General features: G+C 70.0%; 100 protein-coding genes and 2 tRNA genes (1 of these 102 only partly in view). 33 read left to right on the forward strand and 69 right to left on the reverse strand.

What is annotated here, in order from left to right:
• A protein-coding gene (locus ACWGQ1_RS08610) for an alpha/beta fold hydrolase (protein WP_452312786.1) crosses the window boundary here: on the forward strand, positions 1–627 show its 3' portion. It extends 273 nt beyond the left edge of the window; the window shows 627 of its 900 coding nt (coding positions 274–900); the start codon falls outside the window, past its left edge; the stop codon is at positions 625–627.
• Here the strand turns inward: ACWGQ1_RS08610 and ACWGQ1_RS08615 are convergent.
• Positions 587–1072: an Lrp/AsnC family transcriptional regulator gene (locus ACWGQ1_RS08615; protein WP_136032312.1), complete on the reverse strand. Its 486-nt coding sequence runs from the start codon at positions 1070–1072 to the stop codon at positions 587–589. The two genes, ACWGQ1_RS08610 and ACWGQ1_RS08615, sit on opposite strands and share 41 nt — an antisense overlap.
• A gap of 169 nt (positions 1073–1241) precedes the next feature.
• Between ACWGQ1_RS08615 and pdhA the strand changes: the two genes are divergently transcribed.
• The 3 genes from pdhA to ACWGQ1_RS08630 are packed head-to-tail and all read left to right on the forward strand — an operon-like array spanning position 1242 to position 4736.
• Positions 1242–2357, forward strand: a complete 1116-nt coding sequence (pdhA, locus tag ACWGQ1_RS08620; protein WP_452312787.1) for a pyruvate dehydrogenase (acetyl-transferring) E1 component subunit alpha — start codon at positions 1242–1244, stop codon at positions 2355–2357.
• Between the two features lies 1 nt (position 2358).
• Entirely contained in the window at positions 2359–3369 is a 1011-nt protein-coding gene (locus tag ACWGQ1_RS08625) for a transketolase C-terminal domain-containing protein (protein ID WP_452312788.1), read from the forward strand.
• On the forward strand, positions 3366–4736 hold the full coding sequence (locus ACWGQ1_RS08630; protein ID WP_452312789.1) for a 2-oxo acid dehydrogenase subunit E2: 1371 nt from the start codon (positions 3366–3368) through the stop codon (positions 4734–4736). The genes ACWGQ1_RS08625 and ACWGQ1_RS08630 overlap by 4 nt, the downstream gene beginning before the upstream one ends.
• On the opposite strand, the gene ACWGQ1_RS08635 is transcribed toward ACWGQ1_RS08630, so the two are convergent.
• Complete coding sequence (locus ACWGQ1_RS08635; RefSeq protein ID WP_247981659.1) at positions 4729–5331, reverse strand: TetR/AcrR family transcriptional regulator; 603 nt, start codon at positions 5329–5331, stop codon at positions 4729–4731. The two genes, ACWGQ1_RS08630 and ACWGQ1_RS08635, sit on opposite strands and share 8 nt — an antisense overlap.
• A 112-nt stretch (positions 5332–5443) precedes the next feature.
• Here ACWGQ1_RS08635 and ACWGQ1_RS08640 point away from each other — a divergent pair, with 112 nt between their 5' ends.
• From ACWGQ1_RS08640 to ACWGQ1_RS08660, 5 genes are read left to right on the forward strand one after another with little or no spacing between them, the layout of a single operon-like run.
• Positions 5444–6997: a carboxyl transferase domain-containing protein gene (locus tag ACWGQ1_RS08640; RefSeq protein ID WP_452312790.1), complete on the forward strand. Its 1554-nt coding sequence runs from the start codon at positions 5444–5446 to the stop codon at positions 6995–6997.
• A gap of 5 nt (positions 6998–7002) precedes the next feature.
• Positions 7003–8928, forward strand: a complete 1926-nt coding sequence (locus ACWGQ1_RS08645) for an ATP-binding protein (protein WP_452312791.1) — start codon at positions 7003–7005, stop codon at positions 8926–8928.
• On the forward strand, positions 8925–10076 hold the full coding sequence (locus ACWGQ1_RS08650) for an acyl-CoA dehydrogenase family protein (RefSeq protein WP_206251272.1): 1152 nt from the start codon (positions 8925–8927) through the stop codon (positions 10074–10076). Before ACWGQ1_RS08645 ends, ACWGQ1_RS08650 begins: the two co-directional genes overlap by 4 nt.
• Positions 10077–10085: 9 nt before the next feature.
• A complete protein-coding gene (locus ACWGQ1_RS08655; protein WP_452312792.1) occupies positions 10086–10571 on the forward strand; it encodes a MaoC/PaaZ C-terminal domain-containing protein in 486 nt (161 codons plus the stop codon).
• On the forward strand, positions 10568–11374 hold the full coding sequence (locus tag ACWGQ1_RS08660; protein ID WP_452312793.1) for an aldolase/citrate lyase family protein: 807 nt from the start codon (positions 10568–10570) through the stop codon (positions 11372–11374). The genes ACWGQ1_RS08655 and ACWGQ1_RS08660 overlap by 4 nt, the downstream gene beginning before the upstream one ends.
• A 37-nt stretch (positions 11375–11411) precedes the next feature.
• Here ACWGQ1_RS08660 and ACWGQ1_RS08665 read toward each other — a convergent pair whose 3' ends face one another.
• The gene (locus ACWGQ1_RS08665; RefSeq protein ID WP_136032331.1) at positions 11412–11999 is read right to left on the reverse strand and encodes a histidine phosphatase family protein; all 588 of its coding nucleotides are present in this window, start codon (positions 11997–11999) and stop codon (positions 11412–11414) included.
• Entirely contained in the window at positions 11996–12835 is an 840-nt protein-coding gene (locus ACWGQ1_RS08670) for a Sir2 family NAD-dependent protein deacetylase (protein WP_136032333.1), read from the reverse strand. The genes ACWGQ1_RS08665 and ACWGQ1_RS08670 overlap by 4 nt, the downstream gene beginning before the upstream one ends.
• 65 nt (positions 12836–12900) lie before the next feature.
• Here ACWGQ1_RS08670 and ACWGQ1_RS08675 point away from each other — a divergent pair, with 65 nt between their 5' ends.
• Positions 12901–13701 carry a TrmH family RNA methyltransferase gene (locus tag ACWGQ1_RS08675; protein ID WP_452312794.1) on the forward strand — a complete coding sequence of 267 codons (801 nt, stop codon included), beginning with the start codon at positions 12901–12903 and terminating at the stop codon, positions 13699–13701.
• A 4-nt stretch (positions 13702–13705) separates the two neighbouring features.
• On the opposite strand, the gene ACWGQ1_RS08680 is transcribed toward ACWGQ1_RS08675, so the two are convergent.
• Complete coding sequence (locus ACWGQ1_RS08680; protein ID WP_136032337.1) at positions 13706–14533, reverse strand: SGNH/GDSL hydrolase family protein; 828 nt, start codon at positions 14531–14533, stop codon at positions 13706–13708.
• A gap of 145 nt (positions 14534–14678) precedes the next feature.
• On the opposite strand from ACWGQ1_RS08680, the gene ACWGQ1_RS08685 reads away from it, so the two are divergent.
• Both ACWGQ1_RS08685 and ACWGQ1_RS08690 read left to right on the forward strand, forming a co-directional pair.
• Positions 14679–16421 (forward strand): DEAD/DEAH box helicase, encoded by a 1743-nt coding sequence (locus ACWGQ1_RS08685; RefSeq protein ID WP_136032340.1) that lies wholly within the window; start codon positions 14679–14681, stop codon positions 16419–16421.
• Positions 16422–16555: 134 nt separating this feature from the next.
• Positions 16556–17653 carry a VIT1/CCC1 transporter family protein gene (locus tag ACWGQ1_RS08690; RefSeq protein ID WP_136032342.1) on the forward strand — a complete coding sequence of 366 codons (1098 nt, stop codon included), beginning with the start codon at positions 16556–16558 and terminating at the stop codon, positions 17651–17653.
• A 58-nt stretch (positions 17654–17711) separates the two neighbouring features.
• On the opposite strand, the gene ACWGQ1_RS08695 is transcribed toward ACWGQ1_RS08690, so the two are convergent.
• Positions 17712–17794, reverse strand: a tRNA-Leu gene (locus ACWGQ1_RS08695).
• Between the two features lie 113 nt (positions 17795–17907).
• Between ACWGQ1_RS08695 and ACWGQ1_RS08700 the strand changes: the two genes are divergently transcribed.
• Together ACWGQ1_RS08700 and ACWGQ1_RS08705 are read left to right on the forward strand one after the other, a co-directional pair.
• Positions 17908–19203, forward strand: a complete 1296-nt coding sequence (locus ACWGQ1_RS08700) for a M20/M25/M40 family metallo-hydrolase (protein ID WP_247638773.1) — start codon at positions 17908–17910, stop codon at positions 19201–19203.
• A gap of 47 nt (positions 19204–19250) precedes the next feature.
• A complete protein-coding gene (locus ACWGQ1_RS08705; RefSeq protein ID WP_247638774.1) occupies positions 19251–20075 on the forward strand; it encodes an undecaprenyl-diphosphate phosphatase in 825 nt (274 codons plus the stop codon).
• A 16-nt stretch (positions 20076–20091) separates the two neighbouring features.
• Here the strand turns inward: ACWGQ1_RS08705 and ACWGQ1_RS08710 are convergent, their stop codons facing one another.
• Complete coding sequence (locus ACWGQ1_RS08710) at positions 20092–20940, reverse strand: PAC2 family protein (RefSeq protein WP_136032441.1); 849 nt, start codon at positions 20938–20940, stop codon at positions 20092–20094.
• An 89-nt stretch (positions 20941–21029) separates the two neighbouring features.
• Between ACWGQ1_RS08710 and ACWGQ1_RS08715 the strand changes: the two genes are divergently transcribed.
• The 9 genes from ACWGQ1_RS08715 (at position 21030) to lnt (ending at position 30745) form a co-directional block, all read left to right on the forward strand.
• Positions 21030–21710, forward strand: coding sequence for an HAD family hydrolase (locus ACWGQ1_RS08715; RefSeq protein WP_206251255.1), 681 nt, complete (start codon positions 21030–21032; stop codon positions 21708–21710).
• Entirely contained in the window at positions 21707–22720 is a 1014-nt protein-coding gene (locus tag ACWGQ1_RS08720) for a tRNA (adenine-N1)-methyltransferase (RefSeq protein ID WP_136032350.1), read from the forward strand. The genes ACWGQ1_RS08715 and ACWGQ1_RS08720 overlap by 4 nt, the downstream gene beginning before the upstream one ends.
• Positions 22721–22730: 10 nt before the next feature.
• Positions 22731–23663, forward strand: coding sequence for an FKBP-type peptidyl-prolyl cis-trans isomerase (locus tag ACWGQ1_RS08725; RefSeq protein WP_136037355.1), 933 nt, complete (start codon positions 22731–22733; stop codon positions 23661–23663).
• Positions 23663–24655: a WYL domain-containing protein gene (locus tag ACWGQ1_RS08730; protein WP_452312795.1), complete on the forward strand. Its 993-nt coding sequence runs from the start codon at positions 23663–23665 to the stop codon at positions 24653–24655. Before ACWGQ1_RS08725 ends, ACWGQ1_RS08730 begins: the two co-directional genes overlap by 1 nt.
• Positions 24652–25635, forward strand: a complete 984-nt coding sequence (locus tag ACWGQ1_RS08735) for a helix-turn-helix transcriptional regulator (protein WP_136032356.1) — start codon at positions 24652–24654, stop codon at positions 25633–25635. The genes ACWGQ1_RS08730 and ACWGQ1_RS08735 overlap by 4 nt, the downstream gene beginning before the upstream one ends.
• 45 nt (positions 25636–25680) lie before the next feature.
• Positions 25681–25917 carry a Sec-independent protein translocase subunit TatA gene (gene tatA, locus ACWGQ1_RS08740; protein WP_136032358.1) on the forward strand — a complete coding sequence of 79 codons (237 nt, stop codon included), beginning with the start codon at positions 25681–25683 and terminating at the stop codon, positions 25915–25917.
• 57 nt (positions 25918–25974) lie between these two features.
• On the forward strand, positions 25975–26733 hold the full coding sequence (gene tatC / locus ACWGQ1_RS08745) for a twin-arginine translocase subunit TatC (RefSeq protein WP_136032443.1): 759 nt from the start codon (positions 25975–25977) through the stop codon (positions 26731–26733).
• Entirely contained in the window at positions 26730–29204 is a 2475-nt protein-coding gene (locus ACWGQ1_RS08750; protein WP_452312796.1) for a DEAD/DEAH box helicase, read from the forward strand. Before tatC ends, ACWGQ1_RS08750 begins: the two co-directional genes overlap by 4 nt.
• A gap of 98 nt (positions 29205–29302) precedes the next feature.
• Complete coding sequence (lnt, locus tag ACWGQ1_RS08755; protein WP_452312826.1) at positions 29303–30745, forward strand: apolipoprotein N-acyltransferase; 1443 nt, start codon at positions 29303–29305, stop codon at positions 30743–30745.
• Here lnt and ACWGQ1_RS08760 read toward each other — a convergent pair.
• The 4 genes from ACWGQ1_RS08760 to ACWGQ1_RS08775 all read right to left on the reverse strand — a co-directional run bounded on the left by ACWGQ1_RS08760 (position 30742) and on the right by ACWGQ1_RS08775 (position 33429).
• On the reverse strand, positions 30742–31125 hold the full coding sequence (locus tag ACWGQ1_RS08760; RefSeq protein ID WP_136032364.1) for an RNA polymerase-binding protein RbpA: 384 nt from the start codon (positions 31123–31125) through the stop codon (positions 30742–30744). The two genes, lnt and ACWGQ1_RS08760, sit on opposite strands and share 4 nt — an antisense overlap.
• A 119-nt stretch (positions 31126–31244) precedes the next feature.
• Positions 31245–32021 (reverse strand): glycerophosphodiester phosphodiesterase family protein, encoded by a 777-nt coding sequence (locus ACWGQ1_RS08765; protein ID WP_452312797.1) that lies wholly within the window; start codon positions 32019–32021, stop codon positions 31245–31247.
• The gene (locus tag ACWGQ1_RS08770; protein ID WP_136032368.1) at positions 32018–32947 is read right to left on the reverse strand and encodes an SPFH domain-containing protein; all 930 of its coding nucleotides are present in this window, start codon (positions 32945–32947) and stop codon (positions 32018–32020) included. Before ACWGQ1_RS08770 ends, ACWGQ1_RS08765 begins: the two co-directional genes overlap by 4 nt.
• Positions 32948–32955: 8 nt before the next feature.
• Positions 32956–33429, reverse strand: coding sequence for an NfeD family protein (locus ACWGQ1_RS08775; RefSeq protein ID WP_136032370.1), 474 nt, complete (start codon positions 33427–33429; stop codon positions 32956–32958).
• Positions 33430–33550: 121 nt separating this feature from the next.
• On the opposite strand from ACWGQ1_RS08775, the gene ACWGQ1_RS08780 reads away from it, so the two are divergent.
• Entirely contained in the window at positions 33551–34315 is a 765-nt protein-coding gene (locus tag ACWGQ1_RS08780) for an SDR family oxidoreductase (RefSeq protein WP_452312798.1), read from the forward strand.
• Between the two features lie 64 nt (positions 34316–34379).
• Here ACWGQ1_RS08780 and ACWGQ1_RS08785 read toward each other — a convergent pair whose 3' ends face one another.
• Complete coding sequence (locus ACWGQ1_RS08785; RefSeq protein ID WP_136032374.1) at positions 34380–34976, reverse strand: HdeD family acid-resistance protein; 597 nt, start codon at positions 34974–34976, stop codon at positions 34380–34382.
• Between the two features lie 140 nt (positions 34977–35116).
• Here ACWGQ1_RS08785 and ACWGQ1_RS08790 point away from each other — a divergent pair, with 140 nt between their 5' ends.
• From ACWGQ1_RS08790 to ACWGQ1_RS08800, 3 genes are read left to right on the forward strand one after another with little or no spacing between them, the layout of a single operon-like run.
• Positions 35117–35554, forward strand: coding sequence for a helix-turn-helix transcriptional regulator (locus ACWGQ1_RS08790; RefSeq protein WP_136032445.1), 438 nt, complete (start codon positions 35117–35119; stop codon positions 35552–35554).
• A 5-nt stretch (positions 35555–35559) separates the two neighbouring features.
• Entirely contained in the window at positions 35560–35970 is a 411-nt protein-coding gene (locus ACWGQ1_RS08795) for a VOC family protein (protein WP_136032376.1), read from the forward strand.
• A 37-nt stretch (positions 35971–36007) separates the two neighbouring features.
• On the forward strand, positions 36008–38368 hold the full coding sequence (locus ACWGQ1_RS08800; RefSeq protein WP_452312799.1) for an ATP-binding cassette domain-containing protein: 2361 nt from the start codon (positions 36008–36010) through the stop codon (positions 38366–38368).
• A 541-nt stretch (positions 38369–38909) separates the two neighbouring features.
• On the opposite strand, the gene ACWGQ1_RS08805 is transcribed toward ACWGQ1_RS08800, so the two are convergent.
• On the reverse strand, positions 38910–41693 hold the full coding sequence (locus ACWGQ1_RS08805) for an RNA 2'-phosphotransferase (RefSeq protein ID WP_452312800.1): 2784 nt from the start codon (positions 41691–41693) through the stop codon (positions 38910–38912).
• Positions 41694–42069: 376 nt separating this feature from the next.
• On the opposite strand from ACWGQ1_RS08805, the gene ACWGQ1_RS08810 reads away from it, so the two are divergent.
• Positions 42070–43374 (forward strand): hypothetical protein, encoded by a 1305-nt coding sequence (locus ACWGQ1_RS08810; RefSeq protein ID WP_452312801.1) that lies wholly within the window; start codon positions 42070–42072, stop codon positions 43372–43374.
• A 238-nt stretch (positions 43375–43612) separates the two neighbouring features.
• Here ACWGQ1_RS08810 and ACWGQ1_RS08815 read toward each other — a convergent pair whose 3' ends face one another.
• On the reverse strand, positions 43613–44041 hold the full coding sequence (locus tag ACWGQ1_RS08815) for a pyridoxamine 5'-phosphate oxidase family protein (RefSeq protein WP_452312802.1): 429 nt from the start codon (positions 44039–44041) through the stop codon (positions 43613–43615).
• Between the two features lie 30 nt (positions 44042–44071).
• Complete coding sequence (locus ACWGQ1_RS08820) at positions 44072–44440, reverse strand: VOC family protein (RefSeq protein WP_136037347.1); 369 nt, start codon at positions 44438–44440, stop codon at positions 44072–44074.
• A gap of 73 nt (positions 44441–44513) precedes the next feature.
• Between ACWGQ1_RS08820 and ACWGQ1_RS08825 the strand changes: the two genes are divergently transcribed.
• Both ACWGQ1_RS08825 and ACWGQ1_RS08830 read left to right on the forward strand, forming a co-directional pair.
• Complete coding sequence (locus ACWGQ1_RS08825; protein WP_452312803.1) at positions 44514–45851, forward strand: MFS transporter; 1338 nt, start codon at positions 44514–44516, stop codon at positions 45849–45851.
• 4 nt (positions 45852–45855) lie between these two features.
• Positions 45856–47034 carry a DUF4232 domain-containing protein gene (locus ACWGQ1_RS08830; protein WP_452312804.1) on the forward strand — a complete coding sequence of 393 codons (1179 nt, stop codon included), beginning with the start codon at positions 45856–45858 and terminating at the stop codon, positions 47032–47034.
• Between the two features lie 18 nt (positions 47035–47052).
• On the opposite strand, the gene ACWGQ1_RS08835 is transcribed toward ACWGQ1_RS08830, so the two are convergent.
• From ACWGQ1_RS08835 to polA, 7 genes are read right to left on the reverse strand one after another with little or no spacing between them, the layout of a single operon-like run.
• Positions 47053–47865 (reverse strand): arginase family protein, encoded by an 813-nt coding sequence (locus ACWGQ1_RS08835; protein WP_452312805.1) that lies wholly within the window; start codon positions 47863–47865, stop codon positions 47053–47055.
• Positions 47866–47906: 41 nt separating this feature from the next.
• Complete coding sequence (locus tag ACWGQ1_RS08840) at positions 47907–48650, reverse strand: SUMF1/EgtB/PvdO family nonheme iron enzyme (RefSeq protein WP_452312806.1); 744 nt, start codon at positions 48648–48650, stop codon at positions 47907–47909.
• Positions 48647–49393: a GDSL-type esterase/lipase family protein gene (locus ACWGQ1_RS08845; RefSeq protein WP_452312827.1), complete on the reverse strand. Its 747-nt coding sequence runs from the start codon at positions 49391–49393 to the stop codon at positions 48647–48649. The genes ACWGQ1_RS08840 and ACWGQ1_RS08845 overlap by 4 nt, the downstream gene beginning before the upstream one ends.
• 43 nt (positions 49394–49436) lie before the next feature.
• On the reverse strand, positions 49437–50789 hold the full coding sequence (locus tag ACWGQ1_RS08850) for an MFS transporter (protein ID WP_452312807.1): 1353 nt from the start codon (positions 50787–50789) through the stop codon (positions 49437–49439).
• A gap of 50 nt (positions 50790–50839) precedes the next feature.
• Complete coding sequence (locus ACWGQ1_RS08855) at positions 50840–51874, reverse strand: Atu2307/SP_0267 family LLM class monooxygenase (RefSeq protein ID WP_452312808.1); 1035 nt, start codon at positions 51872–51874, stop codon at positions 50840–50842.
• 59 nt (positions 51875–51933) lie between these two features.
• On the reverse strand, positions 51934–53610 hold the full coding sequence (locus ACWGQ1_RS08860) for a DUF885 domain-containing protein (RefSeq protein WP_136032400.1): 1677 nt from the start codon (positions 53608–53610) through the stop codon (positions 51934–51936).
• A 37-nt stretch (positions 53611–53647) separates the two neighbouring features.
• Positions 53648–56281, reverse strand: a complete 2634-nt coding sequence (gene polA / locus ACWGQ1_RS08865) for a DNA polymerase I (protein ID WP_452312809.1) — start codon at positions 56279–56281, stop codon at positions 53648–53650.
• Positions 56282–56326: 45 nt separating this feature from the next.
• Here polA and ACWGQ1_RS08870 point away from each other — a divergent pair, with 45 nt between their 5' ends.
• A complete protein-coding gene (locus tag ACWGQ1_RS08870) occupies positions 56327–56755 on the forward strand; it encodes a hotdog fold thioesterase (protein ID WP_378803686.1) in 429 nt (142 codons plus the stop codon).
• Here ACWGQ1_RS08870 and ACWGQ1_RS08875 read toward each other — a convergent pair.
• The gene (locus ACWGQ1_RS08875; protein WP_452312810.1) at positions 56730–57293 is read right to left on the reverse strand and encodes a GNAT family N-acetyltransferase; all 564 of its coding nucleotides are present in this window, start codon (positions 57291–57293) and stop codon (positions 56730–56732) included. The two genes, ACWGQ1_RS08870 and ACWGQ1_RS08875, sit on opposite strands and share 26 nt — an antisense overlap.
• Before the next feature lie 8 nt (positions 57294–57301).
• Positions 57302–57928 (reverse strand): ANTAR domain-containing response regulator, encoded by a 627-nt coding sequence (locus ACWGQ1_RS08880; protein WP_206253382.1) that lies wholly within the window; start codon positions 57926–57928, stop codon positions 57302–57304.
• 92 nt (positions 57929–58020) lie between these two features.
• On the opposite strand from ACWGQ1_RS08880, the gene ACWGQ1_RS08885 reads away from it, so the two are divergent.
• Together ACWGQ1_RS08885 and ACWGQ1_RS08890 are read left to right on the forward strand one after the other, a co-directional pair.
• A tRNA-Leu gene (locus ACWGQ1_RS08885) sits at positions 58021–58103 on the forward strand.
• Positions 58104–58125: 22 nt separating this feature from the next.
• Complete coding sequence (locus tag ACWGQ1_RS08890) at positions 58126–59382, forward strand: alpha/beta fold hydrolase (protein ID WP_452312811.1); 1257 nt, start codon at positions 58126–58128, stop codon at positions 59380–59382.
• Between the two features lie 4 nt (positions 59383–59386).
• Here the strand turns inward: ACWGQ1_RS08890 and ACWGQ1_RS08895 are convergent, their stop codons facing one another.
• The 45 genes from ACWGQ1_RS08895 to ACWGQ1_RS09115 all read right to left on the reverse strand — a co-directional run.
• Complete coding sequence (locus ACWGQ1_RS08895; protein ID WP_240744594.1) at positions 59387–60043, reverse strand: esterase/lipase family protein; 657 nt, start codon at positions 60041–60043, stop codon at positions 59387–59389.
• Positions 60040–60852, reverse strand: coding sequence for an alpha/beta fold hydrolase (locus ACWGQ1_RS08900; RefSeq protein ID WP_452312812.1), 813 nt, complete (start codon positions 60850–60852; stop codon positions 60040–60042). The genes ACWGQ1_RS08895 and ACWGQ1_RS08900 overlap by 4 nt, the downstream gene beginning before the upstream one ends.
• Before the next feature lie 108 nt (positions 60853–60960).
• Positions 60961–62409 (reverse strand): pyruvate kinase, encoded by a 1449-nt coding sequence (gene pyk, locus ACWGQ1_RS08905; RefSeq protein WP_136032411.1) that lies wholly within the window; start codon positions 62407–62409, stop codon positions 60961–60963.
• 58 nt (positions 62410–62467) lie between these two features.
• Positions 62468–63934, reverse strand: a complete 1467-nt coding sequence (locus ACWGQ1_RS08910) for a glutamate synthase subunit beta (RefSeq protein ID WP_136032414.1) — start codon at positions 63932–63934, stop codon at positions 62468–62470.
• Positions 63927–68450: a glutamate synthase large subunit gene (gene gltB, locus ACWGQ1_RS08915; protein ID WP_452312828.1), complete on the reverse strand. Its 4524-nt coding sequence runs from the start codon at positions 68448–68450 to the stop codon at positions 63927–63929. Before gltB ends, ACWGQ1_RS08910 begins: the two co-directional genes overlap by 8 nt.
• A 144-nt stretch (positions 68451–68594) precedes the next feature.
• On the reverse strand, positions 68595–69620 hold the full coding sequence (lgt, locus tag ACWGQ1_RS08920; protein WP_452312813.1) for a prolipoprotein diacylglyceryl transferase: 1026 nt from the start codon (positions 69618–69620) through the stop codon (positions 68595–68597).
• A 10-nt stretch (positions 69621–69630) separates the two neighbouring features.
• Positions 69631–70434 carry a tryptophan synthase subunit alpha gene (gene trpA / locus ACWGQ1_RS08925; RefSeq protein ID WP_136032418.1) on the reverse strand — a complete coding sequence of 268 codons (804 nt, stop codon included), beginning with the start codon at positions 70432–70434 and terminating at the stop codon, positions 69631–69633.
• Positions 70431–71699 (reverse strand): tryptophan synthase subunit beta, encoded by a 1269-nt coding sequence (gene trpB / locus ACWGQ1_RS08930; RefSeq protein ID WP_136032420.1) that lies wholly within the window; start codon positions 71697–71699, stop codon positions 70431–70433. The genes trpA and trpB overlap by 4 nt, the downstream gene beginning before the upstream one ends.
• Positions 71696–72472: an indole-3-glycerol phosphate synthase TrpC gene (trpC, locus tag ACWGQ1_RS08935; RefSeq protein ID WP_136032422.1), complete on the reverse strand. Its 777-nt coding sequence runs from the start codon at positions 72470–72472 to the stop codon at positions 71696–71698. The genes trpB and trpC overlap by 4 nt, the downstream gene beginning before the upstream one ends.
• Positions 72472–72702: an HGxxPAAW family protein gene (locus ACWGQ1_RS08940; RefSeq protein WP_136032424.1), complete on the reverse strand. Its 231-nt coding sequence runs from the start codon at positions 72700–72702 to the stop codon at positions 72472–72474. Before ACWGQ1_RS08940 ends, trpC begins: the two co-directional genes overlap by 1 nt.
• Before the next feature lie 44 nt (positions 72703–72746).
• The gene (locus ACWGQ1_RS08945) at positions 72747–73337 is read right to left on the reverse strand and encodes a Trp biosynthesis-associated membrane protein (protein WP_136032427.1); all 591 of its coding nucleotides are present in this window, start codon (positions 73335–73337) and stop codon (positions 72747–72749) included.
• The gene (hisI, locus tag ACWGQ1_RS08950) at positions 73334–73720 is read right to left on the reverse strand and encodes a phosphoribosyl-AMP cyclohydrolase (protein ID WP_247638789.1); all 387 of its coding nucleotides are present in this window, start codon (positions 73718–73720) and stop codon (positions 73334–73336) included. Before hisI ends, ACWGQ1_RS08945 begins: the two co-directional genes overlap by 4 nt.
• Complete coding sequence (gene hisF, locus ACWGQ1_RS08955; protein WP_136032431.1) at positions 73717–74478, reverse strand: imidazole glycerol phosphate synthase subunit HisF; 762 nt, start codon at positions 74476–74478, stop codon at positions 73717–73719. Before hisF ends, hisI begins: the two co-directional genes overlap by 4 nt.
• Positions 74478–75317 (reverse strand): ATP phosphoribosyltransferase, encoded by an 840-nt coding sequence (gene hisG, locus ACWGQ1_RS08960; RefSeq protein ID WP_452312814.1) that lies wholly within the window; start codon positions 75315–75317, stop codon positions 74478–74480. The genes hisF and hisG overlap by 1 nt, the downstream gene beginning before the upstream one ends.
• Positions 75318–75355: 38 nt before the next feature.
• The gene (locus ACWGQ1_RS08965) at positions 75356–75619 is read right to left on the reverse strand and encodes a phosphoribosyl-ATP diphosphatase (protein ID WP_136032435.1); all 264 of its coding nucleotides are present in this window, start codon (positions 75617–75619) and stop codon (positions 75356–75358) included.
• A complete protein-coding gene (gene rpe / locus ACWGQ1_RS08970; RefSeq protein WP_452312815.1) occupies positions 75616–76296 on the reverse strand; it encodes a ribulose-phosphate 3-epimerase in 681 nt (226 codons plus the stop codon). Before rpe ends, ACWGQ1_RS08965 begins: the two co-directional genes overlap by 4 nt.
• Before the next feature lie 10 nt (positions 76297–76306).
• Complete coding sequence (locus ACWGQ1_RS08975; protein ID WP_452312829.1) at positions 76307–77677, reverse strand: transcription antitermination factor NusB; 1371 nt, start codon at positions 77675–77677, stop codon at positions 76307–76309.
• Positions 77678–77760: 83 nt separating this feature from the next.
• The gene (fmt, locus tag ACWGQ1_RS08980; protein WP_452312816.1) at positions 77761–78678 is read right to left on the reverse strand and encodes a methionyl-tRNA formyltransferase; all 918 of its coding nucleotides are present in this window, start codon (positions 78676–78678) and stop codon (positions 77761–77763) included.
• 19 nt (positions 78679–78697) lie between these two features.
• Entirely contained in the window at positions 78698–80656 is a 1959-nt protein-coding gene (locus tag ACWGQ1_RS08985) for a primosomal protein N' family DNA-binding protein (RefSeq protein WP_452312817.1), read from the reverse strand.
• Positions 80657–80672: 16 nt separating this feature from the next.
• The gene (gene metK, locus ACWGQ1_RS08990) at positions 80673–81866 is read right to left on the reverse strand and encodes a methionine adenosyltransferase (protein WP_452312818.1); all 1194 of its coding nucleotides are present in this window, start codon (positions 81864–81866) and stop codon (positions 80673–80675) included.
• 88 nt (positions 81867–81954) lie between these two features.
• Complete coding sequence (rpoZ, locus tag ACWGQ1_RS08995) at positions 81955–82209, reverse strand: DNA-directed RNA polymerase subunit omega (protein WP_025103490.1); 255 nt, start codon at positions 82207–82209, stop codon at positions 81955–81957.
• 68 nt (positions 82210–82277) lie between these two features.
• Positions 82278–83189 carry a guanylate kinase gene (gene gmk, locus ACWGQ1_RS09000; protein WP_136033697.1) on the reverse strand — a complete coding sequence of 304 codons (912 nt, stop codon included), beginning with the start codon at positions 83187–83189 and terminating at the stop codon, positions 82278–82280.
• The gene (gene pyrF / locus ACWGQ1_RS09005; protein ID WP_206251229.1) at positions 83182–84027 is read right to left on the reverse strand and encodes an orotidine-5'-phosphate decarboxylase; all 846 of its coding nucleotides are present in this window, start codon (positions 84025–84027) and stop codon (positions 83182–83184) included. The genes gmk and pyrF overlap by 8 nt, the downstream gene beginning before the upstream one ends.
• The gene (gene carB / locus ACWGQ1_RS09010; protein ID WP_452312819.1) at positions 84024–87311 is read right to left on the reverse strand and encodes a carbamoyl-phosphate synthase large subunit; all 3288 of its coding nucleotides are present in this window, start codon (positions 87309–87311) and stop codon (positions 84024–84026) included. The genes pyrF and carB overlap by 4 nt, the downstream gene beginning before the upstream one ends.
• Positions 87311–88489, reverse strand: a complete 1179-nt coding sequence (gene carA / locus ACWGQ1_RS09015; RefSeq protein ID WP_136033692.1) for a glutamine-hydrolyzing carbamoyl-phosphate synthase small subunit — start codon at positions 88487–88489, stop codon at positions 87311–87313. The genes carB and carA overlap by 1 nt, the downstream gene beginning before the upstream one ends.
• Positions 88486–88998 carry a PH-like domain-containing protein gene (locus ACWGQ1_RS09020; protein WP_136033690.1) on the reverse strand — a complete coding sequence of 171 codons (513 nt, stop codon included), beginning with the start codon at positions 88996–88998 and terminating at the stop codon, positions 88486–88488. Before ACWGQ1_RS09020 ends, carA begins: the two co-directional genes overlap by 4 nt.
• On the reverse strand, positions 88995–90299 hold the full coding sequence (locus ACWGQ1_RS09025) for a dihydroorotase (protein ID WP_136044805.1): 1305 nt from the start codon (positions 90297–90299) through the stop codon (positions 88995–88997). Before ACWGQ1_RS09025 ends, ACWGQ1_RS09020 begins: the two co-directional genes overlap by 4 nt.
• Positions 90296–91261, reverse strand: a complete 966-nt coding sequence (locus tag ACWGQ1_RS09030; RefSeq protein ID WP_136033687.1) for an aspartate carbamoyltransferase catalytic subunit — start codon at positions 91259–91261, stop codon at positions 90296–90298. Before ACWGQ1_RS09030 ends, ACWGQ1_RS09025 begins: the two co-directional genes overlap by 4 nt.
• Positions 91258–91788, reverse strand: a complete 531-nt coding sequence (gene pyrR / locus ACWGQ1_RS09035) for a bifunctional pyr operon transcriptional regulator/uracil phosphoribosyltransferase PyrR (protein WP_136036228.1) — start codon at positions 91786–91788, stop codon at positions 91258–91260. The genes ACWGQ1_RS09030 and pyrR overlap by 4 nt, the downstream gene beginning before the upstream one ends.
• Before the next feature lie 83 nt (positions 91789–91871).
• Positions 91872–93449 (reverse strand): Rieske 2Fe-2S domain-containing protein, encoded by a 1578-nt coding sequence (locus ACWGQ1_RS09040; protein WP_136033683.1) that lies wholly within the window; start codon positions 93447–93449, stop codon positions 91872–91874.
• A gap of 79 nt (positions 93450–93528) precedes the next feature.
• Complete coding sequence (locus ACWGQ1_RS09045; protein WP_452312820.1) at positions 93529–96489, reverse strand: SNF2-related protein; 2961 nt, start codon at positions 96487–96489, stop codon at positions 93529–93531.
• Positions 96490–96532: 43 nt separating this feature from the next.
• On the reverse strand, positions 96533–96943 hold the full coding sequence (nusB, locus tag ACWGQ1_RS09050; RefSeq protein WP_136033679.1) for a transcription antitermination factor NusB: 411 nt from the start codon (positions 96941–96943) through the stop codon (positions 96533–96535).
• Positions 96944–96946: 3 nt separating this feature from the next.
• Positions 96947–97507, reverse strand: coding sequence for an elongation factor P (efp, locus tag ACWGQ1_RS09055; RefSeq protein WP_136033676.1), 561 nt, complete (start codon positions 97505–97507; stop codon positions 96947–96949).
• Positions 97508–97611: 104 nt separating this feature from the next.
• Positions 97612–98052: a type II 3-dehydroquinate dehydratase gene (locus tag ACWGQ1_RS09060; protein WP_136036421.1), complete on the reverse strand. Its 441-nt coding sequence runs from the start codon at positions 98050–98052 to the stop codon at positions 97612–97614.
• Positions 98049–98573: a GNAT family N-acetyltransferase gene (locus ACWGQ1_RS09065; protein WP_136044807.1), complete on the reverse strand. Its 525-nt coding sequence runs from the start codon at positions 98571–98573 to the stop codon at positions 98049–98051. The genes ACWGQ1_RS09060 and ACWGQ1_RS09065 overlap by 4 nt, the downstream gene beginning before the upstream one ends.
• Positions 98570–99658, reverse strand: coding sequence for a 3-dehydroquinate synthase (gene aroB, locus ACWGQ1_RS09070; RefSeq protein ID WP_136044808.1), 1089 nt, complete (start codon positions 99656–99658; stop codon positions 98570–98572). Before aroB ends, ACWGQ1_RS09065 begins: the two co-directional genes overlap by 4 nt.
• Entirely contained in the window at positions 99655–100173 is a 519-nt protein-coding gene (locus tag ACWGQ1_RS09075; RefSeq protein WP_136033669.1) for a shikimate kinase, read from the reverse strand. Before ACWGQ1_RS09075 ends, aroB begins: the two co-directional genes overlap by 4 nt.
• Positions 100157–101386 carry a chorismate synthase gene (gene aroC, locus ACWGQ1_RS09080; protein ID WP_136044809.1) on the reverse strand — a complete coding sequence of 410 codons (1230 nt, stop codon included), beginning with the start codon at positions 101384–101386 and terminating at the stop codon, positions 100157–100159. The genes ACWGQ1_RS09075 and aroC overlap by 17 nt, the downstream gene beginning before the upstream one ends.
• 52 nt (positions 101387–101438) lie before the next feature.
• Positions 101439–102266 carry a shikimate dehydrogenase family protein gene (locus ACWGQ1_RS09085; protein ID WP_452312821.1) on the reverse strand — a complete coding sequence of 276 codons (828 nt, stop codon included), beginning with the start codon at positions 102264–102266 and terminating at the stop codon, positions 101439–101441.
• Between the two features lie 4 nt (positions 102267–102270).
• On the reverse strand, positions 102271–103890 hold the full coding sequence (gene mltG, locus ACWGQ1_RS09090) for an endolytic transglycosylase MltG (RefSeq protein ID WP_452312822.1): 1620 nt from the start codon (positions 103888–103890) through the stop codon (positions 102271–102273).
• A gap of 2 nt (positions 103891–103892) precedes the next feature.
• Positions 103893–104366, reverse strand: coding sequence for a Holliday junction resolvase RuvX (gene ruvX, locus ACWGQ1_RS09095; RefSeq protein ID WP_136033661.1), 474 nt, complete (start codon positions 104364–104366; stop codon positions 103893–103895).
• Positions 104363–107023 (reverse strand): alanine--tRNA ligase, encoded by a 2661-nt coding sequence (gene alaS, locus ACWGQ1_RS09100; RefSeq protein WP_452312823.1) that lies wholly within the window; start codon positions 107021–107023, stop codon positions 104363–104365. Before alaS ends, ruvX begins: the two co-directional genes overlap by 4 nt.
• Positions 107024–107076: 53 nt before the next feature.
• On the reverse strand, positions 107077–107265 hold the full coding sequence (locus ACWGQ1_RS09105; RefSeq protein ID WP_452312824.1) for a hypothetical protein: 189 nt from the start codon (positions 107263–107265) through the stop codon (positions 107077–107079).
• A 111-nt stretch (positions 107266–107376) separates the two neighbouring features.
• Positions 107377–108006 carry a 30S ribosomal protein S4 gene (gene rpsD, locus ACWGQ1_RS09110; protein ID WP_136033656.1) on the reverse strand — a complete coding sequence of 210 codons (630 nt, stop codon included), beginning with the start codon at positions 108004–108006 and terminating at the stop codon, positions 107377–107379.
• A gap of 181 nt (positions 108007–108187) precedes the next feature.
• The coding region (locus ACWGQ1_RS09115; RefSeq protein ID WP_452312825.1) for an AAA family ATPase at positions 108188–109177 on the reverse strand (990 nt) is incomplete at its 5' end.

The following is a 109177-nucleotide window of genomic DNA, read 5'->3' on the forward strand; positions in this document are numbered from 1 at the left end:
GCCGCGTGGTTGTCGGACTTCGTCGCAGCCACCGCCCCGGGAGCGGTGATCCTCGGCCACTCCTTCGGCTCCATCGTCGCGGCGGCCGCCGTCGCGGGTGGTCTCGCGACGCCGCGCCTGATCCTCCTCAACCCCATCGGCGCGCCGGCACTGGAGGGGCCGAAGGGGCTGATGACCCGGCTGGCGGTGCTCTACTACGCCCTCGGCGCGAAGCTGCCCGACCGGCTCGGTACCGCGGTGCTGCGAAACCGGGTCATCGTGCGCGTGATGAGCATCACGATGGCGAAGACCCGCGACCCGGGGCTGCGCCGCTTCATCCACGATCAGCACGACACCTACTTCTCCCGGTTCTCCGACCGCGACGTGCTGCACGATGCGTTCGTCGCGAGCGTGTCGCACGACGTGCGCGAGTTCGCGCCGCGCATCGACGTGCCGACGCTGCTGGTCGCGGCGCAGCGCGACGACATCACGCCCATCGAGGCGGAGCGGCGGCTGGCGACCCTGTTCGCCGACGCGGAACTCGTCGAGATCGCCCACGTCGGACATTTGATCCACTACGAGACCCCGGTCGAAGCAGCCGGGGCGATCAGGCGCTTCCTGAGGATTCCCGTCGTGCGAGGCCGATGAGCCCCGCCACCCGGAACGGGATCACCTCGCCCATGGCCAGGGAGGTCTCGGTGCGCTCGACCCCGTCGATCGACAGGATGCGTGCGTCGGTGTCGAACAGGTGCCTGGCGTCACGGCACGCGACGCGGGCGAGGAGGTCGATCGATCCGCTGAGTCCGTGCGCCTGCACGACCTCGGGGATGCGCGCGAGTTCGGTGATGATGCGGGGAAGCTCGGTCTGGCGTACGCCGATGCTGACGAAGGCCTGCAGCGGGAAGCCCAGGACGTCGGGGGAGAAGGCGCGCTCGTAGGAGAGGAAGACGCCGGTCTGATCCAGGCGGGCCATCCGCGCCTGGATCGTGTTGCGAGACAGCCCCATCTTCTCCGCGAGCGCGACGATCGTGATCCGCGGATCGTCGGCGAGCGACGCGAGCAGCTCGAGATCGATTCGGTCCAGTCCAGGCATAGTGCCAAACCCTAGCAGGCTCGAACCGGCGAAAAATGAGCAACATGCTCAAGTGGTGGACGATTGCTTGAGCGAGGTGTTGAGCAGACGTACCCTCAGACCATGCCGGTGATGACGCCGGCACCGTTGCGCGGAGCCCCACGAGGGCCGCCGGACGAGGAGGACGACGATGTCACCGCAGGCCACACCGATCGCAGACACCGCCCAGGATCTGGAACTCTCGGAGCGCCTTCTCGCCCCGGACGGGTCCCGCGTTCAGAACCCGCGCCTCGACCCGTTCGTCGTGGACGTGGACGCCGCGCAGCTCCGCGCGCTCCACCGCGACATGGTCGTACTCCGTCGCATCGACGCGGAGGGCGTGGCGCTGCAGCGTCAGGGTCAGCTCGGACTGTGGGCGCCGTGTCAGGGCCAGGAGGCGACGCAGATCGGCACCGCTCGAGCTCTCGACCCCCGCGACTTCGTGTTCCCCAGCTACCGCGAGACCGGCGTGATCTACGCGCGCGGCGCCCAGCCGGGCGATTACGTGCGCATGTGGCGCGGGGAGGAGGGGGCGGCGTACGACCCCGCCGCTCTCGGTGTCGCGCCGCTGCAGATCATCATCGGCGCGCAGACGCTCCACGCCGTCGGCTACGCACTGGGGATCCAGCACGAGAAGGCGCCGGAAGTGGCGGTCACCTATTTCGGGGACGGTGCGACGAGTCAGGGTGACGTCAACGAGGCGATGATCTTCGCCGCCTCGTACCAGGCCCCCGTCGTGTTCGTCTGTCAGAACAACCACTGGGCGATCTCGGAGCCGGTTGCGGTGCAGTCGCAGTACCCGATCGCGGGACGGGCGCCCGGATTCGGAATCCCCAGCCTGCGGGTCGACGGCAACGACGTGCTCGCGTGCCTGGCGGCGATGCGGTGGGCCCTCGACCATGCGCGTTCCGGCCGTGGACCCGCGTACATCGAGGCCGTGACCTACCGCATGGGCCCGCACACCACCGCGGACGACCCCACCCGGTACCGCGACGACGCGGAGCTGGAGGCCTGGCGTCGGCGGGATCCGATCGCTCGGCTCGAGGCGTACCTGCGCCGTGTGGGGGAGTTCGACGACGACCACGTGGCGGACACGCAGGCGGCGGCTGACGCGGTGGCGAAGGAGATGCGGGCGGCCTGTCTCGGAATGGTCACGCGTCCGCCGCTGGCCGTGTTCGACGGCGTGTACGCCGAGGCGCACACGGGACTGGAGCGCCAGCGCGACGAATACGCCGCGTACCTCGCGTCGTTCGAGAGCGAGGTGTGACATGACCCAGCTCACGCTCGGCAAGGCCCTCGGCGCCGGACTGCGTCAGGCCATGCGCGACGACGACCGGGTCGTGCTCCTCGGCGAGGACATCGGCAAGCTCGGAGGGGTGTTCCGCATCACCGACGGACTGCTCGACGAGTTCGGCGCCGCGCGGGTGATCGACACCCCGCTCGCCGAGTCGGGCATCGTCGGCACGGCGGTCGGGCTCGCGTTCCGCGGCTACCGCCCGGTGGTCGAGATCCAGTTCGACGGCTTCGTGTACCCGGCATTCGATCAGATCGTGTCGCAGGTGGCGAAGCTGCACTATCGGACTCAGGGCCGGGTGAAGATGCCCCTCACGATCCGCATCCCGTGGGCCGGGGGCATCGGAGCCGCGGAGCACCACTCCGAGTCGCCGGAGGCCTACTTCGCGCACACCGCGGGGCTGCGCGTCGTCGCGGTGTCGAACCCGGAGGACGCGTACCGCAGCCTGCGCCAGGCGATCGCCTCGGACGACCCTGTCGTCTTCTTCGAGCCCAAGCGCCTCTACCACCACAAGGGCGAGGTCGACCTGGAGGCACCGCTCGCCGACGCGCCGCCGATGGGACTCGCCCGTGTGGTCCGTGCGGGCACGGACGCGACGGTGATCGCCTACGGTGCGATGGTGACGACGGCGCTGCAGGCCGCCGACGCCGCTGAAGACGAGGGGCTGTCGTTGGAGGTCGTCGATCTCCGCTCGCTCTCGCCCGTGGACTACGACTCGGTCGCCTCCTCGGTGCGCAAGACGGGCCGGGTCGTGGTCGCGCATGAAGCCTCCAGGGAAGCCGGGCTCGGTGCCGAGGTCATCGCCAGCATCACCGAGCGCTGCTTCGAGTACCTCGAGCACGCGCCGCTGCGCGTGACCGGACACGACGTGCCGTATCCGCCCGCGAAGCTCGAGAAGTACCATCTGCCCGACCTCGACCGCATCCTCGACGCCGTCGATCGCGTGATGGACCGTCCGAACAGCCTGACGGGAGCGGACGCATGATCGCCGAGTTCCGTCTGCCCGACCTGGGGGAAGGGCTCACCGAGGCGGAGGTCGTGCAGTGGCTCGTCTCGCCCGGCGAGAAGGTGGCGCTGAACCAGACCCTCGCCGAGGTCGAGACCGCGAAGGCCGTGGTGGAACTGCCCTCGCCCTACGAGGGCACCGTTTCCAGCCTGCATGCCGAGGCGGGCGAGACCGTGTCGGTGGGGGCACCGCTCATCGCCTTCGACGTCGCCGGTGAGGAACCGCAGACTCCGACCCCCGCGGTCGAGGGTGCCGAGGCCGAAGGCAGCGAGAAGACGCAGCCGAACCTCGTCGGCTACGGTGCTGCTCCCACGACGGCGGGCCGGCCCGCGCGGCGTGCCCGTCGGATCGGTGGCGCGAGTCCGGCGGCGGACACCGCGGTCCTGGAGGCGGCTCCCCACGACGCCTCGCCCTCGGCGTCCGTAGAGACCGTGATCGAACGGCCGCGCTCGACGCCGCCCGTGCGGGCGCACGCGAAGCGCCTCGGCGTCGATCTGGTGCTGGTCGCGGCGGAGGTCGGCGACCGGCTGATCACGCGTCAGGATGTCGACGCGTACGCCGAGCGGCTGGCTGCCCGCTCGGACGCGACGCGCACGCCCGCGCCCGCGCCGGGGAGTGCCGCTCGTCCGACCGGCCACCAGCCCGACCGCGAGACCCGCATCCCGATCCGCGGAGTACGCAAGCACACCGCGGCGGCGATGGTGCAGAGCGCGTTCACGGCGCCGCACGTCACCGTGTTCCACACGGTCGACGTCACCGCGACGATGGACCTGCTGGCACGACTGCGCGAGGACCGCGCACTCAGTGGCCACCGGATCGGTCCGCTCGCCGTCGTCGCGAAGGCGGTGTGCCTTGCCCTCGGCGGAGCGCCGGGCCTGAACGCGCGGTGGGATGAAGAGGCGGGCGAGATCGTCCAGCACGGCTACGTCGACCTCGGGATCGCCGCGGCGACCGACCGGGGCCTGATCGTGCCGATGATCCGCGATGCGGAGCGGATGACCCTGGTCGAACTCGCGGATGCCATCGCGTCGCTCGCGGAGACGGCCCGCGCGGGCAAGACGTCGCCCGCGGAGCTGTCCGGTGGCACGTTCTCGATCTCGAACATCGGAGTGTTCGGCGTGGATGCCGGGACGCCGATCCTGCCGCCGGGTCAGTCGGGCATCCTCGCGGTCGGCGCGGTCAGGCGGCAGCCGTGGGAACACGCCGGGGAGATCGCGCTGCGTCAGGTGATGACGCTGAGCCTCTCGTTCGACCACCGGATCGTGGACGGCGCGGAGGGCGCCGCGTTCCTGAAGGCCGTGGCCGACGTACTCGAGGAGCCCGGCAGGGCGATGCTGCTCAGATGAGGGCGCGCAGCGCCGCCTCCGCCATCGTGACCAGTACGGTCGCGGTGGCGGAGTGCCGCCTCATCGCGGCGCGCGTGCTGTGGGGCGTCGAGTTGATCAGCCCGAAGCATGCCTGGACGCGCAGCCGGAGTTCGTCGCGGGCGACGTCGTCGCGGGGATCGATCGCCGCGAGCGCGTCCATCCAGAGCTCGATGTAGGCACGCTGGAGCCGGCGGACCTCGGCGCGATCGCCGTCGGCCAGATGCGCGACGTCGCGGTCCTGCACCTGGATGACCTCGGCGTTGCCGAGAGCGAAGTCCACGTGGAACCGGATGAGCGCGCGCATGCGCTCCTGGGGGTCCGCGGCGGCGGTCGCCACGCGGTCACCCCCGTCGACCAGGTCGTGGCTGACCTTGACGAGCACGGCGCCGAGCAGCGCCTGTTTCCCCGCGAAGTGTCGATAGACGGCGGGGCCGGAGACGCCGACCGCGGCACCGATCTCCTCGAGGCTCACGCCGGTGTAGCCGCGATCGGCGAACAGCCGGGCGGCAGCGTGCAGCAGCGCGTCGGACCGTTCGGCTTTCGCACGGTCCCTGGCGGTGAGCGGGCTTGTCATCTCAGTTAATCCTCGCTAACCTGAATCATCGGGTTAGTGAACACTAACCGAGAATGCGTGCACCGCGCCAGGGCAGTCCGTGGCGCGGTCGTGGGTCGAGGAGGACATCACGATGCCGGCAACCCAGGAAGATCTGGCGCACGAGCTGCGTGCTCGGATCGCGACCGCCGCCCTCGGCGGTCCGGAGGCGTCGCGCGAACGTCATGTCGCGCGCGGCAAGCTGCTTCCGCGCGACCGCGTCGCGCGGGTGCTCGACGAGGGCAGCCCCTTCATGGAGATCGCTCCGCTGGCGGCGGACGGCCTGTACGGGGGAGAGGCGCCGGGGGCCGGCGTCATCGCGGGTATCGGACTCGTGCACGGCCGCCACGTCATGGTCGTCTGCAACGACGCGACCGTGAAGGGCGGCACCTACTACCCGCTCACGGTCAAGAAGCACCTGCGGGCACAGGAGATCGCGCTCGAGAACCGCCTCCCGTGCCTGTATCTCGTCGACTCGGGCGGGGCGTTCCTGCCGCGACAGGACGAGGTCTTCCCCGATCGCGACCACTTCGGGCGCATCTTCTTCCACCAGGCGCGCCTCTCGGCCGCGGGTGTTCCGCAGCTCGCCGCCGTGCTCGGGTCGTGCACCGCCGGGGGAGCGTACGTCCCGGCGATGAGCGACGAGACGGTGATCGTGCGCGATCAGGGCACCATCTTCCTGGGCGGACCTCCGCTCGTGAAAGCCGCGATCGGCGAGGTCGTCTCCGCGGAGGAGCTCGGGGGTGGAGCGCTCCACGCGAAGCGCAGCGGCGTCGTCGACCACCTCGCGGAAGATGACGAGCACGCACTGGAGATCCTGCGGGACATCGTCGCGACGCTTCCCGCGCCCGCCCCGCCCGCCTGGGAGGTCGTCGAGAGCAGACCGCCGTCCGAGACGGGCTCACTGTACGACGTGGTCCCGGTAGACGTGAACGCGTCCTACGACGTGCACGTCGTGATCGACCGGCTCGTCGACGGCGATAGCTTTCGGGAGTTCAAGGCCGAATACGGCACCACCCTCGTCACCGGCTTCGCGCGCCTCCACGGACACCCGGTCGGCATCGTCGCGAACAACGGCGTGCTGTTCAGCGAGTCGGCGCTCAAGGGCGCCCACTTCATCGAGCTGTGCGACCAGCGCGGCATCCCGCTGCTGTTCCTGCAGAACATCACCGGCTTCATGGTCGGGTCGGACGCGGAGGCCGGAGGGATCGCGAAGGACGGGGCCAAGATGGTCACCGCGGTCGCGACCAGCCGTGTCCCGAAGCTCACCGTGATCATCGGCGGGTCGTTCGGGGCGGGCAACTACTCGATGTGCGGACGCGCCTACTCCCCGCGGTTCCTGTGGACGTGGCCGGCGAGCCGCATCTCGGTCATGGGCGGTGCTCAGGCCGCATCCGTCCTGGCCACGGTGAAGGAAGACCAGTTGGCCGCGCGCGGTGAGACCTGGGCGCCCGACGACCGTGCGGCGTTCGAGGAGCCGATCCGCGAGCAGTACGAGCGGCAGGGCGAGCCGTACTACGCCACGGCGCGCCTGTGGGACGACGGCATCGTCGACCCCGCGCAGACCCGCGACCTGCTCGGGCTGGCGCTCGATGTCGTCTCCCGCACCCCGCTGCCCGAACCGCGCTTCGGCGTCTTCCGGATGTGAGCCCCATGTCTTCGTCACCCTCTCTCTCGTTCACCACCGTCCTCGTCGCGAACCGCGGCGAGATCGCCCGACGCATCATCCGCACGCTCCGCACTCTGGGTATCCGCAGTGTCGCGGTCTACAGCGATGCCGACGCGGGGGCACCCCACATGCGCGAGGCCGACGTGGCGGTCCGCATCGGGCCGGCTCCGGCGGCCGAGTCCTATCTCGACATCGATGCCGTCGTCGCGGCCGCGCGGGCCACCGGCGCGCAGGCGATCCACCCCGGCTACGGCTTCCTGTCCGAGAGCGTCGGGCTGGCGGAGGCGTGCGCCGAGAGCGGAATCGTGTTCGTCGGCCCCTCCGTGACGGCTCTGCAGGTCATGGGCGACAAGGCCAGGGCGCGGGACCACGTCGCGCGGAGCGGGGTGCCGGTCGTTCCGGGGTTTGACGCACGTGGGCTGTCCGACGCGGAGATCGAGGAGGAGGCGGACGCGGTCGGGTTCCCCCTCCTGGTGAAGCCGAGCGCGGGCGGAGGCGGCAAGGGCATGGAGGTCGTCGCGGACGCGGCCGCACTGCGCCCCGCCCTGTCCTCCGCGCGACGGGTCGCTGCCGCGGCCTTCGGCGACGACGCGCTCATCCTCGAACGGCTCATCGCCCGGCCGCGGCACATCGAGGTGCAGGTCTTCGGCGATGCACACGGCCGGGTGGTGGCGCTGGGCGAGCGCGAGTGCACGCTGCAGCGACGGCATCAGAAGGTCATCGAGGAGGCGCCGTCGGCCGGCATCCCCGAGGACACGCGCGACCGGCTCCTGACGGCGGCGGTGCGCGCGGCGGAGAGCGTCGCCTACGTCGGGGCCGGCACCGTAGAGTTCCTGGTCGATGCGGACGCCCCGGAGAACGTGTTCTTCATCGAGATGAACACGCGCCTCCAGGTCGAGCACCCGGTGACGGAGGAGGTGACCGGGCTCGACCTCGTGGCGCTGCAGCTGCAGGTCGCCGACGGTCGTCCCCTCGAGGTCGAGCCGCGCGGGCGGGGTCATGCCGTCGAGGCGCGCGTGTACGCCGAGGCTCCGGAGCGCGGCTTCCTGCCGTCCACCGGGACCGTGCTGCTGTTCGAGGCCCCGGACGGGGTCCGGGTCGACGCGGCTGTCGAGACGGGCAGCGTGGTGACGGGCTACTACGATCCGATGATCGCGAAGGTGATCGCTCACGCCGACGACCGGGCGACCGCCCTCCGCCGCCTGGACGACGCCCTGGCGCGCACCGTGGTGCTGGGGGTCGACACGAACATCGGGTTCCTGAGGCGGCTGCTGCACGACGAGCGTGTCGTCGCGGGCGACCTCGACACGGGGCTGATCGAGACTCTGCTCCCGCTGGAGCCGAGCCGACCCTCCGCATCGCAGCTCGCCGCTGCAGCCGCCGCTCTCCAGCCCGTCGGGGTATCGCCGCGAGCCGCCGACGCGCTGTGGGGACGACTCGCCGGGTGGCGGCTCGGCGCCGATCCCGCTCCGGTCGCGCCCCTCACCGTGCTCACCGATGACGACGCGGTGGTCGAGCTGCACGACGCCGATCCCGGACGTTCGACGGTGCGCGCGGCCGTGGATGCCGACGGGGCGGTGTGGGTCGTCGAAGACGGGGCCACCATGAGGCTTCTGCCCGTGGATCGGCGCGCGCGCCTCCAGCGTCGGCTGGCCGCGACCGGCGACGGTGGTCGCGCGAGCGAGCCGGAGGGACGAGCCCCGATGCCGGGGAGCGTAGTGGCCGTGCACGTCGCGGACGGCGCGGTCGTCGCGGCCGGCGAGCCGCTCGTCGCGATCGAGGCCATGAAGATGGAGCACCAGGTGCTCGCCCCGCACGACGGGGTGGTGCACCTGTTGGTCGCGACCGGCGACCAGGTACGGCGCGACCAACCGGTCGCCCGGGTGACGACGATGGAGGACGACCGATGATCGAGAGCCTGACCGACGAGGAGCGCGAGCTCGCGGGGATGGTGCGGGAGTTCGCCGACACCGTGGTCGCCCCGCAGTCCTACGAGGCCGACCGCACGCACACGCTCTCGATGGACGTGGTTGCGCAGATGGGCGAGCTCGGGCTGTTCGGCCTTCCCTTCCCCGAGGAGTACGGGGGACAGGGCGGCGACTATATGGCGCTCGGCATCGCGATCGAGGCGCTGGGCCGGGTCGACCAGTCCATCGCGATCACGTTGGAGGCGGGGGTCAGCCTGGGCGCGATGCCGATCTACCGGTTCGGCTCGGAGGAGCAGAAGCGCGAACTGCTGCCTGACCTGCTCGCCGGACGCGCTCTCGCCGGGTTCGGGCTGACGGAGCCGGAGGCGGGAAGCGACGCCGGCGCCACGCGCACCACGGCACGGCTCGACGGCGATGACTGGGTGATCGACGGCTCCAAGCAGTTCATCACCAACTCCGGCACGCCGATCACGCGCTTCGTGACGGTGACCGCCGTGACCGGTGCGAACGAGGGACGCAAGGAGATCTCGACGATCATCGTGCCCAACGGCACCCCGGGGTTCACGGTCGAGCCGCCCTACGACAAGGTCGGCTGGAACGCCTCGGACACCCACCCGCTCACGTTCGACGGGGCGAGGGTACCCGCCGGCAACCTGCTGGGGGCGCGTGGCAGCGGGTTCCGCAACTTCCTGAGCATCCTCGACGAGGGTCGCATCGCGATCGCCGCCCTCTCCACCGGTGCGGCCGAGGGGTGCCTGGAGGCGGCGGTCGCCTACGCGAAGAGTCGCACGATCTTCGGCAGCGCGCTCAGCACCCGGCAGAACGCCCAGTTCACGCTCGCCCGCATGCGTGCGCGCGTGCACACCGCGCGACTCGCGTGGCACCATGCCGCCCGGTTGCGCGACGCGGGCTCCCCGTTCGCGGAGGCCGCGGCGATCGCGAAGCTCGTGGCGGGAGAGGCCGCGATGGACAACGCGCGGGATGCGACGCAGATCTTCGGCGGCAACGGCTTCATGAACGAGTTCCCCGTGGCACGCCACTACCGCGACTCCAAGATCCTCGAGATCGGCGAGGGCACGACGGAGGTCCAGCTGCTGGTGATCGCCAGGGCCCTGGGGCTCGCCGGGTAGCGTGGAGGGATGAGCATGCGCGACATCGAGCAGCGCGGACTGTACTTCGAGGAGTTCGACACGGGCGTGCGGTACCTGCATCGACCGGGGCGCACGGCGACCGAGGCCGACAACGTGCTCTTCACGACGCTCACCATGAACACGCAGGCGCTGCACCTCGACGCCGCCTTCGCCGACGCCAGCGAGCCGTTCCACGCGCGACTGATCAACTCGATGTGGACCCTGTCCACGATGGTCGGGACCTCGGTGGCGCAGCTCACGCAGGGCACGCTCGTGGCGCAGCTCGGCATCGGCGACGTCGCGTTCCCGCACCCGCTTTTCGCGGGCGACACCCTCACCACGGAGACCGTCGTGGAGGAGAAGCGCCTGTCATCCTCCCGCCCGGGGACGGGGGTCGTGCGGCTCGCGCACACGGGGCGGAACCAGGACGGCACCGTGGTCGCCACGGCCACGCGCACGGTGCTGATCCGCTGCCGCCCGGAGGCGTCCGCATGAGCTTCGACCTCGGCCCCGCGCTGCTGTTCTGCCCGGCGGATCGCCCGGAGCGCTTCGCGAAGGCGCTCGACCGCGCCGACGCGGTCATCCTCGACCTGGAGGACGCGGTGCTTCCGGCGGCGAAGGCCGAGGCCAGAGCGAACGTGCGATCGGCCGCGCTCGACCCGGCGCGCGTGATCGTGCGGGTGAACGCGCCGAGCTCCGGCGAGTTCGACGCCGACCTCGCCGCCCTGGCGGAGACGGGCTTCCGGACGGTCATGGTCGCGAAGAGCGAGAGTGCGTCCGATCTCGACCGTCTCGGCGACGCGTACGACCTGATCGCGCTGTGCGAGACGGCGCGCGGTGTCCACGCGGCGCCCGACATCGCGGCGCATCCGCGGGTGGTCGCCCTGATGTGGGGAGCGGAGGATCTGGTCGCCTCACTGGGCGGCACCTCGTCGCGGACCCCGGCCGGCCGTTACCGCGACGTCGCCCGCTACGCCCGCGCCCGCGTGCTGCTCGAGGCGGGGTCGTACGGCAAGGCTGCCATCGATGCCGTGCACGTCGACATCGGCGACCTGGAAGGGCTGCAACAGGAGGCCGCCGACGCTGCGGCATCCGGCTTCCGCGCCACGGCGTGCATCCACCCGAGCCAGGTGTCCGTCGTGCGAGAGGCCTACCGTCCCGACGCCGAGACCGTCGCCTGGGCGAGGGCCGTGCTGGAGGCAGCCGCCACGGAGCGCGGGGTCTTCCGGTTCGACGGTCGCATGGTGGACGAGCCCGTGCTCCGGCACGCGCGCTTCGTGGTCTCCCGCGCCCGCTGAGGCCGCGTCATCCACCGCGCGACAGAGCGCCGGGGCGTCAGAGCACGGGCGACTCGTCGAGCAGGCGCAGGTACCCCGGCGCCGCGACGAAGCGGTGCGCAGAGCCGTTGCCCAGCACGGTGCCCTCGCGGGGGAGCGTGCCGCCGGAGACGTGATCGATCACGGCGCGGATCACCCCGCCGTGCGTGACCACGAGCACCGACTCCGCCTGCGGGGCCGAACGCCGTCGCGCCTCCCTGGCGATGCGGTGCAGGGCCGCGATCGCCCTCACCCCGACGTCGGGCAGCGACTCGGCGCCGGGAACTTCCGCGTGCCAGTCGCCGTACGTCGAGATGTAGTCGGGGACCAGGAGTCCCTCGCCCTCGCCGAACTCCCGCTCGCGCAGGTCGGGGACGACACCGGCGATGTCGAGCCCGAGACGCTGCGCGATGATCTCCGCGGTCTCCCTGGCGCGGGAGAGCGGGCTCGTGTACACGGCGTGGTGCGCGGTCCCGGCGAGCTTCTCGGCGGCCCAGCGTGCGTCCTCGCGCCCGGTGTCGTTGAGGGGGATGTCGGTGGAGCCCTGGATGCGCCTCGCGAGGTTCCAGTCGGTCTGTCCGTGGCGGATGAGGGTGAGGTGGGTCACTGCAGCAGCTCCTGGAGGGCGGGAAGGACGTCGCTGGTGCCTGCGGCGAGCGTGGCGTCCGCCCAGGCGTCGGCGCGTGTCGGTTCGCGGTTGACGATGATGAGCGGGATCCCCCGGCGTCGGGCGCGGTCGACGAGCCGCACGCCGGAGTTGACGACCAGGGAGGAGCCAGCGACGATCAGGGCCGTGCTGGAGCGCAGCAGGGATTCGGCCGCGCGGAATCGGTCCTGGGGCACGTACTCGCCGAAGAACACCACGTCGGGCTTGAGCATCCCGCCGCACACCGTGCACGCGGGGATCACGAAGCCGTCCGTGCTCTCGGGCAGCACATCGCCGTCCGGTGCGAGGGCCACGTTCTCGGGCACGGTGATCCAGGGGTTGAGCTCCTCGATCTGCACGGCGATGTCGCGTCGGTCGAACACCTGTCCGCAGTGCAGGCACAGGACGCGGCGCATGGTGCCGTGGACCTCGATCACGTGCGAGCTGCCGGCCCGCAGGTGCAGGCCATCGACGTTCTGGGTGATGACACCGGACACGGTCCCGGCGGTTTCCATCGCGGCGACGGCCAGGTGTCCCGGGTTGGGGGCGGCCTGTGCGAACGCGCGCCAGCCGAGGTGCCCGCCCACCCAGTACCGTCGTCGGGCGGCCTCGTCACCGAGGTACGTCTGGATCGTCATGGGGTCGCTGCGCGTGCGCGCGCCTTCGCCGCGATAGGCGGGGATGCCCGAGTCGGTCGAGATCCCGGCTCCGGTGAGGAAGGCGATGCGCCGGCCGCGGAGCAGGTCGGCGACCCTGCCGAGGGTGGCCGATGACTCGGCGGTGTTCGACGCGCTCACAGGACCTCCCCGTGCGAGTCTACGGCGCGGCGACGGGGCCGGTCTCGCGCTGGCAGAGTGGAGGGATGCACCTGACGTCCGTGACCGACCTCGACGACCCGCGGCTCGACGACTACCGCGGGTTGACGGACACGGCGCTGCGGGCCGTCACCGAGCCGGCCGAGGGGCTCTACATCGCGGAGACGACGACGGTGATCGAGCGCGCGGTGGCGGCCGGTCACCGCCCGCGCTCCGTGCTCGTCGCCGAACGTCGGGTCGAGGAGATGGCGCGTGTGCTCGGAGAGCTGCCGGTCCCGGTGCTGGTCGTTTCCGACGAACTGGCCGAACGCGTCACGGGCTACGCCGTGCACCGCGGAGCCCTCGCGTCGATGCAGCGCCCCGCCCTCGCCCCGGTCGCCGACGTGATCCGCGGGGCCCGGCTCGTTCTGGTGCTGGAGGGGCTCGGTGACCACGCGAACGTGGGCGCCGCGTTCCGTGCGGCCGCCGGGCTGGGGGCCGACGCGGTGCTGGTCTCGGCGCGCTGTGCCGATCCGCTGTACCGCCGGAGCGTGCGGGTGAGCATGGGAACGGTGTTCCAGGTGCCGTGGACCCGCATGGCCGACCTGGGTGAGGGGATGCGCGACCTCACCGCGCAGGGGTTCGACGTCGCCGCTCTCGCCCTCGACGACGGCGCGGTACCGCTGGATGTCTACGCTGCGGAGCGCCCGGAGCGGGTCGCCCTGCTGATGGGCTCGGAGGGGGACGGTCTGTCGCGGGAGGCCCTGGCTGCGGCGGACACCGTGGTGACGATCCCCATGTCGGGCGGCGTCGACTCGCTCAACGTCGCTTCCGCCGCTGCCGTCGCGCTGTGGGCGCTGCAGAACTGACCGATCAGTCGCGGCCGGGGAGGATCACCGGTCCGGGCTCCGGTCGCTTGGCGGCGATGTTGTCGCCCGAGGACTGATGCCGCAGCCGCCGCAGCACCCACGGCACGAGGTGCTCCCGCGCCCAGCCCAGGTCTTCGGCCCTGGCCGCCCGCCACGTACGGAGGGGGAGCGGCTCGGGCTGCATGGCCTCCAGATCGTTCGGGACGTTGAGGGCGCGCAGCACCATGCGGGCCACCTCGTGATGCCCGAGCGCGTTGTAGTGCAGCCGGTCGTCGTCGAAGAATCGCGCGTCCTGCACGACCTTGAGCGCCCACTGGTCGGCGACGATGCAGTCGTGCCGCTCCGCGATCGCGCGCACGTTCTCGTTGTAGATCGCGACCTTGCCGCGGAAGGGTCGGAACACCGGGGTGAACCCGGTGTCGATCCCGGTGAACAGGATGACGGCGGCGCCCGTGGACGACAGGCGCGACACGGCGTCCTCGAGCTGGGCGGCGATCGCGTCCGGGTCGGTGCCGGGGCGGATGACGTCGTTGCCGCCCGCGCAGATCGAGATGAGGTCGGGCCGCAGCGCCACGGCGGGCTCGACCTGGTCGGCGACGATCTGCGCGATGAGCTTGCCGCGCACGGCGAGGTTGGCGTACGCGAAGTCGTCGACCTGCTGTGCGAGGACCTCGGCGACGCGATCGGCCCAGCCGCGGTGGGCGCCGGGGTTCACGGGGTCGGGGTCGCCGATGCCCTCGGTGAAGGAGTCGCCGATGGCGACGAACCGTCGCCACGGATGCGGAGTCTCGTTCGGGACGTAGGGGCTCCTGGTCGATTCCTGGTCGCTCATCCGGCTCTCCTTCGCGGGGGCTTGCGGGCGGCGGTCGGCCGCTGCGCAGTGACCGAGCCTACCCGTCGGGGTTCCGCGGGGGCGGACGCGCGCGGCGATCGCGGCGGATGCCGTGGTGTCCCCGGCAGCGATTATCGTGGAGTCGATGCTCTCTCCCTCCTTCCCTCAGCGCGCCCCGTGGGGAACGGCGAGCAAGCTGCGCGCGTGGCAGCAGGAGGCCCTCGACGCCTACTTCCAGGCCGACCAGCGCGACTTCCTCGTCGCTGCGACCCCGGGCGCCGGCAAGACCACGTTCGCGCTGACACTCGCGGTGGAGCTCATGCGGATGGGCGAGGTCGACCGGGTGATCGTGGTGGCCCCGACGGAGCACCTGAAGACGCAGTGGGCCGATGCGGCGGCTCGGGTGCACATCCGGCTCGACCCGCGGTTCCGCAACAGCCACTGGGCCCCCGCCCGGCACTATCACGGCGTCGTCGTCACGTACGCGCAGGTCGCTGCGAAGTCGTCGATCCATCGCCACCTCACGGAAGACGCGAAGACCCTGGTCATCCTCGACGAGGTGCACCACGGCGGCGACGCGCTGAGCTGGGGCGATGCGATCCGCGACGCGTACGGCCCTGCCAAGCGGCGGCTGCTCCTCTCGGGCACCCCGTTCCGCAGCGACACCGCGCCGATCCCGTTCGTGGAGTACCTGCCCGACGAGACGGGCGCCCGCGTGTCCAGCACCGACTACGCGTACGGCTACGGGCGTGCTCTCGCCGACGGTGTCGTCCGTCCTGTCCTGTTCCACATGTACGCGGGCAAGATGCGCTGGCGCACGAGCGCGGGCGACGAGCTGGAGACCCATCTCGGTCAGGACAACACGAAAGACGTCACGTCGCAGGCATGGCGCACGGCCCTCGACCCCGAGGGCGACTGGATGCCGGCCGTGCTCTCCGCCGCCGACCGTCGCCTCACCGAGATCCGCCATCATGTGCCGGACGCGGGCGGGCTGGTGCTGGCGACCGATCAGACCGTGGCCAGGGCGTACGCGAAGATCCTCCACAGCATCACCCGCGAGCAGCCCACGATCGTGCTGTCCGACGATGCCACGGCGTCGGAGCGCATCGAGAAGTTCTCCGCCGGCACTCAGCGCTGGATGGTCGCCGTGCGCATGGTGTCCGAGGGGGTGGACGTGCCGCGGCTCGCGGTGGGCGTGTACGCCACCTCGTCGTCGACCCCGCTGTTCTTCGCGCAGGCGATCGGCCGGTTCGTGCGGGCCCGACGCCGGGGCGAGGCGGCCAGCGTGTTCCTGCCCCACGTGCCCGTGCTGATGAAGCTCGCGAACGAGATGGAGAAGCAGCGCGATCACGCGCTCGACCGCGGCTCGAAAGACGAGGACGGTCTCGACGACTCGCTCCTGGAGAGTGCGAACCGCGAGGAGGAGACCTCCGACGCACTCACCCAGGAGTTCAGCTACCAGGCCATCTCGTCCGTCGCGCACTTCGATCGCGTCGTGTTCGAGGGCAAGGAGTTCGGTCAGCTCGCGGAGCCGAACACGCCGGAGGAGGAGGAGTTCATCGGCTTCCCCGGTCTGCTCGAGCCCGAGCACGTGCACGAGCTCCTGATGCAGCGCCAGGCGCGACAGTCCCGGCACCGGGAGGTGCGCGAGGCCGCGGAGCCGGCGACGGCCACCACGACGCTTCCCGCGCCGCTCCACCGCACCCTCCGCGAGCAGAGGCAGCTGCTGAACAGCCTGGTCGGGTTGTACGCGCGCCAGTCGGGACAACCGCACGGCGCCGTGCACGCCGAGCTCCGGCGCATCTGCGGGGGGCCGGCGGTCGCGCAGGCCACGGTCACTCAGCTGCAGTCGCGCATCGAGGTCCTCCGCAAGCGCGTCCGCTCCTGACCGGGATCACCACCGCGTCTGCTTCGGATCCCCGAAATGCTGGCAATCGGTGCCAGGACGCGGTTGCGCGCTCCGCTCGCGGATAGCGTGGAACGGTTGCCCGCGCATCGGGCACGCTGATTCCTGGAGGACCCATGACTGCCCCTGCCGCCGCGGATTCGACGGCCTCTGACCGCCGCCGATGGGCCCGCTACCTCGTGGAGGAGCGCGCCGAGGGAGCCGTGTACAGCCGCCTCGCCGCCCGTCGGACGGGGGAGGAGCGCGCGATCCTGCTGGGACTGGCCGAGGCCGAACGCCGGCACGAGAAGCACTGGCTCGATCTGCTCGGCGGTGAACCGCGGCGGCTTCCGAGGGCGGGCCTGCGCTCGCGTCTTCTCGGCTGGATGGCGGGACGGTTCGGGTCGATCTTCGTCCTCGCGCTGGCGCAGAGTGCCGAGGCTCGGTCGCCGTACGATGCCGAGCGCTGGGCGACCCCTGCGATGCGCGCTGACGAGAAGGTCCACCACGAGGTCGTGCGCGGCCTGGCGGCGCGCGGACGGCGACGGCTCTCCGGCTCCTTCCGTGCGGCGGTGTTCGGCGCCAACGACGGTCTCGTGAGCAATCTCGCCCTCGTGCTCGGCATCGGGGCGACCGGGGTGAGCTCGGGCTTCGTCCTGTTCAGCGGGATCGCCGGCCTGCTGGCCGGGGCGCTGTCGATGGGTGCGGGCGAGTTCGTGTCGGTGCGGTCGCAGCGCGAGCTGCTCGCGGCGACGGAGGCCAATGAGGACGCCGCGGCCGCCGCCGCCGACCTCGACATCGACGAGAACGAACTGGCCCTCGTGTACCGCGCCCGCGGGATGGATCAGACGGAGTCGCTCGCCCGGGCTCGTCGGATCGTGTCGGCCGCCCAGGAGGGCGTGCGTCGGGCGGCCACGGGTCCGGTCGCGGTCCAGGGGGCCGACGACCACGAGATCGTCGGCAGCGACTGGACGGCGGCCATCTCGAGCTTCCTGCTGTTCGCGTCCGGAGCGATCGTGCCCGTCCTCCCGTGGATCTTCGGGCTCGAGGGGCCCACGGCGATCATCGTCGCCCTCGTCCTGGTCGGCATCGCGCTGCTGAGCACGGGAGCCATGGTCGGGGTGCTGTCGGGCGGGCCGCCCCTGCGCCGCGCCCTGCGTCAGCTCGCGATCGGCTTCGGAGCCGCGGCGATCACCTATGCGCTGGGCCTGCTGTTCGGCGTAGGTGCCGTCTGACGGCGAGGCGGTACGACGAAGGCCCCGGATCCGTGGGGATCCGGGGCCTTCGTGTCTGTGCGCGGAGGGGGACTTGAACCCCCACGCCCTATCGGGCACTAGCACCTCAAGCTAGCGCGTCTACCATTCCGCCACCCGCGCAGGTGTGGGATGTGTCGTTGCCGACCGAAGAATGACATTAGCACGTTCTGAAGGGGCGATCGAACTGGGCGCGACGCCCGGGCGTGGCACGCTGTTTCGATAGCCTGGGACGCATGACCGATCCCTCGCTGCCCGAGGTCGCGCGCGTCGCGAGCGACCTCATCCGCTTCGACACATCCAACTACGGAGGCGGAAACGCGAAGGGGGAGCGGGAGGCCGCGGAGTACGTCGGCGCCTATCTGGAGGCGCTCGGGCTGCCGGTCGAGTACTACGAGCCGGTGCCGCGACGCACGAACGTCATGGCGAGGGTGCGGGGACGCGATGCGAGCAAGCCGGCCCTCGTGGTCCACGGTCACCTCGACGTCGTACCGGCGGTCGCCGAGGACTGGAGCGTCGATCCGTTCGCCGGGATCGTGCGCGACGGCATGCTGTGGGGCCGAGGCGCGGTCGACATGAAGAACATGGACGCGATGATCCTCACGTCGGTCGCCGACATCCTCCGCGCGGGGGAGCAGCCGGAGCGCGATCTCGTACTCGCGTTCTTCGCCGACGAGGAGAACGGTGGTGTCGAGGGGTCGGCGCTCGTGGTCAAGGATCGCCCGGAGTGGTTCGCCGGGGCGACCGACGCGATCAGCGAGGTGGGCGGATACTCCATCTCGGTCGACGATCGCCGGGCCTATCTCCTGCAGGTGGGCGAGAAGGCGCTGATCTGGATCCGGCTGGTCGCCACCGGTCGCGCGGGCCACGGCAGTCGTCTGCATGAGGAGAATGCGGTGACCAGGCTCGCCGAGGCCGTCGCCGCGATCGGCCGCACGCGCTGGCCCATCCGACTGACGCCCACCACGACGGCGCTCCTGGAGGGCCTCAGCGCGCTCAGCGGGCGCAGCGTCGACGACCCGGACGCGCTGGCGGCGGCCGCGGGCCCGGCGGAGGCGTTCCTGCGCTCCACGTTCCGCACCACCACCAATCCGACCGTGCTCACCGCGGGATACAAGCACAACGTGATCCCCGAGCGTGCGGAGGCGCTGATCGACGTGCGCGTGATCCCCGGCACGGAGGACGACGTGCTCGCCGAGCTCCAGCAGATCGTGGGCGACGACATCCGCATCGAGACGGTGGTGCGCGACATTGGCATGGAGACGGCGTTCTCCGGCGACCTGGTCGACGCGATGGTCGCGGCTCTCGGACGCCACGATCCGGGCGTTCCGGTCATCCCGTACCTGCTCGGCGCCGGGACCGACAACAAAGCGCTGGCGGCTCTCGGCATCACCGGGTACGGCTTCGCACCGCTGCGACTGCCCGCCGACCTGGATTTCACGGGCATGTTCCATGGAGTCGACGAGCGGGTGCCCGTAGACTCTCTTGTCTTCGGTCAGCGGGTGCTGACCGATCTGCTGCGCACGTACTGAGTGACGCTCGCGCCCTCCGTGCCCTCCCGAGATCTGAAGGCCCTGCCATGCATCTGTTCGAAGCGCTCATCCTGGGGATCGTCCAGGGACTGACCGAGTTCCTCCCGATCTCATCGAGTGCGCATCTGCGCATCCTCGGGACCTTCCTGCCGTCGGGGGAGGACCCGGGTGCGGCGTTCACCGCCATCACGCAGATCGGCACCGAGGCCGCCGTCGTCGTGTTCTTCTGGCGCGACATCGTCCGCATCGTGTCCCAGTGGTTCCGCTCGCTCAGCGGCGCGGTGCCGCGCAACGACCCGGATGCGCGCATGGGGTGGCTGATCATCATCGGCAGCGTTCCGATCGTCGTGCTCGGTCTGCTGTTCCAGGACCAGATCGAGACGGTGTTCCGTTCGCTGTGGCTCGTGGCGATCATGCTCATCCTGTTCGGCATCCTGCTCGGAATCGCCGACTACGTGGGCGCCAAGCGGCGCAAGCTCGGAGATCTGACGTATCCGCACGGCATCGCGTTCGGTTTCGCGCAGGCTCTCGCGCTGATCCCCGGCGTCTCGCGGTCGGGCGGCACGATCACGATGGGGCTGTTCCTGGGCTACGAGCGGGCGGCTGCTGCGCGCTATGCCTTCCTGCTCGCGATCCCCGCCGTCTTCGGCAGCGGCTTCTACCAGGTGTTCAAGAGCTGGGGCGAGCCGTCGTTCTTCTCCTTCGGCGACACGCTCGCGGCAACCGGTGTCGCCTTCGTGGTGGCGCTCGGAGTGATCGCGTTCTTCATGAGCTGGATCTCGAAGCGCAGCTTCCTGCCGTTCGTGATCTACCGCATCCTGCTCGGCACCGTTCTGCTCGTGCTGCTGGGCATGGGCGTCATCCCCGCCTGAGCGCGGCGCGTCCCCGTCAGCGCTTGCGGTCGCCCGGACCGTCGTCGCGGCGGCGCAGGTAGCGTTCGAACGCCTGGGCGATCGCGTCGCCGGAGGCATCGGGCGAGTCCCAGGTGTCGCGCGTGCGTTCCAGCTGACGGATGTACTCGGCCATCTCCTCGTCCTCGGATGCCGCAGCGTCGATCGACGCCTCCCATGCGGCTGCCTCGGTGCGCAGGTGCCGGCGGTCGACGTCGACACCGGTGAGCTCCTCGAGTCGGTCGAGGAGGGCGAGCGTCACCTTCGGCGAGGGGGCGGCGGAGGCGACGTAGTGGGGCACGCTGGCCCAGAGGCTGACCGAGGGGATCCCGGCGTTCTCCGCGAAGTGCTCGAACACCGTGAGGATGCCGACGGGACCTTCGTACACCGATCGCTCGAGGCCGTGCGCCTCACGCACCTGGTCGTTCTGGCTCGAGGCGAAGATCGAGATGGGTCGGGTGTGCGGCACGTCCGACAGCATCGCGCCGAGGGTCACGAAACCGGTGACGTCGTCGCGCAGCGCGACGTCGATGAACTCCGAGGCGAACGCCTGCCAGGTGCGGGCGGGCTCGGCGCCGGTGAGCAGCCAGAACTCCGGGCCGGGCCCGGGGTTCCGCGGACGCCAGAGCCCGGCCTCCGGCCAGGTGAGCTGACGTCGCCCCTCCGCATCCATGCGAGTGGCGGGACGCGTGTACTGGTAGTCGAAGTACAGCTCGGGGTCGACGGAATGCACGAGGTCGTAGTCGCCGGACGACTGCAGCGCCGCGATCGCGCCGCTGGCCGCTTCGCCCGCATCGTTCCAGCCGTCGAACGCGGCGATGACGATGCGGGGACCGAGGACATCCACCATGTGCTCCCATCGGGTTCGCGGTTCCGGTCACCCCAGGCTAGCCCGCGACGGCGGGATGTGGGCCGCGCCCGGCTAGCATGGGTTCAGTGAGCAGCAAGCCCCGCGCGGTCCTCTGGGACATGGATGGAACACTCGTCGACACCGAGCCCTACTGGATGGCGGCCGAGACCGCGCTGGTCGAGTCGTTCGGAGGGACCTGGACGCACGAAGACGCCCTGCGGCTCGTCGGTAGCGGGCTCCTCGACAGTGCGATCATCCTGCAGGACGCGGGCGTCGACATGGAGCCGGAGGCGATCGTCTCGCACCTCACCGACGCCGTGCAGCAGGCGTTGCGCACGCAGGGGGTGCCGTTCCGCCCCGGGGCTCGCGAGCTGCTGCGCGACCTGCGCGCCGCCGACATCCGCACGGGCCTGGTCACGATGTCGCTGCGCCGGATGGCCCTGGACGTGGTGGACCTGATCGACTTCGAGGCCTTCGACGTCGTCGTCGCCGGCGACGACGTGGATAATCCCAAGCCCCACCCTGAGCCGTATCTGCAGGCCGCTGCGCTGCTGGATGTCGACATCGCGGAGGTCGTGGTGATCGAGGACTCCCCGACGGGGCTGCGAGCGGGTCTCGCGTCGGGGGCGCTCACGCTGGGGGTGCCGCACATCGTGCCGCTCGACGGCCTCGGCGCCCACCAACTCTGGCCCACACTGCACCTCCGCGGTGCCGCGGACATCGCCGAGCTGTTCGGCGCGCACACGACCACGGAGGCGACCCGATGACGGCGACCCAGCGACCGAGCGGTCCGTTCCGCGAGGGCGACCGCGTTCAGCTCACCGGCCCGAAGGGGCGCCTGCACACGGTCACGCTGCGCGAGGACGGCGAGCTGCATACGCACCACGGCGTGCTGCGGCACCGCGACCTGATCGGGCTTCCTGACGGCTCCGTCGTGGCGAACAGCTCCGGGCACGAGTATCTGGCCCTGCGCCCCCTGCTGCGCGACTTCGCGATGTCGATGCCGCGCGGTGCGGCGATCGTCTACCCGAAGGATGCAGCGCAGATCGTGATGCAGGCGGACGTCTTCCCCGGGGCGACGGTGGTCGAGGCGGGCGTCGGCTCCGGCGCGCTGTCCCTGTCGCTGTTGCGCGCGATCGGACCCGCCGGGACCCTGATCTCGTTCGAGCGGCGCGAGGAGTTCGCCGACGTGGCCCGCAGCAATGTGGAGACGTTCTTCGGCGAGACCCCGGACACCTGGCGAGTGGTGGTGGGCGATCTCGTCGAGGCCCTGCCCGCCGAGGTCGAGGCCGGTTCCGTCGACCGGGTCGTCCTCGACATGCTCGCCCCGTGGGAGTGCATCGACGCGGTGGCCGACGCGCTCACACCGGGCGGCGTGGTGCTCTGCTACATCGCGACCGCGACCCAGCTCTCGAGGGTTGCGGAGTACATCCGCGGAACCGGTCTGTTCACCGATCCCGATGCGTCGGAGACGATGGTGCGCGGTTGGCACGTCGAGGGGCTCGCGGTGCGACCGGATCACCGGATGGTGGCGCACACCGGCTTCCTCCTCACGGCCCGCCGGCTCGCGCCCGGCGCGGTCGCGCCGTCGGTCAAGCGGCGCGCGTCGAAGAGCAGCTACAGCGACGCCGACGTCGAGCTGTGGACGCCGGGGGCCGTCGGCGACCGCGAGATCACGGACAAGAACCTCCGCAAGCGGGCTCGCGAGGCGGGAAAGGCCGCCGAAGGCGCGCGCCAGGCCGCCGCGTCGCGCGAATCCGGGCAGTCGACGGAATAGACTGGAGCGCGTGCGTAAAACGTCCGCCGTTCTGGCCACCCTCAGTCTCGCCGCCCTCGCTCTGACCGGGTGCAGCGTGACCGCGTCTTCCGCCGACGCCTCGTGCGATCGCACGGGCCACGCGAACGGCATCGGCGACGCCGTGACTGTCGACGGAGAGGTCGGCTCCACGCCCGACGTCGACATTTTCAGTCCCCTCCGCCTGACCGAGACGTCGTTCACCGACGCGGTGACCGGAGACGGCCGTCGCATCGTCGACGACGCGCAGCCGATCATCGTGCAGCTCTCGATCTACAGCGGCGAGACGGGTGAGAAGGTGTTCGCCACGTCCTACGACAGCGACAGCACGCGCGCGTCCAGCATCGAGTCGTGGGCCTCGCAGGCGCCCGGCCTTGCCGGCGTCCTCGAGTGCGCGACCGCCGGAAGCCGCGTCGTGGCCGGGCTCACGCCCGACGACTTCGGTGCCGCGAATCTCAAGGGCTTCGGCATGGCGGAGGACGACGTCGCCGTCTTCGTGGTCGACGTCGTTGATGCGTTCCACCCGCGCGCCGAGGGCTCGCTGCAGTTCAACGACGCGCAGGGCATGCCGACCGTGGTCCGTGCTCCCGACGGCACTCCCGGCGTGATCATCCCGGACAGCGCCGCACCGAAGAAGCAGGTCGTGCAGACGCTCATCCTCGGTGACGGAGAGAAGGTCACGAAGGACGACTCTCCGCTCGTTCACTTCACGGCCGTGGGCTGGGACGACAAGAAGGTCATCCAGAGCTCCTGGGGCCAGCAGGCCGTCGATCAGATGGCGCAGATCGCACCCCCCGTGGCTGAGGCCCTCGTGGGGCACCCGGTCGGCTCGCAGGTGCTCGTCGTGCTCCCGAAGACCGAGAACTCCGTCGCGATGGCCGTCGTGGTGGACATCCTCGGCATCGCCCCCTCAGCCGCTCCGTGATGGCCGCCCGGATCCCTGCCGAAGAGCGCCTGACGAACCTCGTCGTGGCGCTGATGGCGACGGAGATCGGGCTGACGAAGCAGCAGATCCTCGACAACGTCTCGGGGTATCGGCAGCGGGCGGACGCGGGTACGCGCTCCGATGCCCTGGAGAAGATGTTCGAGCGCGACAAGGACGAGCTCCGGTCGCTCGGCGTGCCGATCGAGACGATCGGCGATGCTGCCGACCCGAACGATCTCCGGGAGGCGCGGTACCGCATCCCCCAAGCGGAGTACGACCTGCCGAGCGACATCGAGTTCACCGCGGCGGAGCTCGCGGTGCTGCGCCTGGCGGGAAGCGTGTGGAGTGCGGAGTCGGTCTCGGGCGACGCCCAGTCGGGCGTGCGCAAGATCCGCGCTCTCGGTATCGACGGCGATGAGCCCATCATCGGCTTCGCTCCGCGCATCACCGCGCGGGACGCGGCCTTCTCTCCGCTGCAGGACGCGATCGAGCGCAGCCGTGTGGTGTCGTTCGACTATCTGAAGCCCGGGGAGGATGCGCCGCGTCGTCGCCGCGTCCGGCCGTTGGCACTGGTGGACTATGAGGCGCGCTGGCACGTCTACGGGGTCGATGTGGATGTGGAGGAGGACCGCACCTTCCTGCTGAGCCGCATCGTGGGCGACGTGGCGGTGAGCGCGACGTCGTTCGACCCCGCCCTGCGCGAGGGAGCGGGGGAGCGCGCGCTGAGCGGACTCGAGCAGGTCGCTGCGGCGAACTCCGCGCTTCTGGAGGTGACTCCGGGCACCGAGGCCGCGCTGAGGCTCGGACGACGCGCGACCGCCGCCGCGCAGGGCATCCGCGTGCCATTCGTGGATCTGCACATCCTCGCCGACGAGCTGGCCTCGTACGGTCCCGAGGTGCGGGTGGTCGAGCCTGCCCTGCTGCGTGACGCCGTGGTCGCCCGGTTGTCCGCTGTCGTGGATGCGCACACCGACACGGGGGCACGCGCATGAGCCCGCAGCAGAAGCCGCTCCTTGCCGCTGATCGCGTACGCCTGTACCTGACACTCGTTCCCTACCTGCTCGAGCACGGGCAGGTATCTCTCGCGGAGGCCGCGGAGGAGTTCGGCGTCACGCCGCGCGAGATGCGCGCGATGGTCGAGAAGCTCACCGTGATCGGATTGCCGGGCGAGGCCGGATTCTGGCAGCAGCCTCAGGAGATGTTCGACATCAACTGGGACCTGCTCGAGCTGGAGGACGTCATCGAGATCACGAACGACGTCGCGCTGCGCCGGGTTCCGCGGTTCACCGCCCGGGAGGCCGCCGCGCTCCTGGCCGGGCTGCAGATGGTGGCGGCCGTTCCGGCGGTCTCCGACTCGGGTCTCGTCGCCGGTCTTATCTCGAAGCTCTCCCGCGGTGCGGCCGATGCCCCCGCCGATGTCGTCGTGGCGCCGAGCGCCGTCGACGAGGTCCGTTCCGTGGTGTCGCGCGGGCTGCAGCAGGGCGTCGCCGTCTCGTTCACCTACCAGGCGCCTGACTCGACTCCGACCACGCGCACCGTCGATCCCGTCCAGATCCTGATCACGAACGGGCAGTGGTACCTGCAGGGATGGTGCCACATGCGCGAGGCGATGCGTACCTTCCACCTGGATCGGGTGAGCGAGCCGACGCTGACCGACATCCCCAGTACCCACGGCGGTGACCAGGTTCCCGAGGCGTTCGCCGGTCTGGAGGACGAAGGCGAGGTCACGGTGCGCGTGCCGGAGCGGCTCGCCCCGCTGCTCAGCGGGTTCCTGCCGGCGGAAGCGATGGAGCCCGCGAACGGCGTCGTGACGGCCCGTCTGCATCTGGCGGACCCGCGCGGCATCAAGCGCCTCGCGGCCAGGTTCGGCGGAGCGATGGAAGTCCGGGAGCCGGGAGTCGCTCGGTCGGCGACGCGTGAGTGGGCGGAGGCGGGACTCGCGCTGTACCACCAGCCCGATACGCAGGATTGATCTGTAGACTGGGGACGAAAGCCCCCCGACGACGGGAATGTCGATATGTTCGCTGGAATGCAAGGCTGGCACCTGCTGATCGTGCTCGCCGTCATCCTCCTTCTCTTCGGCGCTGCCAAGCTGCCGGCGCTCGCGAAGAGCATGGGGCAGTCCGCCCGCGTGTTCAAGGGTGAGATGAAGGCGATGAAGGAAGAAGATGCGACGCGCGCCGAGTCCGCCGTCGCTGAGCCCACCTCGGTGAAGGACACGGGCGCCGAACCTGAGACTCCGCCTCGCGCCTGACCGGCCGTGGCAGCCATCGAACCGACCGTGAAGGCGAAGGCCGACCGGGATCGGCGGATGTCGCTCGGCGCGCATCTCGTCGAGCTGCGGAAGCGTCTCATGTACGCTGCCCTCGCGCTGGTGGTCGGCATGGTGATCGCGTTCATCGTCGCGGACCCGGTCATCCACTTCATCACGGAGCCCATCCGGATCATCACCGAGAAACGCGGCGACGATTTCAGCGCGCTGAACTTCGGCACGGTGACCGCGGCCTTCGACATGCGCATGCGCATCGCCTTCTCGATCGGGCTGTTCCTGTCCGCGCCCATCTGGCTGTGGCAGGTCTGGGCGTTCATCATGCCGGGGCTCACGCGCAAGGAGATCAAGTACACGGTCGGCTTCGTGCTCGCCGCGGTTCCGCTCTTCTTCGCCGGCTGCTACCTCGGCGTCATGATCATGCCGCACGTGATCGAACTCATGTGGAGCTTCACCCCCGAGGGCGGGACGAACTTCTACTACGCGCAGGAGTACTACGACTTCGTCTTCAAGCTGATGATCGTGATCGGGGTGTCGTTCGTGCTCCCGGTGTTCCTGGTCGCGCTGAACCTGGCCGGCGTCATGTCGGGTCGCGCCATCCTCAAGGGTTGGCGAGTCGCGGTCCTCATCGCGACGATCTTCGCCGCCCTCGCGACTCCCGCCGCCGACGTCGTGAGCATGCTGATGCTCGCCGGGATCCTCATCGTGCTGTTCTTCGCCGCCGCGGGACTCTCTCTGCTCTTCGATCGGCGCAAACGGAAGAGGGATGCGGCCGCCGGCATCGTCCCTGACGCCGTATGAGTTCTCCGTCCGACCGTTACGCGCAGGCGCAGGACGCGGCGAGCCATCCGCAGACCGTCGCCTTCGCCGCGCGCCAGCGATTCCAGCTCGATCCGTTCCAGGTGGCCGGGTGTCACGCCCTGGAGAACGGGCGCAGCGTGCTGGTCGCGGCGCCGACCGGAGCGGGCAAGACGATCGTCGGTGAGTTCGCGATCCACCTCGCGATGCAGAGCCCGACGGACAAGGCGTTCTACACGACGCCGATGAAGGCCCTGTCGAACCAGAAGTTCCGCGAGCTTGTCGACGTCTACGGCCCCGACGAGGTCGGGTTGCTCACCGGCGACACGAACATCAACGGCAACGCCCGCATCGTCGTGATGACGACCGAGGTGCTGCGGAACATGATCTACGCGGACTCCGCCGCGCTCCGCGACCTGCGCTACGTCGTGATGGATGAGGTGCACTACCTGGCCGACCGGTTCCGCGGAGCCGTGTGGGAGGAAGTGATCATCCACCTGCCCCCGCGCGTGCGTCTGGTCTCCCTCAGCGCGACGGTGTCGAATGCGGAGGAGTTCGGCGACTGGCTCGACACGGTCCGGGGCGACACGGAGGTGATCGTGTCCGAGGTGCGGCCGGTGCCCCTGGAGCAGCACGTGCTCGTGCGCGACGACCTGCTTCCGCTGTTCGACGACAGGGCGGGTCTCGCGACGGCCCAGGTCAACCAGGAGCTCATGCGGATCCGCTCCTTCACGGGCTCGACGTACGAGGCGAATCGGCAGGCGCAGTCGTATCGCAGCAACCGTCACGCTGGACGGCAGGCGCAGCGCCCGCCTCGCGGCGGACGACGCCCGGTGCGCTCGGCCAACGCGCGTCGCATCGAGCGGATGGATCGCCCGGATGTGGTCGAGCTCCTGGAGCGGTCGAGTCTCCTGCCCGCCATCTTCTTCATCTTCAGCCGTGTCGGCTGCGATGCCGCCGTGCAGCAGGTCCGGCGCGCGGGCATCCGCCTCACCTCGAACGAGGAGCGGGCCGAGATCCGCGCCATCGTCGAGGAGCGCACGCGCACCCTGCAGGACGAGGATCTCGGTGTGCTCGGCTACTGGGAGTGGCTCGACAACCTCGAGCGCGGCGTGGCCGCCCATCACGCCGGTCTGCTTCCGGCGTTCAAGGAGGTCGTCGAGGAGCTGTTCCAGCGCAAGCTCGTGAAGGTCGTGTTCGCGACCGAGACGCTCGCTCTCGGCATCAACATGCCGGCCCGGACCGTCGTGCTGGAGAAGATGGAGAAGTTCAACGGCGAGGCGCGTGTCGCGATCACGTCCGGCGAGTACACGCAGCTCACCGGGCGGGCGGGTCGCCGGGGGATCGACGTGGAGGGCCACGCGGTCGTGCAGTGGACCGAGGGCATGGATCCGCAGGCCGTGGCCGCCCTCGCCTCCCGACGCACGTATCCGTTGAACTCCAGCTTTCGGCCGACCTACAACATGGCCGTCAACCTGATCGACATGTTCGGGAAGGGCAGGGCGCGGCAGATCCTGGAGTCGTCGTTCGCGCAGTTCCAGGCCGATCGCGCCGTCGTCGGCCTGGCGCGCCAGGTGCGTGAGGCGGAGGAGTCTCTTGCCGGTTATCGCTCCGCCATGGCCTGCGAGCACGGCGACTTCCCCGAGTACGCCGCGATCCGCCGTGAGCTCAGCGACCTGGAGAAGAAGAACCGGCAGGACGCGAACGCGCCGCGTGCCGCACGGGACAAGCGGATGAAGCGCATCCAGTCGTTGCGCACGCAGATGCAGCGACATCCCTGCCACCGCTGTCCGGATCGCGAGGCGCACGCGCGGTGGGCCGAACGCTACTGGAAGCTCAAGAGGCAGACCGATCGCACGCGCCGCCAGATCGAGAACCGCACCGGGACCGTCGCGCGGGTGTTCGATCGCGTGGTGGAGGTGCTGGAGACACTCGACTACCTCCGCCGAGACGACGACGAGACCCTGCTGACGGAGGCTGGCCGCACCATGCGGCGGATCTACGGGGAGCGTGACCTCCTGGTCGCCGAGTCGCTGCGTCAGGACCTCTGGAAGAGCCTGGACGCTCCGTCTCTCGCCGCCATGGCCTGCTGCCTCGTGTACGAGCCGCGGCGGGACGAGTCGAACACGGGGGAGCGAGGTCTGCCCTGGGGGCCGTTCCGCGCCGCGTACGACCGGACGACAGCCCTCTGGGCCGAGCTGGACGACCTCGAGCGGGATCACCAGCTGCCCGGCAGCGAGCCCCTGGCCGCCGGCCTTGCGGGGGCGATGCACACCTGGGCGCGTGGGGGTGCGCTCGACCGCGTCCTGATCGACGCCGACATGGCCGCCGGAGACTTCGTCCGCTGGGCGAAGCAGACGATCGACCTGCTGGACCAGCTCTCGATCGTCGCCGAAGACCCCGCTCTCGCGCGCACCGCTCGGCTCGCCCTCGACGGCGTGCGGCGGGGCATCGTCGCCTACTCGTCGATGTGAGGGTGAGCGCCGTGACCGATCCGTCCGTCCCCGTCCGCCCGCGTGCCCTCCTGCCGCTGTGGGGCGCGGTGCTCGCTGCTGTCGGGGCGGCGGTGCTCATGGATCTCGCGTTCCCCGAGGCCGCGGTCTGGATCCTCGCGTTCCCGGCCACCGGGCTCCTGCTGCTGGCGTTGATCGGGCGACGGGCGGGCGGCGCCCTGCTCGTCGGCCTCGTGTACGGCGTCGTCTTCTTCGGTCTGCTGGTGTCCTGGACCTCCCGCTACCTCGGGCCTTTGCCCTGGGCGGCGCTCAGCGTCGTCGAGGGTGCGCTGACCGCGGTCGCGCTCGTCCCTATCGCCCTGGCCTACCGCTGGCTTCCGCGGGCATTCCCCGGCACGGCTGGCCGCCTGCTCATCCTGCCGACGGTGGTCGCCGCACTGTGGGTCGGGCGGGAGCTCTTCCTGGGCTGGTGGCCCTACGGCGGATTCCCGTGGGCGCGCCTGGGCATGAGTCAGGCCGAGAGTCCGCTCGCTCCGGTCACCTCGTGGCTGGGGGTCAGCGGGCTGAGCTTCCTGATGGTGCTGCTGACGGCCATGGTGATCGAGCTGATCCGGACCGGGTCCTGGCGGCGTCCACTGCGGCTGGTCGTTCCCGCAGCAGTCGTGGTGGTGCTGGTGTTCACCCCGCTGTTCCCGACGGCAGCCACGGGGACGATGCGCATCGGAGCCGTGCAGGGGAACGGACCGACGGGCTACTTCGACTCGCGCGAACCGTTCTCCGTGATCCAGGCCCAGACCGAGGCGACTGCGCCCCTCTACGGCGAGGATCTCGATCTGCTCGTGTGGCCGGAGGGATCCCTCGACGCCGATCCCGCCGAGAGCTCGGCTCTCGCCCGCCGGATGACCCTGGTAGCCAATCGGGTGGATGCCCCGTTGCTCGCCAACGCGCCGACCGCGCGAGGCGACCGCTTCTACAACACGTCGATGCTGTGGACCCAGAGCGGTGAGGCGTCGCAGTCGCACGACAAGCGCCACCCCGTGCCGTTCGGTGAGTACGTTCCCGACCGCGCGTTCTTCAATGCGCTGGTCCCTGATCTGATCGGGCTCATCCAGCGCGAGTACACGCCGGGCACGAACGCTCCCATCGTCGAGGTCGACGGTGTGAAGGTGGGTCTCGCGATCTGCTTCGACGTGATCTACGACGACGTGATCCTCGAGGGCATCGGCGACGGCGCACAGGTGCTGGTGTTCCAGACCAACAACGCGGACTTCCGCGGTACCGACGAGAACCTCCAGCAGCTCGCGTTCGCGCGCATGCGGGCGATCGAGACGGGCCGGAGTGTGGTGAACATCTCCACGGTCGGCACGAGTCAGGTGATCCGCCACGATGGCCGGACCATCACCAGCCTGGACGCGGATGAGGCCGGAGCGATGCTCGAGGATGTCGAGCTGCGCTCCGGCCTCACGGCGGGTGTCGTCCTGGGCCCCTGGGTGCAGCAGATGCTGCTGTGGGGCGGGGTGGGCGCGCTCGTGGTCGGGTGGTGGCGCGCCCGTCGGCGTTAGGCGCCGATCTTCTCCCTGGTGGGATCTTCTCCCGCGCCGCGGCGGGCACGGATGAAGGCGAGCCGCTCTTCGAGGAGCTCCTCGAGCTCGGCGCGGGTGCGGCGCTCCATCAGCATGTCCCAGTGCGTGCGGGCGGACTTCTCGTCGCTCGCCTCGATGGTGACGGACTGACCGTCGACCTGCAGTCGGGCCTCAGCACCGCAGGCGCGGCACTCCCAGGTCTGCGGGGGTTCGGCGTCGGCCGCGAACATCAGGGTGGTGTCGTGTCCGCACGTGTCACAGGTGTAGGTGGTCTCACGGCGCTCCATGAAAACGACGCCCTCTTCGCTCTGTAGGCTCTGGGCGCCGAGTCGGATGCCGCGCAGGCTGCGATCTGCCATTGTGTGGTCCTCTCGTCGCTGTCAGGTATAACGCTCGAGCCTGTGGGCTTCATCCACGTGACCGCGATCTCGGCGGTATTCACAGTGGAATCCCAGCGCCGGCGGGTAAAGAGCTCGCCCTACTCTGGAGCGAGGACCGAGACCGCGAGGTCGGCGCGGTCCGAGACGATCCCGTCCACCCCCATCCGGTGGAGGCGACGCATCTCATCCGGGTCGTTGACCGTCCAGACGTGCACCTCGATCCCGGCCCGATGCGCCGCCCGCAGGAGCGCGGGGGTGAGGACGGTCAGGGCGCCACGACGCTCCGGTATCTGGAGCGCGTCGATGTCACGCAGAGCACGCGCGGGGGAGAGGCGGAAGGCCGACAGCGCGCGGGCCGAGGCGATCGTGCGGCGTCCGCCCGACGTGGCGGGGCGCTGCGCGGCCCCGGCGCGTCTCACTTCCTCGACCGTCGCTCGACGGCTCGCGTCGGAGAAGCTCGTGATCAAGACGCGCTCGGTGTGCGGGGCGAGGACGGGGCCGAGGAGTCCGGCCGCAGCCGGCGTCTTGACGTCGATGTTGAAGCGCACGTCGGGGAAGGACGAGAGCGCATCACCGACGGTGAGCAGCCCGCCGTGATCGGCGAAGAGTGCACGCAGCTCACGGGTGCGGACCTCGGTCACCGCGCGCGAGTCGTCAGCGAGGCGGCGCAGGTCGGGGTCGTGCACCAGGACGACGTCCCCGTCGGCGGTCACCTGGCAGTCGGTCTCGATGTACTCGACGCCGGCCGCGTGCGCGGCGGCGAAGGCCCCCGCCGTGTTCTCCCACACCCCGGATTCCTCGCCTGCGGCGGTCACCAGACCGCGATGTGCGAAGATCCGCGGGGAGCGGGCGTTCGTGAAGAACGGGTGCGTCACACGCGGGGTGCGGGGTCCGTGGGCCCCTGGCCCGGCTTCGGGGTGAAGGCGCTGCCGATGCCCTTCAGTGCCTCCGTCAGTTCGCTGGGCACGATCCACAGCTTGTTGGACGGGCCCTCGCTGATCTTCGGCAGCATCTGGAGGTACTGATACGCGAGGAGCTTGTCGTCGGGAGCGCCCTGATGGATCGCGCTGAAGACGTTCTGGATCGCCTCCGCCTCGCCCTGGGCACGGAGCACGGCCGCCTGCTTGTCGCCCTCCGCCCGCAGGATCTCCGCCTGCCGCAGACCCTCCGCCTCGAGGATGGCGGACTGCTTGGTGCCCTCCGCCGTGAGGATGGCGGCACGACGGTCCCGCTCGGCGCGCATCTGCTTCTCCATGGAGTCCTGGATCGAGACGGGCGGGTCGATGGCCTTCAGCTCGACGCGACCGACGCGGATGCCCCACTTGCCGGTGGCCTCGTCCAGCACCACGCGGAGCTGCCCGTTGATGTTGTCGCGGCTGGTCAGTGCCTCTTCGAGGTTGAGACCGCCGACGACGTTGCGCAGGGTGGTCGTGGTGAGCTGCTCGACGGCGCCGAGGTAGTTGGCGATCTCGTATGTCGCCGCGCGCGCGTCCGTCACTTGGAAATAGACGACGGTATCGATCGACACGACCAGGTTGTCCTCCGTGATCACCGGCTGGGGCGGGAAGGAGACGACCTGCTCGCGCATGTCGATCAGCGGGCGGAGGCGATCGATGAAGGGCACCAGGATGTTCAGCCCGGGGGAGAGGGTCTTGTGGTAGCGCCCGAGCCGCTCGACGACACCCGCGGTCGCCTGGGGGATGATGCGGATGGCCCTGGCGATGGTGACGATCACGAAGATGATGACCGCGATCACCAGGATCCAGATGATCACCGTGGGGATGAACGATGCGTCGTCCACGTGTTCTCCTAGTCGTTGAGGGGACGGACGATCGCCGTGGCGCCGTTGATGGCGGTGACGGCGATCGGAGCGCCCTGGGGGATGGGCACGGGGGAGGACGAGCGGGCCGTCCAGGTGTCGCCGTTGGCGAGCTTGGCTTGCCCGGACACCTGCGTGATGTCGCTCAGTGCGAAGCCGCGCAGATCGACCAGAGCATCCACGTTCGACCGGGCCGGGTCGGCGCCGCGATGCAGCCGCCGCAGCAGCGGAGGCCGGAGGAACAGGATGAAGAGGGCGGCAGCGATGCCGGCGATGATGATCTGGATCCACACCGGCACGCCGAGGAAGTCCGTGACGAGTCCGACCAGGCCGCCGAAGCTGAGCATGAGGAACGTGAAGTCCAGCGAGAGCATCTCGATCACGAGGAAGACGGCGATGAGGACCAGCCATCCGATCCACGCCCACTGGTCGATGAACACGACGAAAGTCGAGAAGTTGTCCATTCGGCCTCCTTTGTGGTCAACGTATCACGCGCTGCCCCGGCGATCGGGGTGCCCTCGCAACCGCTTGGTAATGTGAGAGAGCCGTGCGCTCACGGCGTTTCACGCATCATGAGGAGTCACCGTGACCGACGTTCTTCCCGCAGGATCCCTCGACGGCAAGGTCGCCCTCGTGACCGGCTCGTCCCGGGGGGTCGGTGCCGACACCGTCCGCTACCTCGCCGAGGCGGGCGCCGACGTCGTGATCAACTTCCGCAACAAGGCTCCGCGCGCGGAGAAGCTCGCTGCAGAACTGCGCGAACTCGGTCGGCGGGTCCTCGTCGTCGGCGCGGATCTGACTGACACGGCGTCGGTGGACGCCATGTTCGACGCGGTGCGCGCGGAGTTCGGCCGCCTCGACGTGCTCGTGCTCAACGCCTCGGGCGGTATGGAGTCCGGGATGGCGGAGGACTACGCCCTCACGCTGAACCGCGACGCGCAGCTGAACGTGCTGAACGCGGCCACCCCGTTGCTCGACGACGGCGCCCGTGTCGTCTTCGTGACCAGCCACCAGGCCCACTTCATCCGCACCACCCCGACGATGCCGGAGTACGAGCCGGTCGCCCTCTCCAAGCGCGCCGGTGAGGATGCGCTGCGCGAGCTCATCCCCGGTCTCGCCGAGAAGGGCGTCGGTTTCACCGTGGTCTCCGGCGACATGATCGAGGGCACCATCACGGCCACGCTCCTGGAGCGTGCGAACCCCGGGGCCATTGCGGAGCGCCGCGAGTCGGCCGGGCGCCTGTACAACGTGTCCGAGTTCGCGGCCGAGGTCGCGAAGGCGGTCATCGATCCGGTCCCCGAGGACAACACGCGGCTCGTCGGCGACGTGAGCGCCTTCACCGCCTCCTGATCCTCGGATACGACTCCGCCCCGGCCCGCTTGTGGCGGCACCGGGGCGGAGTCGTCTCGTGAGGTCAGACGGCGGGGGAGCCCTGCACGTCGGCGATCACGTTCTTCTCGTCCTTGCCCAGCGTGATGGCCCGGACGATCTGGACGATGCCGAGCACGATCAGCGAGATGCCGAGGAGCAGCCAGAACGCGAAGCCCGCGATGGCCGGCGAGAACAGCACGATGATTCCAGCGACGATGCTGAGGATCGCGTAGAGCACGGTCCAGACGCGGGACCCGTCGCTGCCGAGGAGCGAGAGGGCCACGACACCGTCGACGATCCAGCTCACGCCGATGAAGATGACCACGACCAGGGCGAGCGTCGCCGCCGCCACGTTGAGGTTGAAGAACGCGATGACTCCGGCCGCGATGTACAGCAGGCCGAGGACGATGTGGCCGACCCGTGCCCAGCCGCCCTTCGCCTGCGAGAAGATGCCGAGCCCGATGTAGACGATGCCGGCGACGACGAGGTACGACGCGAAGATCGCCGTGACGATGACGGCCGACTTGACCGGCCAGACGAGCAGGACGATGCCTGCGAGCAGGGCGAGCACGCCGGACACGGCGAGGGCGATGCGGATGGAGGAGAAGAACGACTTCGTCTCGTTGATTGCTTCAGACATGGTTGGGGACCCTTTCTGAGAAGATCCTGTGAGGATGCCCCCAGGGTAGCGCTCGGCAGGCGTTCGCGGGGGAGGACCGCCGGAACGCGTCGCACTCCGACACCACGCGACACCCCACGTCATGGCAGGATCGTCTCGTGATGGCGGTGGATGATGCCCGGCTGCGCGAGCTCGTCCTGATGCGCAAGGTGCGGGACCGGATCGATCGCGAATACGCCAGACCGCTCGATGTCGAGGCGTTGGCCCGCGGCGTGCACATGTCGGCGGGGCACCTGAGTCGTCGGTTCCGTGAGACATACGGCGAGTCGCCGTACGCGTACCTTATGACGCGCCGGATCGAACGTGCGATGGCGCTGCTGCGTCGCGGAGATCTCAGCGTGACCGAGGTCTGCTTCGCGGTGGGCTGCTCATCGCTCGGAACGTTCAGCACGCGGTTCTCGGAGCTGGTCGGTGTCCCACCCAGCGTGTACCGTGAACGCGCTGCCACCGTCGAGGGGATCCCGTCGTTCCAGGCGAAGCAGGTCATCCGACCGATCAGGAATCGAGAAGCGCCGCGTCCCGACGCGGACCTAACGTGAGCATCATGAACATCAGCATCCACTACGCGTTCCTCCCGCACACCGACGCCGAGGCGGCGCTCGGGTTCTACCGCGACGCCCTCGGCTTCGAGGTGCGCAACGATGTCGGCTACGACGGGCTGCGTTGGCTGACCGTCGGCCCGACGGACCAACCGGAGACCTCCCTCGTGCTGCATCCGCCGGCGACGGACCCGGGCATCACCGACACCGAGCGGCAGACCATCCTCGAGCTGATCGCGAAAGGAAGCTACGGCGCGCTCACCCTCGCGAGCGATGACCTCGACGCCGTGTTCGAGCGTCTCGTGGAGGCGGGGGCCGATGTCGTGCAGGAGCCGATGGATCAGCCGTACGGCGTGCGCGACTGCGCGTTCCGCGACCCGGCGGGCAACCTCCTCCGTATCAACCAGGCCGGCTGACGCCACCGGCGACGCCGCCCCGAACAGAAGGACACCGATGACCGCTGCACCGCACCCCGCGGACACCCACGACCTGATCCGCGTGCAGGGTGCGCGCGAGAACAACCTGAAGGACGTCAGCGCCGACATCCCGAAGCGACGGCTCACGGTGTTCACCGGTGTGTCCGGCTCGGGCAAGAGCTCGCTGGTCTTCGACACGATCGCCGCGGAGTCCCGCCGCATGATCGACGAGACGTACAGCGCGTTCGTGCAGGGATTCATGCCGTCGGTGCCGCGCCCCGACGTCGACGTCCTGGAGGGTCTGACCACCGCGATCATCGTGGACCAGGAGCGGTTGGGCGCCAACCCGCGCTCGACCGTCGGGACCGTGACCGACGCGAACGCCATGTTGCGCATCCTGTTCAGCAAGCTCGGGCAGCCGTACATCGGGGGACCGACCGCGTTCTCGTTCAACATCCCGACGCAGAAAGCCAGCGGCGTCATGACCGGGCCGGGCGGCGAGAAGAAGATCGTGAAGGACGCGATCTACCTCGGCGGCATGTGCCCGCGCTGCGAGGGCAGGGGAGCGGTGTCGGACCTCGACCTGTCGCAGATCGTCGACGAGTCCCGGTCGCTCGACGAGGGCGCCATCATGGTGCCCGGGTACACGGCAGACGGCTGGATGGTGAAAGGCTTCTCGCAGTCCGGCTTCTACCCCGCGGACAAGCCCATCGCGGAGTTCACCGAGAAGCAGCGGCACCTCTTCCTCTACGGCGAGGTCACCAAGGTGAAGATCTCGGGCATCAACATGACCTACGAGGGCCTGATCCCCAAGATCACGAAGTCGATGCTCTCCAAAGACCTCGACGCGCTGCAGCCGCACGTCCGTGCGTTCGTGGAGCGCGTCGCCACGTTCGCGGTATGCCCGGAGTGCGACGGGACCCGCCTCACCGAGGGCGCGCGGTCGTCGAAGATCGAGGGGATCAGCATCGCCGACGCGTGCCGCATGCAGGTGACCGATCTCGCCGCCTGGGTGCGGAGCCTGACGCTTCCCGGTGCCGCGCCTCTGCTGGAGGCCCTCAGCGCGAACCTCGACGCGTTCGTCACGCTGGGCCTCGGCTACCTCAGCCTGGAACGCCCGTCCGGCACGCTGTCGGGGGGTGAGGCGCAGCGCATCAAGATGCTGAGGCACCTCGGGTCCGCGCTCACCGACGTCACGTACGTGTTCGACGAGCCGACGATCGGCCTGCATCCGCACGACATCCAGCGCATGAACAGGCTGCTGCTGCAACTCCGGGACAAGGGGAACACGGTCCTGGTCGTGGAGCACAAGCCCGAGACGATCGCGATCGCCGATCACGTGGTCGACCTCGGTCCAGGAGCGGGGAGCGCGGGCGGCGAGATCTGCTTCGAAGGCACGGTCGACGGATTGAAGGCCAGCGGCACCCGCACGGGGGAGCACCTGGACGACCGCGCGAAGCTCAAGCCCGCCGTGCGCACGGGCGCCGGGCGGATCGAAGTCCGCGGCGCCTCGACCAACAATCTGCAGCACGTCGATGTCGACATCCCGACGGGCGTGCTGACGGTCGTCACGGGTGTGGCCGGATCCGGCAAGAGCTCCCTGATCCACGGCTCGGTGTCCGGTCGCGAGGGCGTCGTGGCGATCGATCAGTCCGCGATCAAGGGGTCGCGGCGCAGCAACCCCGCGACGTACACCGGTCTGCTGGAGCCCATCCGCAAGGCCTTCGCGAAAGCCAACGGCGTGAAGCCCGCTCTGTTCAGCGCGAACTCCGAGGGCGCGTGCCCCACGTGCAAGGGCGCCGGCGTCATCATCACGGAGCTCGGGTTCATGGACACGATCGAGACACCCTGCGAGGACTGCGGCGGTAAGCGCTTCCAGGCGGCGGTCCTCGAGTACACCCTCGGAGGCAAGGACATCACCGAGGTGCTCGATCTGCCCGTCGCGGAGGCCCGGGCCTTCTTCAGTGAGGGCGAGGCGAAGCTTCCCGCGGCGGCCGCGATCCTGGGCCGCCTCGAAGACGTCGGTCTGGGCTACCTGTCGCTGGGCCAGCCCCTGTCGACGCTGTCGGGCGGAGAACGTCAGCGCATCAAGCTGGCGATCCAGATGGGGGAGAAGGGCGACATCTACGTGCTCGACGAGCCCACGACGGGGCTGCACCTCGCGGACGTCGACACGCTCCTGGGGCTGCTCGACCGGCTCGTGGACGCGGGCAAGACCGTGATCGTCATCGAGCACCATCAGGCGGTCATGGCGCACGCCGACTGGATCGTCGATGTCGGACCCGGCGCCGGGCACGACGGCGGCCAAATCGTGTTCGAAGGGACGCCCGCAGATTTGGTATCCCAAAAATCGACGCTCACGGGGGAGCACCTGGCGGAGTACGTGAGCGGACGCTGATCACGCAGACGTGATCGCCACGGGACCGCGTCGTGCGTGCGACGACGCGGTCCCGTTCGGCGGAGCGTTCACGTCGACGCGGATCGGCGAGAGAGGCGTCCAGCGCCGCACCGTTCGGGAATCGATACAACTGGACCTCGTGGGGCGCGTCGTCACCGGATGTGGAGATCGCACGCTGCAGGAGAACGCCGCCGTGGTCTGGAAGGAACGCCAGCACCACGTCTTCATAGCGGCTCAGTTCCACGGCCAGCCCGGGACGCGCCCAGAGCAGGCAACACAACTCGATCGGGCGTTCGTGTGCAGCGTTCCTGGGTTCGATCATGACAGCGTGTGGGCGACGTCGCTCGGCCGCGGTGCCCCTCGTGCATTAACCGATAATGCACATTATGTCAGGTCATGATGGTGCTAACTGCAGATTGTGTAGGGCGTCCTACTTATACGCCCGCTCTGCGAGGTCCATAAGCTCAGATCGGAGGTTGGTCTCGACCGTCGTCCCACGCCAGCGCGCAACGTTTCGTGCAGCGTGAGCACTCGGCAGCGTTCAGTAAGCGTGCAGGGGAACTACTGAAAGCGCAGTTGCGGGTACGTGCGGCGCAAGCCAAGTGTCCTCGGTTGCGCGCACTAGACCCTCGATCGATTCGCCGAAGGCGCTGAGGAGGACCACATCGGCACCATGTCGAGATGCCGAAGCGATCGCACTTGGGATATCTGGAGAGAGATGGACATACTGCCGGCCTCGCGCTTCGAGACCGGACTGCGCTTCAAGGATTTGGGCCAAATTTCTTGCGGGGGTCGCGTGGAAGAGGCGCTCGGGCTTAGGGCCGGACTCGAAGTCGTCGCGACGTTTGATGGAGTGGCCGTAAGCTGCACGGATCTCTCCCCCGTCTAGTTGGAACCTAGGCTCCCCGAGGGCACCGGCCACAACGAGGAGTTGCTCGGCAGTAACGCGATGACCATGCGCCTGCATGATTTCAGCGAGGTCATCTGCGAAGATCCACCCGCCCCTCGTGACTGGCGCAGCCCGATCGTGGCGCAGATGGTAGGACATCGCTTTGCTGATGCGGACACGATCCACTGGCTCGAGGGTACGGAACCGTTTGGGATCTGCGAGCCCTACCTTCAACTGCCATGCGTCCATCAGCTCACTGGCCCAGGCTCGAAGCTCGGAATCCGTGCCGTACACCGCCGCGTGACTGAGAAGCTCGTAGCCGTGTGCCTGCACCAATGGTGTTGACCTGGGGTCCGACAACAAGCCTACGGCCCTCGCCGCAGTGCTTGCTTCGAGTGCCACTCGAAGCACATCCTCCGGAACCCCTACTTTCTGCGCGTAGGCGCGCAACACATCGAGTCGGCCCTCAAGATCATCGGCGCGCAGGGCCGGGAAGTCATCGATCAGCTGGGCAAGTTCGTAACAGACGGGACGGTGCCCCTGCGCTTCCAGGTCGACTGCAAAAACGCGATCTGTGTCGTCCACGATCCAATTGAGGCTGTGCGCGTCCCGTCTGCTCACGTGGGGCAGATCTTTGAACATTGACCACCACGAATCGAAGAAGTCGAGGTAGTTGAGAGGACCAACCAGCCGCCGGAGCCATCGACCGAGTTCTCGTTCCTTGACCTGTCGCCTGATTCCTGGCGCTGAGTCATCGCCAAGCGGTTCGAAGCTGTGAATAACCCCAAGGAACTGCGCCGCACGTCGGAGTAGTTTCTGGCGCTGAGCACCCGGCGCGGTGAGGAGGGCCTCTCGCAACGTCGTACCGTGTGCGAAACGCCGAACGCTAACCAGTTCTCCAACGTCGCCCAATTCGGGAATTGACAACTCTGTGAGGTGCTCAATGACTCCGAAATGAGGAGTCTCTCGTGTCACTTCGAGGTGGCGACTAATTGCCGAGGCACGTGACCTGTCTCGGGCAACCGCAGACGTCGCGGCAGTCTTGAAAACGAAGGTCTGGCCGCTGAATCCTGAGAAGTCAGCAACGGTGTAGGTTTTTCCGCGACCGCCGAGTTCACTGACTCGAAGAGTCTGATCGCGAAATGCGGACACCGCGCCCAACGCAAAAACCTTCTCAAAGTCGCCGTTAGTGATTGCGTTCCGTAACACCGGATCAACGCTGACTCCCCGGGCCGTACCGGGCCCACGTGCCTCCAGTTCAGTGGCCAACAACACGAGTGGTTCACTGGCGGCAGGCTTGTCTCGAAGAACTTCGAGGAGAACTTCGATCCCTTCCGTCCTTAGACTTCGGTCTGCGCTCAGTCGCGACACTGCAAAGAGATCCTGGGCCTGCGCAAGACGATCGCGGGTTCCGGTGAGGGCCTTCTTGTGATTCACAGGTCGACGGAGACGGATCGACTCCTTCAACCGGACGAGCTGGGTGGCTGATTGATCGTTCCGAGCAAGCTTTGATTGCAGTTCGGCGAGGAACTCACGGTACTGGTACTGGCCCCGATCTGCCCCGGGTTTCAACGCATCGATTAGATGATCAGCAGCAGCGACCACAATCGGCGGCAAGTCGGAAGAGGTCCTGAGCAAGAACGGCAGACGAACCCGCCACAGGGAATGCGATGTCGTCGCGGCCTCCAGGAATTGGCATAGCGCGCGCATCAATTTCCACCTGATCTCGTGAGTCACCTCCAACTCGTGGTCGGCCAGGTTGTCGAGAGCCTCCTGCGCCTTCGCAACGAAACTAGCGCGAGCGGACTCTCCACCGTGCTCAACGAGATTCAGCCACAATTCAGCCACGGTGAGGTGCCATTGCGGCCAGTCATTGCGTGGTACCGCGCGTGATCGAGCGAACGCTATTGCCTGCTGCAGGACTTCCCTGTCATGAGAAGCGTGATAGACCTCAAGAGCTGCCTCTACCCACAGTGCCGCGATCTGATGGTCGTCGTCCGTGATGGAGGAGTTGACAGACTCCATCGCGGCTCGAAGTTCGTCTTCTGTCGATGCACCGAAGCGACTGGCCATGACAGTATGTCGAGCGATCTCGCGGTCGATCCGACGACCGCTTCGACCGGTGTCAGTGCTGGAAGCGAAAGGGCGAAGACGCTCGTAGTACTTCCGCGTGAGATTGCACGATCTACTCAGAACCAACGGTTCGAAGAAACGCGTCGATGCTGCATGGGATCGAAGCGCGTGTGCGACTTTCCAGCGCGCTTCGACGATCTCGGCGGCGAAGGAACTACCGGAGGAGCGGAAGTATGGTCCGAGTTGCGTGCCGAGGGACCCGAGACGCCATTCCATCGTTAACGCAGCCAGGAGCGGCAACTCCGGGTCTTGCATGCTCCGCCACTCCGCAAGAATCTTCAGTGGCTCAGGTGTCGTCGCCATCCAAACCCTTACTCGGTCTGTTCCGAAACGATCGATCCAGCGGCCGAACTCGTCTTCGATGTTCAGCCCGAGTCCAGCGATCGCTCGTGCGAGTTCGGGGTTCCTCTTCCGCAACTCCCGAGATAGAGCAACTGGGTCATGGGGTCCGCGAGACCGCTCGAGACGCAAGGCGATATCGGCTGGCGATGGGCGAGAGACCAATGATTGTCCTTTCGTTGCTGGGAAGAACACTACGAGTTGTTACGAAAGTACCAGGCTCCGTGATCTGCGAATCTGCCGAGCGAGGTCTGTGATCGCCCGCACCAAGAAATGCCAGGACTCCCTGTTGTCCATCTGTCTTCGACCATGGGCACCCCTGACTTCTACGATGATGAATATGACCGACACAACTACGACCTTGCTCGCGATCGAGTTAGGACAACTGCTCGATCGGATCGCCGGCGACTGGCACGTTGCCCGCACAGAGGCAGCCGACAAGCATCGCAGTCGTGCGGGCTTCTCCAAGGTCGGTGACACATGCGAAGCGTGGGTCACTTCGGAGGATCACCGCGAACGTGTCGTACTGACTCCGTCCGAGAGTTTCCACATCTCAACCGATGATCTGAGGTTTTTCAAAAGGCTGGCGGCTGTCTTCGACCACGATCTTCAAGTAGTTGGTTCCTCGCGCAGAGCGCAGGAGGTCTGGTCTGAACTGTCAGATACTAGATTCCTCAGGGCGGCGTCGCGGATCTCGCCGTTCGCAACGACGCCACTTCTGCGCTGGGTAAGAGCTTTCGGAGCGGCAGCCAGACAGACGTACGAGGGTGTTCCATTCGCCGGAAGTCTTGTGATGGTAAAGAATCTTGAGAGCTTCCGTACGGCGGTAGGCGATCGATATAACGCGTTCGAACAACCAATGGACTTCGAGCGGGCGCTACTCAACGAGAAATGGCTTCGACCGTTCCTGCAAAACGGCGACTTCGCCTTGGTCACGGTCGGCCACTCGGGGCGGGTGCGAGGGTTCACTGATGCCAAACAACCTTGGTCACACTCAGTAGAACTGGCTCCGACTGCTGAGCTCGAGGGCCTCTATGGGCATCTTCGAGCTGGAACCTCGGTTCTTTCCGCTTCTGTTTCAGGAGATATTCACCTCGCGCTACCGTCGGGGGTGACGTTCGTGAACACGCAGGGAAGGTGGCGATATCAGAACTGGATGAGATTGGAAGCGATCGTCGCGCGGCACAGCGACGATTCTGTGGCTCAACACGTCGTACGCCTCGTCCGAAGTGCAAGCTTCTCGCATCAAGGTGCACTGTTTCTAGTCCTCGGCCCAGATATCAATGTTTCTCAGGTGATCCCAGACCACCGGGATGCAGAAAGGTCGTCAAAAGCGCTCCGGGCAACTCTGACGGGGATTGCCCTTGATGATCACCTGACCTCTCGCCTACTGCGAATCGCGTCACGCATCGACGGCGCGATCGTGTTGAGCAGTACAGGGCAAGTCCTCGATGTAGCCAGCATGGTGACGGAGCCGACGGCGTCGACCCTCGCTGAATCGGGGTTAGCACATCTCCAAAGGTTTCCCGGCGCGAGAACCACCGCGGCTTGGAATGGGAGCGTAGCCGGACTGGCGATCAAGGTATCGGACGATGGTCCCGTCGATGCTTTCGAGCGAGGTCGGCTTGTTTTTCACGCCGGTTAGGACGCTTGGCCACCTGCCGCATCGGCAACGACCTCAGATGCGGGTTCGCTCTTGCCGAAGCGGCGCTAGGAGCGAATGTCCCCGGAAGTGATAACACCGTTTCCCAGTCAGTCGAGAAGCGGGTGGGGTCGTCGACCCTGCCGCCCTTCCCCGCCACCGCTGCACGAGCGCCCAGGCGGTGCGTCTCGCAGTACCGTCGGTCGACCGGTAGGGATTCGCGCGGTCTTGACGCGGCCGCTTAGCTCCAGAGGGCTTCGACGACCACGGGTACGGCATCGGAGACGTCGTAGGAACGAACCCACCGCGGTCGCACGATGACGAGCGCGAATCCAGGATCGGTCACGCGCGATCCCGGAGCGTGCCGCAAGAACACCGGCTCCAGCTCCTTCGCCCGCGCGGCCGAAGCCACCTCGGCGCTCCCCTCGAGCTGCAGGGTCACCGACCCCTCTGTGCCCACCACGAGCGCCACCGCCCCGTTGCCCACGAGGTTCGCGACCTTGCGAGACTCGGAGCGGCTCGTGAACAGGATCGTCCCGTCGTCGAGAGCCACCACACCGACGAGCGCGGCCTCCGGCTCGCCGCCCGCTGACACGGTCGCCGCGACGCCGCGCCCGTGCTCACGGATGAACATGACCACCGAAACTCTGTCGTGGGGATCGATGGCCATGCTCACGAGACTAACGCCGTCGCCCCGGACTCACGCGGCCGACCAGACTCCCAGCTCGTTGCCCGACGGGTCCGCGAAGTGCAGTCGCCGTCCGCCCGGGAAGTCGTACGGCTCCTGCAGGATGCGCCCGCCGGCGGGTTCGATCGCGTCGCGCGTGGCATCGAGGTCGTCGGAGTAGAGCAGCACGAGGGGGCCTCCGACGGGCCGCGGCTCCTCGGCGAGGAGCAGTCCCCCGACCTCGCTGCCGTCTCCCCTGCCCGAAGCGATCCCGGCGTACGTGGGGCCGTAGTCGACGAACTCCCACCCGAACGCCGACGCATAGAACTGCTTCGCTGCGGCGAGGTCGGTGACGACGAGCTCGACATAGTCGATGGTGTGGTGCTGTGAGGTTCCTGTCATGCGGCGCACGCTACCGGCGGGCACCGACATCGCGCTCGTCCGGCGCGTCGGCGGGCAGGAGTAGCGTGGAACGGTGCCGCCCCTCTCCCACGCATCCGCCTCTCCGGGGTGGCGCGCGTGGACCATCTGGTCGGTCGGTGTCGCCGCCTACGTGCTCGCGATCACCAACCGCACCTCGCTGGGGGCCGTGGGTGTCGAGGCGGCGGATCGCTTCCAGGCCGACGCATCCACCCTCGCGCTGTTCGCCGTCGTCCAGCTGGCGGTCTATGGCGGGATGCAGATCCCGATCGGCGTGCTCCTCGACCGCTACGGGTCGCGGCCCATCATCACGATCGGGATGCTGCTCATGGCGGCCGGGCAGCTCACCATGGCGCTGTCCCCCAGCGTCGGCATCGCCATCGTCGCGCGTGTGCTCCTGGGCGCGGGCGACGCCGCGGTGTTCCCCGCCGTGCTGCGCCTCGTGGCGACCTGGTTCCCCGCGCAACGCGGACCGCTCATGGTGCAGTTCACCGGGATCATCGGTCAGGCAGGGCAGCTCATCGCCCTGGTACCCGTCGCTGCACTGTTGCACGCGACCACATGGAGCATCACGTTCGGCAGCATCGCCGGGCTCGGACTGCTGTTCACGGTGCTGGTCTGGCTCGTCATCCGCAACCATCCGCCGGAGCGGGGCGCGGACGTGACGGTGAACACGGACACCGGCGTCGTCCGCGTCGTCACGTCCGCCATCGACACCGGCGTCGGAATCCGGGCGGCGTGGGCGCACCCGGGAACGCGCCTCGCGTTCTGGTCCCACTTCACCACCCCGTTCGCCGGCACGGCCTTCGTCCTCCTCTGGGGCATGCCGTTCCTCACCGTCGGCGAAGGGCTTCGGCCCGCGGCTGCCGCTGGGATCATCTCGATCTACGTGGTCGCCGGAATGGTCCTGGGGCCGGTGATCGGCGATCTGTCGCGGCGCCTTCCGAACCACCGTTCCCTCGCCCTCGTGCTCCCGGCTGTCGGGGTGCAGGCGGCGGCATGGATCGCGGTGATCGCCCTCCCCGGGCCGGCTCCGGCATGGCTGCTCACCGTGCTCGCCGTCGCTCTGGCCACCGGGGGCCCGGCATCGATGATCGCGTTCGACCACGCCCGCACCCACAACCCGAGCCACCGGCTGAGCACCGCCACCGGCGTCACCAACGCGGGGGGCTTCATCGCCGCACTCCTCGCGATCTTCCTGATCGGGCTGCTCCTCGACGTGCAGGGCGCAGGCACGCCCGAGACTTACTCCCTCGAGGCATTCCGGCTGGCGTTCCTCGCGCCCCTCCCCCTCTGGGCGCTGGGTGTGACCTTCATCCTGATCGAACGCAAGCGCACACGCATCCGCATGGGTCTGGATCCCGAGCGACGCCGGCGCTCGCCCCTAGGATGAGCGCATGGCCTCCGCTCCCCCCTCGGCTCCTTCCCGTCTCGACGAGTCGGACCGGCGGCGGATCGCTCGCCTGCCCCGTGGCGTCACGGCCGGTCTGATCCTCGCCGCGCTGTGGCTGCTCGCCGGAGGTGCCGCGAGGCTCTGGGGCTCCGACATCGTGGTCACCCGACTCCTCAGCTTCTTCGGCGTCGGTCCCGTCCAGGCCAACACGTGGGGCCTCCCGGCGGCATGGACGCCTGTCCTGCTCGTGCTCGTGGCGGCGGTGCTGGCATCGGTCACCTGGTTCGTGTCCGACCGCGTCGCTCCATCCGGCCGCGGCATCTGGGCTCTGTGGTTCGCCGCCGTCATCGCGGGGGCCGTGCTCGGGCTCGGGGTGGACGCGATCCGGGCGATCTCGTACCTGCAGGACTTCGGCCTGCACGGACTCACCGTGGCCGTGGTGGAAAGCGCCCCCGTGACGACGTACTGGGCGGTGATGAGCGGCTGGATCCCGGCCGTCCTCCTCGGCCGTCGTGACGGGCAGGCGGCTCCGCCGGTTCGAGCGCGCACCGCGCTGATCAGTGCGCTCGTCAGCGTCGCGCTGTTCGTCGTCGGCGGCGGGCTCGCCGACGACGCGCGACAGCAGGACATCATCCGCGAGAACGCCGCACAACAGGCGACGACGGACGACACCGGCGCGCTCATCGATCCGACCGCCGTCGGCGATCCCGTCGCCGAGACCGCTCCGGGCGTCGGTGCACCGACCCTCCAGACCGACGCCTGCACCGGCGACCGCGCCACGCTGCTCCTCGGTGCAGCGGACGGAGCCACAGGACACCGGGCCCAGGCGATCCACCTGGTCAACGTGAGCGAGCAGCCGTGCGTGATCGAGGGCTATCCGGACATCGCCTTCGCCGACCAGAACGGACACGCGCTCGACGTCGAGGTGGTTCCGGGATCGTCGTTCCTCGCCACGGACGACGGGAGCGCCACGATCACCGTTCCCCCGCAGGGACAGGCGACCGCGGTGCTCGGCTGGGACGCCAACGCGACCGCGGGGGCGCTCGTGGCACGGCAGCTCTACGCAGCTCGCCTTCCGGGGCTGGAGCGCGGTTCGTGGCCGGTCGAGCTCGACATCGTCGCGGGATCCACCGTCGAGGTCACGGCGTGGAAGCTCGACACGTCCGCCGGGGCAGCCCCGTAGCCGGTACGCTCCCTGTCTTCAGCGCAGCAGGTGCTGGACGGTCTCGAGGACGAGCTCCACGCTGACGCGCTCCGGGACCTCGGCGTCGCCCGCTTCGAACTCCGCTAGCTCGACACCGCGGACGCTCTCAGCCGGGAGCGAGGCGAACAGCGCGGCGATCTGGTGCGGGAGCAGCCCGTCGCCCACGCGGTACGCGGCGGGGATGTACCCGGGCTCGAGCACGTCCCAGTCCACGTGGATCCACACCGGTCGTCCGGCGACCAGCTCCCGGAGTCGCTCCGGGGTGCTCTCCCCCGGGCTGAGCACCGTGACGCCGTTGGCCGCCAGCAGCTCGGCCTCCGCGGGGTCGATGTCGCGCCCGCCCACCACGACCACCTGGCGCGGATCCACCCCCGCACCGTGACCGCTGTCCCAGAGCCCGCAGGCGGCGGCGAGCACCATGCCGCCGAGGTAGCCCGATCCGGTCGTGTCCGGTGTGTTGAAGTCGCCGTGCGCGTCGATCCACAGCACGACCGCATCGGGGTGATGCTCTGCGACGGACGGGAGGGTGCCGAGGCTCGCTGCGCAGGTGTTCGTCACGAGCAGCGGGGTCGTGCCCGAGGAGATCGCTGTGTTGACGGCGTGACGCAGGCCCGTGAGCGTCGTCGCCGCGGCAGGCAGCGCCTCGCTCCAGTCGTCCTGGCGGGAAGCGTCCGGAGTGCCCACCACCTGCGCGTCAGTGCCGAGGAGCGCGGACAGGGCGTCGGCCACGAGCCGGGCGCCCACCAGGGCCCCGTCGGTGCGGTCGGCCACACGGCCCTGGGACAGGATGAGCGAGAACGGGGAGGACATCCCCCCAGTCTCCCATCCTCGCCCGGCACGGCCGCGACGACTCAGCGGCGGCGGGGCGTCCAGCCGCCCGGCAGCGGCCCGTCGACGGAGGCGCGCGCGGTCGCCGGCGGCCGACCACCCCTGGCCTCTCCCTCGTGGTCGAAGCCGCCGCGAGCGACGCGGAAGCCCACGTCGTCATGGTGCATCCGGGGTGCTCCCCCGCGGCGGACGGACGCACGCACGCTCCACACCTCGTCGGCGAACCCGCCCCCGCGGAAGACGCGATAGTCGTCGTACCGCGCAGGGTCGAGCAGGTCCCAGCACCACTCCCACACGTTGCCGAGCGTGTCGAACAGCCCGTGGAGGTTGGGCAGCTTCCCGCCGACGTCCTGCGGCGCGGAGACGTGATCAGCCGCTGTCCACGCCGCATCGGCGAGTGGTGCATAGTGCGGGCCCGCGGAGCCGGCACGGCACGCGAACTCCCACTCCTCCTCGGTCGGCAACCGGTACCCGTCCGCCGTCGTGTCCCAGGTCACGTCCTCGCCGTCGAAGCGGTACACGGGGTCGAAGCCCTCCCACTCCGACGCCGCATTGCAGAAGTGCACGGCTCGCAGCCAGCTCACGTCGGCGGCCGGGCGGCGGGGATGTCGCACGGCGACGCCCAGCACCTCGGCCAGTTGCTCCTCCGTCACCGGGAAGACGCCGAGCAGGAACGGCTCCAGGGTTACCTGCCGCGTCGAACGCGTCCGTGCATCGTGCAGTGTGACCTCTCCGGCGGGAAGGCGCGTCAGCTGGATGTCGCTCACGCGGGCGTGCACTCGATCCAGGTCGGGTACTTCGCCGTGCGCCCGTCACCCGAGGAGGTGCGGGTGACCCGGCGGCGCACCCAGGGACCCACGAACTCGCGATAGTACGCGAGACCCGACGGGCCGAGACCCGGGCGGTCGAGCGGCGCCCACCAGGCCTCCGGGGGTTCGAAGCCCAGTGCGTGGAGCACCCGCGCAGCCACCCGGTGATGTCCGGCGGCGTTCATGTGCAGGCGGTCCTCCGACCAGTACGGCGGCTTCGAGAGCTCGCGGTCCGGCCAGTTCAGGGCGCGGATCACATCAGGGCGATCCTCGATGCGGCGCAGCACGGCCTCCGACAGCAGGTCGCCCCGGCGTTGCACGAGCGACCCCATGGGCAGCTGGCCGCTCGGGTTCGCTCCGGAGAGCAGGATCATGGTGACGCCCTCCTCGTCGCAGCGCCGGAGCACGCGGCTGAACGCGTCGGCGATGTGCTCGGGATCGGCCCGCGGACGGAGCATGTCGTTGCCGCCCCCGTTGAACGACAGATGGGTGGGGCGCAGCGTCAGCGCGGGCTCGAGCTGCTGCTCCACGATCGGCCAGGCGAGCTTGCCGCGGATCGCGAGGTTGGCGTACTGGATCGGGTGACCGGCGGCGTCGGCCCACCCCTGTGCCGCGATGTCCGCCCATCCGCGCTCGCGCCCGTCGGGCAGCACATCCCCCACGCCCTCCGTGAAGGAGTCGCCTATCGCCACGAATCGCACATCGGTCACGGACCCAGCCTATTGCCGTGCCCGGACAGCGGCGTCAGCGGTCGTCGAGGGCTGCACCGCGTCGATCCACGAGCCCCCACGACGCCCCCGCCGCGAGGAGGAAACAGGCGGCGAAGACGACGAAGAGCACCGGCGCACCACCCGCGAGGAGCAGCACCGGGGCCGCGATCGGTGCCACGACCGAGGCGATGCGGCCGATGCCCGCGGCCCATCCGGCGCCCGTCCCCCGCAGCGAGGTCGGATAGATCTCCGGTGTCACCGCGTACAGTGCCCCCCAGGCGCCGAGGTTGAAGAACGACAGCGCCATACCGGTCGCGATGATCGCGGCCTCGGTGCTCGCGGTGCCGAAGAGCACGGCGGAGACGGCCGAGCCGAGGAGGAACACCGACAGCGTGACGCGGCGCCCCCACACCTCGATCAGCCACGCGGCCACCGCGTACCCCGGCAGTTGCGCGAGCGTGATGATGAGCGTGAAGCCGAACGACCGCACGAGGTCGAAACCCGCGTCGACGAGGATGCTCGGAATCCAGATGAACGCTCCGTAGTACGCGAAGTTCACTGACAGCCACACCAGCCACAGACAGAGCGTGCGCACGCGGAACTCCCGGTAACACAGCGTCGCGAGCCTCGCCCCGGCCGTGGCGGCGATCGCCCGCGAGGCCGGCTCCTTGCGGATCGCGGGGGCCGCCGTCATCCCCGCCTCGGCCTCGAAGGCGGACACGATCCGGTCGGCCTCCGCGATCCTGCCGCGTGAGGCGAGCCAGCGCGGCGACTCCGGAAGGCCCCACCGCACGATGAGCGCGTAGACGGCGGGGATCGCACCCACCGCGAACGCCCAGCGCCACCCGGACTCCGACGCCGGGATCACGAGGAAGCCGATCAGCGCGGAGGCGGTCCAGCCCACGGCCCAGAACGCTTCGAGGATAACGATCAGGCGTCCCCTGATGCGTGCCGGGGCGAACTCGCTGACGTACGTCGAGGCCACCGGAAGCTCGGCGCCCAGTCCGAGGCCGACGAAGAAGCGCAGCACCAGCAGGGCCGCCACTCCCCCGACGAGGGCGCTCGCTCCGGTGGCGACGCCGTACACGAGGAGCGTCAGGGCGAACACCTGACGACGGCCGAACCGGTCGGCGAGCAGTCCCCCGAGCGTCGCCCCCACAGCCATGCCGACGAAGCCGATCGATGCGATGAGCCCCGCTTCGCCCTTCGACAGGTCCCACTGCTGCGTGAGCGCCGCGATGATGAACGAGATGAGACCGACGTCCATCGCGTCCAGCGCCCACCCTACCCCGGAGCCGGAGAGCACTCGCAGGTGCCGGCGCGTGAACGGAAGGACATCGAGGCGCTGGGCGAGCGAGGTGCGGCTCGGCAGGGCGGTGTTGGCCATGCCACTCATCGTAGAGGCGGGCGGGCGCGGTGCCCGCCCGCCCGCCGTCGTCAGTCGCGGTCGGCCAGCAAGCGCCGCACGCGCGGAATCACCTCGGTGCCGTACAGCTCGATGCTGCGCATCATCGCCTCGTGCGACAGGGTGCCGGTGGCGTACTTGAGGTCGAAGCGGCCGAGGCCGAGGGTCGTCACCGTGTCGGCGATCTTCGTCGCCACGCGATCGGGCGAACCGGCATAGAGCGCGCCCTCCGGCCCCACGTCGTTCTGGAAGCGCGCACGGCTGTACGGCGGCCATCCACGCTCGCGTCCGATGGTGTTGTTCATCGCCTCGAAGCCCGAGTACGCGGCGTCCCAGGCCTCGGCGTCCGTGTCGGCGATGTGTCCCGGCGAGTGCACCGCGACGGGGTGCGACGTCGTGCCGAACGAGGCGACGGAGCGGTGGTACAGGTCGACGAAGGGCCGGAACCGCGCGGCCGGTCCGCCGATGATCGCGAGCATCAATCCCAGACCATGGCGTGCCACGCGCACGACCGACTCCGGACTGCCGCCGACGCCGACCCACGTCCGCAGACCCTTCTCGGTCTTCGGGAAGACGTCGGCGTTCTCCAGCGATGCCCGCATGGTGCCCGACCAGGTCACCGGCTTCTCCTCCAGGAGGTGCACGAACAGGTCGAGCTTCTCCTCGAACATCGTGTCGTAGTCGCGCAGGTCGTAGCCGAAGAGCGGGAACGACTCGATGAAGGAGCCGCGACCGAGCACGACCTCGGCGCGACCGTCGGACAGCGCGTCGAGCGTGGCGAACCTCTCGAACACCCGGACGGGATCATCGGAGGACAGCACGGTCACGGCGGTGCCGAGACGGATGCTCTTCGTCCGGCCCGCGATCGCCGCGAGCACCATCTCCGGAGACGACACCGCGAACTCGCGACGGTGGTGCTCCCCCACGCCGAAGAAGTCGACGCCGACCGCATCGGCCAGTTCCGCCTGAGCGACGACGTTGCGGATCGTCTGCGCCGCCGTGAGCAGCTCGCCGTCCTGGTCCCGTGTGATGTCCCCGAAGGTGTCCAGCCCGAATTCGATGTCCATGTCATGCCTCTCTATTCAGCTGAATGAACAGCGGACGCCGAAGAGGCATTCCCGTGGTCTCAGCGCGGAAGCAGAGCGCTGCGCAGCGTGTCGAGACCGACGCCGCCCAGGTCGAGTGCGCGCTTATGGAAGTCCTTGAAGGAGAACGCGTCGCCCTCCGCCTGCTCGACCGCATCCCGCACCTGCTCCCAGATGCGCTGACCGACCTTGTAGGACGGTGCCTGCCCCGGCCAACCGAGGTAGCGGTTCACCTCGAACTGAACGAACTGGTCCGACATGTTCACGTTGCGGCGCAGGAAGTCGAGTGCATAATCCGCGTCCCAGACACCTTCGCCGTCGAGGCGGGGCTTGCCGAGGTGCACTCCGATGTCGAGCACCACCCGAGCGGCGCGCATGCGCTGTCCGTCGAGCATGCCGAGGCGGTCGGCGGGGTCGTCCAGATACCCGAGCTGCTCCATCAGACGCTCGGCGTACAGCGCCCAACCCTCCGCATGACCGGACGTTCCCGCCAGCAGCCGGCGCCAGGAGTTCAGCTCGGCGCGGTTGTACACGGCCTGGGCGATCTGCAGGTGGTGACCGGGAACACCCTCGTGGTACACCGTCGTGAGCTCACGCCAGGTGTCGAACTCGGTCACGCCCTCGGGAACCGACCACCACATGCGACCGGGGCGGGAGAAGTCGTCCGTGGGAGCGGTGTAGTAGATCCCGCCCTCCTGCGTCGGGGCGATCATGCACTCGAGCGTGCGGATCGCCTCCGGGATGTCGAAGTGCGAGGCGCCGAGCTCCGCGACAGCGCGGTCGCTCGTCTCCTGCATCCACGCCTGCAGTGCCTCCGTGCCCACGAGCTTGCGTGCGGGATCGCCCTCGAGGTGAGCGACGGCCTCCTCGACCGATGCTCCCGGGAGGATCTCGTTCGCGATCGCCGTCTGCTCGGCGACCATCCGCGCGAGTTCCTCGCGGCCCCACTCGTACGTCTCGTCGAGGTCGATCGTCGCCCCGAGGAACCGACGCGAGTTGAGGGCGTAGAGCTCGCGTCCGACCGCATCCTGCTCCCCCGCCTCGGGGGCGAGCTCCTCGGCGAGGAAGCGGCGCAGTTCGCCGTAGGCCACGCGCGCGGCGGCGGAGTTGTCGGCGAGCGTGCGCGCGAGCGACGCGGGCAGCTGCCCCTCGTCCGGGTCGGCGTGCGCGACGAAGGCCGCGAAGAACCCGTCATCGGCGATGTAGCGGTCGATCTGCGTCGCGACCTCTGCGACCTGGCGCCGTGCGGGCGTGACCCCCTCGGCGATCCCCGTGCGCAGCGTCTCGACGTACCCGCGCAGGGCACCAGGGACCGCCGCGAGACGGGTCGAGATGACCTCCCAGTCGTCGACCGTCGACGTCGGCATCAGGTCGAACACGGCGCGGACGTCCTGCGCCGCGGAGGCGATCACGTTGAGGTCGCGCAGATGCCACTTCGCGTCGTGCAGTTCGAGGTCCAGCCGCAGCTCGGCGCTCAGGTCGGTCTTCGTGACTTCGTCGATCGCGTCGACGGGCTCGAGCGCGGACAGCTTGTCGAGCGTCGCCCTGGTCGCCGCGGCGACCTCTTCGTGGCCTTCCGGGCTTAGGTCGCCGAATCGATCGTTGACCTCCGAGCGACCGATGTAGGTGCCCAGGGTCGGGGCGAGCACGGCGATGGTGTCGACCCAGTCATCGGCGACCTTGTCGATGGCGGAGGGGGTGCGGGGTGCGGAAGTCATGGTTTCCAGCCTAATCCCCGACCCCTCGCCGGTGAGGTCAGTGCGCGGCCTCGTTCCAGTCTCGACCGCGACCGACCTGCACGTCGAGAGGGACCGAGAGCTGCGCGGCATCGCCCATGCGGGTGCGGACGATCTGCTCGACCCGATCCCACTCCCCCGACGCGACCTCCACCACGAGCTCGTCGTGGATCTGGAGGAGCACCCGGGACGAGAGCTCCGCGGCCTGCAGGTCGTCGTGGATGTGGAACAGCGCGATCTTCATGATGTCCGCCGCACTGCCCTGGATCGGGGCGTTGAGCGCGGCACGCTCGGCGTTCTCGCGCAGCACCCGGTTCGGGCTCGCGAGGTCGGGGAACGGGCGGCGCCGACCGAAGATCGTCTCGGTGTAGCCGTCTTCCTTCGCCTTCATGACCGACGCGCGCAGGTAGTCGCGCACCGCGCCGAAGCGGGCGAAGTACTCGATCATGAGCTGCTTGGCCTCGGCCTGCTCGATGCGCAGCTGCTTCGACAGACCGAACGCCGACAGCCCGTAGACCAGACCGTACGACATGGCCTTGACCTTGGTGCGCATCGCCGGGGTGACATCGCCCGGCTCGACGCCGAACACCCGCGCACCCACGAACCGGTGCAGGTCTTCGCCGCTGTTGAACGCCTCGATCAGCCCCTCGTCGCCCGACAGGTGCGCCATGATGCGCATCTCGATCTGCGAGTAGTCCGCGGTCAGCAGCGTCTCGTAGCCCTCGCCCACCTCGAACGCACTGCGGATCCGACGTGACTCCTCGGTGCGCACCGGGATGTTCTGCAGATTGGGGTCGGTGCTCGACAGCCGGCCGGTCTGGCTCCCCGTCTGCACGTACGTGGTGTGCACCCGATGGTCCGGTCCGATCGCCCCGTCCAGCGACTCGATGATCTGCCGCAGCTTGGTCGCCTCGCGGTGCTGCAGCAGCAGGCTCAGGAACGGGTGCGGGTGGGACTCCTGCAGATCGGCCAGCACCGCGGCGTCGGTCGAATAGCCCGTCTTGGTCTTACGCGTCTTCGGCAGCTGCAGGTCTTCGAACAGCACCTCCTGCAGCTGCTTGGGCGAGCCGAGGTTGAACTCGCGCCCGACCACCGAGAACGCCTCCTGCGCGAGCACATCCGCTCGTGCCGCCAGCTCGCTCGAGAACGTGGACAGCACCTCGTGTGAGACGGCGACCCCCGCGAGCTCCATGTCGGCGAGGGTGAGCAGGGTCGGCAGCTCGATGTCGGTGAGCACGGCGGCGACCGGCTCCGGCAGGTCGCCGCGCAGCGCCTCGGCCACGCGCAGGACGAACCAGGCCTCCTGCGACGGTGTCGCCCCTTCGGTCTCGGGCACCAGCTGCGAGGGGTCGGCCTCGGGCAGCTTCTCTCCGAGGTAACGCTGCACCAGGTCGGACAGCGTCTTGTCGGGGAAGCTCGGGCGCAGGAGCCAGCCCGCGAGACTCGTGTCGTACGCCAGTCCGCCGAGCCGGATGCCCTGGCGCCGCAGCGCCTTCACCTGCGGCTTCGCGTCGTGCAGCACCTTCGGGGCAGAGGACTCGAGCCACTCGCGAAGAGCCGCGGCCGCGTCGTCGGACCAGTCGAGCTCGCGCAGCTCCGTCTCGGTGGCGGCCCCCAGGCGCACGGGAGCCCCCGCCGCGATCGTCACGCGCAGTGCCACATCGCTCTCCTGCGCGGCAGCCCACGAGGCGAGCTCGGCGCCGCTCACCTGCGCGGGAACGGGCATCTCGACCACGGCCGCCGGGTCGTCGGCCACCTCGCCCGCGCCCACCGCCTCGAACACCCGCGGCAGCAGCGTGCGGAACTCCAGGCGGGCGAAGATGTCGCGCACGGCCTGGGCGTCGATGGGCGTGACCGCGAGGTCTCCCGGGGCCACCGGCAGCTCGACGTCGGTCAGGAGACGGTTCAGCTTGCGGTTGCGACGCACGTCGTCGATGTGGTCGCGCAGGTTGCCGCCCACGACGCCCTTGATCTCGTCGGCGCGATCGAGGAGCTCGTCGAGAGAGCCGAACTGGGTGAGCCACTTGACCGCGGTCTTCTCCCCCACCTTCGGGACGCCGGGCAGGTTGTCACTGGTCTCGCCCACGAGCGCCGCGATGTCGGGGTACTGTTCCGGGCGGACGCCGTAGCGCTCCTGCACGGTCGTGGGGTCGTAGCGCTTGAGCTGGGACACGCCCTGCACGGACGGGTACAGCAGGGTGATGTCGTCGGTGACCAGCTGGATGGTGTCGCGGTCGCCCGACACCACGAGCACGTCGTAGCCCTGCGCGGCGCCCTGGGTCGACAGCGTGGCGAGGATGTCGTCGGCCTCGATGCCCTCCTGCGTCAGGACCGGGATGGACATGGCCGCGAGGCAGTCCTGCAGCAGCGGGATCTGGCCCTTGAACTCGGAGGGGGTCTCGGAGCGGGTGGCCTTGTACTCGGGGTACTCGTCGGTGCGGAACGAGTGCCGTGACGTGTCGAAGGCGATGGCGAGATGCGTCGGCTGCTCGGCCTTGATGAGGTTCACCAGCATCGACAGGAAGCCGTAGATGGCGTTCGTGTGCTGGTTGTCCTTGGTCGTGAAGTTGTCGACCGGGAGGGCGAAGAAAGCGCGGTAGGCGAGCGAATGGCCGTCGACGACCATGAGGGTAGGCTTTGCGGAGTCCGTCACCCTGTCAGCCTAACGAGGAGCACGGACACCCGCAGAGGAGGATGCATGGGCGAGGTCGCGACCAGCGAAGGGCTCGAGTGGGCAGCCGCCCGCGGCATGGGCGCACTGGCCGAGAAGATGGGCATGGAGTTCGTGGAGTTCGGCGTCGACCGGTGCGTCGCGACCATGCCGGTCGCCGGCAACACCCAGCCCGTCGGCCTGATGCACGGCGGCGCGTATGTCGTGCTCGGCGAGTCCCTCGGCTCGATGGCGGCGAACCTCCACGCCGGAGAGGGGCGCCTCGCGGTCGGCGTCGACATCAACGCGACCCACACCCGCTCCGCGACCTCCGGGACCGTCACGGGGGTGTGCACGCCGGTGCACCTCGGGCGCAGCATCACGGTGCACGAGATCGTCGTCACGGATGATCAGGGCCGACGCTGCTCGACGATCCGCATCACCAACATGATCAAGGACGTTCCCGCGGGGCGCTGAGAGGCTCCTCCAGCAGAAGCTGGAACAGCAGGTGATCCTGCCACTCCCCCGCGATGCGCAGGTACTTCGGCGCGAGGCCGATGCGCTCGAAACCGCATCCTGCCAGCACGCGCTGCGAAGCCAGGTTGTGGAGCAGCGTGGCAGCCTGCAGCCGATGCAGGTGGAGCTCCGTCCTCGCGTGCTCCGCGACGAGGGCCACCGCACGCCCGGCCAGCCCGCGCCGCAGCCGTGAGGCGTCGATCCAGTAGCCGAGGTCCGCGCTCCAGAACGCGCCGCGGACGATTGAGTTCAGGTTGACGCGGCCGCGGATCGAGCCATCATCCCCGACCACGACGAACCGCAGGCTCCGTCCCGCCTCGGCTTCCGCCAGGCACTGCGCGACGTGCCGCTCCTGCCACTCGTCGGTGAAGAAGGCGGCGTCGCGCTCGGGCTCCCACGGAGCCAGGTGTGCACGATTCGCGCGGTAGGCCGCGGCGATGCCGGGGCCGTCGCCCGCACGCACGGGCCGCAGCAGGTGCTCGGCGTCGAGGCGGAGCACCGGACCGGCTACTTCTTCGGGGCGAGCTGCTCGATGATGGCCTTCGCGACGTCCTGCATCGTGAGGCGGCGATCCATCGAGGCCTTCTGGATCCAGCGGAACGCCTCGGGCTCGCTCAGGCCCATCTTCTCGTTCAGCAGTCCCTTGGCGCGGTCGACCAGCTTGCGGGTCTCGAAGCGCTCGACCATGTCGGCGACCTCGGCCTCGAGCGTGATGATCTGCTCGTGACGCGCGAGCGCGATCTCGATGGCCGGCAGCAGGTCGTTCGGGGTGAACGGCTTGACGACGTACGCCAGGGCGCCCGCCTCGCTCGCCCGCTCCACAAGCTCCTTCTGGCTGAAGGCCGTCAGCAGCACGACCGGGGCGATGTTGCCCTTGTGCAGCTTCTCGGCCGCGCTGATGCCGTCGAGCTGGGGCATCTTGACGTCCATGATGACCAGGTCGGGGCGCAACTCGGTCGCGAGGGCGACGGCCGTCTCCCCGTCACCGGCTTCGCCGACGACATCGAAGCCGTTGTCGCGAAGGATCTCGACGATGTCGAGACGGATCAGCGACTCGTCTTCGGCGACGACGACGCGTCGGGGTGCGGATGCCGTGGGCTGCTCAGCCTGTTCTTGCTCGGTCACGGACTCCATCCTACTGGAGAGGGCGCGGCGCTCGGCCGAAGCGCTCATCGGCGCCGGGTGATCGGCTCGCCCTGCGCTACAGTCGAAGACGCGACACACGGGCCGGCGTGGCGGAATGGCAGACGCGGAGCACTCAAAATGCTTTGTCCGAAAGGGCGTGTGGGTTCGAGTCCCACCGCCGGCACACGGTGCGCTATACATGCTCTATGCACAGCGGGGACGCACCGGCAGCGCATGCCCGGAGGTCGCATCGCACCGCGCGGGCCACTCTCGTCGTCCTGGCGGTCGCGCTCGTCATCCTGCTCCTGATCGCCGCAGAGGTGTTCAGGCGCACGAGCGCGGAGGAGGCGGAGCGCGCGAGCGATCCGGCCTTCGTCACCGCCCCGACCCCGCTGCCCTCCGGAGCCCCGGGCTCGCTCATCCGCTCCGAGGAGATCGACAGTGCTCCCGTCGGCACGAGAGCGTGGCGCGTGCTGTACCACTCCCGCGACCTGGCCGGTTCGGACATCGCCGTGTCCGGCCTGGTCGTCGTGCCCGAGGGGCCGGCGCCGGAGAACGGACGCACGGTCGTCTCCTGGGCGCACCCGACCACGGGAGCGGCGACGGCGTGCGCCCCGTCGCTCGCGCTCGATCCGTTCGAGCTCATCGCCGGGATGCACGAGCTGCTCGCCGAGGGATACGCCGTCGTGGCCACCGACTATCCGGGCCTCGGTGTGGAGGGCGCGTCGTCCTATCTGCTGGGCGTCCCGGAGGCGAACAGCGTGCTGGACATCGTGCGTGCGGCCGGCCGCCTCGACGGGGCGGGGACGAGCGCTCGCGTCGTGCTGTGGGGGCACTCCCAGGGCGGTCAGGCGGCGCTCTTCGCCGCCGAGCGCGCCGAGACGTACGCGCCCGAGCTGTCGGTGCGCGGGGTGGCGGTGGCGGCGCCGGCGGCCGATCTCAACGCCCTGATGACCGACGACATCGTCGACGTTTCCGGGATCACCATCGCCTCGTTCGCCATCGCCGCCTACCGGGATGCCTACGCCGAACGGTTCGGCGAGGAGGCCATCCTGTCGATCCTGACCCCGGAGGGCGCGGCTGCGACTCCCGACATGGCCGCGCTCTGCCTGCTGACCCACACCGAGGAGATCCACGCGATCGCCGAGCCCCTGGTCGGCTCCTACGTCACCGCCGATCCCGCCACGACCGAGCCCTGGCGGACGATGCTCGCCGAGAACAGCGCGGGCGGCCAGCCCATCACGGTCCCCGTGCTCGTCGGCCAGGGCGAGGCGGATGAACTCGTGCGTCCCGCCGCGACCGACGGGTACGTCGCCCGCCTCTGCGCGGCGGGGACGGATGTCAGCTACCACCGGTTCCCGGCGGTCGACCACGGCTATGCGGCGTACGCGACCCTGCCCGAGCTCCTCCTGTGGCTCCCGACACTGGACGCACCGCGGGAGGCCCGCGGGACCTGCGGGTGAGCGCTCAGGATTCCGCCAGTGCCGCGAGTTCGGCGAGCACCCGGGGGTGGGCGAGGATGCGGAAATGGCCGCCGGTGTCGAGCACGACGTTCTTCGCTCCCGGCAACGCGCTGCCCTCGGGGATGTGCGGGTCGAACTCCGCATAGACCGACACGATCCGGGCGTTGACCTCGACCTCGCGCGCGAGCGCCAGGATGGACGGGTCGTCCGGAGAGAAGGCGCGCAGCACCCGTCCCGGCATGCGCCGGGCGTACCGGGAACCTCCGAACGGCGTCGCGACCGCCAGCATCGCCCGGATGCGGTGCCCCTCCGGTCCGGTCATGGCGAGCTTGCCCGCCAGACCTCCCTTGCTGTGCGCGACGAGGATCACGCCGGTGAGGTCGCGCGCACGCAGATGCTCCGCGATCTGCTCCGCCTCGTCCGCGACCGGGAACCGGTTGCGCCGCAGCGCATCCACCACGTGGACCGGATGACCCCGCTGGTGCAGCGCGACGATGAGCGGCTCCAGGAACCGCCACGTCTCGTACACCCCGGCGAGCACCACGATCGGCACGCCATCGCCGTCGGTGAACGCCCTCGCGTCATCTCGTCCGAAGAAGGAGCGCACCTGCCAGAACCCCGCATACGCGTAGTCGGCGGCCCACCAGCCCAGCCGCCTCACGACGTCGATGGCGCGCTCCGCTTCTCGTCCATGCTCCTCGACGTGGCAGCGTGCGGCCACGCACCGGCCGTGTGCGCCAGGATCGCCGACGCGACGGCGCGGGGCGCGGACTGCTGGGCCACGTGGTGGTGACCGGGGATCTCGACGAGACGCGAGACGCGGGCGCTGTCGCGCAGCCGGCGGCACCACGCGCGACCCGCGATCGGATCCGCTCCCCCGCGGATCACCAGCAGCGGCACGGTCAGCTCCGCGACCCGCTCCTGAAGCCGATAGCCGATCATGTGGCGCGCCTGCCGCAGATACCAACGCACGCCGCAGCGGAGGTAGTCGGTGAAGACGATCGTGTTGATCGCGGGCGTCTCCCCCACGGTGTCGATCGCGAGGGCACGCGCCTGTGCCGGAATCGTGCGCCACCGCTCGTCCACGACCGGGCCGATCGCGACCACGGCGCGCACGTACTCCGGGCGGTGCAGAGCAGCCTCCACGGTCCATTGCGCGCCCATCGAGTGTCCGACGAGCACCACGCGGTCATCGCCGAGCGTTCCGATCACCTCGGCCAGTGCGCTGCCCATCCGCTCCACCCCGACGTCGACGGAGGGCTTGGGCAGTCCGCCGAAGCCCGGAAGGTCCACCGACACCACACGGGTGTGCTCCGCGAGCGTCTCGTGCAGGCGGGACAGGTAGCGGTGCGACATGCCGATGCCGTGCACCAGCACCATCGTGGGGGCGACGGATTCCGCCGGTCGCGGAGTCTCCCGAAGGCGGAACATCAACCCCGACGTGAGCACGAGGCGCGTACGAACGACCATGCGCCCACGCTATCCGCCCCGCCCGCGCGGTCGCAGAGGGTTGACGCGGGCCCGGGACATACGGAAGGGGCGGGGCCGTAGCCCCGCCCCTTCCGGACACCTCGTGCGTCAGACGCCGGCCTTGTAGATCGGCGCAGCACCACGCATCGCGTCGCCCACCTTGTGCACGCGGAGGTCGTTCGTCGAGCCCACGATCCCGGGAGGGGAACCGGAGATCACGACGACCTTGTCGCCCTCGACCGCCAGGCCGTTCTCGAGCAGGTACTCGTCGACCTGGTGGTACATCAGGTCGGTGTGCTGGACCATGTCGACCAGCGTGGAGCGCAGGCCCCACGTGAGCGCCATCCGACGACGGATCGCCGGCTCCGGGGTGAACGCCAGCATCGGGATGCGCGAGCGCAGACGCGACAGGCGGCGGGCGGAGTCGCCCGACTGGGTGAAGACGCAGAGGAACTTCGCGTCGACGAACTCCGCGACCTCGAGGGCAGCCAGCGTGATGGCACCACCCTGCGTGCGGGGCTTGGTCGTCAGCGGGAGGATCCGCTCCAGGCCGTGCTCCTCGGTGGACTCGATGATGCGGGCCATGGTCTCCACCACGACGACCGGGTAGTCGCCCACGCTGGTCTCGCCCGAGAGCATCACCGCGTCGGCGCCGTCGAGCACCGCGTTCGCGACGTCGGAGGTCTCCGCGCGTGTGGGCACCGGGCTGTTGATCATCGACTCGAGCATCTGCGTCGCCACGATCACCGGCTTCGCGTTGCGCCGGGCGAGCTCCACCGCGCGCTTCTGCACGATCGGCACGGCCTCCAGAGGCAGCTCGACACCCAGGTCGCCACGGGCGACCATGATGCCGTCGAACGCGTCGACGATCTCCTCCAGCGCATCGACCGCCTGCGGCTTCTCGATCTTGGCGATCACGGGGACGCGCACGCCCTCCTCCGCCATGATCTCGTGCACGCGCGACACGTCTTCCGCGTTGCGCACGAAGGACAGGGCGATGAGGTCGGCACCCGTGCGCAGACCCCAGCGCAGGTCGTCTTCGTCCTTCTCGCTCAGAGCGGGGACGTTCACGGCGACACCGGGCAGGTTGATGCCCTTGTTGTTCGACACGGCGCCGGCGACGACCACGCGCGTGGTGACGGTGACGCCGTCGGTCTCGACCACCTCGACGCGGACCTTGCCGTCGTCGATCAGCAGGAAGTCACCGGGCTTCACGTCCTGGGGCAGCCCCTTGAACGTGGTGCCGCAGATTTCCTTGTTGCCGATGATGTCTTCGGTGGTGATCTTGAAGATGTCGCCCTTGGCGAGCTCGTACGGCCCGTCCTCGAAACGGCCGAGACGGATCTTCGGTCCCTGCAGGTCGACGAGGATCGCCACGGCACGGCCGGAGTCCTCCGCCGCGCGACGCACGTTCGCGTAGTTGTTCTCGTGCACGGAGTAGTCGCCGTGGCTGAGGTTCAGACGTGCCACGTCCACACCCGCATCGATCAGTGCACGCACCGTCTCATACGTCGAGGTGGCCGGACCCAAAGTGGCGACGATTTTCGCGCGTCTCAAAGAACTCTCCAGGGTAGAAGTGGGGGATGAACGTTCGGGCGACGGTGCCTGCCCCAGCCTACGCGGGCTGGAGACCGATCGCGACATCGCTCGGACGCACCGGCTCGGGCAGCACCGTGGTGCCCATGAGGTAGCGATCGACGTTCGCCGCCGCCGCACGACCCTCCGCGATGGCCCACACGATGAGCGACTGCCCGCGTCCGGCATCACCGGCCACGAACACGCCGGGCACCGACGACTCGTACGACGCGTCGCGGTGGAAGGAGCCGCGGTCGGTCACCTGCGGACGGGTGTCCTCCGTGTAGCCGTCCTGCTCCGGACCCGTGAAGCCCATCGCGATGAGCACGAGATCGGCGGGGATCTCCCGCTCGGTGCCGCTCTTGGGAACCCGGCGTCCGTCGATGTACTCGGTCTCGGCCACCCGAAGCGCGCGCACCTCGCCGACCTCGTTCGACAGGAACTCCACCGTGGAGGCGAGGAACACGCGCTCCCCGCCCTCCTCGTGCGCGGACGACACCTCGAACACGGTCGGCATCATCGGCCACGGCTGGTGGTCGGGGCGCGTGTCGCCCGGCTGCTTGCCGATCGCCAGGTTCGTCACGCTCAGCGCTCCCTGACGGTGCGCCGTGCCGATGCAGTCCGCACCGGTGTCGCCACCGCCGATCACGATGACGTGCTTGCCCTCGGCCGTGATCTGCCCTGGGACCGCGTCGCCGGCGACCGCGTGGTTGGACTCCACGAGGTACTCCATCGCGAAGTGCACGCCGTCGAGGTCGCGCCCGGGGATGGGCAGGTCGCGGGGAACCGTGGCTCCGGTCGCGATCACGACCGCGTCGTACCGCGCGCGGAGGTCGGCCCAGGAGATGTCCTTGCCGATCTCGACACCCGCACGGAACCGGGTCCCCTCCTCCTGCATCTGGCGCAGACGCGTCTCGAGCTGCGTCTTCTCCATCTTGAAGTCGGGGATGCCGTAGCGCAGCAGCCCGCCGATGCGATCGTCGCGCTCGAACACCGCGACCGTGTGCCCCGCGCGCGTCAGCTGCTGGGCGGCGGCGAGGCCCGCGGGCCCCGAGCCGACGACGGCCACCGTCTTGCCGGTGAGGCGCTGCGGCGGCTCGGGCTCGACCCAGCCCTTCGCGAAGGCCTCGTCGATGATGGAGACCTCGATCTGCTTGATCGTGACCGCCGGCTGGTTGATGCCCAGCACGCACGAGCTCTCGCAGGGCGCCGGGCACAGGCGACCGGTGAACTCCGGGAAGTTGTTCGTGGCGTGCAGACGCTCGATCGCGGCCCGGCCCTCACCGCGCCACGTGAGGTCGTTCCACTCGGGGATGAGGTTGCCGAGCGGGCAGCCCGAGTGGCAGAACGGCACACCGCAGTCCATGCAGCGACCGGCCTGACGGCGCAGGACGGCCTTGTCGCCCGGCTCGTAGACCTCTTTCCAGTCCATGATGCGCACCGGCACCGGACGGCGAGCGGGAAGTTCCCGCTCGGTCACCTTCAGAAAGCCTTTGGGGTCAGCCACCGGTCACCTCCAGGATGCGGTTCCACACGATGTCGCCGTCGGGGTCGATCCCCTCGGCCAGAGCCTCCTCGCGCATGCTCCGCACGGCGGCGAAGTCACGGGGAAGCACCTTCACGAACTCCGCCGCGCGCGCGTCGAAGTCGTCCAGCAGCTCGGTCGCGCGCGGGGACGCCGTACGTTCGACGTGCTCGACGAGCAGTCCGCGCAGCACCTCCAGGTCGGCGCGGTCCAGCGGCTCCAGCCGCAGCTCTCCGCTGCCGAGCGACTGCGCGTTCACCTTCGCGGTGTCGAGGGCGTGCACATAGGCCACTCCCCCGGACATGCCGGCGCCGAAGTTGCGCCCGGTCGGCCCGAGGATCACCGCGAGCCCGCCGGTCATGTACTCCAGGGCGTGGTCGCCCACGCCTTCGACGACCGCGGTCGCCCCGGAGTTGCGCACCAGGAACCGCTCGCCGACGACACCGGAGATGAACATCGTGCCCGAGGTCGCGCCGTAGCCGATCACGTTGCCCGCGATCACGTTCTCGTGCGGTGCGATCGACGCCCCGCGCGGCGGACGGATCGTGATGTCTCCGCCCGAGAGGCCCTTGCCGACGTAGTCGTTCGCGTCGCCCTCGAGGCGGAGGATGATGCCCGGCGGGAGGAACGCGCCGAGCGACTGCCCCGCGGTCCCTGTGAGGGTGACGTCGATCGTCTCCTTCGGCAGCCCGGTGGCACCGTGCCGCGACGTCACCTGATGGCCGAGCATCGTGCCCACCGCGCGCTCCGTGTTGGCGATCGGCAGCTCCACCACGACGGGCTCGCCGTTGAGCAGCGCCCCCTTCGCGATGTCGATGAGCTGCACGTCGAAGTGCTTGTCGAGCTCGTGGTCCTGCGCGCGACCGCTGCGGCGCGGCTCGCCGGCCGGGAACGCCGGGCCCTCCAGCACGGGGCTCAGGTCGAGACCCTCGGCCTTCCAGTGCTCGACGGCCGCATTCGTCTCCAGGAGCTCGGTGCGTCCGACGATCTCGTCGATCGAGCGGTAGCCCAGCTCGGCGAGGAGCTCGCGCACCTCTTCCGCGATGAACTCCATGAAGTTGACGACGAACTCGGGCTTGCCCGTGAACCGATCGCGCAGCACCGGGTTCTGCGTGGCGACGCCGACCGGGCAGGTGTCCAGGTGGCAGACGCGCATCATGATGCAGCCGCTCACCACGAGCGGAGCCGTCGCGAAGCCGAACTCCTCCGCGCCGAGCAGCGCGCCGATCACGACGTCGCGCCCGGTCTTGAGCTGGCCATCGACCTGCACCACCACGCGGTCGCGCATACCGTTGAGCATCAGCGTCTGCTGCGTCTCGGCGAGCCCCAGCTCCCAGGGGGTACCCGCGTGCTTGAGGGAGTTCAGCGGGCTCGCACCCGTGCCGCCGTCGTGGCCGGACACCAGGATGACGTCGCTCAGCGCCTTCGCCACACCCGCCGACACCGCACCGATGCCGGACTGGCTCACCAGCTTCGTGTGGATGCGCGCCTCGGGGTTCGCGCGCTTCAGGTCGAAGATGAGCTGCTTGAGGTCTTCGATCGAGTAGATGTCGTGGTGCGGCGGCGGCGAGATGAGCCCGACGCCGGCGGTGGCGTGACGCGTGCGCGCGACCCACGGGTACACCTTCGTGGGCGGCAGCTGACCGCCCTCGCCGGGCTTCGCGCCCTGGGCGAGCTTGATCTGGATGTCGTCCGCCTCGGTGAGGTACAGGCTCGTGACGCCGAAGCGGCCGGAGGCCACCTGCTTGATCGCACTGCGCCGCTCGGGGTCGACCAGGCGGTCGGGGTCCTCGCCGCCCTCACCGGTGTTCGACTTGCCGCCGATCCGGTTCATCGCGATCGCCAGGGTCTCGTGCGCCTCCTTGGAGATGGAGCCGTAGCTCATCGCCCCGGTCGAGAAGCGCTTCACGATCGCGGACACCGGCTCGACCTCGTCGAGCGGGACCGGCTTGCGGGTGCCGGTGCGCAGCGTGAAGAGTCCGCGGAGGGTCTTGAGCTCGGCCGCCTGCTCGTCCACGAGCTTCGTGTACTCACGGAAGATGTCGTACCGCCGCGTCCGGGTGGAGTGCTGCAGCTTGAACACCGTCTCCGGGTTGAACAGGTGCGGGGAGCCGTCGCGGCGCCACTGGTACTCGCCGCCCGTCCACAGGCGCTCGTGCGCGCGGGCTGCGGCATCCTCGGGGTACGCGTAGTCGTGCCGCGCCTGGTTCTCGGCGAAGATCTCCTCGATCCCGATGCCGCCCAGCTTCGACTCCGTGCGGGTGAAGTAGGCGTCGATGAACTCCTGGCTGAGACCGACGGCCTCGAACACCTGGGCGCCGGCATACGACGACACGGTGGAGATGCCCATCTTCGACATGATCTTCAGCACGCCCTTGCCGAGCGCGTAGATCAGGTTCTTGACCGCCTTCTCGGGCGTGATGCCGGTGATGTAGCCGGTGCGGACGAGGTGCTCGACCGTCTCCATCGCCAGGTACGGGTTGATCGCCGACGCGCCGTAGCCGATCAGCGTCGCGACGTGGTGCACCTCTCGCACGTCTCCGGCCTCGACGATCAGGCCCACCTTCATGCGGTTCTCGCGCCGGATGAGGTGGTGGTGGATCGCCGACACCATGAGCAGCGACGGGATGGGCGTGAGGTCCTTGTTGGAGTCGCGGTCGGACAGGATGAGGAACTCCGCGCCGTCCGCGATGGCCTGGTCGACCTCGGCGCACATCTCCGTCAGGCGCTCGGCGAGCGAGTGCGGGCCGGAGTCGAAGTGGTACAGGCCCCGGATCGTCGCGCTCGACCGGCCGGGCAGCGCCTTGTCGATGTGGCGGATCTTCGCCAGTTCGTCGTTGTCGATCACGGGGAAGTCGAGCGACACCGTGCGGGTGTGTTCCGGACCCCAGCTGAGCAGGTTCGCCTCGGGACCGAGGCCGAGCTTGAGGCTCGTGACGACCTCTTCCCTGATCGAGTCCAGCGGCGGGTTCGTGACCTGGGCGAACTGCTGCGTGAAGTAGTCGAACAGCAGTCGCGGTCGCTTGCTGAGCACCGCGATCGGGGTGTCCGAGCCCATGGCACCGAGCGGCTCGACGCCGGTCTGGCCCATGGGGGTCAGCAGGATGCGCACTTCTTCCTCGGTGTACCCGAAGGTGCGCTGGCGGCGGGTGATCGACGCCGGCGGATGCACGATGTGCTCGCGCTCGGGCAGGTCGGCCAGGCGCACGGCCCCCGCGTCGAGCCACTCCTGCCACGGGTGCAGCGTGGCCAGCTCCTGCTTGATCTCGCGATCTTCGACGATACGGCGCTGGGCCGTGTCGACGAGGAACATCTTGCCGGGCTGCAGACGCCCGCGGCGCTTGATGCGCTCGGGCTCGAAGTGCAGCACGCCCGTCTCCGAGCCGATCACGACCAGTCCGTCGGTGGTCTCGGTCCAGCGCCCCGGGCGCAGTCCATTGCGGTCGAGCGTCGCGCCGACCAGCGTGCCGTCGGTGAAGATGAGCGCGGCCGGGCCGTCCCACGGCTCCATCTGGTTGGAGTGGTACTCGTAGAACGCGCGCAGCTCCGGCGTGATGTCGGCCTGCTTCTCGTACGCCTCCGGCACCATCATCATGATCGCGTGCGGCAGGCTGCGACCGGTCAGGGTGAGCAGCTCGAGCACCTCGTCGAACGAGGCCGAGTCGCTCGCGCCGTCGGTGCAGATGGGCAGCAGCGGTGAGATGTCGCCGAGCAGCTCGGACTCGAGCTGCGACTGGCGGGCGCGCATCCAGTTGCGGTTGCCGCCGACCGTGTTGATCTCGCCGTTGTGCGCCAGCATGCGCAGCGGCTGCGCGAGCGGCCACGACGGGAACGTGTTGGTGGAGTAGCGGGAGTGCACGACCGCGAGCTCGGACGCGAACCGCTCATCCTGCAGGTCGGGGTAGAACGGCTCCAGCTGCAGCGTGGTGACCATGCCCTTGTAGCCGAGGGTGCGGCTGGACAGCGACACGAAGTAGGCGCCGAGCTCGTGGCCGGCCCGCTTGCGCAGGCGGTAGGCGACGCGGTCGAGGGCGATACCGGTGAGCGGCGCGTCGGCGTGCGTGGCCCCGCCGGCGCTCACGAAGAGCTGCTCGAACGCGGGGCGGGCCTCGTCGGCGAGCTTGCCGAGGTTCTCGTTCGCGGTGGGGACCTCACGCCACCCGAGGACGCGGAGGCCCTCGGCGCGCGCGATCTTCTCGATGCCGGCCTTCTGCTGGCGGCGCTCGCTCGAGTCGCGAGGCAGGAACGCGAGTCCTGCGGCGTACTCCCCCACGGGCGGCAGTTCGAAGCCGGTGACCGCGCGGAGGAAGGCGTCTGGCATCTGCGTGAGGATGCCGGCCCCGTCTCCCGTGCCCGCGTCGGACCCGATGGCCCCGCGGTGCTCCAGGTTGCGCAGGGCCTCGAGGGCCAGCGCGATGATGTCGTGCCCGGCTTCGCCGCGCAGCGTTGCGACCATGGCCAGGCCGCAGGCGTCCTTCTCGAACGCGGGGTTGTACATGCCCTGCTTCGGGGGGTATGCGCCGGAGGCGCCGTAAGGGGGCTGGAAGTACACCAATTACCGTCCTCAGATCTTCAGTGAAACCCGGGGACGTCGTCGGCCCGCTCGTTCAGTGCAATGGTTCTCCCGCCGCGGGACGCGGCGTTATCGGGAGCCGTCCTCGCTCGTGGGAGCAGTGCTTGTGGCGGTGGCTCCTGCGGTGACCTCGTCGGTCGGAGGCTCGCTCACGTCCACGAAATCAGAGGGATTGTCTTGCGATTGTACATCAGCGTCCAGGTCCTTCAGGCCGCGGCCGGGCTGATACGGCGAAGGCTCCAGACCCGGGTGACGGCGCGTCTGCACCACGAGGATGACGAGGCCGACGACGACGCCGATGATCGCCGCCCAGACGTTGCTGCGCAGACCCAGGATGATCTCGCTCGGGTCGATGCGGATCGACTCCCACACGATGCGACCAGCGCTGTACCAGATGAGGTAGATCGCGAACAGCCGGCCCCACTGGAAGAAGAGCTTGCGGCTCAGCCACAGCAGCACGATCACGCCGAGCCCGTTCCACAGCACCTCGTACAGGAACGTCGGGTGGAACAGCGTGCCCTCGGGGAGCCCGGGAGGGAAGGCCGAGTTGGTGGACTCGATCTCGAGGCCCCACGGCAGGTCGGTCGGCAGGCCGAAGAGCTCGTGGTTGAACCAGTTGCCGAACCGGCCCATGGCCTGCGCGAGCAGCAGCCCGGGAGCGAGTGCGTCGGCGAACGTCCAGAAGCGGATACCGGTCCAGCGGCAGCCGAGGTACGCGCCGATGGCGCCGCCGATCAGCGCGCCGAAGATGGCGATGCCGCCCTCCCAGATCGCCCACACCGAGCCGGGCTCGAAGGGGTTCCAGGTGTTCTTGCCCTCGCCGAAGTAGAAGTTCGGGTGGGTCAGCACGTGGAAGATGCGGGCGCCGATGATGGCCAGCGGCACCGCGAGGATCGAGATGTCGATCACGACCCACGGCTCCGCACCGCGCTTCGTGAGGCGGTGGTTGGTCAGCAGCACCGCGACGATGATGCCGGCGATGATGCAGAGCGCGTAGAAGTGGATCCGCACCGGGCCCAGGTCGAAGTACGCGACGGGAGGACTCGGGATGCTGGCGAGCACGCCGGTGAAGCTGCTGGGGAGCGCGAGGGACATGAGTGCGATTCTAGTTCTCGGGGACGGAGCGCACCGACGACGTGCCGGTGGCGAGGGTTCGGGCGACGGCCGCGAGGGCGGGGACGCCGCCGTCGCGCAGGGCGCGCACGAGCGCGGTGCCGACGATGGCGCCGTCGGCGTACTCGGAGACACCGGCGATCTGCTCGGCGGTGGAGATGCCGATTCCGACGCAGGCGCGCCGGGCGCCGTGCTCGCGCAGGCGGGCGACGAGGGTGCGTGCGGCGCGGTCGAGCTCGGCCCGCTCCCCCGTGATGCCCATCGTGGAGACGGTGTACACGAAACCGGTCGACGACTTCACCACGAGCTCGAGGCGCTCGTCCGACGAGGTCGGCGCGGCCAGGAACACCCGGTCGAGCCCGGTCCGCTCGCTCGCCGCGATCCACTCCGCCGCCGCGTCCGGCGTGATGTCGGGCGTGATCAGCCCGGCGCCGCCCGCCGCCAGCAGGTCGTCGGCGTAGCGATCGACGCCGTACTGCAGCACCGGGTTCCAGTAGGTCATCACGAGCACCGGGACGTCGGTCGCGGCGGTGATCGCGCGGATCGCGGTGAAGAGGTCCTTCATCCGGAAGCCGGCGGCGAGGGCGGCGGTCGTCGCCTCCTGGATGATCGCGCCGTCCATCACGGGGTCGCTGTAGGGCGGCCCGAGCTCGATGATGTCCACGCCGTTCTCGGCGAGGGCGATCGCCGCCTGGATGCTCGTCTCCAGGTCGGGGAAGCCGACGGGCAGGTAGCCGACGAAGGCGCTGCGGCCGGCGTCGTGCGCGCGCTGGATGGCCTGTTCGACGCGGCTCACAGCTGCGGCTCTCCCTTCGAGGCGGCTTCTTCGGCGGAGCTCTCCTCGGTCGCGTCGTGCGCGAGCGCCGCCTCGTCGTAGAGCTCGAAGTACCGGGCGGCCGTGTCCATGTCCTTGTCGCCCCGGCCGGAGAGGCAGATCGCCAGGACGGCGTCCGGTCCCAGCTCGCGGCCGATCCGCAGGGCTCCCGCGAGGGCGTGCGCGGACTCGATCGCCGGGATGATGCCCTCGGTGCGGCTCAGCAGCCGCAGGGCCTGCATCGCCTCGTCGTCGGTCGCCGGGATGTACTCCGCGCGGCCGATGTCGGCCAGCCACGAGTGCTCCGGGCCGACGCCGGGATAGTCGAGCCCGGCGGAGATCGAGTGCGACTCGACCGTCTGGCCGTCCTCGTCCTGCAGGACATAGGTCTTCGCGCCGTGCAGCACACCGGGACGACCGCGTTCGATCGACGCCGCGTGCCGCGGGGTGTCCACTCCGTCGCCGGCCGCCTCGACGCCGTACAGGCGCACGCCCTCGTCGTCGAGGAACGCGTCGAACATGCCGATCGCGTTCGAGCCGCCGCCCACGCACGCGAACACCGCGTCGGGCAGCCGGCCCACCTCGTCGAGCAGCTGGGCGCGCGCCTCCTCGCCGATGATCTTCTGGAAATCGCGGACCATCGCCGGGAACGGGTGCGGCCCCGCGGCGGTGCCGAAGATGTAGTTCGTGGTCTCGACCGAGGCGACCCAGTCGCGGTACGCGTCGTTGATCGCGTCCTTCAGCGTGCGCGAGCCCGAGGTCACCGGCACGACCTCGGCGCCCAGCAGGCGCATGCGGGCGACGTTCAGCGCCTGACGCTCGGTGTCGACCTCGCCCATGTAGATCGTGCAGTCCAGGCCGAACAGGGCCGCCGCGGTGGCCGTCGCGACACCGTGCTGTCCTGCACCCGTCTCGGCGATCACCCGGGTCTTGCCGAGGCGCTTGGTGAGCAGCGCCTGGCCCAGCACGTTGTTGATCTTGTGCGAGCCGGTGTGGTTGAGGTCCTCGCGCTTGAGGAACACCCGCGCGCCCCCGGCGTGCTCGGCGAACCGCGGCACCTCGGTCAGCGCCGAGGGGCGTCCGGCGTAGGAGGACAGCAGGTGGGCCAGCTCGGCACGGAACTCCGGATCGGCGATCGCCTCCTCGTACGCGACCGTCAGCTCGTCGATCGCGGCGATCAGCGACTCCGGCATGAACCGGCCGCCGAAGTCACCGAAGTACGGGCCGTGCTGGTCACGCAGACTCACTTCGCCTCCAGGAAGCTCTCGAGCGTGGCGACCGGATCTCCGGTCACCAGGGCCTCACCGATCAGCACGACGTCGGCACCGGCCGAACGGTAGTGCGCGACATCGGCGGGGGTGAGCACCGCGGACTCCGCGATCTTGATCGCCGTGTCCGGGATGCGGTCGACGAGCCGGCCGAAGAGGTCACGGTCGAGCTCGAGGGTCTTCAGGTCGCGCGCGTTCACGCCGATCAGCGCGGCGCCGAGGTCGATCGCCACGTCGAGCTCCTCCGCCGAGTGCGTCTCGACGAGCGGGGTCATGCCGAGCTCCAGGATGAACGCGTACAGGTCGCGCAGCGCCTCCGGCTCGAGCCCGGCGACGATCAGCAGGACGAGATCAGCACCCGCCGCCCGCGCCTCCAGCACCTGATACCGCGTGGCGATGAAGTCCTTGCGCAGCACCGGCAGCGACACCCGTGCGGTCACGGCCTCGAGATCCGCCAGACTGCCGCCGAAACGGCGCTCCTCGGTCAGGACGCTGATCGCCGAGGCGCCGCCCTGCTCGTACAGCGACGCCTGGTGGGCGGGGTCCGGGATCTCGGCGAGTGCGCCACGGGACGGGCTCGCCCGCTTGACCTCGGCGATGATCTTAACCCGCTCGGCGGGAGCGAGGAAGGCCAGGGCGTCCTTCGCCGCCGGGCGCGCGAGAGCCTCGCGCTCGACGACCTCGATCGGCCGGGAGAGGGAGCGACGCTCGGCGTCTGCGACAGCGCCGGCCGTCAGGTCGGCGAGGACCACTAGTGCGCCTTCGGGGAGTACTTGGGGCCCTTCACGCCGTAGCCCGCCTTCGCGAGCGCCCAACCCACGATGGCCCCGATCGGGATCAGCGCGGCGGAGATCCAGACCAGGGTCGGCTGCTCGAAGCAGAACGCGACGGTCGCGGCGGTGAAGCCGACGAGCATGATCACGACGGCGGTCCAGGCCGCAGGCGAGTGTCCGTGGCCAGGGTCGGCGATCGGGTTGGTCATGTTTCCTCCGGGGACGACGTGCGGATGTGTTCAGTCTATCGGGGTCAGCGCGTGGGATCCGTCCCGCGGGACAGGTCGTCCCACGAGTCGACCGCGTCGACCGGGCCCTCGTGCGTCGCGGGGTGCGCGGTCTCGGTGCGGTAACGGCGGCCGCCCGACTTCCACTGACGCCAGGTGACCAGTACCAGCACGGCCGCGAGCAGCAGGATCACCCAGCCGACGAGCGCGACCCACGGCCACGCGGACGCCACGATGTGCGCCGCCACCTCGTGCACGGCGGTGTCGCCCGCGAGCCCCGTGGTCTCGGTCACGGTCGCGGCGACGGCGTCGAAGGGCTCAGCGACCAGCAGCTGCACGGTCGACCAGCCGAGGAACACCGCCGCGACCGCGGCGAGCACCCCGAAGACCAGTCGCACCGCGCGACCGGCGATCGACAGGGCCGCGCCGAGCGCCAGCACCGCGAGGCTCAGCGGCGCGAGCAGCACCATCGCCGCGGCCCCCGGCACGAGGATCGCCTCTCCCGCATCGGCGCGCTCGACCGTGAACCAGGTCTGCGTGGAGGAGATGATGCCGAGGGCGCCGGCGAGCAGGAAGCCGGAGACCGCGAGCGAGCGCCCCCGCCGGGCGAGGCTCACGACGCCGCCGATCCGTCGACGGCACCCAGGTCGGTCGTGTCGAAGCACGTGCGGGTCCCCGTGTGGCACGCCGGGCCGGTCTGGTCGACCAGCAGCAGGATCGCGTCGCCGTCGCAGTCGAGTCGGGCCTCGCGCACCACCTGGATGTTCCCGGAGGTGTCGCCCTTGCGCCAGTACTCCTGCCGGGACCGCGACCAGTACGTCGCACGACCCGACGTGAGCGTGCGCCGCAGCGCCTCCGCATCGACCCATGCGAGCATCAGCACCTCGCGCGTGTCCCACTGCTGCACGATCGCGGGCGCCAGGCCCTCGGCCGTGAAAGCCACCTGGGCGATGCGCGCCTCGACATCCGGCTCGCTCTGCCCCTGCTGCGCCTCCGTCATCGGACCAGCACCCCCTCCGCGCGCAGCGCGTCCTTCACGTCGCCGACCGTGAGCGCTCCCGTGTGGAAGACGCTCGCCGCGAGCACGGCGTCGGCACCCGCCTTGATGGCCGGGGCGAAATCGGTCGCTCGTCCGGCGCCGCCGGAGGCGATCACGGGCACCGGCGCCGCCTCGCGCATGAGCCGGACGAGTTCCAGGTCGAACCCGTCGCGCGTACCGTCCGCGTCGATCGAGTTCACCAGCAGCTCACCCGCCCCGCGCTCCGCGGCCTCCCTGGCCCAGTCGAGAGCGTCCAGCGTGGTCTGCGTGCGACCGCCGTGCGTCGTGACGACGAAACCGGAATGCGTCGTGTCGGCGCGCTTCACGTCGAGCGAGAGCACGAGCACCTGAGCGCCGAAGCGGTCCGCGATCTCGCCGATCAGCTCGGGCCGGGCGATCGCGGCGGAGTTCACCCCCACCTTGTCGGCGCCGACGGACAGCAGCCGGGCCACGTCCTCCACGCTGCGCACTCCCCCGCCGACCGTCAGCGGCACGAACACCTGCTCGGCGGTGCGCTGCACGACGTCGTAGGTCGTGGCCCGCGCGTCGACGGTCGCGGTCACATCGAGGAAGGTGATCTCGTCCGCGCCCTGCGCCGCATAGTGCCGGGCGAGCTCGACCGGATCCCCCATGTCGCGCAGGTTCTCGAAGTTCACGCCCTTCACGACGCGGCCGTCGGCCACATCGAGGCACGGGATGACCCTGCTCGCGAGAGTCATCAGAGCCTCGCCGCGTGGATCGCCGTGACGAGGATCGCCCTGGCCCCCAATGCGTACAGGTCGTCCATCACCTGGTTGACCCGGCGACGCGGGATCATCACGCGCACGGCCACCCAGGCCGGGTCGCGCAGCGGGGAGATGGTGGCCGACTCCCGGCCGGGAGCGATCGCGACCGCCTGGTCGACCAGCTCGGTCGGCAGGTCGTAGTCGAGGAGCACGTACCGGCGGGCCACCATGACGCCTCGGAGACGGCGCAGCAGCGTGTCGACGCCGTCCGCGTCACCCGGGCGGCTGATCAGCACGGCCTCGGACTCCAGGATGACGGGGCCGAAGATCTCCAGCCCCGCCTGTCGCAGCGTGGTCCCCGTGGAGACCACGTCGGCGACGGCATCGGCGACGCCGAGGCGCACGGCCGACTCCACCGCACCGTCGAGCTGCACCAGCTCGGCGTTCACGCCGTGCTCCCGGAGGAACGAGCCCACCAGTCCGGGGTAGGCCGAGGCCACGCGCACGCCGTCGAGGTCGTCGATCGACGTGAAGCGTCCGGGAGGGCCGGCGAAGCGGAACGTCGACGCGCCGAAGCCGAGCTGCTCGATCTCGCGCGCCGACTGCTGCACGTCGAGCAGCAGGTCGCGTCCGGTGATGCCGACGTCGAGAGCGCCGGAGGCGACGTACGTGGCGATGTCACGCGGACGCAGGAAGAAGAATTCGACGTCGTTCTCGGTGTCGACGACGTGCAGGGTCTTGGGGTCGCGGCGGCCGGCGTAGCCCGCCTCCGCGAGCATCTCGGCGGCGGTCTCGGACAGCGAGCCCTTGTTGGGAACGGCGATGCGCAGCATGAACGGCTTTCAGTTCGAAGGAGTGGGGGCGGAGCGCATCACAGATGTCGATAGACGTCCTGCAGGGTGAGGCCCTTCGCGAGCATCATCACCTGCAGGTGGTACAGCAGCTGCGAGATCTCCTCCGCCGCCGCCTCGTCGGACTCGTACTCGGCCGCCATCCACACCTCGGCGGCCTCCTCCACGATCTTCTTGCCGATCGTGTGCACGCCGCCGTCGAGCTCCGCGACCGTGCCCGACCCTTCCGGTCGGGTCTCGGCCTTGACGCTGAGCTCGGCGAACAGCTCGTCGAAAGTCTTCACGATTCCAGGCTAGCGGCTCGCGCGAGGTACCTGAGCCGCGAGACCGCCGCCTCCACGTCGTCCTGCCCGTACACGGCCGAGCCCGCGACGAAGGTGTCCGCCCCCGCGGCCGCCGCCTGCGCGATCGTGTCGTCGGAGATCCCCCCGTCGACCTGGAGCCACACCTGCGACCCTCGACGTCGTGCCTCCTCCGACAGCGCGCGCAGCTTCGGCATCGTCTCCGGCATGAACCCCTGACCGCCGAACCCGGGCTCCACCGTCATCACCAGGATCTGGTCGAACTCGTCGAGGACCGGGAACAGTCCTTCGACCGGGGTGTCCGGCTTGACCGCGACACCGGCTCTGGCACCGATGTCGCGCAACCGCCGCGCGAGCGACACCGGGTCGACCGCGGCCTCCAGGTGGAAGGTGACGCTCGCCGCGCCCAGCTCCGCGTACCCGGGTGCCCAGCGCTCGGGGTCCGTGATCATGAGGTGCACGTCGAGAGGGACGGGACTGGTCTCCTGGATGCGCTGCACCATCTGCGGCCCGAACGTGAGGTTGGGCACGAAATGGTTGTCCATCACGTCGACGTGGGCGAAGTCGGCCGTCGCGATGCGGGCGAGCTCCGTCTGCATGTTGACGAAGTCGGCGGCGAGGATGCTCGGGTTGATGCGCGGTGCGCGAGGAAGCTCCACGGTCTCTGTCCTACCCTTCGGTGTCGTCGGTGCGCTGCAGGAGCGCGACGAACATGGCGTCGGTGCCGTGGCGGTGCGGCCACAGCTGGGCGCTGCCCGTGGCGGCACGACCGTCGTCGGCGAGGTCGATCGGCGAGCGGGAGACGTCGCGCACCACGCGCCGCGCATCCAGCTCCACCACGTCGGCGCGGTCCCGCAGCACCTCCCGCACGACCCCGGTGGTCTCGGCCAGGTGCGGCGAGCACGTGACGTAGGCCACGACGCCGCCCGGAGCGAGTGCGTCGAGAGCGGCGGACAGCAGGTCCACCTGCAGCGGCACGAGCTCGGCCACATCGGCGGGCGTCTTGCGCCAGCGCGCCTCCGGACGACGCCGCAGTGCTCCCAGCCCGGTGCACGGCGCGTCCACGAGGATGCGGTCGAACCCGCCGGGGTTCTCGCGCGCCAGCTCTCTGCCGTCGCGCTCGTGCACGGTCACGTCTCCGGGGACGGCCCGCAGGGCCTTCCGCACCAGTCGAGCGCGCGTCGGCACGACCTCGTTGGCCTCCAGCGCGACCTCGTGCTCGCGGGCGATCGCGGCCAGCAGCGCCGTCTTGCCGCCCGGCCCGGCGCACAGGTCGAGCCACCGCTCCCCCGCCCGGACCGGTGCCGCGGCGGCCAGCGCGAGGGCGACGAGCTGCGACCCTTCGTCCTGGACGCGCACCGTGCCGGCGGACTCCGCGACCGGACGACGAGGGTCGCCCCCGGGTGACGCGAACGCGGTCGGCGCGAACGGGCGACGGGGCTCAGCCGGCTGCGCGAGCCCGGGGAGGGCCACCAGCGTCACCTCGGGCGACGCGTTGTCGGCCTCGAGCAGGGCGTCGAGCTCGTCGACCCTGCCCTCGGCCGCCAGTGCGCGCCGCAGTGCCCGGATGACCCACACCGGATGCGCCGCGCGGAGGGCGAGACGCTCATCGTCGGAGCGCGCCTCGGCCTCGATGCGCTCCATCCACTGCCCGGGCGACTCGCGCGCCACGCGACGCAGCACCGCGTTCGCGAAACTGGCCGCGCCACGGCCAGCCCGCGTCGCCACGAGGTTCACCGACTCGTTCACGGCCGCGTGCGAGGCGACCCTGGTCGCCAGGAGCTGATGGACCGCGAGCCGCAGTGCGTCCAGCACGGCCGGATCGATCGAGGAGGTGCTGCGATCCGCGGCCGCCGCGATCACCGCGTCGTACGTGCCTCGGCGGCGCAGCGTCCCGTAGGTGAGCTCGGTGGCGAGGGCCGCGTCCTGCGCGTCCAGCCCGGCCTCCGCGATCGCCGGGGGAAGCACGAGGTTGGCGTACGCGTCGGAGTCGGACACCGCTCGCAGCACCTCGTAGGCGACGAGCCGCGCCGGCTGCACCGTCCGCCGGGGCCCGCGCTCGTCGGTGCGTGCTGCGGGTCGGGGACGGCGGACCCCCTGCTGCTGGTGTCGCTCCTGCCTGCTCACGATCCCGCCCGCCGCTCGCCGCCCTGCAGGCCCCGCCACCAGTCGGCGGCGTTCATCGCCCCCTTGCTTGCCGGCTGCACGCGGGTCACCGCGAGGGGCGCGGTCGCGGTGCCGATCAGCAGCGCCGTCCTGGTGCCCGAGAGCACGCCGGGAGGCAACTGCTCCTCCCCGGCCGCGGGCTCGGCGGCGAGGATCTTCAGGCGCTGCCCGTCCACCGTCGTGTGGGCGCCGGGCTCGGGCGTCACCCCGCGGAACCGTGCGAACACCGACGACACGGGCTGCGTGAAGTCGAGGAGTCCGTCCGCCAGGCTCAGCTTCGCCGCGAACGTCGGCTCGCCCTCCTGCGGCACCGCCCGCGCCTCTCCCGCCGCGATCGCCGCGACCACCTCCGCGGTCAGGTCGGCGCCGTCGCGCGCGAGCGCCTCCAGCGCCTCGCCGGCCGTCGCCGACGACGGCACCGCCACGGTGCGCCGTGCGAACACGTCGCCCGCGTCGAGCTCCGGCACGAGCTGGAAGACGCTGGCGCCCAGCACCTCGTCGCCCGCGATCAGCGCGCGCTGCACCGGCGCCGCGCCACGCCAGGCGGGCAGTAGGGAGAAGTGCAGGTTGATCCATCCGGCGTCCGGCGTCGACAGCAACGGCTCGCGCACGAGCCCGCCGTAGGCGACGATCACGCCCAGCTCGGGCTCGAGCGCGGCGATCTCCGCGGTCACCGCGTCATCCAGACGGGCCGCCCGGATGACCGGGAGGCCCCGTTCTGCGGCAGCCTGGGCGACGGGCGACGGCGTCAGCACGCGCTTGCGGCCGAGCGGCGCATCCGGTCTCGTCACCACCGCGGCGATGTCGTGCTCCGCAGCGAGGCGATGGAGTGTGGGCACGGCAGCGGAGGGCGTGCCGGCGAAGACGAGGCGCATGAAGGTTCTCCGGAAGGGGTCAGAGCTCTGGATCGAGGATATCGAGGCGCACCGTGAGCGCGCTCCGGGCCGCGCGCGCTCGGCCCCGCCGTCCGTTTACGGCCTCCGCCACCACGGCTGCGCGCAGGACGGTCGCCACCCGCACCCCGGCGCCGTAGTCGAAGCGGACCAGGGCGCGCACGCGCGGAGGGTCGTCGTCGCCCTCGACGGGGACGGGGCCGAGCACGGCGTCGGACGGCAGCGACAGCTCCCCGAGCGCGGCAAGAGCGCGGGCGACCGCGGCCGACGTGCCCTCCACGAGCGCGACGCGCGCGGTGGGCGGCATGTGCAGCGGGGCGCGGTTCTCCAGCTCCGAGCGCGCGTAGCCCGCCTGGTTCCACGTCGCGAGGGCCTTGGCGACCGCGCCGTCCACCCCCACCAGATGCACCGGAGCCCCGGGGGCGGCCAGCGCGGCAGCGTTCGACCACCAGCGCAGACACGCCTCGCCGATCCGCAAGTCGGGCGACTGCAGCATGCGCGGCCCGTCCAGCAGCACGACCGCGCGGTACCCGCCCTCCGCGAGGGGCTCGGCGCCGCGGGTCGCCACGACGAGCGCGGGGCGGGCGTCCACCCGCTCCACGGGGTGGCTGCCGTCCGCCACGATCACGCGCACGCCGGGAAACGCCCTGCCGAGCTCCTCCGCGGTGCGCTCACTGCCCGACGACGCCAGCCGCAGCCGCGGGGACGAGCACGCCGGACAGATCCACGCACTCGCGCCGCGCCCGCACCAGCCGCACACCGGAACGGCACCGCGATGCCGCGCGCCGAGCGGCCCGCCGCAGTGGGCGCAGCGCGCGGGGGTCCGGCAGTCCGCGCACACGAGCGACGGCGAGAACCCCGGGCGCGACACCTGCACCAGCACGGGCCCCTCCGCGGCCGCCGCCCTCGCCGCGAGGAACGCCGACGACGGCAGCCTCTGGGCGGCGGGACGCTCCAGCTCCTGCGGTGTGCTCAGCAGCACGCGCGGCAGCACCCGGCGCCCGGCCCGCACGTCGCGCAGCCAGCCGCGCGCCACGAGCCGCTCGACCTCCGTCGTGCGGGTGTGCCCGGCGAACAGCAGCGCGGAGCCCTCCGACTCCTGCCGCAGCAGCGCCGCATCACGCGCGTGCACATAGGGGGCGAGCGGCTCGCCGAGCAGCGGGTCCCCGTCGTCCCACACGACCACCAGGCCCGCCGTCACCGGGGCGTACACGGCCGAGCGGTTGCCCACCACGATGCACGGGGCGTCCTCGAGGGTCCGCAGGAACGCCCGGTAGCGGTCGGGGTTCGCCTGGCGCGAGTCGTGCCGCACCACGGTCTCCGGAGGGACCACGGCCTCGAGCGCCGCGAGCAGACGGTCGAGGTCGCGATGGTCGGGCACCACGAGGATCGTCGAGCGTCCCGCTGCGAGAGTGCGCGCCGCCGCGGCCGCGAGCAGTCGCGCCCAGCCCTGTGCGCCGTCGTCCAGCTGCGGGATGGCCTCGATCGCGGCGCGGCCTGCCTCGTCGAGCACGGCATCGAGACCGTCGTACGCCGCCAGCACACGCTCGGCCTCGGCCGACTGCTCGGCGTCGGGCGCCACGACCGGGGCGTCGGCGCGCCAGGCCTTCTCCACGCGCACCTGTCGCTTCGGGATCACGAGCCGCAGCACATCGGACGCCGAGCCCGCGGCACGGTCGGCGACCCGCCGCGCCAGGCGGTACAGGCGGTCGGGCAGCACCGGGACCGCCGACACCACGGTCTCCACCTCGGACAGGGGTCGTTCCGCGTCGCTCTCGACGTCGACCTCCACCACATAGCCGTCCACCACGCGGCCGGCGGTGCGCAGCGGCACCTTCACCCGCACGCCGGGCTCGACGGGCCCGAGCTCGGCGGGAAGGGCGTAGTCGAACAGCCGGTCGAGCTGCGGCAGCGGCGAGTCGAGGAGCACGCGCGCGATGCGACGGCTCTCGGGCGACATCAGGTCCTCGGCCCCCTCAGAGCCCGGCAGCGCGGCGCAGCTCGTCGGCGCGGTCGATGCGCTCCCACGTGAAGTCGGGGAGCTCCCGCCCGAAGTGGCCGTACGCCGCGGTCTGCGCGTAGATCGGGCGCAGCAGGTCGAGCTGCTCGATGATCGCCTGCGGGCGCAGATCGAACACCTCCTCGATCGCGCGCGTGATGACCTCGTCCGACACCCGGCCGGTGCCGAACGTCTCGACGTAGAGCCCCACGGGGCGCGCGACACCGATCGCATAGGCGACCTGCACCTCGAGGCGGTCGGCCAGTCCCGCCGCCACGGCGTTCTTGGCCACCCAGCGTGTGGCGTAGGCGCCGGAACGGTCGACCTTGGACGGGTCCTTGCCGCTGAACGCGCCGCCACCGTGACGCGCGGCACCGCCGTACGTGTCGATGATGATCTTGCGTCCGGTGAGGCCCGCGTCGCCCTTCGGCCCGCCCGTCACGAACGGACCGGCGGGGTTGATGTAGTAGGTCACGTCGTCGAGCGCGAGGCCCGTGGTCGCCAGGACGGGGTCGATCACGTGCTCGCGCACCTGCGCCTTGAGCTCGTCCTGCGAGATGTCGGGGTGATGCTGCGTGGAGAGCACGACCGCGTCGATCGTCTTCGGGGTGAAGCCGTCGTACCCGAGCGTGACCTGGGTCTTGCCGTCGGGGCGGAGATACGGCAGCAGGCCGCTGCGGCGCACCTCGGTCAGGCGTTCGGCGATGCGGTGCGCCGTCCACGCGGCCATCGGCATGAGCTGTGGCGTCTCGTTCGTCGCGAAGCCGAACATGATGCCCTGATCGCCGGCTCCGAGGCCGTCGAGCGGATCGACCGACGTGCCGTCACGGTGCTCCTGGGCGTTGTCGACGCCGTGGGCGATGTCGGTGGACTGCTCCCCGACGGAGACGCTCACGCCGCAGGAGTCCCCGTCGAATCCGGTGTCGGACGACGTGTAGCCGATGCCGTTGACCACCTGGCGCACGATCGTCGGGATGTCGACGTAGGCGTCGGTGCGGATCTCTCCGGCGACGTGCACCAGCCCGGTCGTGACGAGCGTCTCGACGGCGACACGGGACCCCGGGTCCTTCGCGAGCAGGCCGTCGAGGATGCTGTCCGAGATCTGGTCGCAGATCTTGTCCGGGTGCCCTTCGGTGACGGACTCGGACGTGAACAGACGCAGCGCGCTCATCGATGCTCCAGAACGGGGACGGACGGGGGGAGGGTGTGGCACCCATTCTGGACCGCGCCACCGACGAAGCGGCGGCGCGGTCGTCGAGTCACTCCGCGTGACGCAGGCGGAGCTTGTCCTCGTTGATCTCGTGCAGCGCGATGGTCAGCGGCTTGTCCTCGACGGACGAGTCCACGAGCGGACCGACGTTGTCGAACAGGTTGCCCTCGTGGAGGTCGGAGTAGTAGTCGTTGATCTGGCGTGCGCGCTTGGCCGCGTAGATCACGAGCTCGTACTTGGAGTCGACGCGCTCCAGCAGGTTGTCGATGGGGGGATCGATGATGCCGTTGTTGCGTCCGGCCATGGGGGGACCTCCTGATCAGGCGACGGGGTTCGTCGCGAAGACGGTGCTGCGGGCGCGCGAGGAAAGCGTCAGCGCGCAGAGCTTGTAGACAAGTCTACGACCTCGCGAGCGGCGGTGGCGACGTCCTCGTTCACGACGAGGTGGTCGAACTCGTTCTGCGCGGCCAGCTCGACCTTCGCGGTGCGCAGTCGCCGCGCCCGCTCCTCCGCGTCCTCCGTGCCGCGGCCGACCAGCCGGTGCACCAGCTCGTCCCAGCTCGGAGGAAGCAGGAAGATGAGCGTCGCCGAGGGCTCCGCGGCGCGCACCTGCCGTGCGCCCTGCAGGTCGATCTCGAGCAGCACCGTCTTGCCCTCGGCCAGCGCCGCATCGATCGGAGCGCGCGGGGTGCCGTAGCGCGAGCGGTTGTGCACCACGGCGTACTCCAGCAGCTCGCCGTCGGCGATCAGGCGGTCGAACTCGGCGTCGTCGACGAAGTAGTAGTGCACGCCGTCGATCTCGCCGGGACGCGGCGCCCTGGTCGTCGCCGACACCGACAGGTGGATCTCGGGGTTGTTCTCCCGGATGTGCGCCGCGACGGTGCCCTTGCCCACCGCGGTCGGCCCGGCCAGCACCAGCAGGCGACTGCGGGCCTCGCGCGGCGTGGCCGGCGGGAACCGGCCGTCGAGCCACTCCTCCAGGACACGTCGTTGACGCGCTCCGAGGCCGCCGAGCCGCTTCACCGGGGAGATACGCAGCTCCTCCAGCACGCGGTCGCGCTTGCCGGCACCGATGGCCGGGAGCGCCAGGAGGAAGTCGGTGATGCGCAGCGAGCCCTCGACGGAGTCCGGGTCGGCGGTCGCGCGTCGCAGCACGGCCTGCGGCGTCACGACACGCATCGTCAGGTCGCGCTTGAGCGAGGCGCGGGCCCGGCGGCGCTCGACCGCACGGCGGGCGGCGGCGGCCCTGTCGACCTCGGGAACGGTGCGGTTGGTGTCAGGCACGGGTCACCTCGCGGTACTGGGCGGCACGTCGGGCGATGGTCTCGGCCAGGTCGTCGGGACCCGCGGAGAGGATGCTGCGGCTCTCGCTCGCGAGCACGGTGGGCGACAGCGAGCCGAAGCGCCGCCCGAGGTCCGCCGGCTCAGCCCCCTGCGCACCGAAGCCGGGCGCGAGGATCGGCGCCGCCGGGCTGATCGCGTCGATCCCGGTCGCGGCCAGGTCGAGCGTGGCACCGATCACGAAGCCGAAGCTGCCCCACTCCCCCGCCGGGGTGCTCGTCGCGTTGCGCGCCGAGACCTCGGCGACGACCGCCGCCGACACGGTCTCGCCCGACGCGGTCCGCGCGCGCTGGAGGTCGGCGGCCTCCGGGTTGCTCGTCGCCGCGAGGACGAACAGGCCCTTGCCGTGCTCGTCCGCCAGCGCGAACGCGCCGCCGAGAGCGCCCACGCCGAGGTAGGGACTCACGGTGAGCGCGTCGGCCTCCAGCGGCGTCCCCGGAGCGAGCCACGCCTGCGCGTAGTCGTCCATCGTCGACCCGATGTCTCCGCGCTTGGCGTCGGCGATCACCAGCAGCCCCGCCGTCCGCGCCGCGGAGACCACGTCCTCCAGTGCGGCGATCCCGGCGGATCCGTAGCGCTCGAAGAACGACACCTGCGGCTTCACGACGCCGACGTGATCCTGCGCGGCAGCGACGGTACGCAGCCCGAACTCCCGCACCCCGGCGGCGTCGGCGGAGAGCCCCCACGCCGCGAGCAGGGCGGCGTGGGGGTCGATGCCGACGCAGAGCGGTCCGTGCGCGTCCAGCGCCGCGCGGACCCGCTCTCCGAAGCGTGCGGTCATACCGCGGCCGCCCGGTCGAGCGCGTACTCCTGCAGGCTCTTCACCTGGAAGCCCTCGTCGGCCGCGTCCATGCCGCTCACCGCGGCACCCAGCACCGCGATGGTGGTGAACAGCGCCTTGTCGGCGGCGACGGCGGCCGCGCGGATCTCGTAGCCGTCCGCGCGCGCCGCCCCACCGGACGGCGTGTTCACGACGATGTCGATCTCCCCGTCGTTGATCAGGTCGACGATGTTGCGCGCTCCGGACTCCTGCGTCTCGCTGTACTTCTCGACCACGGTCACCGCGATGCCATTGCGCGACAGGATCTCCGCCGTGCCCTCGGTCGCCACGATCGTGAAGCCGAGCTGCTGCAGCCGGTGGGCCGGGAGGATCACCGCACGCTTGTCGGAGTCGGCGACCGAGATGAAGACGGTGCCGGAGGTCGGCATCCCGCCGTACGCCGCGGCCTGGCTCTTCGCGAACGCGGTCGGGAAGTCGCGATCGATGCCCATGACCTCACCGGTCGAGCGCATCTCCGGGCCCAGGACCGAGTCGACCGTCTTGCCGTCGGCCGTGCGGAACCGCTTGAACGGCAGCACGGCCTCCTTGACCGAGACCGGGGCGTCCAGCGGCACCCGGGAGCCGTCCTGCTCCGGCAGCATGCCCTCGGCCCGCAGCTCGGCGATGGTGGAGCCGGCCATGATGCGGCTCGCGGCCTTCGCCATCGGGATGCCGAGCGCCTTCGACACGAACGGAACGGTGCGGCTCGCGCGCGGGTTGGCCTCGATCACGTAGAGCACGCCGGCGCTGATCGCGAACTGCACGTTCAGCAGGCCCCGGACGCCGACGCCCTCGGCGATCTTGAGCGTGGCCTCGCGCACCCGGTCGACGTCGCTGCGGCCGAGCGAGACCGGCGGCAGCGTGCAGCTGGAGTCACCGGAGTGGATGCCGGCCTCCTCCAGGTGCTCCATGACCCCGCCGATGAACAGGTCGGTGCCGTCGTAGAGCGCATCCACGTCGAGCTCGATCGCGTCGTCAAGGAAGCGGTCGACCAGGAGGGGCTTGCCCTCCTCGATCACGACCTCCCCGGCCGTGCGGACGAAGTAGTCGCGCAGCGCGTCGGTGCCGTAGACGATCTCCATGCCGCGTCCGCCGAGCACGAAGCTGGGGCGCACGAGCACCGGGTAGCCGATCTCCTCCGCGATGCGCACGGCGCCCTCGACATCGATCGCCGTGCCGTTGCGCGGCGCGAGCAGCCCGGCGTCGTCGAGCAGGCGCGAGAAGAGCTCGCGCTCCTCCGCCAGGTCGATCGCCTCGGGGCTGGTGCCGAGCACGGTGTATCCCGCGGCCTCGATGCCCTTCGCGAGCCCGAGCGGCGTCTGGCCGCCGAGCTGGCAGACCACGCCGAGGATGGTGCCGCTCGCGGCCTCGGCGTCGAGCACCTCCAGGACGTCCTCCAGGGTCAGCGGCTCGAAGTAAAGCCGGTCGGACGTGTCGTAGTCGGTGGACACGGTCTCGGGGTTACAGTTCACCATGACGGTCTCGAACCCGGCGTCCGACAGCGCGAACGAGGCGTGCACGCACGAGTAGTCGAACTCGACGCCCTGCCCGATGCGGTTCGGGCCCGAGCCGATGATCACGACCTTGGTGCGGTCGGAGGGCTCCACCTCGGTCTCCGCGTCGTAGCTGGAGTAGTGGTACGGCGTGAGCGCGGGGAACTCCCCGGCGCACGTGTCGACCGTCTTGTACACCGGCCGGATGCCGAGGCCGTGGCGCACGCCGCGGATCTCCACCTCGGTCTCGCCGCGCAGCTGGGCGAGCTGCGCGTCGGAGAAGCCGTGCTCCTTCGCGTAGCGCAGGGTCGCCGCGTCGAGCTCGGGGGCCGTGCGCACCACCTCGGCGACCTCGTTGATGAGCACGATCTGGTCGAGGAACCACGGGTCCATCGCCGTCGCCTCGAACGCCTGCTCGATGGTCGCGCCCTTGCGCAGCGCCTGCTGCAGCGTCACGATGCGGCCGTCGGTCGGGGTCTTGGCGACCTCCAGCAGCTCTTCGACGCTGCGCGGCTCGTCGCCCCAGTGGAAGCTGGAGCCGCGCTTCTCGAGCGAACGCAGCGCCTTCTGCAGCGCGGTCGCGTAGTTGCGGCCGATCGCCATCGCCTCGCCCACCGACTTCATGGTGGTGGTGAGGGTGGCGTCGGCGGCCGGGAACTTCTCGAACGCGAAGCGCGGCACCTTGACGACGACGTAGTCGAGCGTGGGCTCGAAGCTGGCCGGGGTGACGCCGGTGATGTCGTTCGGGATCTCGTCGAGGCGGTAGCCGAGGGCCAGCTTGGCGGCCAGCTTGGCGATCGGGAAGCCGGTGGCCTTCGACGCCAGGGCGCTGGACCGCGACACGCGCGGGTTCATCTCGATGACGATGATGCGCCCGTTCTCCGGGTTCACCGCGAACTGGATGTTGCACCCGCCGGTGTCGACGCCGACCGCGCGGATGATGTCGATGCCGATGTCGCGCAGCTTCTGGTACTCGCGGTCGGTGAGGGTCAGCGCCGGGGCGACCGTGATCGAGTCGCCCGTGTGCACGCCGACCGGGTCGACGTTCTCGATCGAGCACACGACCACCGTGTTGTCGGCGGTGTCGCGCATGAGCTCGAGCTCGTACTCCTTCCACCCGAGGATCGACTCCTCCAGGAGCACCTCGGTGGTGGGCGAGTCGCGCAGACCCGCACCGCCGATGCGCCGCAGGTCCTCTTCATCGTACGCGAAGCCGGAACCCAGGCCGCCCATCGTGAACGACGGCCGCACGACGAGCGGATAGCCGAGCTCTTCGGCGCCGGCGAGCAGGTCGTCCATGGTGTGCGCGATCACGCTGCGGGCGACGTCGGCGCCGGCCTCCAGCACGAGCTCCTTGAAGATCTGGCGGTCCTCGCCCTTGCGGATGGCGTCGACCTTGGCGCCGATCAGCTCGACGCCGTACTTCTCGAGGATCCCCTGCTCGTGCAGCGCCATGGCCGCGTTGAGGGCGGTCTGGCCGCCGAGGGTCGGCAGGATCGCGTCGGGCTTCTCCTTGGCGATGATCGTCTCGATCACGGCCGGGGTGATGGGCTCGATGTAGGTCGCGTCGGCGAAGTCGGGGTCGGTCATGATGGTGGCCGGGTTGGAGTTGACCAGGATGACCCTGACCCCCTCTTCGCGCAGCACGCGGCACGCCTGGGTGCCGGAGTAGTCGAACTCGCAGGCCTGGCCGATGACGATCGGGCCGGAGCCGATGACGAGGACGGAGGAGATGTCGTCGCGCTTGGGCATTACTGGGCGTCCTTCTTGTTCGCGATGACCATGTCGCGGAAGCGGTCGAAGAGGTAGTTGGCGTCGTGCGGACCGGCCGCGGCCTCGGGGTGGTACTGCACCGAGAACGCGGGGATGTCGAGGGCGCGCAGACCCTCCACGACGTTGTCGTTGAGGCCGACGTGGCTGACCTCGACCTTGCCGTAGCCGTGCGGGCTGTCGAAGGAGCCCTCCAGGGGCGCCTCGACCGCGAAGCCGTGGTTGTGGGCCGTGATCTCGACCTTGCCCGTCTGCTTGTCGAGCACGGGCTGGTTGATGCCGCGGTGGCCGAACGGCAGCTTGTAGGTGCCGAGTCCGAGGGCACGGCCGAGCAGCTGGTTGCCGAAGCAGATCCCGAAGAAGGGCAGTCCGTCGTCCAGCACGGCACGCAGCAGCTCCACGTGGTCGCCCGAGGCGGCCGGGTCGCCCGGGCCGTTGGAGTAGAACACCGCCACCGGCTCGATCGCCCGGATGTCGTCGATGCTCACGTCCTGCGGGAGCACGTGAACGTCGAACCCGCGGGCGGCGAGGTTGTCGATCGTCGCCTGCTTCACGCCGAGGTCGAGCACGGCGAGGTTGCCGATGCGCTCCCCCACCGCCGGGGTCACGGTCGCGCTCTCGACCGAGACCTGCGCCGACAGGTTGAGTCCGGTCATCTCGGGGGCCTCCCGCACGATGCGCAGCTGCTCTTCCGCGTCGAGAGCGGCGTCGTCGCCCGAGAAGATGCCGCCGCGCATGGATCCGGCGGACCGGATGTGGCGCGTGACCGCGCGGGTGTCGATACCGCTGATGCCGACGATGCCGTCCTCCACCAGGACGTCGTCGAGGGAGGCGTTGGCCCGCCAGTTCGAGACCACGCGCGAGGGGTCGCGGACGATGTAGCCGGCGACCCAGATGCGGCGCGACTCGGTGTCCTCGTCGTTCATGCCGGTGTTGCCGATGTGCGGCGCCGTCTGCAGCACGATCTGACCCGCGTACGAGGGGTCGGTGATGGTCTCTTGATATCCCGACATGCCGGTGGCGAACACGACCTCGCCGAGGGTGCGGCCGCGGGCGCCGTACGCGCGACCGGCGTGACGGGTGCCGTCCTCGAGGACGAGCACGGCGGGATCGGGCAGGCGGGACGGGGAGTCCGCCGGGGACGATGTCTGGTTGGTCATGACGTTGCTCCTGTGTCGGGGGCAGCGGGGACGAGCCGCTGCAGGTCGGAGATGAGGTTCTGGGGATCGCCGCCGGTGAGCCGGAGGTAGCTGTCCACGATCGTCGTGTCGGCGACGCGCCACGCGATGCGGACGAGGCCGCCCGGTTCGACCACGCGGTCGATCGTGACGGTGGCCCGGTCGACCGCGACGAGCTGGTCGCGCGCGAGGAAGACCGTGGGGGCGCCGTCGAGGGCCAGCGCGACACCGCGGTCGGTCACCGCCAGCTCCCCACGCGCCCGGAAGGCGAGCGGCGTGATGGCCACGCGTTCGAGGGGCTGCTCGTGCGTCGTCGTCGACACGTACAGCACCTCGTCGCGGCGCATCACCTCCGCGTGCTCCGGCACACCGAGGGGCGCGGTGAACGCGGCATCGCGCCGCACTCGTCGTCGCCAGGCGAACAGCATCGCGAGCAGCACCAGCAGCGCGAGGGCGATCAGGATCGCGACCGCGAGGTCCCGTGCGCTCATGCGCCGAGCTCCTCGACGACAGCTCCGCCGTCGACGGTCAGCACGCCGCCGTGCAGGGTGTACTGCACGCGGCCCGGCAGTTCGCGGCCGAGGTACGGCGAGTTCGTGCTGCGTCCGCGCAGGTCCGCCTCGGTGAACACGCCGTCGACCGCCGCGTCGTACAGCGCGAGCTGCGCCGGCTGCCCGACCTCGAGCGGGGTGCCGTGCCCGGCCAGACCGCCGATGCGCGCGGGTGCCGCGCTCATCACGCGGGCCACGTCCGACCAGTCGAGCAGGCCCGTCTGCACCATGGCCTGGTGCACGACGCGCAGTGCGCTCTCGAGCCCCACCATGCCGTTCGCGGCCGCCGGCCATTCGCACGCCTTGTGCTCGCTCGGGTGCGGGGCGTGATCGGTCGCGACGATGTCGATCGTGCCGTCGGCGAGGCCCTCCCGCACCGCGAGGACATCCTCCTCGCGGCGCAGCGGCGGGTTGACCTTGAACCGCGCGTCATAACCGCGGACGAGTTCGTCGGTGAGCAGCAGGTGGTGCGGAGTGACCTCCGCCGTCACGTTCACGCCGCGCTTCTTGGCCCAGCGGATGATGTCGACCGAGCCGGCCGTCGACAGGTGGCACACATGCAGGCGCGAGCCGACGTGCTCGGCGAGAAGCACGTCACGCGCGATGATCGACTCCTCGGCGACCGCGGGCCAGCCCGTGAGGCCGAGCTCCGCCGAGACGGTGCCCTCGTTCATCTGGGCGCCCTCGGTCAGGCGGGGGTCCTGGGCATGCTGGGCGATCACACCGCCGAACGACTTCACGTACTCCAATGCGCGGCGCATGATCAGCGGGTCCCACACGCAGAAGCCGTCATCGCTGAACACCCGCACCTGCGCACGCGAGGTCGCCATGGCGCCGAGCTCGGCGAGGCGCTCGCCCTTCTGGCCCACCGTGACCGCGCCGATCGGCTGCACCGTGGCGTAACCCGCAGCCTCGCCGAGGGCCAGCTCCTGCTCGACGACGCCGGCCGTGTCGGCCACGGGCGACGTGTTCGGCATCGCGAACACGGCCGTGAAGCCACCGGCCGCCGCCGCGCGGGTGCCGCTGAGGATCGTCTCCGACGCCTCGTACCCGGGCTCGCGCAGATGCGTGTGCAGGTCGACCAGACCCGGCAGGGCGATGAGGCCGGCGGCATCGATCACTCGCGCGCCGGCACGGCTGAGCCCGGAGCCGATCTCGGCGATCCGGCCGTCCTCGATGATCAGGTCGGCGCTCTCCGCGCCGAGCAGCCGTGCACCGGTGATGACGAGGGTCTCGCTCACAGGTCTCCCCCTCGTTCGTCGTCTCGTTCGCCCGCCAGCAGCAGGTACAGCACAGCCATCCGCACGGAGACCCCGTTCGAGACCTGTTCCAGCACCGTCGAGCGGGGCGAATCGGCTGCTTCGGAGGAGATCTCCAGCCCCCGGTTCATGGGTCCGGGGTGCATCACAATGCTACCGGCCGGAAGAGCGGCCACACGCCGTGCGTCCAGACCCCACCGGCGCGAATACTCCCGCTCGGTCGGGAAATACGCGGCGTTCATGCGCTCCAGCTGGATCCGCAGCATCATGACCGCGTCCGGCCCGGCCGCCAGCGCCTCGTCGAGGTCGTAGACGACCCGGACCGGCCAGAGCGACACGTTCTGCGGCACCAGCGTCGGCGGCGAGACTAGCGTGACCTCGGCGCCCAGGGTCGTCAGCAGCCACACGTTCGAGCGCGCGACCCGCGAGTGCAGCACGTCGCCGACGATCGTGACGCGGAGACCGGTCAGGTCGCGTCCACGGCTGTCCGCGCCATAGCGGCGCTTGCGGATCGTGAACGCGTCGAGCAGTGCCTGCGTCGGGTGCTCGTGCGTGCCATCACCCGCGTTGACGACGCCCGCAGAGATCCACCCGCTCGTCGCGAGGGTCTGCGGGGCGCCCGAGCCGGGGTGACGGACGACGACCGCATCGGCGCCGATCGCCTCCAGGGTCTGCGCCGTGTCCTTGAGGCTCTCGCCCTTGGAGACGCTGGAGCCCTTCGCGGCGAAGTTGATCACGTCAGCGGAGAGCCGCTTGGCCGCGGCCTCGAACGAGATCCGGGTGCGGGTCGAGTCCTCGAAGAAGAGGTTGACGACCGTCTTGCCACGCAGCGTCGGAAGCTTCTTGACCTCGCGCGACTGCGTGTCCGACATGTCCTCCGCGACATCAAGGATGCGCAGCGCCGTGGCGCGGTCGAGGGTGCGGGTGTCCAGGAGGTGCCTCATTCGCCGATGGTCACCTCCTCGGCACCGTCCGTCTCGAACAGACGGACGTTCACGCGCTCGGTGCGGGCGGACGGGATGTTCTTGCCGACGAAGTCGGGTCGGATCGGGAGCTCGCGGTGACCGCGGTCGACGAGGATCGCCAGGCGCACGGCGCTCGGGCGGCCGATCGACTGGATGGCGTCCAGCGCGGCACGGATGCTGCGACCGGAGAAGAGGACGTCGTCGACCAGCACCACGGTCTTCCCATCGATGCCGCCGGCCGGGATCTCGGTCGGCTGCGGGGACCGCGTCGGGTGCTTGGCCAGATCGTCACGGAAGAGCGTGACGTCGAGCGAGCCGACGGGGACGGAGACCTGCGCGATCTCACTGATCAGGGTGCCGAGGCGATGCCCCAGGGTGACGCCGCGGGTCGGGATCCCGAGGAGGACGAGGCCGTCGGCGCCTCGATTCGACTCGAGGATCTCGTGCGCGATCCGGGTCAGCGCTCGTGAGATGTCGGCTTGGTGCAGCACAGTGCGCACGCTCATCAGCCGCTCCCTTCTCCGCCTCACAGGACGGTGTTAAAGGTTGCTTGCGATGTCAGTCTATCGGAGCGAGAGACCGCGTCCGCTCAGCTCGCCTCCTGGAGCACGGCGTCGGTGACGTCGTCGATCTTGCGAGCGCGGATCGGGTGGCCGCTCGTGGAGAGGCACCGCCCGGTCTTCAGATCCCATTTCCAGTCGTGCATGCTGCACGTCAGGACGCCGTCCTCGTCGACCGAGCCGGTGCGGGTCAGGTCGGCGCGCAGGTGCGGACACCGGCGCTGCACCACCCAGTCGCCCACCTCGGCGTCTTCGGTCTGGTCGGTCTGCTCCTGGTACCAGTTCTCGACGTACTCGATGCGGTCCACCGACAGGCACTTGAGGAACGTGGTGAGGAACTCGTTGAACTTGCCGCTGCGGCCCACGGAGAACTGCATCGACAGGAAGATCGAGTTCGACCAGTCGATCTCGTGATCACGGATGTTGGTCGAGACGAGGTCGGCGGGGATCGTGTACCAGTAGACGCACTCCTCCCCCGCGTACTCGCGGACCTTGGCACGCGGGAAGTCCACCACCATGTCGAGCTCGCCGATGCGGAACCGCACGTGGCCGCCCACGCCGAGTCGGATCGTGCGCGACTTCTTCAGCAGCGGCTCCCACCAGTTCTTGAGGGCCTCGAGCATCTCGGCGGGCGGGATGATCTCCGCGCGGGAAGCTTCCTCGTCGCGGATCTCCTGCTGTCGCGACGCCCGCTGCTCCTCCAGGTAGTCCCACTTGTCGTCGAACATGCGGCTGATCTCGGCCTCGGTGTACAGGGTCTGCGCGGTCGTGACCTCACCGCCGTCGATCGTGACGACCGTGCCGGGGATGAACAGCTGGCCGTCGTACTGCGGCGACAGCTCCTTCATATGCGCCAGGAACTGCTTCTGATCCGTGAAGATCGACTCGCCGTTGCGGCCCGTGCCGTTGAAGTCGAACAGGTCGTCGCGCAGGAACATCGGCGGACCGGCCATCGGGAACACGTGCGGGGCGTCGACCTTGTCGATGTAGTACATCGCCCGCTTGTTCTGGGCCTCGCGCTTGAGCCGGGCGAAGTTCTGCTTCGCGTCGAGCGGCAGGTCGTACACCATCGGCCACCAGATCGCGCCGGAGACCTGCGTGAAATAGGCATCCGGCTTGCCGAAGTGCAGCAGCTTCTCGAGGTCGAGAGGGTGCGAGTCGTTCTGGTTGAGCATCGAGCCCGTGCCGTCGTCGACGCTCAGCGAGGAGTCGCCGATCGGGCCGTCGCTCGGCGCCCGCAACGGCGTGATCATCAGCTTGAGATCACCGCGCTGGATGATCTCGCCCGCAGGCGCGTAGGTGATGTTCGTGTACCCGAGCGCCCGGATGTCCTGCTCCAGGTCGTCGATCGGATACTCCGGCAGCAGCACCTCGATGTCCTTGCGGATGTACCGCTCCAGGAGGGCGGGGTCGAAGTGGTCGCGGTGCCGGTGCGAGATGTACAGGAAGTCCGCCTCGCGGCCGAATCGCTCCCAGTCGAGCGCGCGGTTGTCGGGGAACGGGAACCAGGAGCCGAAGAACGAGGGCCCGAGGACCGGGTCGCAGATGATGTTCCCGCCGACCGTCTCGATGAACATCCCGGCGTGGCCGAGTCCCGTGATCCGCATTGCATTCCTCTCGAAGATGAACCGTTCGATTGTACCGAGGTGTCCCTGGGCGACCGGTCGGACGAGCCGGGGATAACCCTCAGGCCTCGAAGAGCCCGCGGATGTCGTCGGCCGAGAGCGACTGCGCGAACAGGGCGTCGTCGTCGAGCACGGCGGTGAAGAGCCGGGCCTTGCGCCGCTGCAGGGCGAGCACCTTCTCCTCGATCGTGCCGGTCGCGATCATCCGGTAGACGAACACCTGGCTCGGCTGGCCGATGCGATGCGTGCGGTCGACGGCCTGCGCCTCGGCGGCCGGGTTCCACCACGGGTCGAGGAGGAACACGTAGTCGGCCTCGGTGAGCGTCAGACCGAACCCGCCCGCCTTCAGGCTGATCAGGAAGACCGGCTGCTCGCCCGTCCGGAAACCCTCGACCACGGCATCCCGTCGCCGCGTCGCACCGTCGAGGTGGGCGTAGGGGATCCCGGCAGCCGCGAGTCGCTCCGCCGCGAGGTCGAGGAAGGACGTGAACTGGCTGAACACCAGGGCGCGGTGGCCCTCCGCCTGGAGCTCGACCACGCGCTCCAGCAGCACGTCGAGCTTGCGCGAGCCGATCCGGGCGTCGGCGGGGTCGACCAGTCCTGGTGCGAGGCTGAGCATCCGCAGCAGCGTGAGCGAACGGAACACGATGAAACGGTTGCGGTCGAGGTCCTCGAGGAGCCCCAGCACCTTCTGGCGCTCCCGCTGCAGCACCGTCTCGTACAGCGACCGGTGCGCCGCGCTGAGCTCCACCTCGAGCACCTGCTCCTGCTTCGGAGGGAGGTCGGCCGCCACCAGCTCCTTCGTGCGCCGCAGCAGCAGCGGCCGGATCCGCCGGCGGAGGCGGGCCAGGCGACGCGCGCGGTACTCGCCGCCCTCCGCGTTCTCCGGGACCTTGCCCTGCTCGATCGGCTGGATGTACTGCTCCCGGAACTTCCGCGCCGACGCGAAGAGCCCGGGAGCGGTGAGCTTCAGCAGCGCCCACAGCTCGCTGAGACTGTTCTCGAGCGGGGTGCCCGTCACCGCGAACGTCACATCGGCGGGAAAGCTCGCGACGGCGCGGTGCAGCTTGGTGGCCGGGTTCTTCACGAACTGCGCCTCGTCGAGGATCAGGCCGGCCCAGGTCACCCCGGCGAAGGCCTCCGCGTCGATCCGCGCGACCGCGTACGTGGTGACCACCAGGTCCGCGCCCGCGGCGACCGTCGACAGCGACGGCCCGGACGAGGTGGACCTGGCGGCGACGCGGAGCCCCGGGGTGAACTTCGCGGCCTCGCTCAGCCACGTCGGCAGCACCGAGGTCGGGACGACCACGAGGAAGGGGCGCGTCTCTCCCGCCTCGCGGGTGTGAGCGACGAGCGCGAGCAGCTGCAGCGTCTTGCCGAGGCCCATGTCGTCGGCGAGGATGCCGCCCAGCCGGTGCCCCCACAGGAACGCCAGCCAGTCGAGCCCCTGCTGCTGATACGGCCGCAACTGCGCCCGGACGCCGGACGGCACCGGGACCGGGGGCACCCCCGCCGCGCCGCGCAGGCCGTCGGCCGTCGCGCGCCAGCTCACGGCGGGCACGGCCTCGTCCGCGAGGTCCTCGAACTCCTCCCACAGGTCGATCTGGTGGCGGCTGAGGCGCGGCCCCGTCTCCCATTCGTCGAGGTCGCCCGCCTCGTCGATCAGCTCACGGAGTCGATCGAGCGCCGGATGGTTCAGCGAGAAGTAGGTGCCGTCGACGAGCAGGAGCTTCCTGCGACCCCTGCTCATCGCGGTGAACAGCGGCTCGAACGGGATCGTGCGCCCGTCGATGCGCACCAGCACGCCCAGGTCGAACCAGTCCGGATCGGTGGACTCGACCGTGCTCACGGTGATCTCGGGCTCGCCCGACAGTTCGCGATACGTCTTCCGGCGACCGTCGACGACCACGGTCACGCCCTGCGCCTCCAGCGCCGGCACGGCCCTGGTGACGAACTCCGCCGCCTCGACGTCGTGGAAGGCCCCCTCCGCGGCGAACGGCTCCCCGATCAGCTCGGCCCACCGCGCGGCGAGGTCGTGCCCCGCCGCACTCTCCGCCCGCAGATCCCGCACCGCCTGCGGTCCGGGGGCGAACGGCACGCGCCCGAAGCCGCGGTAGTCCCACTCGAACGCGTAGGCCACCGTGTCCCCGCGGCGGAACGAGAGGCGCAGCACGGGCTGCGGCGCGGGCAGCTCCGGAAGCCGCACCCGTCCGAGCCCACGGGTCGGTACCCGCCGTGCCAGCACCGGGTAGGCGTCGCGGAGGAACACCTCCTCGTCGGCCGCCGCCACGGTGAGGCCGCCCGGCGCGAGGAGGAGGGGTCGCAGCGGTTCGGCCACCGGAGACTCCGCGAGCGTCACGTGCAGCCGCGCCCCCGACTGGTCGACCGCGTAGAGCCCCGTTCGACCGATCGGATGCACGGAGTCGGGCTCGACCGCGCGTCCGTCGAGCGTAATGGCAGGACGCACCACCAGCGTCCCGTCGTCGGCCCGAGCCACGGTGGCCTCGACCGACGCGGACTCCGCGATCGCCACGGTCGTGGACTTCTGCGTCGCGACCAGGGGGATGCCGAGTGCGCCGGCCACCCTGAGGTGCCCCCACAGCAGGCTCGACTCGATCAGGTCCGCGACCAGCCAGTCGCCCGCCGTGCCGGACAGCAGACTGTCTCTGGCGATGCTGAGCAGATCGGCGAACCATCGAGAGCGCTCACGTCCGTATTCGTCCGGCGCGCGACGAACCGCGTCCCAGGTGGCGGCGCCGAGCACCCACGCGCCGGTCGCGGCGCTGCGCTGGAGGGGACGGATGCCGAGCAGCAGCTCACCGGTCCCTTTCGCCACGTCGCGCGGCGTCGCGGTGCGCTGGGGTCGCGCGGCCCAGGGGTTCACACCACGGGAATCGCGCACCCGGAGCTCGACGCCCAGCGCGAGCGCGGTCCGCGGCTCGGCCGGGATCGCCGCACCGAGGATCGACCGCCAGTCGGACGGCGCGCCGTCGTCGCGCGCGGCATCGGAGGGAACGGTCATACCCCGATCCTCTCCGAGGCCACGGACACCGGCGCCGGTGCGCTCAGGCGGCGCGAGCCACCCGGGCGAGCACGCCGTGCACGAACGGACCGGAGTCGTCGGTCGAGAACTCCTTCGCCAGCTCCACGGCCTCGTCGATCGCGACGGCGGTGGGCACCTCGTCGTTGTACAGGATCTCCCAGACGCCGATGCGCAGCAGCGCCCGGTCGACCGCAGGCATCCGCTCGAGCTTCCAGTCGCGGCTGTGCGTGGTGATCTGCTCGTCGATCTCGTCGCGCTGGTCGATGATGCCGTCGACGATCTCCCTGGCGTACAGCCAGGAGGCCTCGCGAGCGGGCTCGCTCGCCGCGCGCTTGGCCTCGGCCGCCAGCGCGATCGCGAGGTCGTCGCCGCGGACGTCGGCGGAGAACAGGATGTCGAGAGCGCGCTTGCGCGCCTTCGTGCGGGCGCTCACGCCTTACTTCTCGCGGCCGAGGTAGTCACCCGTGCGGGTGTCGACCTTGACCTTCGTGCCGGTCTCCAGGAACAGAGGCACCTGGATCTCGTACCCGGTCTCGAGGGTCGCGGGCTTGGTGCCGGCCGACGAGCGGTCGCCCTGCAGGCCGGGCTCGGTGTATGTGACCTCGAGGATCACGGACGCCGGCAGATCGATGTAGAGAGGGTTGCCGTTGTTGAGGGCGATCGTGACCTGCTGGTTCTCGAGCAGGAAGTTCTTCGCGTCGCCGACCGTCGCCGCCGGAAGCGTGATCTGGTCAAAGTCGGTCTGGTCCATGAACACGAAGCCGTCGCCGTCGGTGTACAGGTAGGTGTAGTCACGGCGGTCGACGTTCTCGATCTCGATCTTCGCGCCCGCGTTGTACGTGCGGTCGACGACCTTGCCCGACACGACGTTCTTCAGCTTGGTGCGGACGAACGCGCCACCCTTGCCGGGCTTCACGTGCTGGAACTCGATGACGCTCCAGAGCTGCCCGTCGATGCTGAGGACGACGCCGTTCTTGATGTCTGCGGTGGATGCCATGCGCTGAAGGTTCCGTTCGTGAGTCCGTGGGGCCGGAGTCGGCCGACAGTCGATTCTACGGGATGATCACGCACGCCCCGCGTGCGCCCGCCTCTGGCCGGGGGTCAGAGAAGCGCGGCCAGCTCCCGCACCGCGTCGGCATAGCCGTCTACACCGCGCCCGATCACGCGCACCGCGGCCACATCGTGCAGGAACGAGTGATGGCGGAACTCCTCCCGCGCGTACACGTCGGAGATGTGCACCTCCGCGAATGGCAGGCCCACCCCGGTCAGCGCATCGCGCAGCACCACCGAGGTGTGCGTCAGGCCGCCCGGGTTGATGATGATCCCGATGCAGTCGGCGCGCGCGGCCTGGATGGCGTCGATGAGCACGCCCTCGTGGTTGCTCTGCACCGCCCGCACCGCGAAACCGGCCTCGACCGCGGTCTCGGTCGTGATCCGCTCGACGTCCGCGAGGGTCGCGGTGCCGTAGATGTCGGGCTCCCGCGTCCCGAGGAGGTTGAGGTTGGGGCCGTTGACCAGCAGCAGCCGACGCTCGATGCTCATGCCCTCACGCCCTCCGACCCGGCGAGCTCACGCCGCAGAACCCACTCCCGACCGAAGCCCGTCGTCTCGATCTCCCCGGTCCGTGCGAACCCGGCGCGCGCGTACACGGCCTGCGCCCGGTCGTTGTCGACGTGCACCTCCAGCTCGAGCGCGGCCAGACCCTGCTCGAGGGCCCAGGCCGCCGCCGTGTCGAGCAGAGCGTCGATCACGCCGGAGCCCCGGTGCTCGTCCGCGACGTAGACGCCGACGACGAGTCCGGCCTCGGGTCGCTCGCGGTGCGGCAGCACGGTGGCGGTGCCCACCCACTCCCCCGCATCGGTCACCGCGACGAACTGCGCAGCCGCCGACGGCTCGGCCGCGTTCACGGTGCGCTCCTGCCAGAAACGGTCGGGTTGGCCGCTCGCATGCTCCACGGTGTCGAGGAACGCGATCGGGGCGGCCGGATCGGCCAGGGCGCGCAACCGCAGCGCCTTCACCTGCGACCATTCCCCGGCTTCGACGCGACGCACGTGGACGCTCACTCGCCCACCTCCTGGTAGGCGGCGAACAGCAGCGACTCGTCGGGTGCCTGCAGCACGGTGGGCTTCGCGATGTCGTCGAGCAGGATGAAGCGCAGCATCCCGCCGCGGCTCTTCTTGTCGCGCTGCATCGTCGCCAGCAGCTGCGGCCACGCGCCGGCGCGATACGACGTGGGAAGGCCCAGGGACTCCAGGATCGACCGGTGCCTCTCGGCAGCCGCATCCGAGAGCCTGCCGGCCAGCCGCGACAGCTCCGCGGCGTACAGCATGCCCACCGAGATCGCCGCGCCGTGCCGCCAGCGGTAGCGCTCGGCGTGCTCGATCGCGTGGCCCAGCGTGTGCCCGTAGTTGAGGATCTCCCGCAGACCCGACTCACGGAAGTCGTCCGACACGACCTGCGCCTTCATGCCGACCGCGAGCTCCACGGCCCGGCGGAACTCATCCGTGGTCGTGTCGACCGCCCGCGCCGGATCCGCCTCCACGATGTCCAGGATCTCCGGTGCCCAGATGAAGCCGGCCTTCACGACCTCGGCGAAACCGGCCGTCGCCTCGTTCGGGCTCAGGCTGCCGAGCTCGTCGAGGTCTCCGATCACCGCACGGGGCGCCCAGAACGCGCCGACGAGGTTCTTGCCCTCGGCCGTGTTCACGCCGGTCTTGCCTCCCACCGCGGCATCCACGAGCCCGAGGACCGTCGTGGGCACGTGCACCACCTGCACGCCGCGCAGCCAGGTCGCCGCCACGAACCCGGCGAGGTCCGTCACGGCCCCTCCGCCGTAGCCGACGACCGCGTCGGTCCTGGTGAAGTCGGCCTGGCCCATGATCTGCCAGCAGAAGGCGGCCACCTCGATGCGCTTGCCCTGCTCGGCATCGGGGATCTCGGCCAGCAGCACCTCGCGCGGGCCGTCGGCGGTGTCGGCGAGGAGGCGGTCACGAAGCTCCGCCGCACGGTTCGCGAGGGTCGGCGGGTGCACCACGAGCACCTTCCGCACGCCGGGGGCGAGGGCTGCCGAGACGCTGTCGAGGATGCCGCGCCCGATCGCGATGTCGTAGGGGTCGGCGCCGGTGACGCCGATGGTGGTCGTGCTCATCTCTGTTCTCTCCTCCATGCCACGATCTCGTCCGCGATGCGCTGCATCGGCCGTCGCGAGGTGTCGAACGAGATCGACGCGACCTCCTCGTACCACTCGCGCCGCTCCGCGAAGATCCGCTTCCACCGCTCGACGGGGTCGTCGCCGGCCAGCAGCGGCCTCGTGCCGCCGCGGAGCCGGTCGGCCACCGCGTCCTCGCTCACCGTGAGGAACACCACCGGGTGGCCGTGCAGCAGGTGCCGGGTGTCGGCGTCCGTCACGGCGCCGCCGCCGAGGGAGATCACGCCGCCCTCGCTCAGCGCCTGCGCGACCGCCGCCCGCTCGAGGTCGCGGAAGTGCGCCTCCCCGTGCTCGGCGAACAGGGCGGGGATGGGGCCGTGCGCCGCGACGATCCGCTTGTCGGTGTCGATGAAACCCACCCCGAGTCGTCGAGCGACCCGTCGACCGACGCTGGTCTTGCCCGACGCCATCGGGCCGACCAGTACCACCGACAGCGGATCAGCCGCGTTCGTCATGCGCGATGAGCGCCGCCTCGGACGCGGGTGCCGTGCGCAGCTCCTCGGGGATGCCGTCGAGGTATCCCGCCAGGTTGCGCCGTGTCTCGCGGATGCTGTCTCCGCCGAACTTCTCCAGCACGGCCCGGGCGAGCTCGATCGCGACCATCGCCTCGGCCACCACCCCGGCGGCCGGCACGGCGCACACGTCGGAGCGCTGGTGGTGCGCTGTCGCGTCCTCCCCCGTCGCCACGTCGATCGTGCGGAGCGCATGCGGGACGGTCGCGATCGGCTTCATGCCGGCCCTGACGCGCAGCACCGTGCCCGTGGACATCCCGCCCTCGGTGCCGCCCGCGCGGTCCGAACCGCGGGTGATGCCCCCGGCGGCGGCGAAGAGCTCGTCGTGGGCTGCCGACCCGCGACGCCGAGTGGTCTCGAAGCCGTCGCCGACCTCGACCCCCTTGATGGCCTGGATGCTCATGAGCGCCTGCGCGAGACGGGCGTCGAGGCGCCGGTCCCAGTGCACGTGGGACCCGAGCCCGGGCGGAAGGCCGTACGCGAGCACCTCGACGATGCCGCCCAGGGTGTCGCCGTCCTTCTTCGCATCGTCGACCTCGGCGACCATCAGTGCGGACGTCGCCCGGTCGAAGCAGCGCAGCGGATCGGCGTCGAGTGCGGCGACGTCATCCGGGGTGGGAAGCGGTGCCCCGTCCGGCACCCGGACCGGGCCGATCGACAGCGTGTGGCTGACCAGGCGGATACCCAGTTCGGACAGGAAGGACCGCGCGATCGCGCCGAGCGCGACCCGTGCCGCGGTCTCCCGCGCGCTCGCGCGCTCGAGGATCGGGCGAGCCTCGTCGAAGTCGTACTTCTGCATCCCGACCAGATCCGCGTGGCCGGGCCGCGGGCGGGTCAGAGGTGCACCGCGACCGCGCGACCGGTCGGTGAGCTCGACGGGCTCCGGGTTCATGACCTCGATCCACTTCGGCCACTCCGTGTTGCCGATGCGGAGCGCGATGGGGCTGCCGAGCGTCTTGCCGTGCCGGACCCCGCCCGAGATCGTGAGCTCGTCCTGCTCGAACTTCATGCGCGAGCCGCGGCCGTAGCCCAGCTTGCGACGCGCGAGATCGGCCTGGATGGCCTCGGACGACACCGGGACGCCGGAAGGCAGACCCTCCATGACGGCGATGAGTTCTGGGCCGTGTGATTCGCCGGCCGTGAGCACGCGGAGCATTGCTCCAGTCTCCCATGCGTTTCGCGTCCGCCGCGCCGCGTGTCGTCGCGGGTCAGAGCGCTGCGCGCATGGCGGCGATCACGTCCGTCTCGGCCGGGAGGGGCGCGGCCGGATCGCCGTGGTGGAAGATGCGGATCTGTCGCACAGCCTGGTGCAGCAGCATCCCCAGCCCCGACACGACCGTGCCGTCGCCCCACGCCGCGGCGAGCGACGATGGCCACGGCGCGTACGCGGCATCGAACAGCGCACCGCCCCGAGCGGCCAGGGGCTCTGTCACCGCGGAGGGCAGGATCGTGCCGGACGGCAGCGTCGCCACGGTCAGGTCCACCCGGCCCGGCCGCGACCCGGCATCGGCGTCCGCGAGCGGGTGCGCCGAGACGACCACCGAGAGACGCTCCCCCAGCGCCACCAGAGCCGATGCCCGCTCGGGTCGACGAGCCCGGACGTCCACGCGCGACACCCCCATGTCGGCGAGGGCCACGAGTGCCGAGGCTGCCGTGGCTCCTGCTCCCAGGAGCCGCGCGGTGTCCGCGGTGGTGATCCCCGCCTCCGCCAGCGCGTCGACGATGCCCCCCACATCCGTGTTGAAGCCCGCCGGGGTGGAGCCGAGGAGGAGGGTGTTGACCGCGCCCGTGAGTTCCGCGTGCGCGTCGCGCGCCGCGGCGAACCGGTACGCCTCCTCCTTCAGGGGCATCGTGAGCGACAGCCCACGCCACGAGGGGTCGAGACCACGCACGGCAGCCGCGAAGTCGTCGGCCGCCACCCGCCGGCGTCCATACTCCCAGTCCAGGCCCAGCACGCGGTAGGCCGCGGCATGCAGCTCGGGCGACCGGGAGTGCGCGATCGGGTCGCCCCAGACCGCGAGTCGGGTCGACGTCACGGCCTCAGCAGCCCCCGTCGGGGTTCGCCCTGCACCACTCGCGCCACTTCTCCACGCCCTGCTCGTGTTCGGCGAGCGTCTCCGAGAACTGCGTCTCCCCGGTGGAGAGGTTCACCGTGACGAAGTACAGCCATGGACCGTCGGCGGGCTGCATGGCCGCCTTGATGGCCGCCTCGCTCGGACTCGCGATCGGTGTGACCGGCAGCCCGGTGTTCACGTAGGTGTTCCAGGGGTTCGGGTCCTCGAGCGCTTCTGCGGAGCTCGACACCACGCCCTCGTGCAGCGAGCCGTAGCCATACTGCGCAGTCGAGTCCATCTGCAGCTTCATGTCGATCGCCAGGCGGTTCTCGATCACACGCGACACCTTGGCGAAGTCGTCCGTGCGACCCTCGCGCTGGATGATCGAGGCGATCGTCAGCACGCGCTGCGCGTCGTCCGCGGGCACGCCGGCCGCGTCGAGCGCCTCCCGCGTACGATCCACCATCTGCTGGATGGCCTGCGTCGCCGTGACGCCGGGATCGAACGTGTACACGGCGGGGAACAGCCACCCCTCCAGGCTCTGCGCCTGGACGCCGTAGACGGACGGATCGGCGACCGCGGCCTCGAAGTCCGCGAGCGGCAGCCCGAGCGTCTCCGCCATCGCCGGGAGCGAGGACTTGATCGTGCCGCCCTCCGACACCGAGACGGTGTTCTCGAGCTTGTTCTCCTTGTCCTGGAGGGCGGCGAGGGCAGCCTCGGCCGTCATCTTCTTCTGCAGGCGGTAGACGCCGGGATAGAACGTGACGGCGATGCCCTCGTCGATGAGGTAGTCGTAGAAGACATCGGCGGTCTTGGTCACGCCCGCCTCGTGGAGCGCTGCCGAGACCGGCTGGCCGGTGTCGCCCGACTTGATGGTGACATACACCTCGCCGGTCGCGAGCCCCGGCTCCCAGTCCTTCGCGTCTCCCCAGCCCATGGCGTCGCTGATCCGCTCACCGTAGGTGCTCCACGCCCAGGCGCCGCCGGCCACGATGCCGCCGATGATGGCGAGGACGACGATGAGGGCGATCAGGCAGCCCTTGCGGCGCTTCTTCTTCGGCGCGCCCGGCCCGCGGTGGTCGTCGTCACCCGACACGAACAGGTCGTCGAGCCCGCCGCCGACGGCGGGCTCGACGGGAGAGGTCCGCGCGGTCGAGGCGGCTGCCGGTGCGGAGACACGGGGCAGCGGCCGCGTCGCATCCGCGTCGTGCTCGATGAACGTCTCGCGCGAGCCACGGGCGATGGGGACGGCCGTCGTCTCCGGAGCACGGGACGGCTCTGCCGCGGACACGGGTTCGGCGGCAGCCGATGCCCGATCCTCCGCGCGCGGCGCGACCGGTGCGGGGCGCGCGTCCGACGCGGAGTCAGCGGACCCGGACGCAGCGGGCGCGGGCGCGGTACCGGACTGGTCGAGCGACGGCTCCCCCGCCTGCTGCTGACGAGCGGCTCGCCGCGCGGCCTCGCGAGCGGCGCGGCGCGAGCCTGGCACCGGGCCGCTCGTGTCGGCCGTCGGGACCTGCGGCGCCGGAGCCGGCAGGTTCTCGAAGAGGTCGCCCAAGCGCGCGTCGGTGTCGTGCGGTGGCGAAGCGCTATCGCGTTCGGACATGATCAGGCGGGCTCCTCATCGACGGGGACCGGTGCACCGGCCGGGTTTCCGGTGCTCTTCTCCGTGTCGATCGCCTGCTGCAGCAGAACCACCGCGGCGACCTGATCCACAATGCTACGAGAGTTCTTCTGGGAACGCCCGGAACTCCGCAATGCCGCGTGTGCGGACACCGTGCTCAGACGCTCGTCGATGAGCCGCACCGGCACACCGCTCTCGCGCTGCAACAGCGCTGCGAACTCCCGCGCATCCGTGGTGGACGGGGTGTCCGCGCCCTGCAGATTCACCGGCAGCCCGACCACGAACTCCAGCGGTTCGTACTCCGCGGCGATCGCCACGAGTCGCGTGATCGCCGCATCGTCGCGCGGCACGGTCTCGACCGGGACGGCCAGCATGCCGTCCGGATCGCACCGTGCCACGCCCACCCTGGCGCGTCCCACGTCGACGCCGAGCCGCACTCCGCGACGGAAGCCGGTCACGCTCCGCGGAGCTCCTGTGCAATGGCCTCCAGCGCTGCCGGAAGCGCCGCACCGTCGGTGCCGCCGCCCTGGGCGAGGTCGTCGCGCCCGCCGCCGCCACCGCCGAGCACGCCGGCTGCGCGCTTCGCGAGCGCACCCGCCTTCGCGCCCGCCGAACGCGCCGCCTCGTTCGTGGCGACGACCACGACCGGCCGGCCATTGACGATCGCGCCGAGGGCGACCACTGCCGCCTCCGACCCCAGGCGCTCACGGACGCCGTTGACCAGATCGCGCACGTCGTCCGCCGAGGCCGCGTCACCGAGCGACTGTGCGGCCACCCGGAACGCGCCGATGCGGGACGCGGCCTCCGCGATCGCGGGGATCTGCCCCGCCCGCTCCTTGGCCTCGAACTGCGCGATGCGCTTCTCGGCGGCCTTGAGGCTCGCGGCGATATCGGCGATCCGCTCCGGCAGCTGCTCGCGCGGAGTCTTGAGCGACGCGGTCAGCTGCGAGACCAGCGCGCGCTCGGCGGCCAGCTCGCGGAACGCGTCGGCACCGACGAGAGCCTCGATACGGCGGTTCGACGCCCCGACGGACGACTCGCCGACCACGCTGACCAGCCCGATCTCGGCGCTCGTCGACACGTGCGTGCCCGCGCAGAGCTCACGCGACCAGGGGCCGCCGATGTCGACCATGCGCACGACGTCGCCGTACTTCTCGCCGAACAGAGCCATCGCCCCGGCCTCCTTGGCCTCGTCGAGCGTCACGATGCGCGTCGTCACCTCGAGGGCGTCCTGCACGGCGCGGTTCGTGATCTCCTCGATCTCCGAGCGCGTCTCTCCCGACAGCGCCTGCGACCACGCGAAGTCGAATCGCATATAGCCCGCACGGTTCAGCGAGCCCGACTGGGTCGCGGTCGGGCCCAGCGTGTCGCGCAGAGCGGCGTGCACCAGGTGGGTCGCCGAGTGCGCCTGCCGCGCCGCACGACGGTTGGCCGCGTCGACGATGGTCGTGGCCGCGTCATCCACCGCCACGCTCCCCCGCGTCACCTCGACGGTGTGACTGATCAGCCCGGGGACGGGGCGCTGCACATCGAGCACCTCGAGTTCGTAGCCAGGGCCCACGATCGTGCCCTTGTCGGCGACCTGGCCGCCGGACTCCGCATACAGCGTCGTCTCCGCCAGCACGACCTCGGCGATCTGTCCCTCCGCGGCGCTGCGCACGGAGGCACCGTCGACCAGGATGCCGAGCACCCGCGAGTCGACCTCGAGGGCCGTGTAGCCGTCGAAACCGGTCTCGCCGAGCGCCCGCAGGTCGCGGTAGACCGACACGTCGGCGAGCTGCCGCTTGCGGTTGCGCGCGTCGTCCTTGGCGCGCTGACGCTGCTCCTGCATGAGCGCGTCGAACGCGGCACGGTCGACGTCGAGCCCGGCCTCCTCGGCGACCTCGAGGGTGAGGTCGATCGGGAAGCCGTATGTGTCGTGCAGCAGGAAGGCCTCGGAGCCGCTCAGGGTCGTCCCGCCGCTCTTCTTCGTGTCGTCCACGGCGAGGTCGAGGATGGTCGAGCCCTGGGCGAGGGTGCGCCGGAAGGTCTCCTCCTCGGCGAAGGCGGCCGAGGACAGCACCGACCAGTCGCGCTCGAGCTCGGGGTAGGCCGACTTCATGGCGTCCCGCGACGCGGAGAAGAGCTCGGGGAAGGCCGGCTCGTCGACGCCCAGCAGACGCATCGCCCGCACGGTCCGCCGCATCAGGCGGCGCAGGATGTACCCGCGGCCCTCGTTCGACGGACGCACGCCGTCGGACAGCAGCATCAGCGAGGAGCGCACGTGATCGGCGATCACGCGGAAGCGCACATCGTCCTCGTGCACGGCTCCGTAGCGGCGTCCGGAGAGCTCGACGGCGCGGTCCAGCACGGGCCGCACCTGGTCGATCTCGTACATGTTCTCGACGCCCTGCTTGAGGAAGGCGACGCGCTCGAGGCCCATGCCGGTGTCGATGTTCTTCATCGGCAGCTCGCCGACAATGTCGAACTCGGTCTTGCTCCGGATGTTCTCGAGGAAGTCCTGCATGAACACGAGGTTCCACAGCTCCATGAACCGGTTGTCGTCCGCCGCCGGACCGCCGTCCTTGCCGTAGGACGGGCCACGGTCGAAGAAGATCTCGGAGTCGGGTCCGCCGGGGCCGGGCTGCCCGGTGTTCCAGTAGTTGTCCGCGCGGCCGAGGCGCTGGATGCGCTCCGGCTTCAGCCCGATGATGTCGCGCCAGATGGCCTCCGCCTCATCGTCGGTCTCGTAGACCGTGACCCACAGGTCCTTCTCGTCGAAGCCCAGCCCGCCGTCGGATTCGGAGGTCGTGAGCAGCTCCCACGCGTAGCGGATCGCGCCCTCTTTGAAGTAGTCGCCGAACGACCAGTTGCCGAGCATCTGAAAGAACGTGCCGTGACGCGCCGTGCGTCCGACCTCCTCGATGTCGTTGGTGCGGATGCACTTCTGCACATCGGCGATGCGCGGATGCGGAGCGGGGACCACGCCCGTGAGGTACGGGATCATCGGGACCATGCCGGCGACCGTGAAGAGCAGCGACGGGTCGTCGCTGACGAGGGAGGCCGAGGGGACGATGAGGTGATCGTTCTTCTCGAAGTAGGAGAGATAGCGCTGCGCGATTTCCGCAGTGTTCATAGGTCCCGGTTGTCCTTGTGTGAGGGAGCGCGTCGATGCGCGGCTGCGGTGGTTCAGTTCTCGCCCGGCTCGGTGAGCCGCGCCTCCTGGGCGCGATACGCGTCGCCCAGCGCGGCGGTGAAGCCGTTGATGCGGGCGTCGACGTCGGCGAGGATGTCATGGCCGCGCGGGTCCTTGCTCATGAAGTGAGCCGCGACGAAGCCGCCGATCACGCCGATGAGGAACCACAGCACAGTCTTCATGTCGTCATCCTTGCCTGAGAGCCGCGAAGGCGCGGTCTCTCCATCGTAGGCGGAAACGACAGGAGGCGTCGGGAATCCCCGACGCCTCCTGCCTGATGCTCGATCGCTGGATCAGCGAGCCGCGTAGTACTCGACGACGAGCTGCACTTCACAGGTCACGGGGACCTCGGCGCGCTTCGGGCGACGGACCAGGCGGGCCTGGAGCTTGTCGAGCTCGACCTCGAGGTAGCCGGGAACGGGAGGAAGCACCTCGGCGTGACCGCCGGCTGCCGCCACCTGGAAGGGCTCGGTGCCCTCGCTCTTGGCCTTGACGTGGATGAGCTGACCCGGCTTCACGCGGAACGACGGGCGGTCGACGAGCTGGCCGTCGACGAGGATGTGACGGTGCACGACGAGCTGGCGAGCCTGAGCCGTGGTGCGGGCGAAACCCGACCGCAGCACGAGAGCGTCGAGACGCATCTCGAGGAGCTCGACCAGGTTCTCACCGGTCAGGCCGTCCTGACGACGAGCCTCGTTGAACGTGTTGCGCATCTGCTTCTCGCGGATGCCGTACTGCTCGCGCAGACGCTGCTTCTCGCGCAGACGGACGGCGTAGTCGCTGTCGGCCTTGCGCTTGGTGCGGCCGTGCTCGCCCGGAGCGTAGGGACGCTTCTCGAGGTAGCGGGCGGCCTTCGGGGTGAGCGGGATGCCGAGGGCACGGCTGAGACGCACCTTGCGGCGGTCCTGGGACTTCGTGGTCACGAAGTGTTCCTTCCGATGACGTGGACGTGGATTTCACGTCCGACGGACGTATCGTCCGCGCTCTGCCTCGGAGCGCACGCCGGGGCGCCGTCGAGGTGTGGTGTGAACGCGGAGATGCCCGAAAACTCGGTTTCGAGCCGCTCAAGTCTAACAGACGACGCTGCGCCGACCGACCGGTCTGTCAGCGGTCGCCGAGGATGCGTCGGATGCGCTCGAGCCGCGCACCGATGTCGCGTTCCGCACCGAGGTTCTTCGGCTGGTAATAGTGACGTCCGTCCAACTCGTCCGGCAGGTACTGCTGCGGCACGATCCCGTATTCGCTGTCGTGCGAGTAGATGTAACCGCGGCCGTGGCCGAGCCTCTTCGCCCCCGGATAGTGGGCGTCGCGGAGGTGGAGCGGCACCCGGCCGAAGCCGCCCGCGCGGATGTCGGCGATCGCGGCGTCGATGCCGACGTACGCGGCATTGGACTTCGCCGTCGTGGCGAGGTACACCGTGGCCTCGGCGAGCGGGATGCGCCCCTCCGGCATGCCGATGAAGGCGACGGCGTCCGCAGCAGCGACTGCGATGCCGAGCGCCTGGGGATCGGCGAGACCCACGTCCTCCGACGCCGAGATCACCAGGCGCCGAGCGATGAAGCGCGGGTCCTCCCCCGCCTCGATCATGCGCGCCAGGTAGTGGAGTGCGGCGTCGGGATCGGACCCGCGGATCGACTTGATGAACGCGCTGATCACGTCGTAGTGCTCGTCGCCCTGACGGTCGTAGCGGAGCAGCGCCTTGTCCACCGCCTGCGCCACATCATCCGCCGTCACCGCGGGGACACCGTCCGATGCGCTGTCGCCGTCGTCCTCGACCGCGGCGGCATGGGACAGCGCGACCGCGGCCGCGGCCTCGAGCCCCGTGAGCGCGCGCCGCGCATCGCCCGACGCCAGTCGCACGAGAGCCGTGCGCGCCTCGTCGTCGAGCACCACGGCACCCTTGAGCCCGCGCGCATCCGTCACGGCGCGGTCGACGAGCAGACCGATGTCGTCGTCCGTCAGCGGCTGCAGCGTGAGCAGCAGCGACCGCGACAGCAGCGGGGAGATCACGGAGAACGACGGATTCTCGGTGGTCGCCGCGATCAGGATGACCCAGCCGTTCTCCACTCCGGGCAGCAGGGCATCCTGCTGCGC

This window comes from Microbacterium sp. NPDC055599, assembly GCF_053618975.1.

Bases quoted from the DNA above. Each gene is read 5' to 3' on its own strand.
- ACWGQ1_RS08615 (WP_136032312.1), bottom strand. From the start codon at position 1,072: ATGCCTGGACTGGACCGAATCGATCTCGAGCTGCTCGCGTCGCTCGCC.
- pdhA (WP_452312787.1), top strand. From the start codon at position 1,242: ATGTCACCGCAGGCCACACCGATCGCAGACACCGCCCAGGATCTGGAA.
- ACWGQ1_RS08625 (WP_452312788.1), top strand. From the start codon at position 2,359: ATGACCCAGCTCACGCTCGGCAAGGCCCTCGGCGCCGGACTGCGTCAG.
- ACWGQ1_RS08630 (WP_452312789.1), top strand. From the start codon at position 3,366: ATGATCGCCGAGTTCCGTCTGCCCGACCTGGGGGAAGGGCTCACCGAG.
- ACWGQ1_RS08635 (WP_247981659.1), bottom strand. From the start codon at position 5,331: ATGACAAGCCCGCTCACCGCCAGGGACCGTGCGAAAGCCGAACGGTCC.
- ACWGQ1_RS08640 (WP_452312790.1), top strand. From the start codon at position 5,444: ATGCCGGCAACCCAGGAAGATCTGGCGCACGAGCTGCGTGCTCGGATC.
- ACWGQ1_RS08645 (WP_452312791.1), top strand. From the start codon at position 7,003: ATGTCTTCGTCACCCTCTCTCTCGTTCACCACCGTCCTCGTCGCGAAC.
- ACWGQ1_RS08650 (WP_206251272.1), top strand. From the start codon at position 8,925: ATGATCGAGAGCCTGACCGACGAGGAGCGCGAGCTCGCGGGGATGGTG.
- ACWGQ1_RS08655 (WP_452312792.1), top strand. From the start codon at position 10,086: ATGAGCATGCGCGACATCGAGCAGCGCGGACTGTACTTCGAGGAGTTC.
- ACWGQ1_RS08660 (WP_452312793.1), top strand. From the start codon at position 10,568: ATGAGCTTCGACCTCGGCCCCGCGCTGCTGTTCTGCCCGGCGGATCGC.
- ACWGQ1_RS08675 (WP_452312794.1), top strand. From the start codon at position 12,901: ATGCACCTGACGTCCGTGACCGACCTCGACGACCCGCGGCTCGACGAC.
- ACWGQ1_RS08680 (WP_136032337.1), bottom strand. From the start codon at position 14,533: ATGAGCGACCAGGAATCGACCAGGAGCCCCTACGTCCCGAACGAGACT.
- ACWGQ1_RS08685 (WP_136032340.1), top strand. From the start codon at position 14,679: ATGCTCTCTCCCTCCTTCCCTCAGCGCGCCCCGTGGGGAACGGCGAGC.
- ACWGQ1_RS08690 (WP_136032342.1), top strand. From the start codon at position 16,556: ATGACTGCCCCTGCCGCCGCGGATTCGACGGCCTCTGACCGCCGCCGA.
- ACWGQ1_RS08700 (WP_247638773.1), top strand. From the start codon at position 17,908: ATGACCGATCCCTCGCTGCCCGAGGTCGCGCGCGTCGCGAGCGACCTC.
- ACWGQ1_RS08705 (WP_247638774.1), top strand. From the start codon at position 19,251: ATGCATCTGTTCGAAGCGCTCATCCTGGGGATCGTCCAGGGACTGACC.
- ACWGQ1_RS08720 (WP_136032350.1), top strand. From the start codon at position 21,707: ATGACGGCGACCCAGCGACCGAGCGGTCCGTTCCGCGAGGGCGACCGC.
- ACWGQ1_RS08730 (WP_452312795.1), top strand. From the start codon at position 23,663: ATGGCCGCCCGGATCCCTGCCGAAGAGCGCCTGACGAACCTCGTCGTG.
- ACWGQ1_RS08735 (WP_136032356.1), top strand. From the start codon at position 24,652: ATGAGCCCGCAGCAGAAGCCGCTCCTTGCCGCTGATCGCGTACGCCTG.
- tatA (WP_136032358.1), top strand. From the start codon at position 25,681: ATGTTCGCTGGAATGCAAGGCTGGCACCTGCTGATCGTGCTCGCCGTC.
- tatC (WP_136032443.1), top strand. From the start codon at position 25,975: ATGTCGCTCGGCGCGCATCTCGTCGAGCTGCGGAAGCGTCTCATGTAC.
- ACWGQ1_RS08750 (WP_452312796.1), top strand. From the start codon at position 26,730: ATGAGTTCTCCGTCCGACCGTTACGCGCAGGCGCAGGACGCGGCGAGC.
- lnt (WP_452312826.1), top strand. From the start codon at position 29,303: ATGGATCTCGCGTTCCCCGAGGCCGCGGTCTGGATCCTCGCGTTCCCG.
- ACWGQ1_RS08760 (WP_136032364.1), bottom strand. From the start codon at position 31,125: ATGGCAGATCGCAGCCTGCGCGGCATCCGACTCGGCGCCCAGAGCCTA.
- ACWGQ1_RS08775 (WP_136032370.1), bottom strand. From the start codon at position 33,429: ATGGACAACTTCTCGACTTTCGTCGTGTTCATCGACCAGTGGGCGTGG.
- ACWGQ1_RS08785 (WP_136032374.1), bottom strand. From the start codon at position 34,976: ATGTCTGAAGCAATCAACGAGACGAAGTCGTTCTTCTCCTCCATCCGC.
- ACWGQ1_RS08790 (WP_136032445.1), top strand. From the start codon at position 35,117: ATGGCGGTGGATGATGCCCGGCTGCGCGAGCTCGTCCTGATGCGCAAG.
- ACWGQ1_RS08795 (WP_136032376.1), top strand. From the start codon at position 35,560: ATGAACATCAGCATCCACTACGCGTTCCTCCCGCACACCGACGCCGAG.
- ACWGQ1_RS08800 (WP_452312799.1), top strand. From the start codon at position 36,008: ATGACCGCTGCACCGCACCCCGCGGACACCCACGACCTGATCCGCGTG.
- ACWGQ1_RS08805 (WP_452312800.1), bottom strand. From the start codon at position 41,693: ATGGCGACGACACCTGAGCCACTGAAGATTCTTGCGGAGTGGCGGAGC.
- ACWGQ1_RS08810 (WP_452312801.1), top strand. From the start codon at position 42,070: ATGACCGACACAACTACGACCTTGCTCGCGATCGAGTTAGGACAACTG.
- ACWGQ1_RS08815 (WP_452312802.1), bottom strand. From the start codon at position 44,041: ATGGCCATCGATCCCCACGACAGAGTTTCGGTGGTCATGTTCATCCGT.
- ACWGQ1_RS08820 (WP_136037347.1), bottom strand. From the start codon at position 44,440: ATGACAGGAACCTCACAGCACCACACCATCGACTATGTCGAGCTCGTC.
- ACWGQ1_RS08830 (WP_452312804.1), top strand. From the start codon at position 45,856: ATGGCCTCCGCTCCCCCCTCGGCTCCTTCCCGTCTCGACGAGTCGGAC.
- ACWGQ1_RS08835 (WP_452312805.1), bottom strand. From the start codon at position 47,865: ATGTCCTCCCCGTTCTCGCTCATCCTGTCCCAGGGCCGTGTGGCCGAC.
- ACWGQ1_RS08850 (WP_452312807.1), bottom strand. From the start codon at position 50,789: ATGGCCAACACCGCCCTGCCGAGCCGCACCTCGCTCGCCCAGCGCCTC.
- ACWGQ1_RS08855 (WP_452312808.1), bottom strand. From the start codon at position 51,874: ATGGACATCGAATTCGGGCTGGACACCTTCGGGGACATCACACGGGAC.
- ACWGQ1_RS08860 (WP_136032400.1), bottom strand. From the start codon at position 53,610: ATGACTTCCGCACCCCGCACCCCCTCCGCCATCGACAAGGTCGCCGAT.
- ACWGQ1_RS08870 (WP_378803686.1), top strand. From the start codon at position 56,327: ATGGGCGAGGTCGCGACCAGCGAAGGGCTCGAGTGGGCAGCCGCCCGC.
- ACWGQ1_RS08880 (WP_206253382.1), bottom strand. From the start codon at position 57,928: ATGGAGTCCGTGACCGAGCAAGAACAGGCTGAGCAGCCCACGGCATCC.
- ACWGQ1_RS08890 (WP_452312811.1), top strand. From the start codon at position 58,126: ATGCACAGCGGGGACGCACCGGCAGCGCATGCCCGGAGGTCGCATCGC.
- ACWGQ1_RS08900 (WP_452312812.1), bottom strand. From the start codon at position 60,852: ATGGTCGTTCGTACGCGCCTCGTGCTCACGTCGGGGTTGATGTTCCGC.
- gltB (WP_452312828.1), bottom strand. From the start codon at position 68,450: ATGTACAACCCCGCGTTCGAGAAGGACGCCTGCGGCCTGGCCATGGTC.
- lgt (WP_452312813.1), bottom strand. From the start codon at position 69,620: ATGTCCCTCGCGCTCCCCAGCAGCTTCACCGGCGTGCTCGCCAGCATC.
- ACWGQ1_RS08940 (WP_136032424.1), bottom strand. From the start codon at position 72,702: ATGACCAACCCGATCGCCGACCCTGGCCACGGACACTCGCCTGCGGCC.
- hisI (WP_247638789.1), bottom strand. From the start codon at position 73,720: ATGACGGAGGCGCAGCAGGGGCAGAGCGAGCCGGATGTCGAGGCGCGC.
- hisF (WP_136032431.1), bottom strand. From the start codon at position 74,478: ATGACTCTCGCGAGCAGGGTCATCCCGTGCCTCGATGTGGCCGACGGC.
- hisG (WP_452312814.1), bottom strand. From the start codon at position 75,317: ATGCTGCGCATCGCCGTTCCCAACAAGGGCTCGCTGTCCGAGACCGCC.
- fmt (WP_452312816.1), bottom strand. From the start codon at position 78,678: ATGCGCCTCGTCTTCGCCGGCACGCCCTCCGCTGCCGTGCCCACACTC.
- ACWGQ1_RS08985 (WP_452312817.1), bottom strand. From the start codon at position 80,656: ATGTCGCCCGAGAGCCGTCGCATCGCGCGCGTGCTCCTCGACTCGCCG.
- metK (WP_452312818.1), bottom strand. From the start codon at position 81,866: ATGAGCGCGCTGCGTCTGTTCACGTCCGAGTCCGTCACCGAAGGGCAC.
- rpoZ (WP_025103490.1), bottom strand. From the start codon at position 82,209: ATGGCCGGACGCAACAACGGCATCATCGATCCCCCCATCGACAACCTG.
- pyrF (WP_206251229.1), bottom strand. From the start codon at position 84,027: ATGACCGCACGCTTCGGAGAGCGGGTCCGCGCGGCGCTGGACGCGCAC.
- carB (WP_452312819.1), bottom strand. From the start codon at position 87,311: ATGCCCAAGCGCGACGACATCTCCTCCGTCCTCGTCATCGGCTCCGGC.
- carA (WP_136033692.1), bottom strand. From the start codon at position 88,489: ATGACCAACCAGACATCGTCCCCGGCGGACTCCCCGTCCCGCCTGCCC.
- ACWGQ1_RS09020 (WP_136033690.1), bottom strand. From the start codon at position 88,998: ATGAGCGCACGGGACCTCGCGGTCGCGATCCTGATCGCCCTCGCGCTG.
- ACWGQ1_RS09030 (WP_136033687.1), bottom strand. From the start codon at position 91,261: ATGAGGCACCTCCTGGACACCCGCACCCTCGACCGCGCCACGGCGCTG.
- pyrR (WP_136036228.1), bottom strand. From the start codon at position 91,788: ATGAGCGTGCGCACTGTGCTGCACCAAGCCGACATCTCACGAGCGCTG.
- ACWGQ1_RS09040 (WP_136033683.1), bottom strand. From the start codon at position 93,449: ATGCGGATCACGGGACTCGGCCACGCCGGGATGTTCATCGAGACGGTC.
- ACWGQ1_RS09045 (WP_452312820.1), bottom strand. From the start codon at position 96,489: ATGACCGTTCCCTCCGATGCCGCGCGCGACGACGGCGCGCCGTCCGAC.
- efp (WP_136033676.1), bottom strand. From the start codon at position 97,507: ATGGCATCCACCGCAGACATCAAGAACGGCGTCGTCCTCAGCATCGAC.
- ACWGQ1_RS09060 (WP_136036421.1), bottom strand. From the start codon at position 98,052: ATGAGCATCGAGCGTCGGCTGCTGCTGGTCAACGGCCCCAACCTCAAC.
- aroB (WP_136044808.1), bottom strand. From the start codon at position 99,658: ATGAGCACGACCACCATCGGCGTCACCGGCGCCGACCCCTACGACATC.
- ACWGQ1_RS09075 (WP_136033669.1), bottom strand. From the start codon at position 100,173: ATGACGAACGCGGCTGATCCGCTGTCGGTGGTACTGGTCGGCCCGATG.
- aroC (WP_136044809.1), bottom strand. From the start codon at position 101,386: ATGCTCCGCGTGCTCACGGCCGGCGAATCACACGGCCCAGAACTCATC.
- mltG (WP_452312822.1), bottom strand. From the start codon at position 103,890: ATGTCCGAACGCGATAGCGCTTCGCCACCGCACGACACCGACGCGCGC.
- alaS (WP_452312823.1), bottom strand. From the start codon at position 107,023: ATGAACACTGCGGAAATCGCGCAGCGCTATCTCTCCTACTTCGAGAAG.
- ACWGQ1_RS09105 (WP_452312824.1), bottom strand. From the start codon at position 107,265: ATGAAGACTGTGCTGTGGTTCCTCATCGGCGTGATCGGCGGCTTCGTC.